Consider the following 115,343-nt stretch of genomic DNA (forward strand, 5'->3'; position numbering starts at 1 on the left):
GATCCTACTGATCTGGCCGAGTACGTCGACTTCGGGCGCAGTAGATGACCCCGTCCATGCGAGGAGATTTCCTTCCGCTGTCGTGATGGACACGGAGCCAGGATCGTCATCCGCGATCGCGATGAGCGTTGCGTTGGGCAGCGGCTCCCCGGTCGCATCCGCAACCTGGTATTTCAGCGAACCCCCGAGAGCTGTGCTGCACAGGGTCAGGATGTCCTCAATTGGCGCGCTATTACGAAGGGCCGCGAGCAACGTGCTGACCAACTCTGCATTCCGGTGGTTGGTGCCTGCTTGCGCGCGAATGCGCGCCTCGGCCAGAACATCATTGATCGCGAGGAAAGGAACTCCGTGAGCCATTTGGATGAGTGGCACCGAGAGCCGCCGGCATTCTTTGATGAGCGCCCGCGGAATCTGAGTGTGTACCTCGCCAATGCCGAGACAGATTCCGGCCGAACCGGTTGCATGGACAGCCTCAACCAATCTGGTGCAACTGGCAGAATCGAGAAGGGCAGACCCCACGGTGCAAACAAGTTCACCGCCGCGCAAATGCGGACGGGCATCGGTCATTTCTGTGGCGTGTGCCCAGCTGACGACTCGAGGGAGGGCCCACTCGGAGCCAACGATGAGCCGAAGCCCAAGCGCCGCCACCTCAACGAGTTGTCCGAGTTCCAGACCGAATGCTGGAGCAATTGTCTTGGCCACTGCCACTACCTCCACGCCAAAATATCCGGATAACACCCCTAAAACGAGGTGAGAGTATAAATTCATTGTAGTTTCCTACAATTTATCCAGAACTTCTGGTCGGTTCGTCCGAACTTGTGTCGGAAAGCTGCCGGGTCTTGCGGTGCCACTCGATAATTACCGGAGTCAAAGGAGACCACCATGACCCAGTTCGAAACGGTCGATGCTACCCAGGGCATTACCCTCAAGCGGGATTTCAACCTCTTCTCATCGTTTGCGTTCGGTTTCGCGTTCATCTCGCCGATCGTGGCGCTGTATGGGATCTTCGGGGTAGCCCTGTCGCTCGCCGGTCCGTCATTCTGGTGGGGCTTTCTTGTCGTGTTCGGTGGTCAGCTTCTCGTTGCCCTTGTCTTCGCGATGTTGGTCTCGCGCTGGCCGATCGAGGGGTCGATTTATCAGTGGTCCGCTCGACTCGGAGGTAAGACATTCGGCTGGTTTGCCGGCTGGGCGTACATGTGGACCCTGCTCATCGCCATGGCTACCGTCGCAATTGCTGCCGCGGGTTTCATCGCCAACGTCATTGGCATCGATAACCCCACCGGCGGTCAGAAGGCGTGGATTGCTCTTGTGGTTCTGGTTTTCGGCACGATCGTGAACCTTGCCGGCCGGATGGCGTTGAAGGTTTTCATGGTCGCCAGTATCATCGCTGAAATCGTGGGCTCCCTCGGCCTCGGCACCTGGTTGCTGTTCTTCCACCAACGCAACCCCATCGGCGTTCTGTTCGATGGAAGCATCGGCCTGGCTGAGGGAACGGGATACCTTTCCCTCAGCGGGCCATTCCTGCTCGCGATGGTGTTCATCGGGTTCTCATTTGTCGGGTTCGAGAGTGCGGGCGCGATCGCCGAGGAGGTCAGCGAGCCGCGAAAGAACCTCCCCAAGGCGATCCTTTTTGCACTCATCTTCATCGCCGTGGTTGTCATGTACACGAGCCTCGCGCTCATCCTCGCCGTGCCGGATCTCGACGCCGTGCGCAGCGGCAGTGTCGCGGATCCCGTGAACTTCACGCTGACCTCACAGCTCGGGAGCCAGATTGCGAAGCCCGTCGAAGTCCTCTTCGTCATCGGATTCCTGGCCAGCTTCCTGGCGCTGCAAACCTCGGCCTCACGGATGATCTGGTCGTTCGCGAGGGATAATGCTCTTCCGGCTTCGAAGATGCTGTCTCGTTTGAGCCGGAAGCAGCGCCAGCCCGTGGGACCCCTCCTGATCACCATGGTGGTCGGCGCCGCTTTGTTCCTCCTCAGCAATGTGGCGGAAAATGTCTATACGCTTATGCTCAACTTCACCTCCGGAGGATTCTTTCTCTCGTTCCTGTTCCCTCTCGTCGGCTTCGTTCTCGTCAATCTCCGCGGGCGGTGGCGCGCCGGCCCGTTCTCGCTTGGCAAGGCGTCGCTCCCGGTCGCTGTGATCGCACTGGTATGGGTTGCCTTCGAATTCCTCAACATCGCCTGGCCCCGCCCCTTTTTCACCGAGGCATTTCTCAACTGGTCAATCTGGATCGCCATGCTCATACTGAGCGTGGTGGGAACGGCGATCTTCCTGGTCGTTCGCAGGGCGATCCCCGTGGTCACCGGAGTCGAATTCCGGATGGCCGGGGAGGCCGAGCCGGAGGGAGAGGTCCCGGACGAAGAAGGAATTCCGGAACTCAAGCGGGAATACTCATGACGATGCCTCCAGCGGGGCGCAGGGTGGCGATTGTCACGGGCGCTGCGAGCGGTATTGGAGCGGCCGCTGCCGCGGAACTTGAATCCCGGGGTTGGGCGGTTGCTGGTTTCGACCTCAGGCCCTCGTCACACTGTTCCTTTGACCTGAGCCTCGATATGTCTGATTCGGAGAGTGTAAGCAACGCAGTCAGTCAGGTTGAGCAGGAACTCGGGCCGGTCGGGGCCGCTGTTTCCGCGGCCGGCTACTACGAGATGCTCCCGGTGTCTGAGATCACCCTGGATAAGTGGCGACGAATGCTCGCCGTGCATGTCGGCGGATTCGTGAACCTGAGTCGTGCCGTGCTACCGGGAATGATCATGGCGGGCACCGGATCAATCGTGGCTATCACGAGCGAACTAGCCATCGGTGGCGGGTCGAATGATGCGCACTATGCGGCGGCAAAGGGCACGCTACTGGGTCTCGTGCGCAGCCTCGCCGCGGAGTTCGCGCCCCAGGGTGTTCGAGTAAATTCCGTCGCACCGGGCCCGACGGATACCCCGCTGCTCGCGCCAGACTCACCCTGGCGCGCGCCGGAATACTTAGCTTCCCTCCCGCTGGGGAGGCTGACTTCGCCGGATGAAGTTGCGCTCTGCATCGCGTTCCTGCTTGACGAGGGAACCTTCTGTGTCGGAGAGACCCTCAACCCCAACGCCGGAGCGGTGATCTGATGTCTGACAGAAAAGACCGGTCATACCCTGATCTCGAAGGCAAGGTCGTCCTCGTCACCGGCGCGGCGCAGGGCATGGGGGCGGCGCATGCGCGCCGACTCGCCGCATCCGGTGCCACCATCGCCGTGAACGACCGTAAAGCCTCAAGTGAGCTGACCGCCCTTGCTGCTGAGCTTTCCAGCGTCGCCGTGCCCGGCGATGTGTCCGACCCGGAGCAGGTGCGGGCCCTGGTGCAGCGGGTGGAACAGGAGCTCGGCGCGGTCGACATCCTGGTGGCCAACCACGCCTTCATGACGATGACGCCATTCCTGGAAGCTGACCCGGGGGAGTGGTGGAAAATCATCGAGACGAACCTCGGCGGGACCTTCCACTTGATCCAGGCCGTCCTACCGGGGATGCGGAGGCGCGGAGCCGGACGTATCGTGGTCATCTCCAGCGAGTGGGGCGTGACCGGGTGGCCGGAGGCAACAGCGTACTCCGCTTCGAAAGCGGGGCTGATTTCGCTGGTCAAGACGCTGGGCCGTGAACTGGCACCCGAGGGCATCATCGTCAACGCGGTCGCACCCGGCGTCACCGACACCCCGCAGCTTGAGGTCGATGCGCGAAGCGCGGGAATCAGCCTCAGGGAGATGCGGGAGAGCTATGCCAACGAGATTCCTCTCGGACGAATCGGCACGGCTCGCGAAATCGCGGCCGCCGTCGCGCTGCTCTGCGATTTCCGACTCTCCGCCATCATCGGCCAGGTGGTGCAGGTCAATGGCGGCTCGACAAGAGGACGGGCGTGAAAATTCCTATGGCTATTTGCTCTTTGAACTTCGCGCCAACACGATAGACAGAAAGAAGTACCCGATGAACACCCCTGAGATCAGCGGCGGAAGCTTGCCGGTGGGCCAGATAGACGGCCAGAAGTCTCCGCGTTACGCCGGCCTGACCACATTCGCCCGGCTGCCCCGACGCGAGGATGTTCCGGATTTCGACGTGGCGGTCGTCGGCATTCCCTTTGACGCGGGAGTCACCTATCGGCCCGGAGCACGCTTCGGCCCCTCGTCGATCCGTGAGGCGTCCCGCCTTTTGCGCCCGTACAACCCCGCTCTCGGCTCGATGCCATTCGCTGACGCACAGGTCGTCGATGCTGGCGACATCGACTGCAACCCCTTCGACATAGTGGAGGCACTGGGAGAGATGGAGGCGGGGCTGGTCGAGCTCATGTCGGGTGGCCGGGCGGTTCTGGCCCTCGGCGGCGACCACACCGTCGCCCTCCCGGCGCTCCGCGCTGTTCACGCTCAACACGGCCCGGTCGCCCTGGTGCATTTTGATGCGCACCTGGATACGTGGGACACCTATTTCGGAGCTCCATACACGCACGGCACCCCGTTCCGCCGTGCCTCGGAGGAAGGCCTGATCCGCAAAGACCGTTCGGCTCACGTCGGAATCCGAGGGTCGCTCTACGACCCGGCGGATCTCGCCGATGACGAGAAGCTGGGCTTCACGATTGTTCACTGCCGCGACTTTGACCGCATCGGAGTCGATGGCATTCTCGAGCGGGTTCTACAGCGGGTCGGCGACGCTCCGCTCTATATCTCCATCGACATCGATGTTCTTGATCCGGCGTTCGCGCCCGCCACCGGAACTCCAGAAGCCGGTGGTATGACAAGCCGCGAGCTCCTCGAGGTACTGAGAGGATTCCGTCATCACCGGATCGTCGGCGCCGACATCGTCGAGGTGTCCCCGGCTTACGATCACGCGGCCATCACGGCCGTGGCGGCCGCCAATCTCGCCTACGAATTGATCACGATCATGTCTGCGCAGCGCGGCGAATGAGGGCCGCAGACCCGATCCGCTGGCCGGACGGAAAACAGTCCGCTGCGGCATTCACCTTTGATGTGGACGCAGAGTCGGCGGTGCTCTGGAATGCACCGGAGGACGCGGGCCGAATGAGCGTGATGAGTCATCAGGCTTACGGCCCGCTTGTCGGAGTTCCGCGGTTACTGGCACTGCTCGATCACCATCAGATCCGCTCCACCTTCTTCGTCCCGGGGTATACCGCTCACCGGTATCCGGGAGTTGTGCGCGACATCGCCCGCGCCGGCCATGAAATCGCACATCACGGCTACCTGCACGAGCAGCCAAGCGCCATCGATCTTGCGGGCCAGATCGCCAACCTCGACCGGGGGCTGGAGGCTCTTGCCGAGGTCGCCGGTGTGCGGCCGGTTGGCTACCGCGCCCCGATGTGGGACCTCTCCTGGGAGACCCCGGCACTCTTGTCAGAACGGGGATTTCTCTACGATTCGAGCCTGATGGACGCGGACGTTCCCTACGAGCTCTCGATCGTGCCGGGCTCCGAGAAGTCAATCGTCGAAATCCCTATCCAGTGGGCACTTGACGATTGGGAACAGTACTGCTTCCTCCCCGACATTTCTGGCAGCGGTCTGATCGAGACGCCCGCCAAGGCACGTGAACTCTGGACCAGCGAGTTCGAGGGGCTCCACGAGGAGGGTGGATGCTGGGTGCTCACGAATCATCCCTTCCTTTCGGGCCGCCCGGGAAGAGCCAAGCACCTGGGCGAGCTCATGGCTGAGGTCATGGCAACCAAGGGAGTCTGGGTAGCCTCCCTCGAGGAAATCGCCATGCACACCCGAAGCCTGGACCTCACCCCGCGGTCGATCGTCCGCCCGGAACTCTGACCGCCCGAAGCCACGGGTTCACGACCGCCTCGGGTAGCCCTCCATCAAAAAAATCTGATGTTCGTGAATAGCAACACCGTCACGTCTCGGCAGCGATGGGGCCCGACCAGCGCACGGGTCTGCTGCACGGTCGAACTCGACCGTGCCTTCGTGCTCCATGGGAGATCCGCGTAGGGCGCCCCCGAGCCGCTCGTGATTTCCGGCCGACTGGGCTCGCGGGCGTGCGGATGCGATCGAGAATCCGATCCGGATGGCCGGGTTGCAGACCGGGCGGGACGGGGTTCTATCGGCTTACCGTTCCCACCATGCCAACACCGGTGCCGAGGTCGTGGCGACCGGCGAGGCCGCCGCATCCCGAGCGAATATTCACGCGGCCCCGTGCACTTCTTTGCCCCTACCTCTACCGCACCGAGTTCTGGGCGGCCACACCCGAATAGGAAGGCGAATGTGTGTTGCGCCACCTCGGGCGCATGACCCAGAGCGAGGGCTCTCCTCGATCGCGTCCGTGCTGCTCGAGTCGGCACCCGGCACGACTGCCATCCTCATTCGCCCACCAAGCTACCTGGCGGGGTGCGGGCCCTCTGCGACCGATACGGCATTCTGCTGATAACGGGCGAGGTGATGGCTGGCTTCGGTAGCGTCTCGCTGAGTGGTGGAGTTTCTCAACACCGTGCGGGTCAGTGGTTTTAGTTTCGGCGGCGGGGTTGGGGAACGCACCGACGTCGTCGGTGCGGCGTTTGATCTGCTTGTTCACCCGTTCCAGCGGGTTCGTGCACCAGATCTGGCGCCAATGTCGTTGCGGGAAGCAGGCGAACCCGAGGAGGTCATTGCGGGCGTCGTCGAGCATCGTGACGACCTTCTGATGGGAGCGGGCCAGCATCCTGGTGACCTCGTCGAACTGGGCGTGGATGTGTTCCCGGTCGGGCTGGGCGTGGATGTGTTCCCGGTCGGGCTGGGCAAAGACGGTCCGGATGATCGAGGCGACCATGTCCGGGCTGCCCTTTGATACGACACAGAGGACGTTGCGCATGGAGTGATCGCGGCATCGCTCCCAACTCGCTCCCTGGAACACGGTGCTGATGGCTTTCTTCAACCCGGAGTGGGCGTCCGACATGACCAGCTTCAGCCCGTCCAATCCGCGGACCTTCAGCGACCGCAGAAATGCGGTCCAGAAGCCTTCGTTCTCGGTGTCTCCGTCGTCGAAGCCGAGCATTTCGCGGCGCCCGTCGGCGGCAACTCCGACGGCGACGACGATCGCCTGGGACACGATGCGGTGGTTCACTCGGGCTTTGACATAGGTCGCGTCGAGGAACACATACGGGTAGTCCAGGGTCGAGAGGGTCCGGTCACGGAACTGGGCCACCTCCGCGTCCAAACCGGCGCAGATCCTCGACACCTCGAACTTCGATATTCCGGTATCGGCACCCAGCTCTTTTACGAGGTCGTCGACCTTGCGGGTCGAGACGCCGTCAAGGTAAGCCTCCATCACCACGGCGAACAGGCCCTGGTCGATACATCTGCGTCGTTCTAGTAGCGCGGGGAAGAAGCTCCCCGCGCGCAGCTTCGGGATCCGCAGATCAAGTTCTCCGGCGGTGGTCGTCAAGGTCCTCGGACGAGTTCCATTGCGATGGGTGGTGCGTTCGCTCGTCCGTTCGAACGTGCTCGCGCCGATGAACGCGGTCGCTTCCGCGTCGATCAGCTCCTGATAGAGCGTCTCCGTCGCGACCCGAATCCGGTCGGTGACATCGGTGAGTTTCGGTTGGGCGAGCAGTTCAAACAGGGCACACTCGTCTAGAGCCATCGTGTGTTGAGTCCTTGTCGTGAGATCTTTAGTCGGTTTTAACTGACCATCACACGGTGGTTCCTCACGTCGACGATCGTATGCTCGAAACCCGGAAATCACACCACCACCCGGGACGCAACCCTTTGGCTGCTCACAGCGACCGCCGCCACACGGCTGCGGCTTAAAAGAAAAAACCATCAGAGTGTCTCAAAAGCTTGACGGGCGCAGGCCTCTCGCGGATAAAGACGCATTTGTGACGTGAAGCAATCCAGAAAATCCACGGTAGTGAACGGCCCGCGAATTCAACCGAGTTCATTGCCGACGTCGGCTTCAGCGGCCACTAGTTTCGGCCAGTGGGCGGCCACTAGAACTCATGGTCGCTTGCCTCCGGACTCCTACAATGAAAAGCATGGCCCTCTCCACCGCTGTAGATCTGTCGGCTCATGTGCGCTCCGGCACCCTCAGCGCCGTCGATGTGACCCGTGCTGCCCTCGACCGGATCGATCGGTATGACGCACGACTGGGCGCCTTTCAGCTGGTGCGCCAGGATATGGCGCTTGCCGAAGCCGCCGCCGTTGACGCACGACCGGATCGGGCATACCTTGCCCTCGCCGGTATTCCGGTGGCGATCAAGGACAACATCCCGGTCGCGGGCGAGCCGATGCGGGACGGCTCCGCGGCAACAAGCGCAGATGTGCAGGTACGCGACCACCCCATCGTGACGCGACTGCGCGATGCGGGCGCAATCATCATTGGCATCACCCGGGCTCCGGAGTTGTGCGTGTTCGGCACAACCGACTCCGTCTTTGGCACGACCCGAAACCCTTGGAATCTTTTCCGAACCCTCGGCGGTTCGTCTGGCGGCTCAGCAGCGGCGGTCGCCGCCGGCTTGGTGCCCATCGCCCACGGAAACGACGGAATGGGCTCGATTCGCGGACCGGCAGGCAACTGCGACCTGGTCGGCATCAAACCTGGGCCCGGTGTGGTTCCGCAAGAGATCGGCGTTGATGCCTGGGGCGGAATGAGCGAAAACGGGCCGCTGGCCACGACGGTAATGGATGCCGCCCTGCTTCTCTCCGTCATGTCCGGACGCCCCGAACTCGCTGCCACGACAGAGCCCACTGAGGCGCTACGGATCGCCATCGCACCGGGATGCCCCTCCGCGCTCGTGAGAGTCGACCCGGAGTGGGCACGCGCAGTGCATGAGACTGGGAAGGCGCTGCGCTCGGCCGGCCACCATGTCACCGAGGTCGCATTCCCTTACGACGCCAATCCGCTGCCGCTGCTGATGCGGTGGTTCGCAGGCACCCACAGCGACGCGATTGGACTGGACCTCGCCGCACTTGATCGTCGTGTGCGCACCCATGTGCGTCTCGGTGGTTTTGTGAAACGCCGAGGGATGCTGCGATCGGAGCCCGTCGATCGCCACCGCGCCGTTGTAGAGGCCTTCTTCGGCGATTACGACCTGCTCATCACGCCGACCCTTGCAACGCCGGGCCCGAAAGCCATCGAATGGCACCGCAAAAGCTGGTAAGCAAACATCTGGTCGAACATCCGCTATGCGCCCTATCAGGCCACCTGGAACCTGCTCGGCTGGCCAGCGGCAAGTGTGCCGGCCGGATGGCACGCTACCGCAGGCGTTCCGCTCGGCGTTCAACTGGTCGCGCCACCACGTGAGAATGCCGCCAGCGAAGCGCTGATTCTCAGCGTCGCGCTGCAGCTGGAACGGCTTCGGCCGTGGCAGCGCGTCGCTACCGAGTTCGACGATGATGCGGTTGGAAGCCGCCGAGCCTGAGCCGGTCTGGCAAAAAGAAAAGGCCCCCTGCCGCCCCGCCGAAGAGGAGAGACTAGGGGCCGATTTTCTGTTCGGATTACACCTGGGTGGTTATCTTCGCGGCGTGCGCGCGCAGCTTCGCCGCGACCTCAATCGCGTCTCCGGATGGCGCATCCGACTTGCGGTCGGGGCGCGCCACCAGCAGGTAGATCAGGCCAGTGCCGAACACCACGCCGAGACCCAGAAGCACCACCCAGTCAGCAGCGAAGTCCCCGCTCGACCCGGGAATGGCAAGCAGGATGACAGCGAACACACCCCACGCGAGGGCGGCAACGTTGATGACGTATCCCGCGGTTCCGAGGTTGAACGGCCCGGCGGGACGCCACCCCTTGATGCGTTGACGGAGGGCAGCGAGCACCACCATCTGGAACGCGATATAGATACCGATGATCGCAAATGCCGTGACCGGAACGAGCAGGTTTCCGTTGAAATACACAAGCAACGCGAAGGTGGCGGGCACGCTGCACGCAACGATGAGCGCGTTGGTTGGAACTTTCGTGCTTGGCGAGACCCTGGACAGCCACCGGTGTCCTGGCAGCATTCCGTCACGGCCGAAGGAGAACAGCAGCCGGCTTGCGGCGGCCTGCAAACTCAGCACACAGGAAAGGAATGCGGTGAGGGCGACAACAAGGAAGATCTTGCCACCGACGATACCGAGGCTCGCGTTGAGGATCCCGGGAATAGGGTCGCCATCTTTGCCAGACACGATGTCGGCCAGGTTCGGAGCCGCAAGTACGTAACCGCCGAAGGCGAACAGCGCAGAGACGCCACCGACGAGAATCGTCATCATCATGGCCAACGGGATCCGCTTGGCAGGGCTCTCGACTTCCTCAGCCACGTCTCCGCAGGCTTCGAAGCCATAGAAAAGGAACAGGCCCGCGAGCGCCGCACCGAGGAACGCCGTGGCGTAGTTGCCAGCGTTCTCGGTACCCATTGAATCGAAAAACACAGCAAAGCTCTGATGGCGCTGGAAGATGAGCAGGTACAGCCCCACTCCGATTACACCGATCAGTTCAGAGGCGAGGCCAATACGCGCCACGCGAGCGAGAGACTTCGTGCCCGAGAAGTTGATCGCGAAGGCGACCAGCAAAAACGCAAGAGTGATGAGGAACGTTGACGTGCTGGTCACCTCGATGCCAAAGAGGCTCGCGGCAAAGCCGGACCCGTACTCGGCAACAGCGGTGATGGTGACGATCATTGCCCAGATGTAAACCCACGCGGCCATCCATCCATAGCGTCGGCCCCAGAGGCGACGCGTCCACGGGTAGATGCCGCCGTGGATCGGGTACTGCGAAACTACTTCGCCGAAGACGAAGGAGACGAGCAGTTGACCAGCGCCGACAAGCACGATCCACCAGATCGACGGCGGGCCGCCGATCGTGAGCACGACGGCGAAGAGCGAGTACACGCCGACGAGGGGAGACAGGTAGGTGAACCCGAGAGCAAAGTTAGACCACAGAGACATTGAGCGGTGGAAGGAGTCCTCGTAGCCGAGAACACTGAGGTGTTCCTTATCGCTGATGTCCCGTGTTGAGCTGGATTGTGAAGACAATTCGAGCCTTTCTTATAGATGCCGAGTGCGTACAGCGTTGTGCGCACTGTGGTGCTGACCACGCGCCCCTAGGGGAGCACGCGGATCATCTTGCGGTTCACGAACTCCTCCATGCCAAAGCGGCCGAGTTCGCGCCCAAAGCCGGATCTCTTGATCCCCCCGAAGGGAAGCTCCGGGCTGTCGAGACCAACGCCGTTCACGAAGACCATCCCGGCCTCGATCTGATCCGCGACGCGCAGCGCCTGCTCCGGGTCGGTCGTGAATACGTAGGAGCCAAGTCCGAATGGGGTGTCATTGGCGATCTCGATCGCCTGCGCCTCATCTGCCGCCCGATAGACGATGGCGACCGGTCCGAAGAACTCCTCGGCGTGGGCTGGGTTCTCGGGGGTGACGTGGGTGAGCACGGCGGTCGAGAACCACGCACCGTCTTGAATGCCGGTGCCAGACATCGTCGCGCCATGAGCCACGGCCCGAGCGAGCTGTTCGGTGAGGGTGTCGGCCGCGGACACGGACGAGAGCGGCCCGAGTTCGGTTACCGAGAGAGTAGGGTCACCGGCAACGGTGCCGAGAACGGCGGTCGTGAACTTGTCCAGGAAGTCGTCGTAGAGCGCGTCAGCGACGATAAACCGCTTCGCCGCGTTGCACGCCTGGCCACTGTTGTCCAGGCGACCGGCCGCGGCGGCGGCGACCGCAGCATCCAAATCATCGGTGCTCAGCAAGATGAATGGGTCGGAGCCACCGAGCTCAAGCACGACCTTCTTGAGGTTGCGTCCGGCAACCTCGGCGACCGCCGCCCCCGCGCGCTCTGAACCGGTGAGAGAGACACCGACAATGCGGGGGTCGGCGATGAGCCCGGAGACCTGCTCGGTCGATGCGAAGATATTGCGATACGCGCCATCCGGGAATCCGGCCTCGCGGAAGATCGTCTCGATCGCGGCGGCTGACTCGGGGCACTGCGATGAGTGCTTGAGCAGGATCGTGTTGCCGAGCACGAGGTTCGGACCGGCGAAACGGGCGACCTGATAGTAGGGGAAATTCCACGGCATAATGCCGAGCAGTGTGCCGAGGGAGGAGCGACGGATGAACGCCGAGCCCTCACCGTCGAGCAGCTCGATCTGCTCGTCAGCGAGGAATTTCTCGCCGTTGTCCGCGTAGTAGGAATAGATCGCCGCGCTGAAGTCAACCTCGCCGAGCGCTTGCTCGACAGGCTTGCCCATCTCACGCACGATGATGTCGGCGAGCGACTCACGGCGCTCCAGGTGCAGCTCAGCGACACGTTGCAGTAGCGCAGAGCGTTCCGCGATGGAGGTGGAGTGCGACCAGGTGCGGTGCGTGGCATCCGCGCTGGCAAGATACTCGCTCAGTTCGGCGTCAGTGGTGGCGGCCGGGTGGAAGCCGGTGCCTCCCGTTGCGGGATTGGTCACGATGTAGGTGCTCATGAGTACTCCTGTCAGGATGGGTAGAGAGTCGTGCGGGCCGAATGCGGGGGTCATCGGGAAGCGGGAATACCGGTGATGTTATTTCCGGTGACTAGGGTGTGCACCTCATCGGTGCCTTCATAGGTGCGAACGCTCTCAAGATTGTTCGATCGCCATCATCGCGCCACGACCGCGCACCTCAGCGACGGCATCGACTGTGTGCACAGGAGGCTCTAGCATCTCGCGGATGGTCGCCTCGATACCGCATGCCTGCACCAAAGGGTTGGTGGCGCCGACACTCGTTACCGCTATGCCGGAAGCGAAGTCGATGACGCGGTTGCCGTCAACGTCCTGAAGAATGCCGCCTTCGGCTCGCTCGACGAAGATCGGCAGGGTCACGCCGAAGCCGGCGCTGACATTGGCGACCCGCTCCGCGTGAAGTGCGACCGAGCGCGGGCCGGGGAACGGCGTCGTGATGGAGCGGGATTGGAGCACACGCACAGCGCTATTGATCACAAAGTTAAAATATCGACGTGACCGGCACTCCTTAAAAGATGTTTTGCACAATAGTTTACCCGTGAGGATATTCTGTCTAATATGGTGACTCTGAAGCAGCTGTGCAACCGTCTCGCGGGCGAGCTGCGGCTCACGCGCGACGACATTGCCGTACCGGCAACGCCGCTCTCGGGCGTGCACATCTCGGAGTTGACCGACCCGACTCCCTATCTCGAGGGCGGTGAGTTGCTGCTGACCACGGGCATACCCATCACGGGCGCACCGCTGGAGGCAGTCGATGCCTACGTCGAGAGGCTTGTCGATAAAAAGATCGCGGCGCTCGGTCTCGGTCTCGGTGAGGGGGCCGACGAGGTAAGCCCTGCGCTGCTGGAGGCGTGTGAGCGCCGCGGACTCCCGCTCCTGCTCGTGCCCCGCGCCGTGCCGTTCATGCACGTTTCCCGCGGGTACTGGGAGCTGGTCGGTAAAACAGAACAGAGCGAGATCGCGTCACGGGTCGGCCTGCAGCTTGCCCTGTCCACCGCGGCAACACGAGCACATCCGACCGAGGCCATCCTCGGCTCTCTCGCGCAGGGACTCGGTGGATGGGCAGCGTACGTTCCTGCCGACGGGTCGACCGAAACGGTCTGGCCGGTCGGCGCTCGCGAACTGATGCCGCAACTTCGACTAGAGATGGCTCGCTTTTCTCGTGTGGAGACTATCTCGTCGGCGACTTTCCCCCTCAACGGCGCCGATGTCGTTGAGCATTCGATCATGGTCGGACGCCGCCGCGTGGGCTATCTCGCGGTCGGTTCCGGTCGGCGCCTGCAGAAGGCGGATCGGCAGCTCATCCTCACCTCCTGCATGTTGCTCTCGCTCACCGTCCAGCGTGCCCAAGACGGATCGCGGGCCGAGGCAAAGCTCGCCGCGACGGTTGCCACGCTGCTGTTCACTGGCCACATCGCCGCCGCGCGAGTCGTGCTCACCGAACTGCCCGCGCTGCGCGTTGGGGCGTTTGCCCGGGTTCTCGCTGTGCGTGGCGAGGGCACCGCCGGGCTGAATGCGAGCGAATTGGCGCTAGCCGTCGCCGCGCTGGCCGGGGTGCCGCAGTGGCTCGAGCTCAGTGTGGCGCGGTCGCCGATTCGGTGCGTGATCGACGGCACGATCTTTGTGGTGCTGGATGACGGCGAGAGTGCGCGCAAAGGCGAGAGCGGCAGCGTCGATATCGGGCGACCCACCACGACTGCGGCGCTGGGCACCGCCGTGCCCCTCGAGCGGTTGTCCGTCGTGCTCGCCGATCTCGACCGTGCGTGCCGCGGTGGGACGCCGGGATCCCTCACCGTCCTCGCCGCCGCTGACGTCCAGGCGACCGGGTGGATCGAGACGCTCGCCGCCCAGCCCCGTGGTGACCTCGTAGAGACGGTGCGCGTCTACCTTGCGCACCGCGGCAACTGGGAGCGTGCGGCACGCCAACTCGGCATCCATCGCAACTCGCTGCGCAACCGAATCGCGCTCGCCAGCGAACTTATTGGCGCCGACCTCGATGACCCAGACTCTGCCGCGCACCTCTGGCTCGCGCTGCGGGCCGACTAAGAGTCGAACCACTCCAGAACATTCGCACTGTGCTCGCCGAGCTCGGGCGGCGGAAGGTTGTGGCGGGCGAGCGGCGGTGTCCACTCGAAGGGGTGACGAATCTGCGCACCCAGCACGTCGCCCACGCATCGTGCACCTCGATGGTCGGGTCGAGCCCGAGTTTGATGGCGAGGGCGAGTCCGTCGGCGATCGTGCCGATGATACCCGATGGCACGCCACCCGCCGCAAATAGCGGATGCCAGGCACCCGCTGTTCGTGTGCGGCGCGGCAGTTCGAGCGCCGGTACAAGCAGGACCCGATTGCTCCTCTGTGCATTCGTGGCGAAGCGGGTATCGCTCGCAAGCTCAGGCACACCGATGATCTGTACGAAGCGGGCGAACTGCTCGTTGTTGCCGCATGCGACGATGATCCGCGCATCCGCACAGTGCAGGCTCTCATAGGGGCGGATCGAGGGATGCGCGTTGCCGAGCCGCCGCGGAATGACGCCGGCTCCGAGCACCGCCTACCCTTGGTTGGCAAGCACGCCCTGCAGGCTTGAGAGCAGATTGAGCTCGAGCAGACTGCCTGCGCCTGTGCGCTCTCGGGCGAAGAGCGCTGCGCTGATGCAAGCAATCGTGTCTTTCGCGACCAGGACGTCGACGAGCACGACGCCTACCTTCTGGGCATCGCCGTCCACAGGTCCGGTGATGCTCATCAGGCCACCGAGTGCGTGCATGATGAAGTCGTAACCGAGCAATGCTTGTCCGAAACCGAAACCGAAACCGAAACCGAAACCGAAACCGAAACCGAAACCGAAACCGAAACCGAAACCGGAGATCGACGCATAGATGAGCCGGGGGTTGGCCTTACTGACCGTTTCGTAGTCCAGACCTATGGATGCCATCATCCCGGGCTTGAAATTCTCGACAACGACATCGCTGCGCGCGATGAGGGTGGTGGCACGGACGATGTCGGCAGGGTCGGCGAGGTTGAGGCAGGCCGATTCCTTATTGCGATTGACGGACTCGAAGTAGGTCGAGCCGGTCGCCGAATATGGCAGACCCCATTCGCGGGTATCGTCGCCACGCTCGGGGCGTTCGACCTTGATGACCCGGGCGCCGAGGTCGGCGAGCGTCATGGTGGCCAGCGGGCCGGCGAGCACACGTGTGAAGTCTGCGACGACGACACCACTCAGCGGGCCTGCTGGCGTCGCATCGGCGTCGGGGCTCGAGGTCACGGGAAATCCTCCATCGGGGTTGGCGGCATGCGCGTTCGAATCGATGCCGCACAGTTGCCGTGGCGCCAACATAGCTGGCGGTTCGTGCTGGCCGGGGGGAAGCTGGGCTGCGTCCGCTCGCCCAGGACGTTTAGTGTGACGCGTATGGCCTTCGCGACCCTGGTCTAGCTCGCTGGAGGCGGCCCTGCCTCGTTGCCCCTTGCGAAACATTCGGTCGAAGAGGGCACTCGGGAGTCGTGGGAATCGTGAACTTGGGTGGTGACTCACCCCAGCGCAGCCCCGGACAGGCGAGGAACCGGACGAGGGTGCTGTTATGGCGAGACTCATCGGCGAGACATGGCACCAGTGCACTTCCCTGCCAGCGGCAACGGTTGATTCAGCCTTCGAAGGCGAGAAGAACCAGGTGCTCACGAACTGCAGGACGACCAGTCTTGACCCCCGACACCGTAGCGTCCGCATACTTAGTCAGGAACTCATCGAGGAGCTTCAGTTCCTTCTGCAGACGATCGGGTTCCGCCCATTGTCCAAGGAGGCGATGAAGGGACCGGGCGCATTCGAGGAGTTTCTCGTGCGCACCAGCAACATACAGATCAAGCGTGTTGACGCCTCAGCTCAGCTGTTTCTCCTATGGCTCGGCGAGTACCGGCTCGCGGTCACGAGATATCGGATCCTCGTCGATAACTGCAGGCGGGTTCAGCCCGCGGACGACCCCAAGAGTATTCCCGCGCGGGCGCTCCGACCTCGCGCGTCCCGGCCGGCCATCGGGGCATCCGGGCTCGGTACAACCGAGTACCGCAAATGTCGATAATCGCCACGGCAAGCAAGTGAGCTTGCGATTTCCGGAGCTTCGAAATCTGGTTAATACCAGCGACCAAAGAAACCTTTTCGCATTACGACTTGGCGTTTCAGAACAACTGAACAGATAGCTTTTCCGTTCGCTGATCTTCCGTGTTGAGGGATCAAATGTCAACGTCAATGTCCACATCGACGGGACGTGATAGACCTGAAGTAAGCGAAATCCCGGGCAACCCCAGGGTGTCCGGGCATTAATCCTTCGCACGCCTCAGACGATACAGACGGACCTTCCGTCGATATTGTCATGATCTTTTAAGGAGTGAAGAGAAATGAAAGCAGTCGTCTATAAGGGCCCCAATGAGGTCAGCGTTGAAGAGGTTCCGGATGCCAAGATCGAGCGTCCTACTGACGTTCTCGTGCGTATAACCACAACCAACATTTGCGGTTCCGACTTGCACATGTACGAGGGACGCACCAATTTCGAGGTCGGACGCACGTTCGGTCACGAAAACATGGGCGAGGTCATCGAGATTGGTAACGGTGTCGACGCGGTGAAGGTCGGCGATCAGGTTGTGCTGCCTTTCAATATTTCCTGCGGGTTCTGTAAGAACTGCGAGCGAGGTTTTACCAACTACTGCACGACCACACAGCCGGCCCCGGGTGCCGCGGGCGCCGCCTATGGCTTCGCTGGTATGGGTCCGTACTCCGGGGGGCAGGCCGAAATGCTGCGTGTACCCTACGGCGACAACAACTGCTTGCGTTTGGGCGAAGACGCAGTAGAGAAGCAAAACGATTACGTGATGCTTTCGGACATATTCCCGACGGGCTACCATGCGACCGAGATGGCAGGCGTGATCCCCGGTGACACTGTGGTGATTTACGGTGCGGGCCCGGTCGGGCTGATGGCTGCACTGTCTGCCATCATCAAGGGCGCGAGTAAGGTCATGGTCGTGGATCGGCGTCCCGACAGGCTGGCTCTCGCCGAGCAGATCGGCGCGATCGCCGTCGACGATTCCAAAACCGATCCGGTTCAGTTCGTACTGGACCAGACGCATGGCGTGGGCGCCGACCGGGGTTGTGAATGTGTGGGCTATCAGGCTCACGACCCACAGGGCACCGAGGATCCGGCCCTGACACTGAACCGGTTGATCCAGTCCGTGCGTTTCACTGGCGGCATCGGTGTTGTCGGTGTCTTCCTGCCGGCAGATCCCGGTGGCATCGACGCGAACGCGAAGCAGGGCAAGATCGCCATCGACTACGGTCTTCAATGGCTCAAGGGCCAGAATGTCGGCAGCGGGCAGTGCCCGGTGAAGAAATATAATCGGCAATTGCGAGATCTGATTGCCGTGGGTAAGGCCAAGCCGTCGTGGATCATTTCTCACGAGCTTCCCCTCAGCAAGGCTGTGGATGCCTATAAGAACTTCGGAGATCGCGTTGACGGTTGGACCAAGGTAATCCTCAAGCCCGAATAGGCCTATCTCGAAAGACCGCGCGGATGCGCAGTCACCGCACCGCCTCGACCGCACCGCACCGCGCTCCGGGTGTGATGCCGCATTCCCTCGAGTCGTATGGATGTGTCTCCGTGCCGAAGAATATCGATCCAGGTGTTCGTGACCGAGCAGTGCGGCGTATAGGAACATCGGTCGCAAGGCCCGCGTTGACGTCAGCGGCCGTCGCTCGACAGGTTTGAGTCGGCCATAAATCCGTGCGGCAGCATGTGCGGCAAGCCAATAGCGATGACGGGACTCGCGAGCAGCTGGCTTCGGTCAAGCATGCGGAAACCAAACGGTTGAAAACAGAGGACGCGCGTTTCAGTGGGACGTTGTGATCTCGCGCGCGGCGACGAGTTTCTTCGTGGGGGAGGCTCGTCGCCGCAACCGTCGATGATGGGTTTCATCGACACGATGAGGGCCGGAGGACACGTGCATTGATCGGCCTGTCGGATTCTGGTCGAGCTGTGTCACCAAGTCGCCGTGCGCACTTATCGAGCACGGACCGGTGGTGTCGTGGTGGTCCCAATAGGCATCGAGAAACAAATCCTGGGCGTGATCAGCGACCCGCGCTGGACGAGTGTCGTGGAAACCGCACACAGGAGACGACGCAGACGGGAAATGACGCAGACGGGAAATGACGCAGACGGGAAATGACGCAGACGGGAAATGACGCAGACGGGAGACGACGCAGACGGGAGACGACGCAGACTCATTCCTGAGGGGCCCTGTGGGCGACGGGAGACGGCTGCGATGGTCGGTCGCACCGCAGGCCCACGACGCGGCCCTCAGCAGAGAGCCGCGACCGGCATAGGAGCAGCAAGAAACCTGGGGCGCTTCCGCGCAGCATCAGGCGGGCGGCTGAGTCGAATCTCGATTGGGTCGGGAATTTCGCTCGACTGAGGACGACTGGGATCGACTGAGATCGAAGAACTCCACGGAGATCGAAAGAGTTATGGGGCAAAGAGCAGAATGGCGAACATGCCGAACAGCACCAGGTGGACAGCTCCATGGAGGGCTGTGGTGCGCGGCGAGAAGTAGGTGATGATGCTCGTTACCAGTGTCACTCCGATGAGCACCATGTTTGCGCTCGATTCCCCGAGGATGACCTCCTGGCCCGTCGATAGACCGATGATGAGCACTGTCGGGATGGTGAGCCCGACCGTGGACACGAATGCTCCGAGCCCGAGATTGAGGGTGCGTTGGCCTTCGTCAGCGAGGGACGCCCGAACCGCGGTAATCGCCTCTGGTGTGAAGACGATGATCGCGATGATCACCCCGCCCAACGCGACTGGGGCACCCGTGGCGGTGATACCAGCGTCGACCAGGATCCCAAGGTCGTGGGAGAGCAGTACGATCGGCAGGATAGTGCCGACCAGCAGCAGCACCCGCCGGACAAGCTCGCCTCTGCCGATGCTGGCCACAGCGGCCGTGCCAGAGTCAGGGCGGGTTTCGGGAGTATTGGCGGTAGTGACGCTTCCGAAGATCGCCTGGGCATGGCTCGGCTGGGTGAACAATGCCCGGTTCTTGCCTGTTTGCAGGTAGATGAAGAACCCGTAGAGTGTCGCCGCCAGTACCGAGATGGTGATGGCCTGCGCGGGCACCAGGCTCCCGTTGGAGGTAGACACCGTGAAATTTGGCAGCACGAGTGTGCACAGCGACAATACGGCGATCATCGCAACATAGACCGATGCGCCCTCCATGTTGTAGCGCTGCGGGCCGTGTTTCATACCGCCGAAGAGGAGGGACACACCCATGACCCCGTTGATGATGATCATCATCACGGCAAAGACTGAGTCGCGCGCGATCGTCGACGATCCAGACGGCCCAAGCATGACCGAGGAAATGAGGACCACCTCAATGATGACGACGGTCAACGTCAGAATCAGCGTACCGAACGGTTCTCCCAGTTTGTGGGCCAGATTCTCTGCCTGGTGAACGACTCCGAACGCGGCGACCATGATCGCCGCGAGCACGATCAGGAACACACCCACCGCGACTGCCACATTCGGCGGGTGCGCGATAAGGTCACGGCCGAAGGTCAGGACACCGATCGAGACTAGCCATACGATCGCAAGGGTCATCGTCGTTGATCGACTCAGTAACGCCCGCCAGCTGTCGTTCGAGCGGGCCTCGGTGGGAGTTCGAGAATCCGCGTGGTGCTCTGTGGACATGAGCCTGCCTTTATCGGAGGTCGTCCCCCTCTAAACCGCAGCATCCGAGGTCGTCCCGTGGCGCATGAACGCAGCACGCATCCACGAAATGAACGATACCCGATGTTGTAGTGGGGGAGCAGTGCGGTGATGAAGACCTGCGCGCTCAGTGCTGGCAGGATCAACATCCTTCGTTGGATCAACCGTCCTACTTTATTCTGGGCGATTCTGGGCGCTGGATGTTCGCCAATAACCGCCTCGCAAGACTCCGGAGTAGCGGCCTGCGGTTCATCTGCGTCCCCTGCAGCAGGAACATCCGCCAACAACCCTGTCGGTCATGGGGCATGACGGCTCCACTTCCACGCTTCGATTCCCCACCCCAAACGAGGCAAAAGACCAAGACATAAATTGGCCGCCGATGCTTGACATTTGCAAGGCACGGGCCTACCTTCACATTTATGACCAAACTCACATAAGTGAACTTATGTGTCATGCGGTGCGACTAGCTCGACAATCACCACGTCGTATCGAAGAGAAGCAGCTGCCCGTCAGCAGTGGATTACGGAACGCGCACGCAGCGTCTCGCCTCGCAGAATTTCCAGCACGTGTTTCGAATCAACCGTTTCGAAGGAGAAACGAGCCATCATGGACGAAGTTCATCGCCTTGATATTTCCCCCGTTGACAGTGCGGGGATCGGAACCTTCGCGGGGGAAGCCGCGGGCGCTCGACCGCTCGATGCGGGTGATCCAGCGGTCTTGATCGACGTTCAAGGGCTGGAGAAGACTTACGCCGGGAGCTACGCGCTGGCCGGCGTGGATTTCCAGCTCCTGCGCGGAGAGGTGCATGCACTGCTCGGTCAGAACGGCGCAGGAAAATCGACCTTCATAAAGGTGCTCGCCGGGATCGAGCGGCCCAGCGCCGGCCGCATCCAGGTGTTGGGCCAGGAGAGGTCATTCCATTCCGCTCACGACTCGCGGTCTGCGGGCATCGCCATCGTCTACCAGGAGCTCAGCCTCATCCCAACGATGAGAGTGGTCGACAATCTTTTTCTTGGACGGGAACCCCGTAAGGGGTTCGGCGTCGTCGACAGGAAGAAAATGCTGGCTCAGGCACGTGCGTTTCTGAAGGAGTACGACTTCCCTCTCGACCCGCGCGCACTCGTCTCCGAGCTTCCCTTCGCGTATCGGCAGATGACCGAAATCGCCAAGGCGCTCATGGGCAACGTTCGCATACTGGTGCTCGATGAGCCGACATCCGCGCTATCCGAGCACGAGGAGGAGGTGCTGTTCAGCGCCGTGCGGAAGGTCGTCGCCCGTGGTGTCGGAGTCATTTATGTCACCCACCGCCTCAGCGAGGTCTTTGCTATGTGCGACCGCGTCACGGTTCTCCGAGACGGTTCCAACGTGGGGTCGTTCCCGACTGCCGAGATTGACATGCCTGGGCTGGTCTCGGCAATCGTCGGCCCGAGTGAGCCGATCGCAGCCGAGTTGATGGCGACGGAAGCCACCGACCACGTCAGCAACCACCAGGTGAAAAGCCCTGACACGCAGTCACCTGTCATATCGAGGGTGACCCCGTTCCTGGAGTTGACGGATGTCAAAAACGACGCGCTCAACGGCGTGTCTATCACCGTCCGGCCGGGAGAGATCGTCGGTTTGGCCGGAGTGATCGGAAGCGGTCGCACGGAGATCCTTGAAACGATATTCGGACTCCGGAGCGTCGCCGAAGGTGCGCTGATGATCGGGGGCCAGCATCGGCGGCTGAAATCACCCACCGATGCGATTCGTCTCGGCATCGGCCTCGTCCCGGAAGACCGTCACGAGCAGGGGTTGGTGCTCGAGCACACGATCGACCGAAATCTGTCACTCCCGCTGCTGAAGCGGCTTACCCGCTTTGGACGGTTTCGTACGCGCGCCTCGATGAGGCGCTCCCAACTCGTCATGACTGCGCTTTCGGTCAAGGCTCCGAACCAGCTGGCCACCCTGATGACGCTCTCCGGCGGAAACCAGCAAAAGGTTGTGTTTGGTAAGTGGCTGGAGCCCCGATGCGAACTTCTGCTCCTGGATGAGCCGACCGTTGGCGTCGACGTCGGCGCGCGCGAAGAGATTTACCAGGTGATTAGACAGGCCGCTGCTGAGGGGACGAGCACGCTCGTCGTGTCGAGTGATCTCAGTGAACTCCTCTTGCTCTGCGACCGCATTTACGTCGTACGTGACGGCAAGACGCATCAATCGATGGCGCGAAACGAGATTTCCAACGTGGAGGAATTCCACCATCTCGTTGCCGCTGAGCGTCTGACGCCCGACGTTTAGGCTCCGCAACCATCTTCCCGGAATTGACCTGGCATCCGAGAAACCGAACTTCCCGTGCCGCGCCGCGGAAAAACAGAAAGGAAAGACCGTTATGTCCACGAAAGTAGCAATCGCTCCCACTGGGACGACCGAGATAACCTCGAGCAAGGCACTGCAGAAGAATTTTTCTCGCGCCGCAGCCCCGTACCTGATGTACGGCGTCTTCGTCGCATTGATCGTATTCTTCTCGCTGCAATCCCCGGTGTTCTTTACCGCGTCCAATTTTCTGAACATCGGACAGCAGACAGCACTGGTCACGATCATCGCGGTCGGGATGACCTTCGTCATCATCTCGGGGGAGATTGATCTCTCAGTCGGCGCATCGCTGGCACTGTCGGGAGTGGCGGCAGCACTCGCTATGGAGTCCACGGGTGGCAACCTCCTCGTCGGCGTCGTTGTCGGGCTTTCGGTCGGCGCACTCATCGGCCTGGTCAACGGACTTATCACCACGGGTCTGGGGATACCGTCCTTTCTTGTCACCCTCGCAACGCTCGGCATCGCGCGGGGGCTCGCGTTGATGATCAGTCAGGGGCAGCCTGTGCTCATCGCGAACAGCGATTACTGGAATCTCTTCAATAGTGCCCGCGTCTTCGGTATTCCGGTGCCGATGCTGTGGACGGTTTTCGTGTTGTTGATCGGCGTATATCTTCTGCATGTAAGCGCCTATGGTCGGCGAGTTTATGCGGTGGGGGGCAACCGGAAGGCGGCGCTCTACTCAGGAATTATGGTGAACCGGGTCAAGATCTGGGCGTTCGTGCTTACGGGTGCCGCCGCTGGCTTTGCTGGCCTGATCTGGACGGCACGAGCCCAGGCTGCCCGCCCCGATACGGGCAACGGCATGGAACTCGACGTGATCGCTGCCGTGATCCTCGGGGGAACCAACCTCTTCGGCGGCAAGGGGATGATTCTCGGCACGCTCGTGGGGAGCCTCATAATCGGCGTCATCAACAACGGTCTGACCCTGATGGGTGTCAGTTCATCGGCGCAAATGATAGTGAAGGGGGCAATCATCATCGTCGCTGTTGCGCTGTCGACCCTGCGACGACGCTGAGAATTCGGCGGCCCAGGACGGTGAGTGGAGATTCCTTACCTCGACGGGCGCAACCGTCAGCATTTGCAAACTGGAGTTTCTGAAGAAGGCTCGCGGCAACCCTTGCAGCAGAGCAGCCTTACTAATCAATGGAGATGGAAATGAAGAAGACCTATAGCAGGACTGCCCTTATGGGTTTGCTTGTGGCTGGCCTCGTGGCGACCACGGGATGTAGCGCCGTGACCACCGCGGATGGCACGACCGCTGGTGGGGCGGCGTCGATATCCGGTTGTCCGGAGAAGATCGATTCAGCGGCGCTTCAGCCGCCAACTCCGGTCGGCCTGAGTCCTCGTGGTAACGCCCCGGCTTCCCCCGACGTCGCGGAACTCACCGACGCAGACATTGCCAAGTTGAAGACGAGCAAGTTCAAGGTCGGCATCGCGATGCAGACCGCGGACATCGACTACACCACAATCCTCGTCCGGGCCATGAAGCGCACGTTTGCCGAGAACAACGTTGAAGTCGTCGCGGTCACTGACGGTGGCTGGAACGTAACCAAGCAGCAGACCGACATTCAAAACATGATCCAGTTGAAACCGGATGGCATCCTGTCGGTTCCGACCGACAGCGTCGGCATGGCCTCGACCTACCGCACGGTCAGCCAGGCCGGAATCAAGCTCATCACACTCGACGACATGCCGCCCGGCCTCGAATGGCCGAACGAAGTTGCCACCTCGAGCGGCATGGATCAGAAGGGTATGGGCCAGATCGCTATGGCGGTGCTCGCGCAGTGTATCCCCAAGGGCGGAACGGTCGGCATGGTCAAAATCGACATCGTGCTCTGGGCCGCCAACCAGCGTGACGAGGGTGCCATCGAGTGGCTCAAGCGCGAGCGCCCGGACATCAAGCTCAAGACGGTCGGTGTAGCCAACCCGAAGGATGTTGAGCAGAAGGCATCCGACTTCGTGACGGCGAATCCTGATCTACAGGGACTCTGGACTCCGTGGGACGGCCCGGGTCTGCAGGCTCTCGCCGGCCTGCGAGGAAACGGGAGCAACATCCCCGTGACAACCCAGGACCTCGGAACCGAGTTCGCGATGAACGTTGCTCAGGGTACACAGCTCATTGGAGGCGGCGCCCAGGAACTCGATGCGCAGGGTCGCACTCATGCGCTCGCCATGATCAAGGTGCTTCTCGGCGACGAAATGCCGGAATACATCGCCCATCCTGCCCTCGTGGTGACCAAGGACAACCTGACCGCCGCGTGGAAGCAGGTGTGGGGATCTGCCCCGCCAGCAGACCTCGTGAAAGCATGTAAAGCAACGGCGGGTTGCAACTAGTCACTTCCACAGTTCCATAACCGACCCGGCCCCGGTCTCAAGCGTGTGCACCATGTGAGACCGGGGCTGGTTCGGCCTATTCCAGCTTCAGGGTCGTTTTCAGTTCGGATCTGAAGCTTTGTGATCCGGCGCTACCAAGCGGGTCGGCAACAAGATTGTCTCGTTTACCACCAGTCATCCAACTCAACCTTTTGGAGAAAACACCATGGCTACAGCTCTCGATAAATATGCGGATATGAAGCCCAACTGGGACTATCCGGTCATCATCGAGTCCCACATCAACGGCGTTCGATCAAAGGCGATGAACCCCAACACCCCCATCTCCTACGACGAAATCGCCGAGGACGCCATCCGCTGTTGGGAGGCGGGGGCAACGGCGATTCACGCCCACAACACCAGTTTTGACCTTCTCGGGAAGGATGCGTACAAGGACTACATGCGCAGTTGGGACAAGGTACTGGAGAAGCACCCCAACATCACCTGGTATCCGACCACCTGCAACAACCTTCGGTTGACCTCGGATCAGCATGGGCTGGAGCATGTGCCCTTCCTCGCTGCGGACGCCAACGTGAAAATCGCTTGTATAGATACGGGGATTTCTCTCTTCTCTGCGGGCCTCGACGAGGAGGGCTACATCGTGGGGCGCGAGTATGGCTTCAACTATGATCGCGTCGCTGGCCAGGTGAAGATGTGCCGCGAGCGCGATATGCCGATTGTTTGGGGAGTCTACGAGCCCGGGTACCTTCGCCACGCGATGCACTACGTCAACCAGGGCATGTCCACCAAGGGCTCGATGTGGGACTTTTACCTGATCGGCGACTACGGACTCACTGCACTGGAGCCGATCGGTACCTGCGGCATGAAGCCCAGCTTTGAGAGCCTGTACTACTACCTGATGATGATTGAAGAGGCTAAGGTCAAGCACCCCTGGTTTGTTTCAATTTGGGGACAGGGCGCTTTCGACGACACCGCCCTGTTGCGTCGAGTGATCGAACTGGGCGGGCACGTGAAGACCGGGTTGGAGTTGTTCTACGACCCGGCTCGTAACCCCACCAACCTCGAGTTGCTTCAGCAGGTTCAGGAAATCGCCCGGGAAGTGGGCAGGCCCATTGCCACTCACGAGGAAGCAAGGAAGCTTTACAACATCTCGTAGGGACGCCCGAACGTCGAAAACGGGAGCACGCTGATGGAAGCGTGCTCCCGTTTTCGCTCGAAGTTATCTCTGCGTTGGCCAGCGAATTCCCTTCGTCGAATTCGTTTGGTGTCAATTAGCGGGATGGCTTGGGATCGTTGGCGTCCGGTACGACGGTCCACTCCATTGCTGGCGGCCACGCTGAACCTGGCGCGGCGGGGATTATCACTGCGATCGAGGCACGCCCCGGTCTGGCCTCCGTCGCAGACGGGGGAAAGCCCAACGTCATCATGCTCGAAACGGTCACGGCAGCCCCATGACGGGCGGTCAGCTCTGGACAGATATGAAGATGGCGGCGGATGCATAGGTAAGTTCCGTCCCGATACATTCGTGACTGAGCGGCCTCCGTGGTTCCGTAGACTCACGCCATCATTCTGGTTGGTTTGTCGTCCCGTCAAAATTGGCTTGCGGTGGGTCCAACTAGTGCATAGCATAGGGTTTCATATTGCGAATGAATATTCACAAGCAAACGTAGACGACGACGTCGATAGGAAGGCGGTTCCCCATGGCCGAACTGGCACGCGACACGCTGCGCGAAATGCAGCTTCGGATGTTGAGAATCCGAGCGTTCGACGAGCGCGCGTCCAAGATGGTCAAACGAGGCCACATTCCCGGCACGGTTCACACCAGCATCGGGCAGGAGGCGCAGGTAGTCGGCGCCACCATGGCCCTCGGCACGGGTGACTACATGAGTGGAAACCACCGCAGCCATGGGCACCCCATCGGAAAAGGTTCACCACTCGGCCCGCTCATGGCGGAGCTCGTGGGCAAGGCGACGGGCGTCTGCAAGGGCAAGGGCGGCTCGCTGCACCTCGCTGACTTCGCCGTCGGAAGCCTTGGCGAGTCCGGCATCGTCGGGTCGTCCATTCCGATCGCCAATGGAGCAGCCCTCTCGTCGAAAGTGCTCAACAATGGCAAAGTCGCGCTCGCCTTTTTCGGCGACGGGGCCGCCAATCAGGGTGTTCTCTATGAGTCGATGAATATGGCAGGCGTGTGGGACCTCCCTATGATCTTTCTGTGCGAGAACAACCAGTACGCGCTGAGCACGCCCGCTCACACTGTGACATCGGGCATCATCTCCGAACGTGCCGCTGGATTCGGGATGCCCGGAATCAGAGTTGAAGAAGGACAAGACGTGCTGGCTGTGTATGACGCGGTCTCAGCGGCAGTGGCTCGGGCGCGAGCGGGAGATGGACCCACGTTGGTGGAGGTCATCACGTATCGCTACAACGAACATTCCGAAGGCCTGAAGCTGGGCACAGATTACCGAAACGCCGATGAGCGCGAAGCCTGGCTGAAGAAGGATCCGATCGTGCTCTTCCGCCAGTATCTGGCATCACAGGGGTTCTCCGAAGAAGAGCTCGATGGCCTTCAGGCCACTGCCCTCGCGGAAGTTGACGCGGCGGTTGCATTTTCGGACGCGAGCCCCTACCCCGATCTCTCGGTCGCCTTCGACGACCTCTACACCGACAAGGAATCCGTCGCATGACTGTGATGAGCTATCTCAGCGCTATTGGCGCAGCCCAGCGCGAGGCGATGGACGCAGATGATCGCGTCATCATCATCGGCGAAGACGTCGAAGCCAATGTCTACGGCACCACCGGCGGCGGCAAATCCCGCAGCATCGAGGGTGATTTTCTCCAGCGGTACGGCAAGAACCGCATCCGCAACACCCCGATCTCCGAGGAGGGCATCGTCGGCGCCGCCGCCGGTGCTGCAATGACCGGACTGCGCCCGATCGTGGATCTTTCCTACTCGAGCTTCCTTTATATGGCTATGGATCAGTTCGTGAACCAGGTTGCGAAAAACCGGTACATGTTCGGCGGCCAGGCTTCAATGCCCGTGGTCTTCCGCTCTGCGATGTTCTACGGACTGAATACCGGCGCACATCACTCTGACCGACCGTATCCGATGTTCATGAACGTGCCGGGCCTGAAAATCATCGCGCCCGCCACGCCCGCAGACGCCAAAGGGCTGCTCCGATCCGCAGTCGATTCCGACGACCCGGTGCTCAGCTTCGAGGCCTGCCTGCTGTGGAGTACGAAAGAAGACGTCGACGAGGATGAGTTCTGGGTGCCGCTGGGTGTTGCCCGTACTGCGCGCGAAGGAACAGACGTCACCGTCGTTGCAATCTCGAGCTCAGTTCCCGAAGCCGTAGCGGCCGCAGAAGAGTTAGCGAAGGAAGGAGTGTCCGTGGAGGTCATCGACCCCCGCACCCTCGTTCCTCTCGATCGCAATGCCATTCTGCGATCCGTGGCAAAAACGGGTCGACTCGTCGTAGCGGAACCGGCGCACCGCACCTGCGGGGCAGCCGCGGAAATCAGTGCGCTCGTGGCCGAAGAAATCTTCGATTCTCTCAGGGCGCCGATCATTCGAGTGACGGCACCGGATATGCAAATCCCATTCAGCCCGTCGCTGGAAAAGCAGATGTACCCGACGAAGGCCAGTATTGCGGCCGCCATCCGTCGTGTAGTTGACCTACCGGCGCTTGAGCCGGTCGCAGCCGCAGTCTGATAACGAAAGAGAAATCACATGGCGCGTATAGATGTGTTGCTTCCCCAGTGGGGAATGGGCATGAGCGAAGGAGCAATCGTCGAGTGGCTCAAGAAGGTGGGCGACCACGTCGACGAAGACGAACCTCTGGCGGAAATTGAGGCGGAGAAAGTCGAGGAAACCCTCGAGTCGCCAGCCACGGGGACCCTGGTTGAGATCCTGGTTCAGGCAGGCGCCTCAGTCGAGGTCCGCACCGTTATTGCCGTGATCGAAACCGAATAAACGCGAGCCTCAGAGAAAACAATGAAGCAGGAGCAGCCATGAGCACATCTTCGGTGAACGCGCACGACACCCGCCTTCCTTACGACCTGGTCGTCGTGGGTGCCGGCATCAACGGACTGGGCATAGCCCGCGATGCGGCAGCGCGGGGATTGCGAACGATTGTCATCGACCAGGAAGATATTTGCAGTGGAGTATCGGCCTGGTCGGGGCGACTTATTCACGGCGGGCTCCGATACCTGGAGCACAAGGACTTTGCCCTGGTCCGTGAATCCCTGAAGGAGCGCGAGCGCCTCTTCAAGCTTGCTCCGCACCTCGTGAAGCCTGTGCCGCTCCTCATGCCGTTCTACGCCCGCAACAAGCGGCCGTCGTGGTTGATCCGACTCGGTATGATCGCCTACGACGTGCTGTCATGGGATAAGAAGCAGCCCAACCACACGATTTTGACGAAACGCGCGGTGCTATCCCGCTTCACCGGGATGGAGCCGGCCGGCCTCAGCGGTTCGGCGGTCTTCATTGACGGACAGGTCGAATACGCAGAGCGGCTCTGTGTCGAACTCGCGGTAGCCGCACAGGCTGACGGAGCCGACGTCGTCACCCACTCCCGAGTCGATGGGTTGCTCAGGAACGGTTCCCGAGTGACCGGCGTGCAGTACACCGACTCCATCACGGGAGAGCGGCATTCCGTGCACGGGCGCGTGGTCATGAATGCCGCCGGCCCATGGATCGACCGCCTGCTTACTGATGTCGGGGGAGTCGAGGCGCCCCGATTCATCGGTGGCTCCAAAGGCAGCCACATTATCGTGGCTCCCTTCCCCGGAGCACCGCACGACGTCGTGTACTACGAGTCGCAGGCCGATGGCCGCCTGGTTCTGGTCATACCGTGGATGGACAGGTACCTCATCGGGTGCACCGACAACCTCTATGACGAGGAACCGGATTCCGCCCGCGCAGAACAGTCGGAGATCGACTACCTCCTGCACGAGGTGAACACTCTCGTGCCGGGAGCGAAACTCACCACCGGCGACGTTCTGTACACCTACAGCGGAGTGCGGCCATTGCCCTACGCGCCCGGGGTGCCTGAATGGAAGATTCCACGAAGCCACATCATCCACGACCACGCTGACGAGGGCGTCGAGGGCCTCTTCACCGTCATCGGTGGCAAGCTCACGACATTTCGGCAGCTCTCTGAGGATGCCGTCGACCTCACGCTTCGCAGCCTCGGTCTCAAGAAAACAAAAACGATCACGCTGACAAGCCCACTTCCCGGTGCTCGCGTAGCGAACTATGAGGCGTTCTCGAAGGCGTTCATCTCGACCGGCGGTGTGCCACCGTTGTCGGCGAAGCGGCTCCTCGCTCTGTACGGAGTGCGAGCAGCAGATATAGCAGCCCTGGCGAATGACGATGCCGGTCTGCTCGAGGTCGTCGACGAAAAGTCGGGGGCGCTAGCCGCTGAAGTGGTCTTCGCCATAGATAAAGAGTTCGCCCGAACCCTCACTGATGTCATGGCGAGACGCCTCCTGCTGGCGTTCGAACCGGGTCACGGCATCGAGGGCGCCCGGCGGATCGCGACGATAATGGGGGCCATCAACGGCTGGAATGAAGCCCGCATCCAGAATGAACTCGACGGCTACGTCGAGTGGCTCGACCACCTTGCCGTCCCTGGCCGACCCGCGGTGCAAATTCCCGGTCACGCGACATCCGGTGAACGTGAAAATGGGTTGCCCGTCGTCGGCGTCGGCCTCCAGGGCGGCCGGGCAGAGCTGTGACGGGCCGCTATGTCCTTGCGCTCGATGAGGGGTCGAGCAGCGCGAGGGCGGTTCTCGTCGATGCGGACGGGCGGATCGTCGCCGAGGCCTCAAATCCGCTCACGCCCCTCTTCCCTAACCACGGCTGGGTCGAGCTTGACCCCGCCCAGCTGTGGACAGCGATGCGGGCAGCGATCGACGAGGTAATGGATCGGACGGGGCTGACGGCGCGTGATATCGCCGCCGTCGGGGTGACAAGTCACCGTGAGACCTGTCTGATCTGGGACCGATCAAACTCCGTCCCCGTGCACAACGCAATTATGTGGTCTTCACACCAGACTGATGAGATCGTCCAGCGTTGGTCTGAGATGGGTCTCGATGCCGAGGTCCGCACCCGCACCGGGCTTCGAAACGACTCCTTTTTTTCGGCCGCAAAACTGGCCTGGTTCATCGAGAACGTCCCGGGACTCAAAGCGCTTGCAGGCACGGGCGCTTACGCTGCCGGAACAGTCGACACCTGGCTTGTGTGGAACCTTACCGGCGGGCGTGAGCACGTCACCGATGCGACATCGGCGTCGCGAACGGCATTGCTCAACATCGACGGGCTCGTGTGGGACGAACGACTCTGCGACGCATATGGAATCCCGCAGGATCTCCTCCCCGAGGTGCGCGCTTCCAATGCGCACTTCGGCTACCTCGACCCCAGCATTCTGCTCGGTGGCGCCGGCCACCGCATACCCATCCACGCGATCGTTGCTGATCAACAGGCCGGACTGTTCGGTCAGGGCTGTTTCGATGAGGGGTCAGTCAAGAACACCTTTGGGACCGCCGGCGTGCTCGTCGCTAACGTCGGGAGCAGCCCACTGTTCCTCCCCGGAATGACCACCAGCGTCGCGATGAACATCCCCGGGCTCACCAGCTACGAGGTCGAGGGGGTGGTGTTCCACAGTGGGCAGACACTTCATTGGCTGCGTGACAAGATGCGGGCAGTTGGATCTGTTGCGGAGATGGAGCGCATCGCGGAACGAGTCGTCGACACCCAGGGGGTCTACTTTGTTCCTGCGTTCGCCGGGCTCTGCGACCCCTACTGGGACAAAGACGTTCGAGCATCGATTTTCGGGTTGACCCTTGACACGGGCATCGACCAGATTGTTCGCGCGGCGCTCGAAGCCATGGCCTACCAGACGCGTGACAACCTCGACGCTTTGCGCGCTGGCGGTATGAGCGTGACGTCGCTGAAGGTAGATGGCAAGGCAGTCTGCAACAACTTCCTGTGCCAGTTCCAGGCAGATATCCTCGACATGCCGGTCATCCGGCCGGAGGGCCTCGAACGCACCGCCCTCGGAGTTGCCTACATCGCCGGGGCAGAAGTGGGTCTGTGGAACGCGCAGGACCTCGTGCGCGAAACGTGGCGTGTGGAGCGAGTATTCGAGCCCCGCATGACTAGCGATCGTCGCGACCAGCTCTATGGCGGTTGGCAGGCCGCCGTGCGATCCGCCCGCATGATGCCGCCCGCACCACCTCACCCGACGAGCGGGACGGCTCTCGGACCCATCCCGGAACTGGCCGCACACTGACGTGCAGGTCCCCAAACTGAACCAATCGAAAGGATCATGATGACTACGAACACAGCCGAAAACTACGTCGCCCGCGCCAGAGCGGGCGGCTACGCAGTAGGCGGTTTCAACATGCACAACCCTGAGACCACGCAAGCGCTGATCGAAGCGTCAATTCGCGCTGAATCACCAGTTTTCCTGCAGGTTGGACGGGCGATCGTTCCTCACATGGGCCTCGAGGCCGCGTATCGCATGACCCGTCGTGAACTCGACGGCACGGGAGCGGATGCGGTCATCCACCTCGACCACGGCACCTACGACGAAGTCTTCGAAGCCCTGCGCCTCGGATTCGACTCGATCATGTTTGACGGTTCCCACCTGCAGTTCGAAGAAAATTTGAAAGCTACCCGCTACATCGTTCAGGTCGCACACTCATTCGGCGTTCCTGTGGAGGCCGAACTGGGCAGCATTCCCGATGCGTCCGACGGGATCGACTGGTCAGCGCACTACACGAACGTCGACGAAGCCGAACGTTTCGTCGCGGAGACCGGCGTCGACTTCCTGGCGATCTCGGCAGGCGTAATGCACGGCCTCACCTCCGGCGACCCCCTGCCCCTGGATATCGAACGGATCCAGCGCATTCGCGATGTTACGGGCGTTCCCCTCGTTTTGCACGGGGCGTCGGGTGTGCCTGGGTCGGATATCAGCGCGGCGATCGCCGCTGGTGTGCACAAGCTGAACGCCGATACCGATCTCCGCCATGCCTTTCGGCGCGGTATCGAAGAGACCTGGGCCAGGGGTGATCGCCAGCTCGAGGATGCTATGTCTGTGGGAAAGAGCATGATGATCGAAGCGACGATAGCAAAAATGCGTGAGTACGGGTGTGCGGGCGCCTCGACGGCTGCCGTTTTGACTGAAGCCCGGGTGTGACGACGCGACATCAGAATTGGGCGAGGGCCATCGCATCGAGCTGAATGAGCTGGGTCGAACCAAAGCGCGGCCCACGTTCAGGTCGACGGCGAAGCGGTCGTCTCGTTCTTACGGGCTCGGGTCGGGGTAGCTGTCTCGATTGGGAAGCGTCTGACAGTACCCACCTGGTATCAACATCGATCGGCTGGATCTCGAAGAGGCCGCTCAGCGCGGGCGCGACGTCGTCGGTGGTACTCGTTCCGGTGGACTGCGGCGCGACGACATCGCTGGGGAACGTTCACGGTGTCGGATCTCGGCGTGCTCGGTGTGAGGCGCTTCGGCGCTATCGTGAGCGGGCCCTGGGCTGCGATTCTGGCGGTGGAGCCATAATCCGCCGGGGTGCCTGCGTCGAGGATGGTGGGAGTCGCGAGCCATCGCCGAACTGGCACTGGCGTGGGAATGCCGCGCTCTCGATGGAGCAGGTGCGGCTGGGTTTCTCGCGGGCGTGAAATCGACACCGGGCGCCACACGAACAACGTGCATTCCGTGGCAGCAGGCTGCTGTGTTGACCGCTGTGCGTGCCGCCGCGTGCCACCCATCACTCCCGCAGGAGTCGCTCTGCCGTTTCCATATCCGTCACCAGGGTGTCGATCCAATGGCCGCGAAGGGCGGCCCGCACGGCCTCGTATTTCGATCTTCCACCAGCGACGGCAAATCGTCCGCCCGCGGCGGGAAGCTGCGCCAGGGTCACGCCGATCACGAGGGAGTCAAGTTCGCTCTGGATCGGAGTTCCCTCCGCATCGATGAACCTCAGGTTGATCTGCCCCACGGCGCCGAGCGATTTTGCCCTGTCGAATTGCTCCACTGTGAAAAAGTTGCCGCCTGGCTCCAATGGTGCATCGATATTGCAGGCACCAATACCGACAAGGGCAACGTCCAGCTCATCCAGGGCCGCGATCGCTTCGCGGGTGTGCACGTCGTAGTTGATCATTGCCTCACGAGCTTCCGCAGAAGCCAGAACCCCGGGAGCTCGGATAAACAGCGGTGACCCTCCAATCAGGTCAGCAAAACGCTGCGTGGAACGGGTGGAATCATGCTGAAGCTGTGGCGGGCCGACGTCCCCGAGCATTTCGACGACGCGGGTGAGGTCGGACCTCTTTCTCGACGGTTCGAGGGCATTCACGAGTGAACGCAGCGAACGGCTCCACGAAGTGAAGCCAATAGTTTTCCCCGACAATTGCATTGCCGAGAGGATCAAGGCGGCGGCCTCACCGAGGTCGCGATTGATGGCGGCCTCGTCATTCAGATCCAGCGACTCCACTATGTGAACCTGGGACAACCCGTAGCGTTCCTGGAGATTCTCCTCGACCTCCGCGTGCAGGCCCTCTGGAATGACGACAACCGTTCTGACGATGTTCGCCTGCTCGGCGGCCTGGAGCAGCCGAGAAACGCGGGCCTGCGATATTCCCAGGCTCGACGCAATCTCGACCTGCCGGATACCGTGGGTGTAGTACATACGCGCCACCTTCGTCATGAAGCGGCGCGGTTCGGGATCAGCAGCCACAGCTGCTCCTTCCACTGAAGATTCTCAGCGCATTGAGATTCGTTAACGGCAAGAATATCCAAAACGATTTAGGTTAAGCCAGTGGGTGTTCCGTGAGGATTACTGGTGCGAGGAGGCCGACGGATGGCGATCCCACGGAGTGTCCGCACTTGTCGCGTGAGGCCAGCCTCGGGTCTTCGCCGCGAAGGCAGCCATCACCGCAATCGCGAGAGTCCCGTTCTGCATTCTGCGGTTCAGAATCGCTGTGACGGCATCGTCGAGCGGCACCCAGCGCAGTTCGATATCCACTTCCTCTTCAGTGGGACGAAAATCGGACGCTCCTGCCAGCAGGTCGCGTGCAAGGAAGACCCGGATTGCTTCGTTGCTGCCGCCGGGGGTGGGAAAGAAATCCACCAGCACTTGCCAATTCGCGGCGGTAAGTCCAGTTTCTTCCAGGAGTTCTCTTCGGGCAGCAGATACAGGGTCTTCGCTCACGTTGTCGAGGATGCCAGCCGGCAGCTCCCACTCACGTGCACGTACGGGATGGCGATATTGCTGAATCAGCAGGATACGATCATCATCGTCCATTGCAATGACCGCAACCGCACCGCGATGAGACAGATATTGCCGGGTCAGGATTGCGTCGCCGTACACGACCTCATCGGATCGAATATCCCAAACAAGCCCCTCGAGGTCGGTCGTGGTAGAACGAACCTCGTGGTGGGCACGCACATCCGCCAGCTGATCAGACAATCGATCGGTCTCCTGCTCATAATTTCAGAAACTGAGTACTGCACGTCATGAGTGAGGCCACACCGCAGTCGCCGACCCCTATCCCTAAATTATCACTTGGCCGGGTCGGCTCCACAGCGCAAGACGACATCGATGAAAGTTTGCGCCTGCTCCGCAGCATGCAGGAAGACGAACACCCTCATGCTCGAATCCGAGCTTATCGCCCGGTTCCAACCATGGCGTTCAGTCGACGTGAGAGCTTGATGCCCGAATTTGCGGCCGCGTCGGATGCGGCTCGTCGGCTTGGCTTTGATCCAGTGATTCGCCTCGCGGGCGGCCGGGCGGTGGCCTATGACCAGACGTGCCTGATCGTCGATCTCATGGCTCCTTTGGGGCTCTTCGGCAATCACCTGGCGGCCTTCGACGCTGGCGCGCGTTGTTTTCGGGACGTGCTGCGAGATCTGGGCCTCGACGCTCGAGTCGGTCCAGTCGCGGGCGAATACTGCGCGGGGGAGCACAGCGTCAACGCGCGGGGGCAGGTGAAGGTCGTGGGAATCGCTCAGCGCGCGATGCGCCGGGCGAGGCTTCTCACCGCGTGCATCGTGCTGGAAAAGCCCGACCGATTGCGACCAGTCGTGGACGCGGTTTACGGGGCGATGATGCTCGAGTGGTCGCCAGAGACCCTGGGGAGCGTGCGTGACGAGGGGGCGCAGGGAACACTCGACGACATCGTGCACGAGCTCGTGACCGGGCTCCAATATCGACACTCTGCGTGGGCGCTCCCGCAGACAACCTCCATTCGCAGTGCGCTTGCGTAAATAATCTCCCAGTCGATTGCCGATGACTCCGGCAATTTTTCGCGGTCGGAGCGCGCGCCTTACGTGCAGTTTCAGATCAGCCGGGAGCCTGTCGCGACAATGGCGTCAGCCGATGACTTGGGGTGTCACCTGGAGCCCCACAAACAACCCAACTGGAGTACAACGTGAAGAAGACGGTGTCGAGAAGACGGGCACTGGTGACGTCGAGCTTCACGAGGCATCGGCCGTGGCGGGGATTGGATGTCACATCCCAGATATGCACGACATGATGGATCGGCTGGGACGAACACCATTCGCCCGAGGCTTTGGAACAGAAGATTGGCGCTAATGTGCTCATGCAACGGATTATCGGGAACGACCGTCACGTCACAGCAACGATGGCCACAGCGCTCTTGGTGAGGAACCGGAAATCTCTGTAAACGACGTCCGGGATCACTTTCGAGCTCTGCGCTGAAGTGCGATCCTTCGGGACCTGATCGTAACGAATCGGTCACGAGTGGACTATCTGGCGAAATCCTCTTGTGGGCACACGTAAGATGCCTCTAACCTCATAGTGAATCAAATCCGGTTCATTGAATAAAAATGCAGTAGATCCCAGTCCCAGCCTTACCCATCTTCAAGGAGTCAAAGATGTCTCTCAAAAATAAGCGCAGCGTGTTTCGCCTCGCCGCATTCGCGGCTGTTGCCACGCTCGCACTCGCAGGGTGCACGTCGACCGCGGGTGGAGTCGCCGCAGGCTCCACTGGGCCGATCGCCAAAGAGGACCTAGTCCTCGTCGCATCCGTCATCAACACCACCAACCCCTACTTCATCGCCAACATCGAGGGGGCGAAGGCTCTCTCCAAAAAGCTTGATATTCCGCTTGAGATCATCGACTCGCAGGGCTCGTCGCAGACTGAGATCTCAAAGATCCAGGCAATCCTCGCGCAGGGTAAGAAGGTCGTCATGTTCGTCAACACGGTGGCGAGTTCAGACACCCCGACGATCGTGGATGCCGTGAAGCGCGCCGGAGGCTACGTATCGATCTGGTGGAACAAGCCGGACAACTTCGAGCCCTGGGATTCGGGCGACAACTTCGTGGCCTTCCAGAAGCACCCCGGTGTGGACTCCGGCCGTTGCAACGCCAAGGCGATCGGTGACGCGCTCGGCGGCAAGGGTAACGTCATCATGTTCCCCGGGGTTCAGGACAGCACGACGAGCCAGACGCGTGTCGCCGGCTTCGAGGCTGAAATGCGTGAAAACTACCCAGGGATTAAGATCCTCGAGAACCAGCCTTCGAACTGGGACCCGCAGCTGGCCAACCAAAATGCGAAAGACCTGATCGCGAAGTACGGCGATGAGATCAATGGCGTCTGGAGCGCCGATGACGGCATGCAGCTCGGTGCGATTCAGGCCTTCGACGACGCTGGCCTGCTCGACAAGGTGAAGTTCGCTTCCGACGGTCTCTACCCCGACACGGTGGAACTCATGAAGAAGGGCTACGGCAACAACGCTATTGTCGGGGAAACCTTCCACCGCGGCTACATGGCCTCCGCCATCGGTCTGTACACGGCCTACCTGGCAGCGACCGGAGAGATCGTTCCGTCCGAACTGCCAAAAGAAAAGCGCACGAGCTTCTTCGACATCAAGTGCGTAACGCCCGACACTCTCGACGAGTACCTCAAGTACGACACCCCGACGGCCGCAGCCGACTTCGTTGACAAGCTTGTCGAAACGGGTCCGTGGGACACCGAGCCGGCGACCCTCATCGGCGGTGGCGGACCCGAGGTTCTGCCCAAGCCGTAGCTCTTCGGTCAGCCTGTTCCCGGCCCTCGTCGCTCAGACCAGGGCCGGGAACAGGCGCCTTATCATAATGTGATCGGTTTCTGCGAGGAGAGTTCTCATGGTTCACAATGCTTTATCGAAACAGAGCGCGGTTGGTATTGACACCACCGCGATCAGGATCCGCGAATCCGTCATCGAGCGCCGTGCGCGGTTCCGTGGTCTCGCCGAGCCGTTGAGTCTGCTGATGGCTCTGGCCGTCCTCATCGTTGTGTTCTCCCTCCTGAACGAACGTTTTCTGACTACGTCCAACTTCCAGAACGTTCTCACCCAGTCGGCCATCCCCTTGATCGTCGCCGTGGGAGCGACCCTGGTCATTCTTCTCGGATCCATCGACTTGTCCGTGGAGGGGGTCATGGGGGCAACCGGCATGACCTGGATCCTCCTCAGCGCCAACTCGCGCGGAGGTGTGGATCTGGGGCCATGGGCCTGGGTTATCGCGCTCGGCGTCGCCCTCGTCCTGGGAGTCGCCAGCGGCCTCATTTTCACCGCACTGAAGGTCCCTTCCTTCATCGTCACCCTGGGGATGTGGTACGTCGGGCTTGGAATTGCCACCATGCTCTACGGGACCGATCTTCTCCCTCGCCTCGAGGACGAAGGGCTGAAGGGCTGGACGTCCCGAATCAGTTTCGGACTCCCCAACTCGTTCTGGGTGGCGTTGCTCGTCATCGGCCTCGGCATCCTGGTTCTCCGCAGTACCCGGATCGGTCGTGTGACTCTTGCCATCGGAAACAGTGAGACCATCGTGCGCTCGGCAGGCCTTCCCGCTTTTCGTGTGAAGGTCGCTGTCTTTGCCATCGCCGCTCTGCTGAGTGGACTCGGTGGCATCCTGGCCACTGTCCAACTCGACATCGGGTCGCCCACCGTAGGCTCCGGCGTGCTCTTCATCGTCATCCCTGCTGTCGTCATCGGAGGAACTCACCTCGGCGGCGGAAAAGGAGGGATCCTGCGCACCGTGTTGGGCGTGTTCCTGCTGACGATTCTCAATAACGGACTCATACTCTCCGGCGTTGAGTCGAGTTACCAGTCGGCCGTTACCGGCGCGATCCTCGTCGCCGCCATCGTGTTCGCCGCGTGGTCGCAGCGCGACAGATTGCGGGTGGCAAAATGAGCGACGTGACCACACCACCCGCGGTGCTTCGCCTGGACGCGGTCTCGAAAAGCTTTGGATCAAATCGTGCCGTTCGCGGGGTGTCCCTCAGCATCCAACCGGGTCAGGTCATCGGCCTCATTGGCGAGAACGGCGCGGGCAAGTCCACCTTGCTGAAGATCCTTTCGGGCAACTATCGGCACGATGAGGGAACAATCGCGGTAAATGGACGGGAAGTCCAGTTCCGCGGGCCAGCCGACGCCCTGCGCGCGGGGATCGGGGTCGTTCATCAGGAGCAGTCGCTGTTCACGAACCTGACCATCGCCGAAAACATCGAGGTCAACACGCCCATCGGCCGGGGCGGCGTCAACCGGCTTGGGCTGTACAACTGGCGTCGCCTCTACGCGGACGCAGCTCAGGCCCTTGACCTCATCGGATCGCACTTGAATCCGAAGACGCGGGTCAGCGACCTGTCGTTTGTTGATCGGCAAATGGTCGAAATCGCACGGGCGATCCGGGTGAGTGCCGCCAGTCACACGACTCCGCTGGTAATCCTCGATGAACCGACTGCGATCCTGGAGAGGACGGAGACCGCGATCCTGGAGAGGGAAATTTCCAAGCTTCGCGACATCGGCTCGGTCATCTTCGTCTCCCACCGACTCGACGAGGTCATGCGTATTTGCGATCGCGTCGTCGTCATGCGCGATGGCGAGCTGATCGCCGACCGCTCTGTCGATGACGTGACAGAGGAGGAACTATTCCGCCTCATGGTCGGTCGCGAGACTCACGCTGCCGTTCGAAATCGTCGCAGTATTGAGCCGGCGACCAAGCCAGTCATCTCCATTCAGGACCTCACCCGGGCAGGCTCCTACACGGATGTGTCGATCGATGCCTACCCCGGCCGTGTCCTGGCCATTCTGGGTACCAGCGGCTCCGGCCGCGAGGCGGTGGCGCGAGCGATATTCGGAGCCGAGGGTTTCGATTCCGGGTCGGTCTCGATCGCGGGCTACTCCGGGCGGCCGTCAATCAAGAAGGCCGTTGCTCTCGGTGTGGGATACGTTCCCGCGGAACGCAAGACTGAGGGAATGGTGGGGGAGATGCCAGCGGACCAGAACATCACGCTCACGCATCCCGGCTCCGCGGCCATTGGGCCGTTCGAGCTTCCCCGACGCAGGTTGTCTCTGGCACGCCTGTGGTTCGAGAAGCTGGATATCCGGCCGCGGGAGCCCGAGCACATGCTGCAGGACTTCTCTGGCGGTAATCAGCAGAAGGTCGTCCTCGCCAAGTGGTTGAACTCTTCGGATCTGAAGGCGCTCGTGCTCGACCACCCACTCCGAGGCCTCGACCCGGGTGCGGCCGAAACCGTCAATGCGCAAATCCGGTCGGTATGCGATGACGGAACCGCCATCATCCTTATTCCCGACACGATCGATGAGGCTCTCGATATTGCCGACGACATCGTGGTGATGCGAGATGGGCGGATCTCAGGCGTCTTCGACCTCGGGCACGACAATCCCGCGACCCTGGATCTGCTTGAAAGGATGCTGTGATGACCAAGATCGAGAGCGAGACAACGAAGATTGACCGCGAGACAACGAAGCTCGCCGTCCCTGTTCGCGCGAAGTTCCAGTCCGTGAAGCGCATCGGAGGCTGGCATGCGATTGGCCCGATCGTCATCTTCGTGGCGATACTCGTCGTCGTCGCGATCCTCACTCCAGCCTTCATAGGGGGAGGAGGGCTGGCGATAATCGCATCGTCGTCCGCCCCCATCCTTCTGCTGGCACTCGGACAGGCAATGGTGCTCAACGTCGGGTCGATCGACTTGTCGAACGCCGCGATTGGCCTGTTGGGAGCTATCCTGCTCGCGCTCACGCTCGGCCCGGTGGCAGGCCTGTCGCCGCTGATCGTGCTGCTCGCCACCACCGCCTTCGGAGCCGTGAACGGTCTGATTGTGGCCTACGCGCAGGTACCGTCCTTCGCGCTGACGCTCGGCACGCTGGGAATTTTCCAGGCAGTCGCGCTCGTGGCCAGCGGCCGCACGACCGTGTATGTCTCCAGCAACGGGGAAGGCATTCACGCGCTGTACGAAAGCGGAATCGCGAATGTGCCGCTGACATTCTGGATGGGCGTGCTTGTTGCGGTCTCTCTCTGGGTGCTTCTGCGGTACACCCGCATCGGCCGAGGGATGACGGCCATCGGGAAGAACGAGTCTGCCGCGATCTTCTCTGCGGTTCGAACGCGCTCGCTCAAGGTGCTGGCTTTCGCTCTCTCGGGGTTCTGCGCCGGACTGGCCGGCATCGCGATCATCGCGCAGGCGGGGTCTGCGTCGCCCACCGGCCTGGGAAGCGACCTGTTGCTTCCCGCCATCGCCGCAGCGCTGATCGGAGGAACGTCGATTTCCGGTGGTGTAGTCAATCCGCTCACCGTGATCTTCGGAGCTCTGACCGTTGCACTTGTTCCCATCGCTACGACCGCAGTCGGTATCGACGCCCAGGCGCAGAGCCTGGTCTACGGCGCGGTCATCATTGCGGTGGTTGCGCTCACCATGTCGCGCAACAAAGCAAGCATTGTCAAATAAGAAACGAGACGGTCACATGATTGCTGCGGACATCCTGGACGCGACCAGTTCCGGCGTGCTCAAAGACCTTGAGCCCCGCGAGGTTTTCCGATTCTTCGAGGTGCTCTCAAGCATCCCAAGAGGTTCGGGTAACGAGAAACAGGTCGCTGACTGGATCGTGGATTTCGCGCGCTCCTGTGGGCTCGAGGCGACGAAGGATGACCTGCAGTGCGTTCTCGTGCGCAAGCCCGGACAGGGGGGACTTGAGGATGCAGCTCCGCTGATCCTGCACGGCCACCTTGATATGGTCTGCGAAAAGGCAGAGGGAGTCGAGTTCGACTTCGTGAACCAACCGCTGAGCCTCGTGGTCGACGGCGATTACATCTCGGCGAAGGGGACGTCCCTGGGGGCGGACAACGGAATTGGAGTGTCGTACATTCTCGCCCTGCTTGAATCCAAGGACATCCCGCATCCGCCGCTGGAGGCAGTCCTCACAGCCATGGAGGAGAGAGGGAAGGTAGGGGCCGGACAGTTCGACGTCGCTCAGCTTGCCGGGCGTCGCATGATCGACTTCAACTGGATCACGGACGAAGAGATCCTGGCCGGTTGCAGTGGGGACGTGACGTTCACGGTCGATGTCCCAGGCGAGTTCGAGCCAGTGCCGGCAGAGTTGACCACGGCGCGCTCACTGGAGGTGCGCGGGCTCAATGGCGGTCACTGCGAATTCGACATCCAGTTGGAGCGGGCGAACGCTCTGCAGGTGCTGTCCCGCGCGGTCCAGAGGTTGGCTCGGGCCCACGAATTGCGCATCGCCGATCCTTTCGGAGGCGCCCAAAATAGTGCGATCCCTGCCGATGCATCTGCCGTCATAGTGTTCAATGACAGTGACCTTGATTCGATCGAGGCTCTCATCGCCGGGCTGGGCGCCGAGCTCAAACAGGAGTACGAGATTTCTGACCCCGGGATTCGCGTCGAGCTCAAGAGTTCGACACGTCCCCATAGCGCGTTTTCGCGCGACGCCGGGATCCGGCTCATGTCCATTTTGCGTCTCATCCCTCATGGGGTGCTGAGTTGGAATCTTCACGTTCCCGGTCGCGTAGAGACGTCGAACAATCTCGGAACCGTACGGCCGACTCCTCAGGGAGCACGCGTCATGTCCACCATCACCTCCGCCCTCACGTCGCGAAAGCACGAGCTGATCGAGCGAGTACAGGCGCTCGTCGCTCTCGCGGGAGGCGGGGTCGTGTGCGAACTCTACGGACTCGATGCTCCTGAGTTCCCCTATCGTCCTGATTCCCAGCTGCTTGCAACCGCATCTGCGGCGTATCGTGACGTGTTTGGTAGGGAGCCCAGCGTCGAAGTATCTCAGTGCTCCCTCGAGCTCGGGATGTTCAGCAGACGTGTGCCGGTCGCCGACATTATCTCTATTGGTACCGAACTTCAGGGCCTGCATTCCCCGGCAGAGAAGGTGAACCACAAATCCGTGGAACGTGTCTGGCCGCTGATCAAGAGCGTCATGTCGCGGCTCGGATAATCCGGTCCGGCTGACGCCGTCCGCGCGGAGCGGTCTGTGGGCAATGAGATTCTCCTGAGGATCATCTGCTGAGGATCATCTGCTGTCGGCGGATGTACCCGCCTGGGATCACGGATGCCCGAGCGGGAGATCTGAAGGCCCCTCGACCAAGGCCCCCGACCGGGGCTCGGACGCGACCGGGACGACGCTACTGTCGCCGCAATTCCCCGACCGCAGTACCCCGACCGAGAGGGCACGTCCTTCGCTGCACCGAGGCGGCCATGACGGACGGAACCGTCCCACTGGTTCGACCACGATCCTGCTCGTGGGGCCCGCTGCATTCAGATTCCGGATCCAGCGTTCTGCCCATAAAACAACGTTCCGCTCGGGATCAATCGTGACGGTAGCTTGCCTTCAGCCTCCGCAGTCCTTCATCGAGTGTCACGGTCGGCGACCAGGCGAGCGCTTTGCGTATGTCACGTTGGTCGAACCAGTGCGCAGTGGAAAGCTGCTCGGCGAGAAATCGCGTCATGGGGGGCTCGTCCGCACCGGGCCGAGCGGCCCATACTCGCTCTACCACCGAGCCCGCCGCGCGTCCCAGCCCGGCGGGGATACTCCACCGCGGGGGCCGCACTCCCGCGGCGAGGCAGATGGACGCCAAAATGTCACCGACCGGGCGCGGCTCACCGTTGGTGAGAACGTACGCCCTGCCATGCGCGACGTCGGCGCGGTGCAGCGCTGCGACGATTCCGGATGCCGCGTTATCGATGTAGGTCGTGTCGATGAGGGCGGTTCCACCATTGAGCAGGGGCAGGCGTCCGCGGCGAGCTCGGTCGACGATCCGGTCGACGAGCTGGGTGTCGCCCGGACCCCAGACGAGGTGCGGGCGGATGGCGATGACGCTCATCTTGACGGAATCACTCGCCAGCGCGAGCAGCTCCGCTTTCGCCTTCGTGCGCGCGTATTCGCCTCTGGCCTGTTCGGGCGATGCGGATTCCGCGCCGACACCCTCCAGCGCGGAGCCGGCGTGCGCGACCGACGGTGACGACACGTGAACCAGCCGCGACACGCCCGCGGCCTCGGCGGCAGCCAACACTGTTCGCGTTCCTTCGACGTTGACAGTGTGGAACTCGCGCGCGTCGCCGGCGAGCGACACTTTCGCGGCGAGGTGGATGACGCCCTCAGCGCTATGGATGGCGCGGGCCACCTGACCTGGGTCTGTGATCGAGCCGAGGATGTCGGTCGCGCCGTGCAGCCCAGATGGTCGTCGTTGGAGGGTGCGCACCTCGTGTCCGGTGGCGATCAGTTCTGCGGCGACGGCACGACCGAGGAAACCGGATGCCCCGGTGACGAGCACGATCATGGTGCGGTCGGTTTCCCGCCGGCAAGCACACAGTCAGCCCACTGGGATAATCGTGACCGGTCGATCTTGGAGTTGTGGCGGATGTCGGTCGGAAGTTGCGGCACGGCGAGCACGGCAACGAGTGGGAGCGTGGTGCTGGCGCGCACCGCCGCCGTCACCTCTGGACTCGCAAGCCCGGGTCGTTTAGTCGGCCGGACAGTTTCGACGACCGCGACAGCCTGCCGCAGCCCGTGTGGCCCGACTCCGACGACCGCGGCACGGCGCACGGCGGAGACTTGCTCCACGTCCTGCTCCGCACCGACGGGCGCGATTGGACCTGTCGGCGTCACGATGACGTGGGGCAGCCGCCCTTCGACCCACAGGCGGCCGAGATGATCGAGGTGCCCGACATCGCCAGTGCGGTGCCAGCGCTCCCCGGGCGAATCGGTGTCGAGACCGGTCTCGCGGACAGCAGCGCGATCCGTCAGCCACAGCCGATCGTAGTGATCCTTCAGATGCGGCGCAGAGACCACGATCTCCCCGAGAACACCGGCCTGGAAACTCGGTGCACCCGCCGCCCGTCCCTCGGCGTCGAGGGCGCTGATAAGCACGCGGTTCGAGCCGATGGGCGCACCCACGCACACGCCGCTGTCACCGTCATCGGCTGCGGCGCGAACCCCGTCGAGCGTGATGTCGGTCACCAGGAGGCATTCGGTCATGCCGTAGGGCGCATGTGGGTTCGCGTTGGGCATGAGCGCACCCGCCGATGCGAGCAGTTCTGCGCTGATCGGCGCGCCGGTTGACAGGAAGGTGCGCACGCGTTCTAGCTCAACGAGGTCCTGTTGGGTGAGATCGCCGGCCGTCGCGACGACGTTGAGGATGGCGGCGGGGGAAAGGAAGACGATGCCGGCCCGGGAGTCTCGCACTGCTGCCGCGACAGCTGCGGCAGTCAGGGTGCGGGGTGCAGAAACATCCATCTCGGGTGTTATCGACCGCGTGCCGAGCGCCGGGCCCAACAGGGCGAACGGCGCGAACCCTGTCACGATTCCGGTGTCCGCGGTTATGTCGAAGTGGCTGGCGAGCACATCACGGAGCGCGGAGAGTTGCCTGTGGCGATAGACGACACCCTTTGCGGGACCTGTCGACCCCGAGGTGAAGAGGATCGCGGCCTCATCGTCTGGCAGTGGTGGTGCCGGGAGGAGCGTATCGGCGCCGATCGCAACGAGGTCACCGAGGCTGTGGGAGACGCCCAGGGCCGCGGCCGCGATCTTTGACAGTCGCGCGGCGGAGATTCGCACTCCGGGCCACCCGAGGGTGCGCGCGGCGATGAGGCCGGGTGACTCTGCGATGACGACGTCTGGCCACGACCCACGCACTGCACGCGTGAGACCTTTGACCCCGAGACCGGCGTCGGCGACGACCACGACGGCGCCGATCCGCAGGCAGGCGTAAACCACGGCCGTCAGGGTCGGTCCCGGCGGAATGAGCAGTGAGACACGCTGGCCTTTGTGAACGCCGATGGCGGTGAGACCGGACGCAATCCGGTCCACCCTGTCGCTCAGTTGTCGCCAGCTCACCTGTCGAGGGCTTCGTCGTCCTCGAGTCGACATATCGATGACGGCAGTCGAATCATCGTCGCGTCGCTCGTCGAGCCTGTGCCAGAGCGGCGTGAAGAGCGGATCCTCCACCCCCGAGCGCGCCAGTGCATACGATGCGCGAGGCGAGGTCGAGGCAGGGTTCGTGAGTCGATCGATGTTGTCGCCCAGCCAGGCCAGCACGGCGTCGGCATAGGGGCTGTCCTCGGCGACGAGATGGCCAGCGCCCTCAAATCGGTGCACATCGGCATGGGGAAGTCGCTCGACGAGGTCATCGAGGTAGAAGTCGCTGAAGATCGGATCGCGTGGACCCCAGAGCATGAGCGCCGGAACATCGAGCTCCGCAACACCCGCGGCGATCCGCTCGAGTTCGCTGAAGCTTTGGTGCTGCGAATCGGCCGGGATATCGGCCACGAATCCGCCGATACCCTTGCGACGGTCCGCCGAGCGGTACGGCGCGCGATACGCATCCTTCACTGCTGAATCGAGCGCGGGTGAGGCGAGCGCCAGCGTCGTATCGATGAAAGCGGTGGTGTGGACAGTGGATGCTGCGAGCACCCCCCTCGCGCTTGCGAGCCGCAGCGGTGCGGGGATCGGTGTGCCCTCGGGATGGTGGATTGCCGTGTTCAACAGCATGACGCCGACAAGCTGCGCCGGGCGGTCAACCGCCCAGCCGAGCGAGACGACGCCACCCCAGTCGTGACCGAGCGTCACGACAGGACCGGTGAGCGAGAGGGTGTCGGTGAACGACGCCAGGTCGACGACCCGCTGCGCGAGCGGACGATGTATGCCGGTGCGCTCAGAGAAACCCATGTCGACCTGGTCCACTGCAACGACCCGCCAGGCGGGCGATCCGGACTGCGCGGCCTGCACCGAGCGCGTGACCAGGTCGCGCCATAGGTAGCACCAGGTCGGGTTGCCGTGGACGGCAAGAATCGTGCCCACGACGGGTACGCCTAGACGAGCCAGTTCATCCCCGGTGTCGAGATAGTGCCAGTCACGATGCACACCCTCGTCCAAACCTCTACCCGGTACAGCGATGGTGTGACTGAAGCGACGGTCGAGTCCGGGCAGGTTGAGAGGGAGAGGAGAGGCCGATCCAGTCATGATGCGGTCGCTCTCAGGATGCCGTTACCACGCGAGTTCCATCATCGCGGTGTTGAGACCTGAGCCCACGCCCATCAGGAGAACGCGGTCGCCCTTATTGAGCGTGTCCTGTGCTTCGACGAGCGTGATGGGAATCGATGCCGGACCGACGTTGCCGAATCGGGGGAACGTCGTCGGGACGCGATGGCGGTCGAGTTTTGCTGCTTTGATGATGGCATTCGTGTGCACGGACGAGACCTGGTGGGTGATGTACATGTCCATCGTCGACCAGTTCCATTCGACGGATGCCTCTTTCCATGCCGAGACGACGAGATCGAGACCCCCTTTCAGAAGCGCCTTCGCATCGGTGAACATGCCGTCGACGCTGCCGACACACAGGTCGTGGAATTGCGTTGCAGCACGCGTGACACCACCGAGGATTTGGTGGCCGGCGGGATTCTCGTCAGTGCGTCCAAGCACTGCCGCTGCCGATCCGGAGCCGAGCGTGAGCGACGCGAATTCGCTCATAAAACCTTCGCGATCGCTGTCTGACTTGAGCAACCGGTCGATGGTATTCACCTGGATCTCGTCAGCATCCTCGCCATTGACGACGATGGCGTACTTGATCTGGCCCGATTCGATCATGCTTGCCGCGAGGTTCATCCCGCTCACGAAGCCAAGACACGCATTTGCGACATCGAAGTTGATCGCGGAGCTCGGTAGCCCGAGCCCGTGATGCAGGCGCACGGCCACTGACGGCTCCAGATGCTGGCGGGTGACAGAGGTGTTGATGAGCAGTCCCACTTCGGACGGTTCGACTCCCGCCTGCGCGAGGGCACGCACTCCTGCCGACACCGTCGCATCATCGGACGTTTCGCCCGAAGCCCAGTTGCGTCGTTCGAGCACTCCGGCGACACGCTGTAGGAGCCCTCGAGGCAGATCGAGACGCGAGAGAGCTGCTTCAAGTCGAGTTTCGATGTCGATAGACGTCGTCACCCGACTGGGAAGAGTACTCGCGACCGACAACAGCGAAACGTTGCTGAAGCGGGTGGTCGCATTTCCTGCCACGAAACCTCCGTCGAACGAGCCCGGGCGGCCCTCTGGTCAAGAAAGCCAGTTTACCGCAGCGAGTACAGCTCCCCGGGACAGTGGCCGGCATCAGCCATGATGGGTTATTATTCGCTTTTGGCAGAGCCTCGAGCCAGTCACAGCCCCAGCCCCAGCCGCAGTCCCGCTGTAGGTAGCATCGTGCTCATGGGGAGACGAGCGGCGCCCACGCGGCGAATCGAGTCGGCCGGGCAGGTGTCCACCATCATCGGTGGCGTCCTTCTGATCGTGGTCGGCGTGCTCTGGATGCTGTTCTTCTTGCTCATGCTGATTTTCGGTGGCCTGGATCTCTTCGCGCCGGTCGCTAACGGCATGAACTTCCAGGGTCCGGTGATTCTCGGCCTTGCCTCCGTCGGATTCATGGTCGCTATCACCGGCCGAATTGTCGCTGACAGTGCCCGTCGGTCCCGGACGCCCCAGCGCCGGTCGTGACAGTAAATATGAGGGGGGGTGCTGGCTAAACTGCTCCCATGGACGACACGGCACCGAGAGCGGTCGAACACACCGATGGCGTCGCCGCCAATCCGCCATGCCCAACGTGCGGAGCCGCTCGCGAGCTGGTGATGCTCGAGCGTTTCACGGGCTGGTGGTGCCGGGAGTGCGCTGACGCTGGTCGCCGTCCCTCATGACGACCAGGCTGCTCATCGTCTCCGACACCCATGTGCCGACGCGGGCCCGGCAGCTCCCCTCCGCAGTGATCGAGGCGGCGGATGCCGTTGACCTCGTGATCCATGCCGGCGACTGGATCGTGGCATCCGTTCTCGACGAGCTCGAATCACATGCCGAGGTGCTGGGCGTCTGGGGAAACAACGATCCGGCCGACCTGTGTGCACGGCTTCCGGAGGTCGCGAGGCGCGCCATCGACGGCGTGCGGTTCGCCGTCGTACACGAGACCGGCCAGGCGACAGGTCGTGAGGTTCGGATGGATGCCGCGTTCCCCGACATCGACGTGCTCGTGTTCGGTCACAGCCACATCCCGTGGGATTCGACCACACCGGCGGGGCTTCGGCTGCTGAACCCCGGATCCCCGACCGACCGCCGTCGCCAGGCGACGTGCACCTACCTCACCGCGGTCGCCGATGACGGCGCCCTGCGGGAGGTCGCACTGGTGCACCTGTAGAGGGCGCGACGACCACCGGAGTCCGAGCATCCGGTGCCGTCCCGTGGTGATCCTCAGCTTCTGGTGCGCGCAGGCCGCTCGCCGCGATCATTCGAGCGAGCTCCGCCGCGCACATCCGGGCGGATCTCGATCAGCTTGCCGCTGATGCGGGTGTCCTTCAGCTTCGAGAGCACCTGGGCAGGGAGATCTGCCGGCAGCTCGACGATCGAGAAATCGGGGCGGATCTGGATGTGACCGAAGTCATCCCTGCTCAGGCCGCCCTCATTCGCAAGTGCCCCGACGATCTGCCGCGGCTCGACGCGGTGACGCTTGCCGACCTCGATGCGATACGGGGACATCGCCTTGTTCGAACGCGGACGACGCTCGGGACGCTCGCCGCGATCATCCCGGTCTCCTCGGTCGTCCCGGTCTCCTCGGTCTGGACGGTCGGTGCGCTCCTCGCGGTCGAACCGCTGCGGGCGCTCGTCCGCCGGGTTGAGCAGGAGGGGAGTATCGCCCTGGGCGACCACGGCGAGAGCGGCGGCGACGTCAGCCTCTGGCACGTCATGGTTCTTGATGTAGTGGCCGACGATGTCGCGGAATGCCGCGATACGCGACTGTTGGTTGAGCGCCTCGGTGATGGCGTCGTCGAAACGGGCCAGTCGGGTGACGTTGACGTCTTCCACCGACGGCAGCTGCATCTGGGTCAGCGGCTGGCGGGTCGCCTTCTCGATGGCAGCCAGCAGCCTCCGCTCACGTGGCGTGACGAAGCTGATGGCGGCTCCACTGCGTCCCGCACGCCCGGTACGGCCGATGCGGTGCACGTATGATTCGGTGTCGATCGGGATGTCGAAGTTGACCACGTGGCTGATCCGGTCGACGTCGAGGCCTCGGGCCGCGACATCCGTTGCCACGAGGATGTCGAGCTTGCCCGACTTCAACTGGGCGACGGTGCGTTCGCGCTGGGCCTGGGCGACATCCCCGCTGATGGCAGCAGCAGAATAGCCGCGCGCGCGCAACTTCTCGGCGAGAGTCTCGGTCTCGTTCTTGGTGCGGACAAACACGATCATGCCCTCGAAGTTCTCCACCTCGAGAATGCGCGTGAGCGCGTCGACTTTTTGCGGATACGAGACCATCAGGTATCGCTGTGTCGTGTTCGCCGAGGTCGTCGTCTTGTTCTTGACGGTGATCTCTTCGGCGTCATGAAGGTACTTCTGAGAGATACGACGGATCTGCGGCGGCATCGTCGCCGAAAAGAGCGCGACCTGCTTATCTTCGGGAGTGTCGGCGAGAATCGTCTCAACATCCTCTGCGAAGCCCATCTTGAGCATCTCATCGGCCTCATCGAGCACAAGGTACTTGAGCTCTGAAAGGTCGAGGGTACCCTTCGCGAGGTGATCCATGATGCGACCGGGCGTGCCGACAACCACGTGCACGCCGCGGCGCAACGCCGACAGTTGAACACCGTAGGCCTGCCCGCCATAGACGGGAAGCACGTGCACGCCCTTCATGTGTGAGGCGTACTGCTCGAATGCCTCGCACACCTGTAGCGCGAGCTCGCGCGTCGGCGAGAGCACGAGCGCCTGCGGCTTCTTCTGCGAGACATCGAGCCTCGAGAGGATCGGGAGCGCGAATGCCGCGGTCTTCCCCGTTCCGGTCTGGGCGAGGCCCACGACATCGCGACCCTCGAGCAGCGGCGGTATCGTGGCGGCCTGGATCGCTGACGGAGTCTCGTACCCTACGTCGCGCACGGCCTTCAGGACGGCGTCACTCAGCCCGAGGTCGGCGAATCCGGTCGTCTCGCTTTGCGCGTCGAGGTCGGCTTCGATGTCTTCGGTCGTATCGTGTGACGTCATTCCTACAACGGTAGTGCCCGGTGCGCCTTCACGCTTGCGTTCGACCGAGGCTGAGGGCGTGCAGTTCGCGCAGCGCGGCGGTGAACTCCGCGAACGGACCGCGGGTCGGGGTGGCAGGCGCGATTCGGTCGATACCGAGAGCTGCGACAGCACCCGGCCCCTGTCCCCATTCCGACCGCCAGCCGTCGAGTTGCGCGCCGCTGGCCGCGAACACGATGGTGCCGAGACCCACCCAGGCGTGTGCGGCGCTGCACATCGGGCAGTGCTCACCCGAGGTGTAGACGACACAGGAGCGGCGTTCATCGGGAGTCAGGTTGGCAGCAGCCCAGCGAGCGATCTCGAATTCAGGATGCTGCGTCTCGTCACCACCGCCGACCCGGTTGCGCTCCTCGAGCCTCACCACCCCCGCGGCATCGACGAGCAGCGAGCCGAACGGCTCATCCCCGGCGTCGAGGGCCTCTTGTGCGAGCTCGACGCAGCGCCGCAGGTGCACCTGGTCGACCGGCGTTGCCGTCGTGGTCGGGTTTGCTTCCGTCATCATCGAACGGTATCCCAGACGGCCGTGCCGCCGCGCCTAGAATGACGGGATGACCGACCTCAGCCTGCGGATGCCCAACACGCGACTGCGAGCGGTTCTCAACCTCGGGGTGAAGCACGCGGCATCCTTCCCCCTCCCGACACACCTGTCATCTCCCGAGCTCTATGCCGACTGGGATGATGACGCACAGTTGAGCGACCTGCACGTGGAGTTCGACAGCGGCCAGCTTCATGTCGAAACCACGGGCGGCGGAACCGACCATCACTTCCACACCGGGGCCGGCGAGCACCGCGCTTCGAGCCCGTGGCCCGACGCCGACACCGCAGCCCTGCTGCGGTGGAGCTCGGCTCTGGCCGGTGATCTGCATGCTCTCATGCCGGGCCTGCTCGACGACATCACCCAGGCCGCGGCGTGGCACGATTCAGGCTTCGACCTCTATATCTGCGAGGTGGATGAGCCCGGCCAGCTCGACCTGATCGAAATCGAGGTCGAGGGTGAACTGATGACGCTGCCCTGGCTGGGTGCCGGCACCGTGACTCATGACCACATCGATGGGGAGAATCATCCGATTGCCCTGGCGTGGGGGCCGGGCGAGACCGAAGCCGATCAGCCGATTGCGCAGGCCTGGACCGATGCCGCCACCGGAGTTCCGCGATCCAGGGCCTTGCCAGGTGTCGACTGGGATGTGATCGGCCTTCCCGCGGTCGAGGTACTCCCGTGGCTTGAGGGGATCTACCTCAATCACCACATGATCCCCGATGCTGAAGGCACCCTCCTGAACGCCGTCCTTCGCCGCCTCGGAGGTCTCGACCTGTCCTGAAGCCGGCCGTCAGAACGTCAGAACGTCACTCTCGGCGCGATCACCGCCGTCCTTTGCTCGGAGACGAATAGGAAGATCCTGTTTCCGGCATCCGCCCAGGGAGGAGCAGACTCGGCGAGCATCGAGGCGGATCCGGTTATCGCCGTAGCCACGGATCCTGCAGTTCGGCCCCGCTTCGAGCAAGAATCGGAACGGCGAAGGCAGGCGATAGGCTCGTTGCGACCATTGCCAACGCTGGAGGGCCCGCCGCTATGTTCCCGACCGATCTACCGTCCACAGTAATCATCGTCGGGGCAGTCGTTGTCCTCGCCTTGATCGTGATCATCGTGCTGCTGCGCGGAATAAAGGTGGCGAAGCCTGACGAGGCGATCATCGTGACATCCCGCCAGAAGGCGCTCAGGTTGGGGGAGGCCGAGACCGAGAATGCAGGCCAGAAGGTCGTCTTCGGGTCGCGGGTATTCGTCAAACCCATCATCGAAGCCCACTTCAAACTCAGCCTCCGCAGCCGCCAGCTCAATGTGCAGGCCACGGCCCAGACGCGGGACGCGATCACGATCCGCGTCAACGCCGTCGCCGTCGTCAAGGTCGGCGGCTCCGAGTCGATGGTGCGAGCGGCCGCGCAACGGTTTCTGAACCAGCAGGACCAGATCGAGACATCCACCGAAGAAGTGCTCAGTGGCTCGGTGCGATCGATCGTCGGCCAGCTGACGGTTACCGAGATCATCACCAATCGTTCAGCGCTGCAGGGCCAGGTGCTCGAAGCTGTGCGCGAATCCCTCGACGTGCAGGGACTGACCATCGACACCCTCCAGATTAAGGAGATCGACGACGACAACGGATACATCCGCGACCTCGGTCGAGGTGAGGCAGCGCGCGTGAAGCAGGTTGCCGAGATTGCCGAGTCCGTGTCGCGCCAAGCGTCGGAAGAAGCAAGGATCTCGGCCGACCAGGCCGTCGCCGAATCGCAGCGCAAGCTCGATCTGCGCAACGCCGAAATCCAGAAGGAGACCGACAAAGCTCGGGCCGAAGCGGCGGCGGCAGCTCCGCTCGCCGAAGCCATTGCCCAGCAGGAGGTCGTTGCCCAGCAGGAGGTGACGGCCGGAAAGCGCGTCGGTCTGCGCAAGCAGGAACTCGACGCCGAAATCCGTGCGGTCGCCGATGCTGAAGCGTACGCGATCTCCAAGAAAGCCGAAGCGGATGCGACCGCAGCGGTCGCCGCAGCAAACGCCGACCGCGACTCCCGACGATCGAGTGCCGAGGCGATCGAGGCTGAGGGTGTGGCCGAGCGTAACCGCCGCCGCAGCGCGGCCGAAGCCGTCGAGGCCGAAGGCCTCTCAGAGCGAAGCCGCCGAATCGCGGCCGCCGAAGCACTCCAGGCCGAGGGTGAGGCCGAGGCTGCCTCGATCCGCGCCAGGGGCAACGCCGAGGCCGACGCCACCAAGGCACGTGCTGAGGCTCTCGAGCAGGGTGCCGGTGACCTGCTGCGCCAGCAGATCATCGCCCAGCTTCCCGAGATCGTGCGAGCGGCATCGGAGCCTCTCTCCTCGATCTCGAACATGACGGTGATCTCGTCCGACGGCAAAGGTTCAGAGCAGGTGGGCCAGAACGTGGCAACCCAGCTCACGACGGTGAACCAGATCCTGAAAGACCTGGTCGGCATCGACATCTCCGACATCATCACCGGCCGAATGACGGGCGAGGCGATCGGCAGGGGCGTCGCTGGCTCCCAGCAGGCAGCTCCGAAAGCCGCGGCCCCGAAGTCGGCACCGCCCAGATTCGCGCCGCCGAAATCCTAGAACGCCGCGGTCAGCTGCTGCGTGGGGGAGTGCGAGTCGGGGAAGGCGCAGGATGTTCCTGCTGCACCCTCTCGACGAGCAACTTCCACGGGCCTGTCAGGGACGCCTCCGGCACCCTCGCCGTGCGATGTTTGCGGGGCGCGCGCACGGTGATCAGGTAGACGAAGCGATCACGGGATACCGCATCCGACTGAACGCGACGCCAGGGGCACGCATTCACGAGGTCGAGCAGCTCTCCGGAGTCGTCGAGCGCCGCTGACAACGACCACGTACGGGTGAGCCCGGCGAACCCTCCGGAGCGGGCAACGGTGATCGTGAGTTCAGCGGGCATCCTGATCAGGTGCTTCCGGCGACCTGTGGCGGCAGGGGCGGGATCCCCACGCCAGTCCAACCATCGATGACGGCCGCGACCTCGGCTGACTGTGCGCCGTACCGCTCCAAGGCGGCGGCAACCGTGGCCGCAGCGAACTGTGCGAAATCGGCCCTGGCCGTGAGAGTAGGGCCGTTTATGGCGTCGTACCAGATCTGGCCGGCGTGCTCCCAGGCGTTGCCACCGAGCGACTCGGCGACGAGATAGAACGCCCTGTTCGGGATGCCCGAGTTCAGGTGCACGCCTCCGCCGTCTTCATCCGTCTGGATGTAGTCGTCGAAGTGGGCAGGCTGGGGGTCTTTGCCGAGCACGTCGTCGTCGTATGCGGTGCCGGGTGCCCGTAGTGAGCGCAGGGCAGAACCCTCGACCTCGGCGGTGAAGATGCCTTCGCCGATGAGCCAGGTGGCGTCGGCCACGGTTTGCCCCCTCGAATACTGTTCGACGAGCGCGCCGAAGACGTCGGAGATCGATTCGTTGAGTGCACCGGACTGGTCGCGGTAGACGAGCCCGGCCGTGTACTGGGTCACCCCGTGTGCGAGCTCGTGCCCGATAACCGAGAGTGAGGCGGTGAACCTCGTGAAGATCTCTCCGTCACCGTCGCCGAACACCATGCGTTCGCCATCCCAGAACGCGTTGTCGTACAGGTCTCCGTAGTGGACCGTCGCATCGAGGGGGAGGCCCGCGCCGTCGATGGAATTCCTGCCGTACACCTCCGAGTACAGCGCAAAAGTGGCACCGAGCCCGTCGTATGCCTCGTCTGCGGCGGGGTCACCCGTCGGATCGTTGCCCTCGCGACGCACAGGCGAACCGGGGATTGTCATCGTGCCAGCCGCATCGCTAATGGTGCGATCGGGTGCATCGACCAGGGTCGCGACGAGATCATTATTCTCGTCGAAACCGAGGTCGAAGCGCACCGAGCGGAATCGCTTGTCGTGCTCGAGCGCTACTCGGGCCGCATGAGCAGCCACGGCGTACTTCGCGTCATCGAGTCGGGCTATGCGCCTCAAGAGGTACGGGGGAATGATTCCGTGAGTCATGATTCGAGCATGCCCTGTGCCACCGACGGAGGCTAGTCCTTGCGCTTGCTGGCGGCTTTGTCTTTCTTGTCAGCCCGCTTCTCCTTCAGAGACTTGCTGGCTACAGTCTTGGCTGTGGTTTTCTTCGGTGACTTATCGGCCATGACGTTATCCTCCTGTGAGCCGGGCGGCTCGTCCCCCGAGCGTACCCCGCTCGCGGGGCCAGGTCACGCCTGGCGAATGCGGGCTATGCGCTTGCGGGCGGCATCCTCGCTCGTGGATGACCTACCGAGAACGCGACCAACACCTCGCAACACCACTCCCGTTGCCCAGATCACGGGAAGGCGCGACCGGCGCAAGCCCAGCAGCACGCGGTGCTCCTCGGGCAGCGACGCAACTGCGCCGGCAAACAACACCCGGTACGCGGGCAACATCGATCGTCTGAGCGGGGGATTCCGGATGAACCGCACAGCCTCGCGCACCCGTTCGTCGCTCTTGAGCGCAGGCCGGAAGCCGTCGATCTGCGCTTTCAATTCTGCCCGTGAACGCGGCGGATGCTGCACCCCCACGAGTTCGCCAGCCACCGCCCACTCGCTCACGTACTGGTCAGCGCCCCCGGGGATGGGGTCACCCCATAGTTCGTGGCAGCCGAGGAATGCATCGGTGAAGACCGCATGGACCCAGGTGAGCAGTTCCTGGTCGCCGGCGGTGTACGGGCGTTCGACTCCCTGCGCATCGCTGTACGTCCCGGCAACCCTGTCGTGGTACTTACCGACCCTGGATGACTCGAGCCTCGCCTGCTCGGTGCCCGCGAAAGTCACCGTGATCAGCCACTGGATCGTGCCGGAAAGCCTGCCGAGAGGGTCTTCCTTATATCGGGACCAATCGTGCACCCCTGCCATCGCGCCGGGGTGGAGCGTCTGCATGAGCAGCGCCCTTATCCCGGCCACGAGCGTTCCCATGCCTCCGTGCACGGCCCACGACGCTGAATCGGGGCCGAAGAATCCCTCGTCATCGCCGAGTTCCATCCGGCTCACCCACTGTGGGCGACCCGAGCTCTCACCCGAAAAAGTGGTAAGGAGGTGCGAACGCCAGGAGTCCGAAATTCTGCCCATATCCCGACAGTAACGCGACTCGCTGGGAGCTCAGTCGAGAGGGTCGGACACCCTGCCGCGCAGCTTCTCCATGTCGCGCCGTTCCCGCTTGGTCGGCCGACCGGCCCCACGATCCCGTTGAGGGAGCAATGCCACTTCTTCCGGGGCGGGAAGTGGGGGACTGATATCCGTGAAGGCTTCGACCGCGACGACCGCCCCAACCCGTTTGGACAGGATCTCGCGCACTACCAGGATGCGATCGAATCCCGCGATCCGCACCCTCACCTCGTCACCGGTCTTCACCTGCTGGGCGGCCTTGGCCCGGTCGCCGTTGACCCGGATGTGTCCCGATCGGGTCGCGGCGGTGGCTGCCGACCGGGTCTTGAAGACTCTGACCGCCCAGAGCCAGCTATCGACGCGTGCTGACAGGGTTGCCATCACCGGTGTCCGGTGCTTCCGACCGGGGCCGCGCGGTGGTCACTGGGTTGCAACATCCGTTTTCCACCGCACAAGGCTTCGAACGGTCGCGTTGTCGTCCACGGATAATTGCGCGATGGTGTCATCGGGAACGGAAGGGTTCAGTGCGAGGAATCCGCGCACTCGCATGGAGGAGTCGTCGACGAGAGATCGAAGCACATCACGCGGTGCCGTTTCGTTGCGTGCGACGCAGGCCCGTACTCCTTCGTGTTCATCGGTGACGAGGGTGGTGAACAGGTCGCCCGGCGTGTTGAAGCTGCTCGCGACGCTCTCGCGGATCTTCGGATTCGGGTGCGTCGCCAGCAGTCGAAGCCTGGTGATCTTGCTGTGGGTGACCAGGGGAGCCGGATGCAACTCCTCCGCCTGCTCAGCAGTCAACATCGCCGGCGCCATCGCCTTCATCTGCTTCCGTTGGGCTGGGGTGTTGAACCTGATGCACGACATGTCATGAACGCTAGCCTGTCGACGGCGGAACGGCCGGGCTGCACGACGGGTGGATCGGTGGAGAATTTGCGTCGGAGAGCAGAAATCGACGGGGCGAGCGACACTCGTCATCAGTTACTGTGGTCTAACGGGAGGGCCGCAATGGCTGGAAACGACAATACATTTGACGGCACTGGCGCCCCCGAGGGCGTGACGCCTGACAACGCTGAACTGGGAGAAGCTGTGCCGGAAGAGACTTCAACGCCGCGCGATGATACGACAGTCACGTACGGGAATGAGTTCGCGGCCCAGCTGGCGGCAATGGATGGTTCGACATCCCCCGAAGAGCAGGACGCAATTTCTGCACTGCCATCGGGTTCTGCACTGCTGGTCGTTCGTCGGGGGCCCAATGTCGGCGCGCGCTTCCTGCTCGATGCTGACCTGACCACCGTCGGCCGTCATCCCGAGGCAGACATTTTCCTGGACGACGTGACCGTGTCACGCCGTCATGCGGAGTTCCTGCGCAGCGGCACCGCGTTCAGGGTTAAGGATCTCGGTTCGCTCAACGGCACGTACTTCGACGGCGTTCGTATCGACACCGCTCTCCTCAGCGATGGTGCCGAGGTTCAGGTCGGTAAGTTTCGCCTGACGTTCTACGCATCGCGACTCGACCTTGCACACCTGGCCGGACGGTAGTGGCGGGCACTGCCGCCCAGCCACGGACGTCTGGGAGCCAAAGTCTCCTGAGCATCGGGCAGGTGCTCTCCAAGCTGAGTCCTGAGTTTCCCGATCTCACCCCATCGAAACTTCGCTTCCTCGAGGAGCGCCAGCTCGTCTCTCCCGCACGAACTGAATCCGGCTATCGCAAATTCTCGTCGTCGGACATGGATCGGCTGCGCTTTGTGCTGACGATGCAGCGGGACCACTATCTGCCGCTGAAGATCATCCGGGGGTACCTGACCGAACTGGATGCGGGCCGGTCTCCGGAGTTGCCGGGCGGCGTGATCCCCGGCGCATCGATGCTATCGACTGAACGGAAGTTCAGCCGCGATGAATTGATTCGTGAGGCTGGCGCCAACTCGATGTTGCTGGGGGATGCCATCTCGGCTTCCCTCATTGTGCCAGCCGATCTTTTCGGTGACGATGCGGTCGCGGTGCTGAAGTCGCTCGTGGAATTGCAGCGCTCAGGCATCGAACCGCGGCACCTCAGGGGGTTTCGCGCTGCCGCGGAGCGCGAGCTCGGGCTCATCGAGAATGCGCTGATGCCGGTAGCGAGGCGGAAGGACGCGTCGAGCCGGGCGCGGGCCGCAGAGATGGCGCGCGAGATCGCTGGCCAGCTCGAAATTGTCCGCAGCAGTCTGATCAGATCCGCCCTCACGAGACTCGATTCGTAGTACGTTCGAGTCACCCCCGTTTCGACACGCCTGCCGAATGTCGTCGTCCGAACTGCGGGGCGTGAGTACCTTGGAGTCAGACGGAACGTTAAGTGTCAACTGCAAGATGAATGTTTGTACTCTCCAGCAATAAGGGGCATGTGCCATGAGTGAACTTAGCCGTAGCGAGTCATCCCGCTACGATCTCGGCCTGCTCTTTACCGACGGGATGGTCGAACTCGATTCAGACGCTGGCTACCGTGGTGCGATTGCCGCCCGCGCGGCGGGGATCAGCTACCGCCAGTTGGATTACTGGGCTCGCACCCAGCTCGTCGAACCGACCGTTCGCGGTGCTGCGGGTTCCGGTTCGCAGAGGCTGTACGGATTCCGCGACATCCTCGTGCTCAAGCTCGTCAAGCGACTTCTCGATACCGGGATCTCCCTGCAGCAGATTCGGGTTGCCGTGAACCAGTTGCGTGAATCCGGAATCAGTGACCTCGCCCAGACGACCCTCATGAGCGATGGCGCGAGCGTCTACCTGTGCACCTCGAACGACGAGGTCATCGACCTCGTGAGCCGCGGCCAGGGCGTTTTCGGCATCGCCGTCGGCAAGGTGCTGCGAGAAGTGGAGCACGACCTCGTAGAGCTCGATTCGGTCAAGGGTGAGGACCCGATGGACGAGCTAGCCAAGCGTCGCTCGGTGCGCGCTTCATAGCCCCTGGTGGGCAACTACTGCGTAACGAATATCGTCGTGCCCGAAAGGTCCCAGTTCGTCGTGCCCGACCGGGCTGTCAGCTCCGGAGGTGCGGCGTGGATCTTATAAAGAACTCTCGCGCCCTCACAACCGGCGCCTCAGCGGCAGTTCAGGCGGGATCGTTGGCGTAGTCGCCGATGCGCGCGGTGCGCATCACCCGCTCGAGCAGCTGGTCGAAGTTGCGCGCCATCTCCTGGGCGCTTTCGCCCGGCCATACGTGCAGGGGTTTGGCGGCACCCTGGGCCTGCTGCAGCGACGTACGCTCAGGAAGTTGCGGGCTCAGCACCAGCGGCCCGAACATGTCGCGCAGCTCCTTGATCCTGAACTGGTGCTCCAGAGACTGCGAGCGAAGCCTGTTGACGATGATTCCGAGGGGCTGGAGCCGCGGTGACAGTCCGCGCCGGATCTCCTCGATAGCCCGCAGGGCACGGTCAGCCGCGGCGACGGAAAACAATCCCGGTTCGGTCACGATGGTGACCCTGTCGCTGGCAGCCCACGCGGTGCGCGTGAGGGCGTTGAGAGAGGGCGCGCAGTCGATGAGCACGAGATCGTAGTCGGCTTCGACATGGGCGAGCGCCTCTTCGAGTTTCCAGATGTCGCGGATGCTCGGATGCGGCCCATCGAAGTTGATCGCAGACGGGGAACCGATGAGCACGTCCACCGTTCCCGGGCGACCCTTCGTCCACCCACTCGGGGCGATCGCCGCTCGGACGATCTTCTCCTTCGGGGATGCGAGGACATCGGCGATGTTCAGATGCCCGCCCACCTCGATATCCATACCTGTGGACACATCGGACTGAGGGTCGAGATCGACGACGAGGGTTCGAACGCCACGGGCGAATGCGGCTGAAGCGAGCCCAAGCGTCACGGTGGTCTTTCCCACGCCCCCTTTGAGGGAGCTGACGCTGAGTACATGCACGAGTAACGACGATACCTTCACTACTGTTGAAGAACCTAAAACAAGGCCGTTTTTATGGCATCTGCTTGGGCAATTGCCAGCGTTGTCCTCCCATAGGCTGGGCAACGTCAGGAAAGGACCGGATGTTCACGAAGATTCTCGTAGCGAATCGCGGCGAAATTGCGATCCGCGCCATGCGCGCAGCATTCGAACTGGGAGCCAGGACGGTGGCGGTGTTCCCCTGGGAAGATCGAAACTCGATGCACCGGCTCAAAGCCGATGAGGCGTACCAGATCGGCGAGAAGGGTCACCCGGTTCGGGCCTACCTCGACGTGAGCGAGATCATCAGGGTCGCCAGGGAGTGCGGGGCAGACGCGATCTACCCCGGCTATGGATTCCTCTCGGAGAATCCGGACCTGGCCCAGGCTGCCGCTGAAGCCGGAATCACGTTCATCGGGCCACAGACGAGCGTGCTCCAAATGGCTGGTAACAAGGTCACGGCCAAGGAGCACGCGATAGCCGCGGGTGTCCCCGTGCTCAAGTCGACTCCGGCGTCGAAGAACCTCGACGAATTGCTGGCTGGCGCCGACGCGATCGGCTTCCCGATCTTCGCCAAGGCGGTCGCCGGCGGTGGCGGTCGCGGCATGCGCCGTGTCGAATCGAAGGATGCCCTCCGTGGCGCTCTCGAGGAGGCTATGCGGGAGGCCGACAGCGCCTTCGGTGACCCGACCATGTTCCTCGAGCAGGCCGTTGTACGCCCGCGTCACATCGAGGTGCAGATCCTCGCAGATTCACAGGGCAACACCGTGCACCTGTTCGAGCGCGACTGCTCCGTGCAGCGCCGTCACCAGAAGGTGATCGAGATCGCTCCTGCGCCGAACCTGGACGAGAACACCCGCCAGGCTATGTACCGCGACGCGATAGCGTTCGCGAAGTCGATCAACTACGCCAATGCCGGGACCGTCGAATTCCTGCTCGACACAGCGGGGGAGCGCAAGGGCCAGCATTTCTTCATCGAGATGAACCCGCGTATCCAGGTGGAGCACACCGTGACGGAGGAAGTCACCGACGTCGACCTGGTGCAGTCCCAGATGCGCATCGCCGCCGGTGAGACTCTCGCCGACCTCGGGCTCGAACAGAAAGACCTTCGACTGCGTGGCGCCGCGCTGCAGTGCCGCATCACGACCGAAGATCCCGCGGCCGGTTTCCGGCCGGACACCGGCAAGATCACGACCTACCGTTCGCCCGGCGGCGCGGGCATCCGTCTCGACGGTGGCACGGTCGCCGCCGGCGCTCAGGTCTCGGCACATTTCGATTCCATGTTGGTAAAGATGACCTGCCGTGGTCGCGATTTCACCGCAGCTGTCACCCGCGCGCGTCGAGGGCTCGCCGAGTTCCGGCTGCGCGGTGTCACCACCAATATCCCGTTCCTGCAGGCGGTGCTCGACGATCCGGACTTCATCGCGGGCGATCTCAGCACGTCGTTCATCGAGGAGCGACCGTGGCTCGTGCGGGGGCGCCAGTCGAAAGACCGCGGAACGCGCATCCTGAACTGGCTCGCCGATGTCACGGTCAACCAACCGAACGGAAACGGTGACGGTCTCATCGACCCGAAGCTGAAACTTCCGAACGTCGATCTCGACGCACCAGCGCCAGCCGGTTCGCGCCAGAGGCTGCTCGAGCTGGGCCCTGTCGGATTCGCGAGTGCGCTTCGGGCCCAGTCGCCGCTCGCCGTGACGGACACCACCTTCCGCGACGCCCACCAGTCGCTTCTCGCGACGAGGGTGCGTACGCGCGACCTTGCGGCGGTGCTCCCACACGTCGCCCGGCTCACTCCCGGGCTGCTGTCGGTGGAGGCCTGGGGTGGCGCGACCTACGATGTCGCCCTCCGGTTCCTCGGGGAAGATCCGTGGGAGCGCCTGTCGACCATGCGAGAGGCTCTTCCCAACATCGCGATCCAAATGCTGCTTCGTGGTCGTAATACGGTCGGTTATACGCCGTACCCCACCGAGGTCACCGACGCGTTCGTGAATGAGGCGGCGGCCAGCGGCGTCGATATCTTCAGGATCTTCGATGCGCTTAACGATGTCGACCAGATGCGGCCGGCGATCGATGCCGTGCTCCAGACCGGCACGGGCGTCGCCGAAGTTGCCATGTGCTACACGGGTGACCTGCTCGACCCCGCGGAGTCGCTCTACACGCTCAGCTACTACCTGCGCCTCGCAGACAAGATGGTTGCCGCGGGAGCGCACATCCTCGCCGTCAAAGATATGGCGGGGCTGTTGCGAGCGGATGCCGCGTTCCGGTTGGTCACAGCACTGCGCGAGCGCTTCGACCTCCCTGTGCATGTACACACTCACGACACCGCCGGTGGGCAGCTCGCGACCCTGCTCGCGGCGTCCCGCGCCGGAGCGGACGCCGTCGACGTGGCGAGCGCCCCGATGGCCGGAACCACCAGCCAGCCCTCGGCGTCGGCTCTCGTCGCTGCTCTCGCTCACACCGAACGGGACACGGGGCTCTCCTTGCAGGCGGTATCCGACCTCGAACCGTACTGGGAGGCGGTACGGCACGTGTACAGGCCGTTCGAGTCCGGATTGTCGGGTCCGACCGGTCGTGTCTACAAGCACGAGATCCCCGGTGGCCAGCTCTCGAATCTTCGCCAGCAGGCAATCGCGCTCGGGCTCGCAGACCACTTCGAAAAGATCGAAGACCTCTATGCGGCGGCCAATCGCATGCTCGGGCGACCGCCCAAGGTCACGCCGTCATCCAAGGTCGTGGGTGATCTCGCCCTGGCCCTCGCGGCCGCGGATGCCGATCCGGATGACTTCGAGCAGAATCCTGACAAATACGATATTCCGGATTCGGTGATCGGATTCATGGCTGGCGAACTCGGCGAACTCCCCGGCGGATGGCCAGAGCCGTTCCGTTCAAAAGTCCTGAAGGGCCGCACCGTGAAGATCGGTGTCGAGCCGATCAGCGCTGAAGACCAGGCAGCCCTCGACGGTGACTCGCTCGGACGACGCGCTGCATTGAATCGGCTGCTGTTCGCGGGTCCGGCAAAGATTTTCGAACAGGGTCGCGAGACCTATGGCGACCTGTCGGTGCTCGATACCGTCGATTACCTCTACGGGCTGCACCCCGGCACAGAGCACGTCATGGAGATCGAGAAGGGTGTCAGCCTGTACATCGGGCTCGAGGCGATAGGCGAAGCCGACGAGAAGGGCATGCGCACCGTGATGACCACTCTCAACGGTCAACTGAGGCCTGTCTTCGTGCGCGATACGAGCATCAAGGTCGACATAAAGTCGGCCGAAAAAGCCGACACGGGCACGCCGGGACAGGTCGCCGCACCCTTCTCGGGGGTTGTCACGCTGCAGGTCGCCGAAGGCGACATCGTCGAGGCCGGTCAGGCCGTGGCATCCATCGAGGCCATGAAGATGGAAGCAGCGATCACCACCAGCGTCGGCGGCCGAGTCGCGAGGCTTGCCGTTCCGACGACGCAGCAGGTGGACGCTGGCGACCTGCTGGTGGTCATCGAATAGTCGGGGTGGACGACTTCCGTCCACAGCCACGAAGCTCGAGGAAAAAACCGACGCGTGAACCGGTAAAGTTGAGTGTTTGCACCGAAAGGGAACGACCTTGCCTAACAGTCGCACCACGAATGACGACACTGCTGACGCAGAGCCAGAGGAGACCGCTGCGTCGTCCGAAGCAGCAGGGTCGGAGGACACAGCTGGGTCGTCCGAAGAAGCAGGGTCGGAGGACACCGCTGCGTCGTCCGAAGCAGCAGGGTCGACCGACGTTGACGCAACGGGCTCGGCGGACGACATGGGTTCTGAGCCGGATCGGGCATACGGCGACGATGCCGACCAGCGGGACGAGCCCGAGCCCGAGCCGCTCTCGGACCTGGCGCTCATCGAGCCGACTACCGAGAGAATGACGTTCACGGTGGCCCTGCCGGTGCAGGTGCACGTCACCCCCGACGACGAGGCAGCAATTTCGATCTCCGACATAGCTATCAACCCCGATTACATGGATGTCACCGGACCGGCCACCACGACCGTGACGATGTCGTCCGAACAGGCCATGACAGTGCCTGAGGTAGTGGAGGAAGAAGAGGTCATCATCCCCGCCCTGCCAGCGCCGGATGATGTCTACACCCGTCGCGGCCGCCAGCGGGGCGAGGTATCGACGGCCCCCGAACCGTCAACCATGCTGACCGCCGACCGGCTGATTTCCAACGGTAAGCGCAATCGCAAACCTGAACCAGAGGGCTTCTGGCAGCAGGTGGTCTACCAGGTCACATTCCACGCAGTTAATATCGGCGATTCCTATGCCGTGCGCAATCGCAAATCCATCGACGCCCGCATCGTCAAGAACTTCGAGGGCGGTACAAGATTCGTGGCCGTCCTGACTCGCAAGGGTGGAGTGGGCAAGACGACGATCTCGGCGCTTCTGGGGATGGCCTTGGCCGACGTGCGCGAAGACAGGGTCATCGCTATCGACGCGAACCCCGACCGAGGTACCCTCGCCGAGCGCATCACGCGCAATACCAGGGCTACCGTGCGAGACGTGATCACGCGGGCTCGTTCGGTGGGCACCTTCAGCGAGTTCCAGACCCTCATCTCCCGCGACGAGACCCGCATGGACGTGCTGGCGTCAGACGCAGACCCCACGATCTCCGAGGCCTTCGACGAGGATGATTACAACGTGGTCGCTGACATCGCCGAGCGCTTTTATTCGATTGCCGTTACCGACTGCGGCACCGGGATGCTCCATTCCGCTATGAGTGCGACGCTGCAGCGTGCAGACTCCGTGATCGTCGTCTCCGGCGGCAGTGTCGACGAGGCGAGGCTCGCCTCTGAGACCCTCACCTGGCTCGAATCCAACGGGTACCCAGACCTCGTCAGGAACGCCGTTGTCGCCCTCAACACGGCCACACACGGCACCAACCTGGTGAAGCTCGAAGAGATCGAGGCACACTTCCAGTCGAGGGTGCGCGCGATTGCCCGCATTCCGTATGACCGGTCACTCGCGACCGGGTCGGTGATCAGGTACCACTCGCTCAGGCCCAACACGCGTAATGCAGCTCGGGAGTTAGCTGCCATCGTCGTCGACGGTCTCAGCGAGTACCGGGCATCCTGAACCGATGACGGTACGTGACATTCGAGTATTCGGCGACCCTGTTTTGCGGTCGGCCTGTGATCCGATCAGGATCGGCGACCCCAGGGCCGCCCTGCTGGTCGACGACCTGCTGGAGACGGTGCGCCTTCCCGGGCGGGCGGGAGTAGCAGCAAACCAGATCGGTGTCGGCCTGAGGGCTTTCAGCTACAACATCGATGGCGAGGTCGGCTACATCATCAACCCACAGCTCGTCGAAACCTCCGGCGATGCCGAACTGGTCGATGAGGGTTGTCTTTCTGTGCCCGGTTTCTACTTCCCGCGACTCAGATTCCCGTCCGCTCGCGTGACAGGCGTCGACCTGGCTGGAAATTCCGTCGAACTCAGCGGTGAGGGTCTCATGGCACAGGTCCTCCAGCATGAGACGGATCACCTCGATGGCCACCTTTTCATCGAGGGCCTGGAGCCGGGAGCAAAGAAAGAGGCCATGCGGTTGATCCGCATGGCCCCCTGGTACTGATTTTTCGGCCGCTACTGGCTCATCGAGATGCCCTCGGTGGCGGGGGCGCCAGCACCGGAGTACATCCCTTCGATTGAGTCAGCGAAATCTTTCAGGATCACGTTGCGCTTGATGCTCATCTTCGGAGTGAGGTGCCCACTCTCCTCAGTGAGCTGGACATCGAGAATGAGGAACTTGCGGATGGATTCGGCTCGGGAGACCTGCGAGTTCGACGCATCGACCGCCGACTGGACCTCGGCGATGACCCTGGGGTTGCTCGCAGCCTCGGCGATCGTCATCGTCGCATCCAGTCCGTTGTTGTTGAGCCAGACCGGAAGCATCTCATCGTCGAGCGTGATGAGAGCAGCAATGAACGGTTTCTGGTCACCCACGACGATGACCTGGCTGATGATCGGATTGGCCCGGATCGGGTCCTCGAGCACTGCTGGTGCGACCTTCTTGCCACCGGCTGTGGCGATGATCTCTTTTTTGCGGCCCGTGATCTCGAGGTATCCATCGTCATCGATGACTCCGATGTCGCCAGTGCGGAACCACTCGCCGTCGAAGGCCTCCGCCGTGGCAGCCTCGTTGTTCCAGTAGCCTGCGAAAACGTCGACGCCTTTCGCCTGGATCTCACCGTCGTCGGCGATGCGCACAGACACACCCGGCAGTGGGGGGCCGACCTTGCCGATCTTGAAATTGGATGCGAGGTTGACGGAAATGGGAGCGGTGGTCTCGGTGAGGCCGTATCCCTCGAGGATGGTCATCCCCAGACTGCGATAGAAGTGACCGAGTCGGAGCCCCAGCGGAGCCGAACCCGAAACTGCGTACACGACGCGACCGCCCAGAGCCGCGCGGATTTTACTCAGGACGAGTCTGTCGAGCACCGCGAACTGGAGCTTCAGGCCGAGCGGAACGCTGCCAGCATCGACGGCCTTGGAGTGCGCAATTGCGACCTGAGCGGCTTTGCGGAAGATCTTGCCCTTACCGCCGCTCTCGGCTTTCTGCTCAGACGAGTTGTAGACCTTCTCGAACACCCGGGGTACGGCGAGCAGGAAGGTTGGTTTGAACGAGGCCATGGAGGGCAGCAACTGCTTCGTGTCGGCCTGGTGGCCCACCTTCACGCCGCCGTGCACCGACAGCACAGCAATGAACCTGGCGAACACATGAGCCATGGTGATGAACAGCAGGGTGCTCGATTCCGGGTTCACGACCTCGGGAATGGCCAGGGTTGAGTTGCGGCACGTTTCAACGAAGTTGGAATGGGTCAGGATGCACCCCTTGGGCTTGCCTGTCGTCCCCGAGGTGTAGATGAGGGTGGCGAGGTCTGAACCGTTGGCGAGGTTGCGTCGACGCTCGATCTCCTCGCTTGAGACACCGGCACCGGATGCGGCGAGCTTGGCGAGGTCGCCGGTATCGATCATCCAGGTGTGAGCGACAGCGGGAACATCGGCATGGATCTCGTCGAATCGGGCGAAGTGGTCTGCCGTCTCCGTGATCATTCCGACTGCCCCGGAATCCGTCAGGTTCCAGAGGATCTGGCTCGGCGCAGACGTGTCGTAGATCGGCACGAGCACGGCACCGGCGAACCACACGGCGAAGTCGATCAGACTCCACTCGTAGCTGGTCCTGCACATGATGCCGATGCGGTCGCCGGGCTCGATGCCAGCGGCGACGAGCCCTTTCGATAAGGCCGTCACCTGAGAGAGGAACTCGGCAGCAGTGATGTCCGACCAGCCCCCCTCTGCGGTGGGGATCGAGAACAACGCCCGATCGGGAGTCGCTCTGACCCTCTCGATGAGCAGGTCAGTGGCGTTCGCTGACGGGTCGGCTTCAACTAGGGCGGGAACGTCGAACTGTTTCACGGCATCTCCTTTGGCACCGGGCGGGGCTTTGAAAGCCCAGTCTACGTGGCGATCTGCGGGCAGCACATGAAATCGGAGCCGCGCCAGAGAGCGGTCAAGCGGCGATAGCCATCCCGTGGGTAAACTCAGCGACCGTGCATGCCATAGGAATCGACATCGGTGGAACCAAGATCGCGGGCGCCGTGGTGACAGAGGCAGGGATCATTCTTGCCGAGGAGCGGATCGCCACCAACGCCGGCGACTCGGAGGCGATAATCGATGCAGTGGTCGACATGGTGCATAGCCTCGCGGCACAACACGAGATTGCCGCGGTCGGCGTCGCCGCACCGGGATTCATCGACGTCGAAGAGTCGATTGTCTACTACACGCCCAACATCAACTGGCGCAATGAGCCGCTGCGTGATCGGTTGAATGCGCGACTGTCGCTGCCGGTAACCATCGACAATGATGCGAATGCCGCCGGTTGGGCGGAGTATCGTTTCGGGGCCGGACGCTCCGTCGGCGACATGACTATGCTCACCATCGGCACTGGGGTCGGCGGCGCCATCGTGACACGCGGAGGGCTCTTTCGTGGGGGCTTCGGCACAGGAGCGGAGCTCGGCCACATGCGCGTCGTCCCGGACGGCCTGCCCTGCGGTTGTGGCGCGCGAGGATGCATCGAGCAGTACGGCTCGGGTCGGGCCCTCCTGAGAATGGCCAACGAAATCGCTGATGTTGGGGGGATCGGACTCGGCCTGGCCGATGCCAGACGGGTAGCAGGCGCCCTCGACGGAACTATTGTCGGAACGCTCATCGCGGCGGGCGACGCCGGAGCGCTTCGGGCGCTGGAACAGCTGGGGCACTGGCTCGGCCAGGCCTGTGCGTCACTCAGCGCGATCCTTGACCCTGAGGTGTTCGTGTTCGGAGGGGGAGTGTCGGTTGCGGGCGACCTGCTGCTGAATCCGATCCGCGACTCGTACCGGGAGAACCTGCCCGCACGCGGCTATCATCCAGAGCCCGCCTTCATGATCGCCGAGCTCGTCAACGACGCCGGCGTTGTGGGAGCGGCAGACCTCGCACGACGTCGCCTGCTCGGCTGACGGGTCGACTCTCGGTCGCTGCCCGGCGGCATTAGAGTGGAGGCTCCCCAGTGAAGAGGTTGTGCGATGTTCTACTGGTTCATGAAGAACCTGGTGGCTGGCCCGCTAATCAAGACAGTGTTCAGGCCGTGGATCGTCGGGCTCGAGAACATTCCGAAGACCGGGGGAGTGATCCTCGCGAGTAACCACCTCTCGGTGATCGATTCGATATTTCTGCCTCTCCTGATCGACCGCCGCATCTACTTCCTCGCCAAGAGTGACTACTTCACCGGCAAGGGACTCAAGAACTGGGCGACCAAACACTTTCTGCTCGGCACAGGAATGCTGCCGATCGACCGCTCCGGCGGCAAGGCATCAGAGGCATCGCTCAACATGGGTCTCGCCGTCATCGCGAAAGGGAACGTTCTCGGGATCTACCCCGAAGGCACCCGCAGCCCTGACGGCAAGATGTACCGCGGTCGCACCGGTGTGGCCCGCATGATCCTCGAAGGGCACGTGCCGGTCGTGCCTGTTGCCATGATCGACACAGAAAAGGTCATGCCGGTCGGAAGCACCTTGCCCAAGGTGCGCAGGATCGGCGTCGTCTTCGGTGAGCCGCTCGACTTCTCCCGGTTCGAGGGCATGGAGAGCGACAGGTTCATCCTCCGCTCGATCACCGACGAGATCATGTACGAACTCAGTCGGATCAGCGGGCAGGAATATGTCGACGTCTACGCCAGTTCGGTCAAAGAGAAGAAGGCATCCCGGAGCCGATAGGCTTTGCGGGGCTTCGGCCCCAGTCCGTTCTCGATTCGCCAGTAACCGTCACAGCTAAGGAACCATCCCGTGGTCGACCCGTCCGAACCCATAGTGCTCGCAGATCCAGACGTGATCGCCGGACTCGACTACTGGCGGACACTGCCCATCAAGCAGCAGCCGAGCTGGCCGAATCCGGATGCTGTGGGAGCAGCATCAGCGAAGATCGCCAGCCTGCCGCCGCTTGTCTTCGCGGGCGAGGTCGATGTTCTGCGCGAGCGGCTCGCCAAGGCGGCCCAGGGCGACGCCTTCCTGCTGCAGGGTGGGGACTGCGCCGAGACGTTCGCCGGCGCCACAGCCCAAAACATCAGGGACAGGGTCAAGACGATTCTGCAGATGGCCGTTGTGCTCACGTACGGCGCATCCAAGCCGATCGTGAAAATGGGCCGTATGGCTGGCCAGTTCGCCAAGCCGCGCTCCAGCGACACGGAGACCAGGGGCGAGGTGACCCTGCCTGCATACCGGGGAGACATCGTCAACGGCTTCGACTTCACTCCGGAATCGCGGGAGGCGGACCCTGCCCGACTCATCGAGGGCTACCACACTGCGGCATCCACCCTCAATCTGGTGCGCGCTTTCACACAGGGCGGTTTCGCTGACCTTCGCCAGGTGCACTCCTGGAACAAGGGGTTCGCGCAGAATCCGGCCAATCACGCTTACGAGAAGGTCGCCGGCGAGATCGACAGGGCCATCAAGTTCATGGAGGCAGCAGGTGCTGACTTCGACGAACTGAAGCGGGTCGAGTTCTACTCCAGCCACGAGGGGCTGCTGATGGACTACGAGCGCCCCATGACGCGAATCGACTCGCGTACGGGAACGCCATACAACACGAGTGCGCACTTCCTGTGGATCGGTGAGCGCACCCGCAACCTCGATGGCGCCCACGTCGACTACTTCTCCCGCGTTCGCAATCCGATCGGAGTCAAGCTCGGCCCGTCGACCAGTGCCGACGACATGGAACGTTTGATCGACAAGCTCGACCCGAACCGCGAACCCGGCAGGCTGACCTTCATCACGCGCATGGGTGCCGGGAAGGTTCGTGACGCCCTCCCGCCACTTCTCGAAGCGATCAAGTCGATGGATGCCACGCCACTCTGGGTCTCGGACCCGATGCACGGCAACGGGCTCACCACACCGAACGGCTATAAGACTCGTCGCTTCGACGATGTCGTCGACGAGGTTAAAGGGTTCTTCGCTGCGCACAGTGCAGCGGGAACCTACCCCGGCGGTATCCACATCGAGCTCACCGGTGACGATGTCACTGAGTGTCTTGGCGGTTCCGAGCAGATCGACGAGGCAACCCTCGCGACCCGCTACGAATCACTGTGTGACCCGCGGCTCAATCACATGCAGTCGCTCGAACTCGCGTTCCTGGTGGCTGAGGAGCTCACCGCCTTCTAGGCTTCGAATCCTACTCAGGCGCTGAAGCTGATCTTCAGAGTGCTCCCCTTGGGGGCGAGCGTCCCGCCCCCGGGGCTCAACGCTGACACCCTGAATGAGCCGGGCAGCAGGTCGGCGACCCCGTTGTACTGCAGGTCAAATCCTGCGTCGACGAGGCGTTGCTTGGCGTCGGCCCATGACTCGCCGACCACATCCGGAATCTCGACCTGCTCGACGCCCTTCGACGTGATCAGGTCGACGATGTCGCCCACCCGCACGATCTCGGCTCCGGCGATGGGCACGGCGCGGATAACCGAACCCTGCGGGATCGTGTCGCTGTCTTCGTCCTCGCGAACCTCACCAGAGCTCAGGCCAACTTCCTCGAGGGCTGCGGTTGCCTCGTCGACGGTAAGGCCCGAGACGTCGGGAATGGCACCAGCCGAAACGATGAGAGTCACGGGCTGGCGTTCAAAGTACTGGGCGACCCCGGTCAGGCTGGTTCCGTCCGTGGCCAGAGCATCGATCACGATGCCCTGCTCTATGGAGCCATCGAACTGCCGGATGATGTTCTCGTCGAGAGTGAAGCGGGCCGCGGCGATTGCTGCCTTCGCGTCGTCTTCGGTCATACCGGCGAACGCCGGAACGTCGAGCAATTGGGGCCCGGTGGATATCAGCAACTGCACGACTCCACCCCGATTGATACTGGAGCCACCAGCCGGATCTGTTGCTGCGACTGCGCCTGCGGCAACCACGGGATCACTGATCTGACCGTTCTCGGGGTTCACTTCCAGGCCGAGCGCGGTGAGCTCCGCTGTCGCGGCTTCCGTCGTGGTACCGGCGAGATCGGAGGGAATGGTGACAGACGAGCCAGGACCGAATCCGAAATACCACCCGGCAGTGCCTGCTGCGGCAACGAGGAGCAGGATGAGGATCACAATGAGCGGCGTACGGCTGCGGCGCTTCTTTTCGGTGAGGGCCAGGGCCGTTGTCGCATCAGGGGTAGCCGCCCTCAGTAGAGCGGACTGGGAATGCACGGAGGTCGGTGCCAGCGGAAGGCGTCCGCGCTGGCCGATGACCTGGGTTTCTGCCGTGGGATCCTGCGCCGCCGCCGTCGGCATGACCATGGTGCGCTGCACGGAGGTCGCGGCAGTTGACGGAAGCGCCGTCATCAGGTCGCTGTGCACCTCGTACAGGCGATCGAGCATCGCTCTGGCATCCCGGGGGCGATCATCCGGTTCGCGTGAGGTCGCCCACAACACCAATTCGTCGAGTTCTGCCGGGACTTTCGCATTCTTGCGGCTGGGAGCCGGAACTGAATCGTTGGCGTGCTGGTAGGCGATCTGCATGGGTTGTTCGCCCTTGAACGGCTGTTCGCCGGTCAACATCTCGTACATCATGATGCCGATGGCGTAGATATCGCTGCGTGCATCAGCGACGCCCCTCGTCACCAACTCCGGGGAGAGATATGCGATCGTGCCGAGGAGTGCAGCGCCAGTAGCAGTATTGGCTGATGCCGCGCGCGCCAACCCGAAGTCACCGATCTTGATGCGCCCGTCGTCAGCGAGCAGCACGTTCTCGGGCTTGAGGTCACGGTGCACGATTCCGGCCTTGTGGGCGGCGGCAAGGCCCGCGAGCACGGCCTCGAGGATGTCGAGAGTCTGCTCGGTCGTCAACAGCTTGTGCTCGGTCAGGAGATCGCGGAGGGTGATCCCCGGCAGGTATTCCATGACCAGGTAGGCCATATCGCTGTCCTGCCCCTGGTCGAAGACGTTGACGACATTCGGATGAGCCAGGCGAGCGGCAGACCTCGCCTCCTGGATGAAACGCTCTTTGAACTTGCTGTCGTCGGCAAGGTGGCCGTGCATGACCTTGATCGCCACGCGTCGTTCGAGGCGGAGGTCTGTCGCCAGGTAGACGGTTGCCATGCCCCCGCGCGCTATCCGGGACCGGATTTGGTATCTACCGTCGAGAAGGCGACCAATCATCGGGTCGGTGCTGTTGACGGTCACCACACGAGTCTAAAGTTCGAGCCTGAACGTCGGTGCTCCTGACACGGCTTGGCGCCGGATCAGCCAGACAATCCGCACGGGTAACCGGTGCATGGGGAACGGTTCAGGCGGGAACGCTGGATCAGCCGAGTTCCGAATACCAGGCCTGCGCCGAAGCTTCCCACTTCGCGTATGCGTCGGGAAATGCGGAGATCTGCACGGACTGTGCTGCGACAGTGAGTGGCATCGACTGCCAGTCGGCGATATCCAGCAGGCCCTTGGTTCGTCCGATATTGGGATTGGATGCGCCCCCGTAGAAGAGCCTGGCGGAGTAGGCCGGCGTCGTCAGTTGATCGACCGAACCCCATCCGGCGCTCGGTCGCTGCTGGAACAGTCCGACGGAGTCGCGATCACCCCAGGTGAGGTTGCGCAGGGTCGATTCCTGCATAGCAGCGGCAAGAGCGATCACGATGCCCTCGCTCGGGACACCCAGTTCGTGACCGACGTGAACGATGACGGAAGCGTTGGCACGCATTTCCTCGTTCATGATGGTCACGCTCGAGCCGGTCGAGGCAGTGCTGATGGTCGTGGGTGCCGCTAGCGACCCCGGCAGGTCGAGCGATTCGCCGGAGAAGATGAGGCTGGATGCCTGCAGTCCGTTCGCATCGAGAAGCGCCTGTTGGCTGAAACCCAGTGTCGCGGCGATCCCCGCGATCGTGTCGCCGGAAACGATGGTGTACGAATGCCCGGAGGCGAGCGGCGTCGCATTCGACGCGAGGTCGACGGCAAGGGCTGGTTCACTCGCCGGTGTGGGAACCAGCATGGTCGGAATGGTCAGCGTCTGGTCGGGGAAGATGAGACTGGATGCTCCCAGGCCGTTCGCGCTAAGCACGGTGGCGGTCGAGACGCCGAATCTCGCGGCGATCGCGCTGATCGTGTCGCCGGCGACGATCGTGTACCTGACCGTCGGTGAGACCTCGACGACTGCTTCGGCGACCGGGGCCGGGACGACGAGGTTTCCCAGTGTGAGCACCTGGCCGGGGAAGATGAGTGACGACCAGCCGAGTCCGTTGAGTGCGAGGACTGATGCTGTCGAAAGGCCGTTTGCGCCTGCGATGCTGCTGATGGTGTCGCCGGCGGCCACGGTGTACGAGATCGGTGCCGGATCAGTGGCGGTGCGAACGAGTGTTGCCGCGGTCGACTTGATCGCGGAATTCGCCGCAGCCATCGCCTCCCGAATCGTCTTGCCGAGTTCCATCGCGGCACCGCGGGTCTTGAGAACGGGTCTTGCATCAGCAGCATCGACGGGCCCGGTGAGGTTGAGGGTCATAGCCGCCATGGACCCGACGAGCAGGACTGAACCGGTCGTTAGTGCTGTCTGCGCAACTGCTCTTCGACGGGCCTGGCTTCGCCCGGCAGGCGAGCGCGGTGCTGGCGTCACCTGGGTGTGGCTGGTGGGTGTGAGCCCCGCGAAGACAAGTCGAGCGACGTTGTCGTTGGAGTTCGGATGGGTTGCCATTGTGGTGTCTCCGCCTCTCGCCCCCGTGAATGTGCTCGCCGTTTTCGGGTGGCATTTTTTACCACGGTGGCACAGGTGGTAACCGGTGTCAACCAATGTGACTGGTGTGACACCAATTTACCCGCTCGAAACATAGCGTTTAGAGGTGTCAAACCGGTAATTCGAGCGGTCTCGTGGCAGGCTTGGAGAGTGACCGAAACACCCGATGTGCAGTGGCTGACCATTCCCGACCTGACCGACATGCTCGGTCTCAAAGTAAGCCAGGTTCGCCGCCTGATCGAGGACCGTGCGCTGCTTGCCAGCCGGATCGAGGGTGAATGGAAGGTCCCCGCCGCCTTCATCGTCGAAGGGGAGCCACTCGGGGAGTTGAAGGGAACGCTTATCGTGCTCGGCGACAGCGGCTTCAGCGATGAAGAGTCACTGAGGTGGCTGTTGAACACCGACGACAGCCTCGGCGTCAGCCCGATCCAGGCGCTGACGGCTGGTCGCAAGGCCGAAGTTCGTCGTGTGGCGCAGGCCCTCGGCTTCTGAGTGTCAGCGCGGATCAGCGCGTAACGGCCTCCTCAGGCCACGCGCTGCGTGACTGTGTCCGCCAGATCGAGTAGTTGAGCACGAGCTGACGTGGCAAGCGGCGCATCCTGGATGGCCGCTCTGGCCAGGCCGACATTGTGTTCGATGATGCGCTCGACATGGTCGACGGCCCCGCAGTCGACCATGGCAGACCGGATCATCTCCACCTGACGTACATCCAGCTCCGGATCGCCGAGTAGGTCGTCCACGACGTTTCGAAGGTGAATGGGAAGCTTTGTCCGCGCGAGAGCAACAAGCACAGTGCGCTTGCCTTCACGCAGGTCGTCCCCGGCCGGCTTTCCCGTGACCGTGGGATCCCCAAAGACGCCCAGCATGTCGTCGCGCAGCTGGTAGGCGACCCCGAGCGGGAGCCCGAAGGCTCGAAGCGCGGCGACCTGAGCCGAGGAAGCGCCCCCGAGTGCTGCACCTATCGCGAGTGGAGCCTCGACGCTGTACTTGGCAGACTTATAGACGATCACCCTGTGAGCCCGGGGAAGCGCCTCGGCTTCCGGATAGGTAGCCCACGCGTTCTCCTCCAGGATGTCGAGATACTGCCCCGCGGTCACCTCGGTGCGCATGGTGGCGAATTCGGTGCGGCCAGCGGCTCCGGCCGCTCGATCGTCGAGCATCGATGTGCCGCGATCGAATAGTTCATCGCTCCAGCCCAGGAGCAGGTCGCCGAGCAGCAGTCCCGATGAGCGACCGAAGGCGGCGGCATCCCCCCTGAAGCCACCGTCGCGATGGATCGACTCGAATCTTCGATGAGCTGACGGGGCGCCGCGGCGTGTGTCTGAGTTGTCCATGATGTCGTCGTGCACGAGCGCGGCCGCGTGAAAGACCTCGAGGGCAGACGCCGCGAGCACGATTCCCGGCAGGACAGCCTCGGTCGTGGAGCGGGCGAGCGGATCGAATTCATCGACCGCCGAAGTCACGGATTGCCATCCCCAGTAGCAGAACAGGGCCCGAAACCTCTTCCCACCAGACAGGAACGACAGAGTCACATCCGTGAATTGCCCGAGTTCTGGCGCGATCGCCGCCAGTTCCACGGTGCGTTCGGATACAAACTCGTCGATTCTCAGTTGAACAAGGTCAACTAACCGCGTACTCTCAGCCACCCGTCTAGCCTAGCCATCACGGCGGGCGTACTATTGACTCACCTGCGTTTAGTGGATTTCACGCGCAGATCCCGAGAAATGAGGGGCCAGGATGCCACTTTCCGAGCAGGAGCAGCGTCTCCTTGAGGAGATGGAGCGCAGTCTCTACCAAAATGATGCCGACTTCGTCGCCACCGTCAATCCCAACCGGGGCAAGACCAACTACCGGGTCCTCGTCATCGGTGTGCTGATCGGTGTCGCAGGTGTGGCCACGCTTGTCGCCGGAGTAATCGTTCGACAGCCCATCATCGGGATACTGGGATTTGCCGTGATGTTCGCTGGCGTTCTCCTTATTTTTGCTCCGCCGCGCCGTGGTTCGGCGCAGATGCCACCAGCCCCCCCGACAGCGCCGAAGTCTCGCGGCGGCTCGACAAGCTTCATGTCGAATCTCAATGACCGTTGGGATAAACGCCAGGACGGCCGCGAGTAGTTTCGCGACCTCTCGGGTCGAGAGCAGAGTAGGAACAGGGTCAGCCTTCGGGCTGGCCCTTTTTTGTACCCAAAGGGACTTCTATTCGAGCATGGAGCTAGATTTTCCTCCACTTTTGATTCACCTGTATTTGCGGGAAATATTCGATATTTATCGTCCTGATTTGGTTGTTTTATGGAGTTTGTGGAGCAAAGTGGAGTAAAGTGGAGTAAACCTGAATCCGGGCCGGAGAATGAGGGGAGGCTGCCGTGTTCCTAGGCACCTATGCCCCCAAGCTGGACGATAAGGGCCGGGTCATCTTGCCCGCGAAATTCCGCGACGAACTGTCGTCGGGCATGGTCGTCACTCGCGGCCAGGAGCGGTGCCTCTACGTTTTCAGTCAGCGCGAGTTCGAGAACATTCAGGTCAAGGTGCGACAGGCATCTCTGACGAGCAAGCAGAATCGTGATTTCCTGCGGCTTTTTCTCTCGGGCGCAAACCAGGAGATCCCCGACAGCCAGAACCGCGTGACCATTCCTGCGAACCTGCGTGAGTACGCGGGGCTGGGGCGGGAGCTGACCGTCATCGGCGCGGGAGATCGCGCCGAGATCTGGAACACCGAGGCCTGGAACGCCTACTACGAGAGCGCCGAAGCCGACTTCGCCAATACGACGGAGGAGGTGATCCCGGGTCTCTTCTGATTCCTGTTCTCACACTCGTTGACGCTGACTCCCAGCCGTACGCCCTGGCTTTCTTCCCCGATGCCAGGTCGCACCGGATGGGGATCAGCGTCAACGATGAAGTCCTTCGAATCTCCCGGATCAACATGGCTGACAACACCATCCACACCCCGGTCATGCTCGAACGCACCATCGAGCTCCTGGCTCCTGCCCTCGAGCGTGATGGAGCTGTGCTCGTCGACGCAACGTTGGGGATGGCGGGCCACGCCGAGTCGTTTCTCGAGCGGTTTCCACGCATCACCCTCGTCGGAATCGACAGGGACCAGGATGCGCTCACCATCGCGCGTCGCCGGCTTGAGCCGTTCGCAGGGCGGGTTCACTTCGTGCATGCCGTGTACGACGAGTTCGGCCGGGCACTGGCTGGACTCGGAATCCCGAAGGCCTCGGGAATCCTGTTCGACCTCGGTGTCTCGTCGCTCCAACTCGATCGGGTCGAGCGCGGGTTCTCCTACTCCAAGGATGCTCCGCTGGATATGCGGATGGACGCATCGAGCGAGCGCACGGCCGCACAGATCCTGGCGACCTACAGCGAAGAGGAACTGCGTCGCATCTTCTACCAGTACGGCGACGAGAAGCTCGCCCCACGGTTCGCGAGCCGAATTGTGCAGCGTCGCGTTGACAAGCCCCTTGAAACCTCGGCCGAGCTGGTTGAGCTCGTCATCGCCGCCACCCCCGCCGCCGCCCAGCGCGCCGGTCACCCCGCGAAGCGGGTATTCCAGGCGTTGCGCATCGAGGTCAACCAGGAGTTGGCTGTGCTCGAACGCGCGATCCCGGCAGCGGTCGACTCCCTCGAGGTCGGTGGCCGCATGGTCGTGCTTTCGTACCAGTCGCTGGAAGATCGCATCGTCAAACGCGTGGTGCAGGCTCGGTCGGCCTCGACGGCTCCACGAGGACTTCCCGTCGAACTGCCCGAGCACCGCCCAGAACTCAAGCTTCTCGTCCGCGGGGCGGAGCTTGCGACCGACGAAGAGAAGTCGCGCAATCCACGCGCCACTCCTGTACGGCTCAGAGCCGTCGAGAAACTTAGGGAAATAGCATGAGCGGCACAGCTGCGTACGCCCGACCGCTTGTCGCTCCGGCCCCGTCGCCCCATCGTCACATTGAGATCGTCACCACGCGTGAACAGCGCAGGGCCCGCCCGAAGCTGGCCTACGCGGTGGTCACTATCATGAGTCTTTTCGCGATCTTCGCGGCCCAGCTGTTGCTGAGTATCGTCGTCTCCGATGGTGCGTTCCAGATCGAGGCTTTGCAGCAGGAACAGAAGGAACTGCTGCGTACGCAGGATGCACTCAGCGAGAACCTGAACCTCTATGGCTCGACGCAAAACCTCGCGACGCAGGCGGCCCACCTGGGGATGGTGCCGAATCCAGCGCCGCTGACGCTGAACATGGACACCGGCGCAGTCTACGGCTCACCCGGGACAGCCGACCCGATGGGATGCGGCGGTAGCTGTAACCTCATCACGAATTCGCTGCTAGCCGGGATGCCCCTGGTGAACGCCACGGGGGCGACAACAGGAAACGCCGTGGCACCTGTCGTGGCACCAGCCGCCGCATCGCAGACTGGTGATGCACCGCCGGCCACGAACGCGCTTCCGGCGCCGGTGACCCGTTGATTCTGACCCGTTGATCCTGACCCGCCGAACCTGAGGATGCGCACGACATGAGAACACGCAGCGGCCGCGCCAGGATTTCGCTCGCTGTGCTTATCGTCTTCGCGATCGTCAGTGTCTTCGTCGTTCGGCTGGTGGATATCCAGGTGGTTCGAGCTGACGAGTTCAATGCGGCATCCCTCGACAAGCGGGGTAAGACGATCACGACCTATGGCGTGCGCGGCGACATTATCGACGCGAACGGTGCCGTCCTCGCCGACAGTGTGCTGCGATACGACATCACTGCATCGCCGAGGGTCGCCCTCCTGCCACAGAATGCCGCGGTGTCGGTTCCAGCCCAACTTGCGGAGATCGCCGCCATTACCAAACAGGACCCGGCCGCGATGTACGCCGAGATCCTGGCCGATCCCACCTCCGACTTCATGTATCTCGTCAAGGGCGTCACGCTCGACGTGTTCGAGCAGATCGATGCGCTCGACGTTTCGTGGATCTACCCTGAGCGAAAGTCCGCCCGAAGCTACCCGAACGGGGAGATCGCCGGGAACCTCGTCGGATTCATCGGAACGGATGGTCCGCAGGCCGGCCTCGAGTTGAGCCAGGACGAGTGCCTCGCGAGCGACAACGGTTCGGTGACGTACGAGAAGGGTGAAGACGGAACCGCCCTTCCTGGCAGCGAGGTCGTGACGCAACAGAGCAAGAACGGTGGAACGCTGCGGTTGACCATCGATCGTGACCTCCAGTTCTACGTGCAGCAGCGCATGGAGCAGACAGCGCTCGAGCTCGGTGCGACCTGGGCGACGGCGGTCGTCATCCGCGTCGCCGATGGCCATCTGATGTCTGTCGCGGACTGGCCCACGCTCGATCCGAACAACGTCGACGACGCACCGCGTGAAGCCCTGGGTTCGCGGGCCTTCAGCACGCCGTACGAGCCGGGATCCACGATGAAGGCCCTGACCGCGGCATCCCTCGTTGATTCGGGCGCGGTCAGCCCGGGGGATGGCGTGGTCGTGCCCTACTCGCTCGAGCAGCCCGACGGCAGCTCAATCCACGACGCGTTCTACCACGACACCGTGAATCTCACCCTCGCGGGAGCTTTGGTCGAGTCATCCAACGTCGCTGTCGCACAGTTCACCGACAGGTTGCCAGCGCCGAAACGCCATGACTACATGGCTGCCTTCGGCCTCGGGCAGTACACGGAGGTGAATTTCAACGGTGAATCCGCTGGCCAGCTCCCCGACGCCGACCAATGGTTCGGGCGCACGAACTATGCGGTGCAGTACGGCCAGGGGATGAGTGCCACCTCGGTCCAGATGGCCAGTATCTTCCAGACCATCGGTAATAAGGGCGTCAGGATGCCCGTGACCCTCGTCGAGGGCTGCGAGCACTCCGACGGCACGAACACCGGGGTTTCGACTACCGGTGGCAGGCAGGTGCTGTCCGAGTCGGCGGCAGGGCAGACCGTGGCGATGATGGAGCAGGTGGCGAACAAGAGCGGCTCCGCCCCGAGGCTGCAGATTCCCGGCTACCGTACGGCGGTCAAAAGTGGGACCGCGGAGGTAGCGGTCGACGGCGGGTATTCGGATAATAACGTCGTGATCTCCTACGCAGGAGTAGCCCCGGCAGACGATCCGCAGTACGCCGTCGTCGTGACTGCTGGCATCCCCGATAGGGTGTTCTCGGGACTCATCGCCCCGACCTGGCGCGATGTCATGGCCCAGACCCTCACCACTTTCCGGGTGCCGCCGTCAACATCTCCGGCTCCTGACTTGCCCGTGAACTGGTGAAGCCACCGAAATCCGACGGCCAGGAGCAACAGCCAGCGATGTACCGAACGAAGATCAGTAACCACAGCGACATGATGGTTGTTCGATGATCGATCTGCGAATCGACGAGATCGTGGAGGCGGTCGGTGGCGCGCTCGTGGGAACCCCGGATTGCGGGTTGCTCGTGGTCGGTGGCGACGTTCACACCGACTCGCGGAAGGTTGTGCCCGGGTCTATTTTCTTCGCACTGCCCGGCGAGCTCACTGACGGTCACCTTTTCGTCCAGGCAGCCGTGGATGCCGGAGCAGCTCTTCTCGTCGTCGAGCGGGAGCAGCCGGTTTCTGTGCCCCAGATCGTTGTGGCCGACGGGTTGCTGGCACTCTCGTCCCTCGCGAGGGTCGTGGTGTCCCGGGTGAGGTCCAGCGGCGACCTGAAGGTCGTCGCTGTCACAGGATCCAATGGCAAGACGACCACGAAGAATATGCTCTGGGCGATTCTCGCTGACCAGGGCAGCACCGTCGCGCCGCTTGGCTCATTCAACAACGAGGTGGGGGCTCCCATTTCGATGCTCGGCATCACTGAATCGACTCGTTTTCTCGTTGTCGAGATGGGCGCTGATGCCATCGGCGACATCACCAAGCTCGTTTCGATCGCGAAACCCGACGTCGGCATCGTGTTGACCGTGGGGCTCGCTCACGTCGGCAAGTTCGGCAGTCCCGAGGTGACCCAGCTGGCGAAGTCCGAGATGGTCCGCGACCTCCCCCCGACCTCGTTTGCCGTACTCAACGCTGATGACGGTCGAGTCAGCCGCATGGCTGAGCTCACCTCGGCGCAGCTGTGCTGGTTTGGGTTGGATGCCTCCGCAGACGTCAGGGCGATAGATGTGGACACGACCGTGGACGGCACGTCGTTCACTCTTCTCGTCGACGGTTACTCCCACTCGGTGCAGTTGCGCATCCTGGGGGAGCATCACGTGACGAACGCCCTCGCGGCCATCGCGGCGACGCGCGCGCTGGGAATCGATGTCGCGGCCGCGGTTCGCGCACTCGAGACCATGACCAGAGCCGAGCGATGGCGTATGGAGGTCATGGAGAATCCTGATGGGGTCGTCATCATCAACGATGCCTATAACGCGAGTCCGGACTCCATGGCGGCAGCGTTGAAGACTCTTGCCCAGGTCACGGGGCCCGAGCGTCGCTCGTTCGCCGTGCTGGGTGAGATGGCGGAGCTGGGCGATTACGCCAACGAAGAGCATGATCGCATGGGCCGTCTCGCCGTGCGTCTGAACGTGAAGCAGTTGGTGGTCGTCGGTCATAACGCTCGCCATATTCATAATGCCGCCGGCCTCGAGGGGTCGTGGGATGGCGAGTCGATTCTCGTCGACACGGTCGACGAGGCCTACGACGTGCTGCATGGCAGGCTGCGCAAGGGTGACGTCGTGCTGGTGAAATCATCCAATTCCGCTGGCCTGCGCTTTTTGGGTGACAGGCTGGCCGGGATCACCACGTGATCGCCCTTCTCGTGGCCGGCGGAACCGGACTGGTCTTCACCCTCTTCCTGACGCCACTGTTCATCAAGCTCTTCAACCGGCTCAAGTGGGGCCAGTTCATCAGGGATGACGGTCCACAGACGCACCACACCAAGCGCGGCACGCCCACCATGGGTGGGATCATCTTCATCCTTGGGTCGATAGTCGGGTACGTCGTCGGACATATCGTGGGCAGGGTCGACATGACCCTCGTCGGCATGCTCGTGATCTTTCTGATGGTCGGTCTGGGCGCCGTCGGATTCGTCGACGACTTTTTAAAGACGCGCAACCAGCGAAGCCTGGGGCTCGGTGGATGGTCCAAGGTGCTGGGCCAGGTGATTGTCGCGGGTATCTTCGCCGCGATTGCTCTCAATTTTCCTGACGAGAACAACCTGACCCCTGCATCCACGATGATCTCGGCCGTGCGGGATATCCCCTGGCTCGACTTCGCTACGTTTGGCGTGATCGGCGGTGGAATCGCGTTCGCGCTGTGGTCGACGCTCATCATCGTGAGTGCGTCCAATGGCGTGAATGTCGCTGACGGGCTTGACGGTCTCGCTACCGGCGCGTCCATCTTCGCGCTGTCCGCGTACATCTTCATCGGCTTCTGGCAGAACAATCAGGCCTGTTACAGCACCAGCCTCCTCGACGAGAACCTCGCGTACTGCTACAACGTGCGAGATCCACTCGATCTTGCCGTGATTGCGGCCGCGATCGTCGGAAGCCTTGTCGGATTCCTCTGGTACAACACATCTCCGGCGCAGATCTTCATGGGCGACACGGGCTCACTGGGCCTGGGTGGAGCTCTGGCGGCGCTGGCGATCCTGACGCGCACCGAGCTTTTGCTCGTGCTGATCGGTGGCCTGTTCCTCGTGGTCACCGGTTCGGTCATCCTGCAGCGGGCTTACTTCAAGGTGACAAAGGGCAAACGCATCTTCCTGATGAGCCCGCTGCACCACCACTTCGAACTCAAGGGCTGGGCCGAGATCACCGTGGTGGTGAGGTTCTGGATCATCGCCTCGCTGTTCGTCGCCTCTGGCGTCGGCATCTTCTATCTCGAATGGGTCACTCGCTAGCCATGCGCGATCTCGACACGCTCACGAGCTGGAACGCGGAATGGCGGGGCCTTCGGGTCGCCGTTCTGGGGCTCGGGGTGAGCGGCTTTGCGGCCGCCGACACCCTCCTGGAGTTGGGTGCAGAGGTGCTTGTCGTCGCGGCCGCGGCCGGGGACCTGCGTCGCCAGATGCTCGATGTGATCGGCGGACGGTTCGTGCAGCATCACGGAACCGACACGATCCCGGCGGAGCTGGCTGGCTTCGATGCCGAGCTGGTGATCGTGTCACCGGGGTTCGGTCTCGATCACCCCCTCATCGCCTGGGCTTCGGCTGGCGGCATCCCGATCTGGGGCGACATCGAGCTCGCCTGGCGCTTGCGTGACAAGCTGCGCAGCCCCGCGGAGTGGATCGCTGTCACCGGCACCAACGGCAAGACAACCACGGTGCAACTGACCACCCATCTCCTGGTCGCCGGTGGCCTTCGTGCCGTGCCTGCCGGCAATATCGGTGTGCCCGTGCTTGACGCGATCCGCGACCCGCAGGGCTTCGATGTGATCGTGGTCGAACTGTCAAGTTTCCAGCTGCACTGGATGCCGCGCAGCGGCCCAGGGGCCATCGCACCGCTCGCCAGCGTCTGCCTCAACCTCGCCGACGACCATCTCGACTGGCACGGTTCGCGTGAGGCTTACGTGGATGCCAAGGCCACGGTCTACTTCAACACGAAGATCGCCTGCGTCTATAACCGAGCCGACCTCGCGACGATGCGCATGGTCGAAGACGCGGAGGTGCTCGAGGGATGCCGAGCGGTCGGCTTCGGGCTCGATACCCCGGGGCCCAGCGACCTCGGAATGGTCGACGGAATCATTATTGATCGAGCATTCCACGAGGATCGCCATAATTCTGCGATCGAACTCACCACTCATGGCGAGCTCGCCGCCGTCGGGCTCTCGAGCCCGCACATGCTGGCCAACGTGCTGGCGGCATCCGCGCTCGCGCGGTGCGCCGGTGTGGCTGCCGAGTCCATCACGGGCGCGCTCACTACCTTCACCATCGATCATCATCGTACGGAGGTGGTCGCCCGGGGCGGGGGAGTGTCCTGGGTTGATGATTCGAAGGCGACCAACTCCCATGCGGCTGACGCGTCACTGCGTTCGTTCGAGTCCGTGGTGTGGATCGTGGGCGGTCTGCTGAAGGGTGTGGACATTTCCCTGCTCGTCTCCACGCACGCGGCGAGGCTTCGTGCGGTAGTCGTCATCGGCCTCAACCGTGAACCTGTGGTTGAAGCATTAGCGCGACACGCGCCTCAGGTGCCGGTGTTCGAAGTGCTCGCAACAGACACTGATGAGGTGATGCCTGAGGCGGTCAAAGCTGCCGCCGGTGTCGCCGTGAACGGCGACACCGTTCTCATGGCTCCGGCCGCGGCATCTATGGACCAGTTCATCGACTATGCGGACCGCGGCCGGCGATTCGCCGCGGCCGTGAACGATTACCTGGAAGGTGGCGCAGATGACGACCAGACATCCGCGCGGCCACCCACGGGGACGCCCTAACCCCCAGTCCGGGCCCGGCCCGTCGACTGCCAGGATCCCTTTGCGCCGCATTTTCGCCGCTGAGAACAGCAACTACTTCCTCCTTTTCGGCGTCACCCTGTTTCTCGTCATCTTCGGCCTCGTCATGGTGCTGTCGTCCTCTACGATCGAGTCGTACATCGCCGAGCAGGGCTTCTTCGGCCGTTTTGCACGGCAGGGACTGTTCGCGGTCATCGGTATCCCGCTGATGCTCGTTGCATCGCGCCTGCCCGCGGTTTTCTGGAGAAAATGGGCATGGCCGGCACTTCTCATCGGAGGCGGTTTACAACTGTTGGTTTTCGTCCCCGGAATCGGCATCGTCTCCGGTGGTAACCGAAACTGGATCGCAATCGGCGGGTTCACCGCCCAACCGTCGGAGTTTGTCAAAATCGCCCTGATCGTCTGGGTCGCCTGGATCCTCTCCACCAAGCAGAGTGTTCTGGAGGACTGGCGCCACGTCCTTCTCCCGATCGCACCGATCTCGGCCGCAGCGATCGGCTTCGTACTCATCGGCGGCGACCTCGGAACCGCTGCAGTGATGATCCTCATCCTGTTTGGGCTCCTCTACTTCGGGGGAGTCAGGTTCAGGTTCCTCGCCGTCGGCGCCGCAGCGGTTGCGGTGCTCGCCTACCTGTTCTCCAAGGCGAACTCCTCCCGCACCTCGCGTATCGAGATCTGGCTGAATGGATGCACGGCCGACGACTACTCCGGATACTGCTGGCAGCCCGAGCACGCCAACTGGGCTCTCGCCGCCGGGGGATGGTTCGGCAAAGGGCTCGGCAACTCCGTCGCGAAGTGGAACTGGTTGCCTGCAGCAAGCAGCGACTACATCTTCGCGATCATCGGGGAAGAGCTCGGCCTGATCGGCGCCATTGTTGTGCTGGTCTTGTTCATCGTTCTGGCTATCGCTTTCGTGAGGATCATCCGCGCGAGCACAGACAGTTTTGCCCGCATCGTTACCTCCGGCGTGATGGTCTGGGTCATCGGACAGGCATTCGTCAACATCGCGGTGGTGTTGGGCGTGTTGCCGGTGCTGGGGGTTCCACTGCCGCTGATCTCGGCGGGCGGCACGGCCCTGATCGCCAACCTGCTCGGTATCGGCATCGTGCTCTCGTTTGCTCGAACGACACGAGCGTTTCCAGAGCCCACCATCGAGCAGAGCCCGGCTGAGCGCTCGCGAATGCTCGCCGCTCAGCGACTACGCTCGCGCGTATGACCACATACCTCCTGGCGGGCGGTGGAACCGCGGGCCACGTCAACCCGCTGCTTGCTGTAGCCGACCGATTGCGTGAACGAGAGCCTGGATCCACTGTGCTCGTGCTCGGCACGCGGGAGGGGCTCGAGGCCAGGCTGGTTCCCGAGCGGGGCTACGAACTGCTCACGATCGACCGAGTGCCCATGCCTCGACGACCAAATGCGAAAGCGCTCGAGTTTCCGCGCGCTCTCCGGGGCACGATCGATGCCGTCAGGAAGATCATCGTCGATCATTCGGTGGACGTCGTCGTCGGATTCGGGGGCTACGTCTCGGCGCCCGCATATCTTGCTGCCAGGGCCGAACACGTTCCGCTGGCGATCCATGAGGCGAACGCGCGACCGGGACTGGCGAACCGGATGGGGGCGATGTTCACACCCTTCGTCGGCGTGGCATTCGAGGGCACGAAGATCAGGGGTGGCAGGTTCGTCGGTATGCCGCTTCGACGTGAGATCGAGCAACTCGACAGGTTCGAGGCACGCGGGGAGGGCATCCGCCTCTTCGGCCTGGATGGGGGAAAGCCGACGCTGCTGGTCACGGGAGGATCGTCGGGAGCCAGGAGTATCAACGCCACGATCTCCGAGTCGATCACCCTCATCCTCGGTGCAGGCTGGCAGGTCATCCACGTCACCGGGGAGTATCGCGATACCGTCATCGACCCGAAGCTCGCGGGCTACGTCGTCGTCAAATACATGGATCGAATGGATCTCGCGCTCGGTGTCGCCGACCTGGCGCTGGGACGATCAGGCACCTCCACCGTTGCCGAGGCGGCGGCGCTCGGCATTCCCGCCGTGTTCGTGCCGTATCCGGTAGGTAATGGAGAGCAGCGCCTCAATGCTCGCGGTGCCGTGGCTGCCGGCGGTGCCATCCTCGTCCGTGACTCGGCATTCACGCCGGAGTGGGTCGCTGACCAACTGGTGCCATTGCTGCGCGACCGGGCGACGGTCGCCGAGATGGCGGTTCGGATGTCAACCACGGGCGCTCTCGACGGAACCGACAGGATGGTCGAGCTCATCGGCCGCGCCCTCGCGTCCAAATAGCGTCGACGGGGTAAAATCAGGCCAATGATCCATCCTGACCTCACCATGGCGTTGCCCACGAAACTGGGTGCCGTGCATTTCACGGGTATCGGCGGTAGCGGGATGAGCGGTATCGCGAGGCTTTTCCTCTCCGCGGGTCACACCGTCACCGGGTCAGACCGTTCGGAAAACCACAACACGACTGGCCTGCGTGACCTGGGTGCGACGGTGTTCATCGGTCACGACGCTGCCAATGTGGGCGCAGCGAATGCGCTCGTCTACACCGGTGCGCTCTGGCCAGACAATCCCGAGTACCTCGAGGCGGTCCGCCGCGGCATCCCTGTGCTCCACCGGTCACAGGCGCTGGCCTGGCTGATCAACCACAAACGGCTGGTCTCCGTGGCTGGTGCGCATGGCAAGACGACATCCACCGGCATGATCATCACCGCGATGCTCGCTCTCGATGCTTCTCCGAGCTTCGTCAACGGGGGAGTGATCCAGTCTCTCGGCGTCAGCTCGTCGTTTGGTGAGGGGGAGCTCTTCATCGTGGAGGCCGACGAATCCGATGGATCGTTCCTGCTGTACGACACGGCCGTGGCGCTCATCACGAATGTCGACGCAGACCACCTCGACCACTACGGCAGCCATGACGCGTTCGACGCTGCCTTCGTGACGTTTGCCGAGCGTGCGAAAGAGCTCGTGGTGGTGTCCAGCGACGACCCGGGTGCGGTGAGGGTGACGGGCATGCTCGACCATCGCCGTGTGCTGACATTCGGTGAGGATGCCGCGGCCGATGTGCGCCTGCATTCCGTGGTCACCGACGGCCCCGTCGCCTTCCAGCTTTCGTGGCAGGGGCAGGATTACCCAGCCACTCTCACCATTCCCGGTCACCATAACGCGCTCAACGCGGCCGGGGCGTTCGCGGTGCTCGTCGGGTTGGGTTTTGACCCGACGAAATCTTTGGACGGTATCGCGACATTCGCGGGCACCGAACGCCGGTTCGAGCTTCACGGCACGGTGCGTGGCGTGCGGGTTTACGACGACTACGCGCACCATCCGACCGAGGTTGCCGCCGCACTCAGCGCAGCACGCAGCGTGGTGGGTGGCGGCAGGATCATCGCCGTGCACCAGCCCCACCTTTACAGCCGGACGCGTGACATGGCCGGGGAATTCGCTGAGGCATACGAACAGCTCGCCGACCACACGATTGTGCTCGATGTGTTCGGTGCCAGGGAAGATCCGATCCCCGGGGTGACGGGAGCGACTGTCTCTGAGCTGTTCACCGATCAGGGCAGGGTGGATTACCTGCCCGACTGGCAGCAGGCTGCCGACCGGGCAGCCGAGATCGCTCGTGATGGCGACCTCATCATGACCCTCAGTTGTGGGGACGTCTACCGCATAGTTCCCCAGCTTTTGTCGTCCCTCGATGAGATCAGGCGGGGTTAGCCGGTGAAACGCCCTGACGGCTTCGATCCGAAGCCCAGCGAACCGCCACCACGACGTAAGCGACTCTCCGCGTCATTTCCGTCGGCACAGCCGACACCCGCCCCCCAGCGCACACCTGTCGCGGTGCGACGGCCAGTGGCCAGCGCTCCGGTGGGCGCTCCACCGGCACCGATCGCTCGGGAGACGATTCGGGAGACACCAAAACCGAACCGACAAGAGCGTTCTCCCCGGATATCCCGAGGTGCTTCGCGACGCGCTGCGCGACCGGATGCCTCAACCCGAGCCGACATGCGACGCGCGGCTCGCGAGCGACGCAGGTTCGAGCGAGCCGAGGTCAGGCGCTTCACCCGTCGTGCCCGCAACCGGAACATCGGTTTCGCCGTCGCGGGCGCACTGTTGGCGACAGTGATCGGACTGATTTTTGCTGCCGTCTACTCGCCGATCCTTGCTCTGCGCACCATCACGGTCGACGGCACATCACGCATCGATGCCGCCGAAGTTCAGACGGCTGTCGAGGGGCAGCTCGGAACGCCGCTCGCGTTGCTCGACCATGACGCGATCACGAAGGATCTCACGGTGTTTCCGCTGATCCGCAGCTACGTGACCGAGATAGTGCCGCCCGACACTCTTCGCATCCACATCACCGAGCGCGCGCCGGTCGGTTCGGTGAAGGCGGGCGCCATCTACGAACTCGTCGACCCGGCCGGAATCGTTCTCCAGCAATCGGCGGAGCGCATCGCCGGAGTTCCGATCCTGAACGTGCCGAGCGGCGACCTTACCGGGCCGGCTTTCTCGTCGATGGTGGCAGTCCTGCTGGCTCTTCCTCCGGAGACCCTCGCGCAGGTCGACAGCGTCACCGCCAGCACCCAGGATGATGTGGCGCTCGTGTTGACGGGTGTTGGACAGGGCGTCACGTGGGGAAGCGCCGATGATTCGGTGCGCAAAGCGAGCCTGCTAAAAGCACTGATCGGACTTACGGATCCGAATCAGCCCGGAGTGTTCGACGTGTCTGCGCCGGGCAACGGAATTTTCCGCCCCAGCTGATGCTGCCGCGGCGGGGCCGTTGCGCGACATTCGGGCATGCACATGCGACACGCTGGCACTGTTGCGCTCTGTGCGGTCATGGTCGACCTACTCTCAACACAGGAAATGCATACTGAGCATAACTTTATACCTCAACTAGAGGTTTAGAGTCTGCAACGGGCAGAGTGTGCAGCGCAGTGGCAGCGGAGGCCGGAACGTGACATCAAACCAGAACTACCTGGCGGTAATCAAGGTAGTAGGCATCGGTGGTGGCGGAGTAAACGCCGTCAACCGCATGATCGAGCTCGGCCTTCGTGGCGTCGAGTTCATTGCCATCAACACGGATGCCCAGGCACTGCTGATGAGCGATGCCGACGTCAAACTCGATGTCGGTCGCGAACTCACGCGCGGGCTCGGTGCTGGCGCTGACCCCGAAGTCGGCCGTCGTGCCGCCGAGGACCATGCCGAAGAGATCGAAGAGGCGCTGGCTGGCGCTGACATGGTCTTCGTCACTGCGGGGGAGGGCGGTGGAACCGGTACCGGAGGCGCGCCAGTGGTCGCGCGCATCGCAAAGTCGATCGGCGCCCTGACGATCGGTGTCGTGACAAAGCCCTTCGGGTTCGAGGGAAAGCGTCGTTCTTCCCAGGCTGAGGTCGGTGTAGAGAACCTGAAGAACGAGGTTGACACTCTCATCGTCGTGCCCAACGATCGCTTGCTCGAGATCAGCGATCGCGGCATCAGCATGCTCGAAGCGTTCGCCACCGCAGACCAGGTGCTGCTCGCCGGTGTGCAGGGCATCACCGACCTGATCACCACACCCGGGCTCATCAACCTCGACTTCGCCGACGTCAAGTCGGTCATGCAGGGTGCCGGCTCGGCTCTTATGGGTATCGGCTCGGCCCGCGGTGCGGATCGCGCCATCAAGGCCGCCGAACTCGCCGTGGCTTCTCCGCTGCTCGAAGCGTCGATCGAGGGCGCCCACGGAGTGTTGCTGTCAATCCAGGGTGGCTCGAACCTGGGAATCTTCGAGATCAATGATGCAGCCAGGCTGGTCCAGGAAGCCGTGCATCCTGAGGCGAACATCATCTTCGGTGCGGTCATCGACGACACCCTCGGTGACGAGGTGCGTGTAACAGTGATCGCGGCCGGATTCGACGGGGGCACCCCGCAGGCGAAGCCCGGCGAGGTTCGGCGCACAAACTACGTGATCCCCGAAGCCGGGGCAACCGGAGCCACCGTTGACGCGACAGATTTCAAGCCACCACTGGCAGAAACCCAGCCGTGGTCACCAGAGCCGAGTCTCGTGCGGGCAGCGCCTGTCGACCGCAGCTTTGACGACGATGAGTCCGACCTCGACATCCCCGACTTCCTCAAGTAGACGTCGGTGACCGCAATGGCGTCGCTGGCTGAACGGCTTGACGCGGTGCGCGAGGGTGTTGCGGACGCCGCGCGAGAGGCGAACCGTGACGTCGCCGATGTGACGACCATCGTGGTCACCAAGTTTCATCCGGCATCCATGGTGCGGGAGCTGCATGACCTGGGTGTGCGGGATTTCGGGGAATCCCGCCACCAGGAGGCACAGCCCAAAATCGCGGAACTGCACGAACTCGAGGCGAGCTGGCACTTCATCGGCCAGCTGCAGTCGAAGAAGGCGCGCCAGGTGGCGACATACATCGACGTGATCCATTCGGTGGATAGGGATTCCCTGGCCGTCGCTCTCGCCGGCAATTCGCTCGACGTGTTCATCCAGGTGAACCTGACGGACGATCCGGGCCGCGGCGGCGTTGATCCCGATGGCATCCATCACCTGGCCGAGCAGCTGCTCGCAGCGGAGGGCGTGGAGCTTCGAGGCCTGATGGCGGTAGCGCCGCTGGGCCGCGAACCGCGACAGGCGTTCGCCACCGTCAGGGAACTGTCAGAACGACTCAGATCAGTCGCTCCGCGGGCTGACGCCCTGTCGATAGGCATGTCCGGCGACTACCGCGAAGCAATACTCGAAGGCGCGACACACCTGCGCATTGGCACGGCAATCACGGGCAATCGGCCCGCACCCGGTTAATCTCAACATACAAGCTTCACCACTCGGAGGAATAAAATGGCAAATCCACTGCGCAAGACCATGGTCTACCTGGGCCTCGCGGATGAGGACTACGACTACGAGCAGGCACCGTCTGCTCCGGTCGCGCCGGTGGCCCACCACACCCCGACTCCGGCGGCCAATCGCGCCCCGGTCACGCCCATGCGTCGCTCCGGCAATGCGCGGCCGGCTGTCACAGAGATGAATGAGATCCTGACGGTGCATCCGCGCCAGTACAAGGATGCCCAGGTCATCGCCGAGAACTTCCGTGAGGGTATCCCGGTCATCATCAACCTGTCGCAGATGAGCGAGCCGGATGCTCGTCGACTCATCGACTTCGCGAGTGGCCTGTCGCAGGGGCTGTACGGAAAGATCGAGCGCGTGACGAGCAAGGTCTTCCTGTTGTCGCCGGCTCACGTGGCCGTGAGTGGCGACCACGCTGAGGCCGAGTCCGACGTTGACGCATCGTTCTTCGCGCAGCAGTAAACTGTAAGTGTGACCACAGTTTCACCCGTCTCCATCATCGCCCTGATCCTGACATTGGCCCTGACGATCTTCATCGTCGTTATGTGGGCCCGATTCATTCTTGATCTGGCTCGCACGTTCGCGCGACGCTGGCGGCCCCAGGGTTTCACGCTGGTGATAGCCGAAGCGGTCTTCGTCATCACAGACCCGCCCATCAAGCTGGTGCGACGGGGAGTTCCACCACTGCGCATCGGCGGGGCGGCAATCGACTTCTCCTGGAGCATCGTGATGCTTGCGGCCATCATCCTCAATTCCATCGTCGGCGGATTCATCTGATCGACGGTGGTGATCTCCCGTGGAGTCTGTCGTTGTACTGTGGGGAGGGAATTCTGTTCGACCACGTGGACAAGACGTGGGTTGCAAACGACCACAGTGCGTAGAATGGCGTGCGTTGGCTCAACAACACGTAGACGTCAAGCGTCTCGCTAACAACAAGAAAGAGTGTGAGGTGGCGGCGATGGCTTTAACTCCTGAAGACGTTGTGAACAAGCGGTTCCAACCGACCAAGTTCCGCGAGGGTTACGACCAGGACGAGGTCGATGATTTCCTCGATGAGGTGGTCGTCGAATTGCGACGGCTCAACCAGGAGAATGAGGAGCTACGCCAGCGACTCATCGCCAGCGACTCACGCATCAACGATCTGCAGCGTTCCGGCGCACAGGACGCTCCTGCACAGGCCACACCGAGCTTCGTCCAGCAGCCCGAGCCGGTCGCCATCGAGCCAGCTCCCGTGCCCGCCTCGGCGCCCGCGGCAGTGCAGTATGCGCCTACCTCGTCGATCGACACGTCAGACACCGGCGGCACGAACAACCTCCTACAGCTGGCGCGCCGTCTGCACGAGGAGCACGTTCGCGAAGGCGTGGAAAAGCGCGACGCACTCATCGCTGAGGGTCACGCCACGGCAGCCCGAATCGTCGAAGAGTCCGAGAGTGGTCACCGCGCCCAGATCGAGACCCTCGACCAGGAACGCCAGAAGCTCGAACACCGGGTCGACGAGCTGCGCAACTTTGAGCGCGAATACCGCCAGAAGCTGAAGGGCTACATCGAGAGCCAGTTGCGTGAGCTCGACATCGAGAGCAATGTGCTGACGTCGTCGCAGGGTGCCGCGAGTGCGTTCATCGACGCTCCGGAATCAGATGCTGCCGAGTTCGCGGACGCTTCGGCAGGCACGGACCACCAGGCACAGGATGGCAAGCAGCCGCCCGCGAACTTCCCAGGTTTTGCCGGAAACTGAATCACAGCAGGCGACGGCCGGTAGACGTGAGGTAAGCGCAAGCGCCCTCGCGGTACTGGCCGTTGTTGCTGTGTTCGCGTATACCGTCGACAGGGTGAGCAAGATCCTGGTCGTGGAAAATCTCACCCTCGGCGCTCCTGTGGACGTCATCGGCCAACTGCTCCAGTTCAGGTACGTAGAAAACCCCGGAGCCGCGTTCTCCCTCGGTTCAGGGTCCACCTGGATCTTCGCCATCATTGCGGCCGTGGTCACGATCTTTATCGTCATCTTCGCGCGACGCATCCGTTCGACCGGCTGGGCCGTGTTGTTCGGGATGCTGCTGGGCGGCAACCTCGGCAACCTCACGGATCGGCTGATCCGGCCTCCGGGCTTCGGTATCGGTCACGTGGTCGATTTTCTCCAGGTGTATGGATTCCCTGCCATCTTCAACGTCGCTGATATCGCGATCGTGTCGAGCATGGGCCTGTTCATCCTGCTGACGATCCGTGGGGTCGGGCTCGACGGCAAGCGTTCTTCGAAAACAGCGGAGCCGCAGGAGCCCGCCACTTTGGATTCACGGGCCACAGGCACCCCGGCACCGACAGATCAGGCCTGACCGTGGAATCACGCAGTCTTCCCGTCCCGGACGGACTCGCGGGTGAGCGGGTCGATTCTGCGATAGCGAAGCTCCTCGGATTCTCGCGAACCTTCGCAGCGGAGGTCGCAGAGCTCGGTGGCGTTCAACTCGATGGCCGCGTGTTGGTCAAGTCGGATCGGCTGGTCGCGGGAGGCTGGCTCGAGGTCAGCTGGCAGTCGAAGGTCGAGCCATCCATCATCCCGATCATCGTGGAAGATCTCGGGATCGTCTGGGACGATGACGACATCATCGTGATCGACAAGCCGCCCGGGGTCGCGGCCCATCCTTCCATCGGCTGGGACGGTCCGACTGTGCTCGGCGCACTGGCGGGTGCGGGGTTCAGGATCGCGACCTCCGGCGCCGCTGAGCGGGCTGGCATCGTTCACCGTCTCGATGTGGGCACCAGCGGACTGATGGTCGTCGCGAAGACTGAGGCCGCGTATACGGCACTCAAGCGGGCGTTCCACGACCGCCTGGTGCACAAGATCTACCGCTCCGTCGTGCAGGGGCATCCGGATCCACTCACCGGGACGATCGATGCCCCCATCGGTCGCCACCCGGGGGCGAGCTGGAAGTTCGCCATCACTGCAGACGGTAAGTCGAGCGTGACCCACTACGAGACCCTGGAAGCTTTCCCGTCTGCATCTCTTCTCGAGATCGAGCTCGAGACCGGTCGCACTCACCAGATCCGCGTGCACATGGCAGCGCAACGACATCCCTGCGTCGGCGACACGATGTATGGCGCAGACCCGACTATCTCCGCGAAACTCGGTCTCACCCGCCAGTGGCTCCACGCCAAGCGGCTGGGGTTCGAACATCCCGCAACGAGGCAACCCGTCGAGTTCCAGAGCCCGTATCCGGCGGACCTTCAACACGCACTTGAGGTGCTTCGAGCCGACTAGATCCCCGACTATGGCGCGTCAGTTTTTCGCCATGCCGAGCCGGGCTTATGGTGGGATTCACCCCCACGAGCAAGTGAAGAGAACCAGTGGCATCCAGCGATTCCTTCGTGCACCTTCATGTGCACAGCGAGTATTCGATGCTGGATGGAGCGGCCAGGATCGAGCCCCTCATGGATGCCGCGGCCGAGCAGAAGATGCCCGCCATGGCCGTGACCGACCACGGCAACATGTTCGGCGCATACGAGTTCTGGAAGCAGGCGACGGCAAGGGGCATCAAGCCGATCATCGGAACCGAGGCGTACATCACGCCCGGTACGTCCCGGCGTGAGAAGACCCGGATCCGCTGGGGCCAGAACCACCAGAACCAGGACGACGTCGGCGGTTCGGGGTCGTACACCCACATGACGCTCCTGTCCGAGAACAACGAGGGCATGCACAACCTCTTCAGGTTGTCGTCGCTGGCCTCCATCGAGGGGTTCTACTTCAAGCCCAGGATGGATCGCGAGCTGCTGAGCCAGTACGGCAAGGGCATCATCGCGACAACCGGGTGCGTCGGTGGCGAGGTGCAGACGCGCCTGAGGCTCGGTCAGTACGAAGAAGCCAAACAGGCGGCATCCGATTTCCGGGATATCTTCGGCGCTGGCAATTTCTATGCCGAGATCATGGATCATGGCATCGACATCGAGAAGCGCACGATGAACGACCTGTTGCGCCTCGCGAAAGACCTCGACCTGCCACTCGTCGCGACTAACGACCTGCACTACACGCATGCTCACGACTCGACAGCGCATGCAGCCCTGCTGTGCGTGCAGTCGGCCTCGACGCTCGACGATCCCAACCGCTTCAAGTTCGACTCGGATGAGTTCTACCTGAAGAGCGCGGCCCAGATGCGGCACCTCTTCCGGGACTATCCCGAGGCCTGCGACAACACACTGCTCATCGCCGAGCGCTGCGAGGTCAGTTTCGAACGTCGCGACCTCATGCCGAGATTCCCCGTGCCCGAGGGCGAGACCGAGGCGAGCTGGTTCGAGAAAGAGGTGGCGGTGGGGATGATGCGCCGCTTCAAGAACGCGCCATCCGAAGCTCACCTGGCGCAGGCAAAGTACGAGGTCGACGTCATCAAGCAGATGGGCTTCCCCGGCTACTTCCTCGTCGTCGCCGACTTCATCGCATGGGCCAAGGCACAGGGCATCCGTGTCGGGCCGGGTCGAGGCTCCGCAGCGGGTTCCATGGCGTCGTACGCGATGGGTATCACCGAACTCGACCCGATTGCCCACGGCCTGATCTTCGAGCGATTCCTCAACCCAGAGCGTGTCTCGATGCCCGATGTGGATGTCGACTTCGACGACCGCCGCCGCGGTGAGGTCATCCGTTACGTCACAGACAAGTACGGCGACGACCGCGTCGCGCAGATCGTCACCTACGGCACCATCAAAGCGAAGCAGGCGCTCAAGGACTCCTCACGGGTGCTCGGAATGCCGTACTCGGTGGGAGAGAAGCTCACGAAGGCGATGCCGCCGCCTGTGATGGGCAAGGACATGCCCCTGAGCGACATCCACAACAAGGATGCCGATCGTTACAAGGAGGCCGGAGACATCCGTGCCCTCATCGAAACCGATGGCGAAGCCGCCAGGGTCTTCGAGACCGCGAAAGGCATCGAGAACCTCAAGCGCCAGTGGGGAGTGCATGCCGCCGGGGTGATCATGTCTGCCGAGCCACTGCTCGATGTGCTTCCCATCATGAAGCGCGAGGACGACGGCGCGATCATCACGCAGTTCGACCAACCTCCGCTCGAGTCTCTCGGCCTGATCAAGATGGACTTCCTCGGGTTGAGGAACCTGACCGTCATCGAAGATGCCCTGCGCATGATCGAAGCCAACACCGGAACCAGGCTCGTCATCGAGGATCTGGATCTCGACGCGGACCAGGCAACCTACGACCTGCTCGCCCGCGGTGACACGCTCGGTGTTTTCCAGCTGGACGGCGGCGCCATGCGCGCGCTGCTCAAACAGCTGAAGCCCACGAACTTCGAAGACATCTCGGCCGTCATTGCGCTGTATCGTCCGGGCCCCATGGGCATGAACTCACACACGAACTACGCGTTGCGCAAGAACGACCTGCAGACGATCGACGCCATCCATCCCGAGCTCGAAGAGCCGCTGCGCGACATCCTCGGTACCACCTTCGGGCTGATCGTCTATCAGGAGCAGGTGATGTCGGTCGCGCAGAAGGTCGCTGGTTTCTCGCTCGGGCAGGCCGACGTGCTGCGGCGAGCGATGGGCAAAAAGAAGAAGAGCGAACTCGATAAGCAGTTCGCGGACTTCGAGGCCGGCATGGTCACCAACGGATACAGCAAGCCGGCGGTGAAGGTGTTGTGGGAGACCCTGATGCCGTTCGCCGACTACGCCTTCAACAAGGCACACAGCGCCGGATACGGCGTGCTGAGCTACTGGACCGCCTATCTCAAGGCCAATCATCCCGCTGAATACATGGCCGCCCTCCTCACCAGCGTCGGTGACTCCAAAGACAAGCTCGGCATGTACCTCAGCGAGTGCCGTCGCATGGGCATCAAGGTGCTCGCCCCTGACGTCAACGAATCATCTGTCGACTTCACCGCTGTCCCGGCTGAGGGCACGAGGGGAGACGTGAGGTTCGGTCTCGGTGCCGTTCGAAACGTCGGATTCAACGTCGTCGAGGCAATCTCCAGATCCCGCATCGAAAAGGGACGATTCACGTCATTCCACGACTTCCTGCGCAAGGTACCTTTGCAGGTCGCGAACAAGCGCACCGTCGAGTCGCTGATCAAGGCAGGAGCTTTCGACTCGCTCGGAGCCACCCGCAGGGCCCTCGTCGAGATTCACGAATCGGCGGTCGATGGCGCAGCCAGTGAGAAGCGCGCAGAAGCGAACGGGCAGGTCGGTTTCGACTTCGACAGCCTGTGGGATGAGCCAGAGCAGGCCCAGCACGTTCCCGACCGTCCGGAGTGGGCGAAGCGCGACAAGCTCGCCTTCGAACGCGAGATGCTCGGGCTGTACGTTTCAGATCATCCTCTTGCGGGGCTCGAGATCGCCCTCGCGAAGCACCAGACCGCATCCATCACGGAGATCATGAGCGGGGATGTCGCGGCCGACGGTGAGCACGTGACCATCGCGGGTCTCATCACCAGCGTGCAGCATCGCGTCGCGAGGAACAGCGGCAACCAATACGGCATCATCACGGTCGAAGATTTCGCGGGAGAGATCAGTGTCATGTTCCTGGGCAAGACCTACCAGGAATTCTCACCCGGGCTCACTAACGACGCGATCGTCGTGGTTCGTGGGCGCGTGAGCGTTCGCGATGACGGGATGAACCTGCACGCGGTGAGCATGTTCGTTCCAGACACCGGTTCGAGTCTCGGGTCGGGTCCGATCGTGATCGCGGTGCAGGAGACGAGGGCGACCACAGAGATTGTGACAGCCCTGAACGACGTACTGATCCGTCATTCCGGGTTGAATGAGGTGCGTCTCAAGCTCATCAAGGGTGACACGGCCCGCGTCTTCGAAATCCCGTACCCGGTGACGGTCTCGGCGGATCTCTACGGCGAACTCAAGACGCTGCTCGGCCCGAACTGCCTCGCCTAGACGCCCGATTTCGGTCACTGGCGCGTCCCCGTCGGATGCACTGCGCGGTCCTTCAGCCACATGAAGGAGATTTCTTCTGCTCGAGGACGTGAGTCACGGGAGGCAGGGCTTCGGCTGGGGTTCCTCCTTCATGTGGCTGGGGAGGGATGGCCCGGCATGCCGCAGCGCGGAACGCTAAGCGGTCTCGCCCGGCCTGAAGTAGCGACGCTCGTGGTAGAGCAGTGCGTCATCGTCGTCACCGAGGGAGCCGTCTTCGATCTGCACGACGATCACGCCGCTGTTGAGAACAGGATGCACCTCGACGACGGTTCCGAGCATCCATGCCGTCACGTCCTCGAGAATCGGGACTCCGTGCGGGCCGGCGTGCCAGTGCTCGCCCACAAACCTGACAGCGTGGTCGGCGGCCATTCGTTCCGCCTGGTGTCGGGAACGTGGCCCGAGCGTATGAATCACCACATGGTTTCCCACAGTCATCGCGGGCCATGAGCTCGACGCCTGGGCCATGTTGAACGTGGCCATGGGTGGAACTGCCGAGAGTGAGGCCAGCGAAGTGGCAGTGAAGCCAGCCGGGGATCCGTCGGGCATCAACGCGGTGACGACTGCGACTCCCGCGGCATGGCGGCGGAAGACACGCTTGAAGGCGTCCATGCCGTCGACGGGGACGTCGTGCCCTTCGGCCGACGCGGGGTGAGGTGATGTTGTCTCGTTCATGCTGTGTTGTCAATCATGCTCCACCTCCGACGACTCGCTCGACACTGGCAACACATGACGAAACAATCCGTACGTCGCTCCCAGTTGCGCCAACTAATATTGAATCGCCATGATGCACACCATCGATCTTCGTGATCTCCCCTCCAGCCAAGCCGATCTCGCGCGAGTGATTCCCCGTGCGATCACCGACGTCAACGCGGCATCCGCGGTCGCCGCCCAGCTCATCTCTGACGTGCGCGAGCGCGGCGAGGAGGCGCTCGTCGAGCAGGCAGAGCGGCTTGACGGTGTGCGGCCAGAACGCATCCGCATCCACGCAGACGAGGTGAGCCTGGCTGTCAGATCGCTGGATCCGCTGGTCCGGGATGCGCTGGAGGTCGCGATCGCCCGAGTCCGCCAGGCCACGCAGGCCCAGGTCCCGGCGAGCACCGTCACAGAACTCGCCCCCGGAGCGCACGTCATCCAGCGCTGGCAGCCCGTCAACCGAGTGGGACTGTATGTTCCCGGTGGTAAGGCCGTGTATCCGTCGAGTGTCGTGATGAACGTGATTCCCGCGCAGGTCGCGGGAGTGTCATCGGTGGCCATTGCATCTCCACCGCAGCGCGAATTCGGCGGATCCGTGCACCCGACCATCCTTGCGGCGGCAGGAATCCTCGGCATCGACGAGGTGTACGCCATGGGTGGCGCCGGTGCGATTGGTGCACTCGCCTACGGCGTTCCCAGCCTCGGGCTCGATCCGGTGGAGATCATCACCGGCCCCGGCAATGTCTATGTGGCAGCAGCAAAGCGGTTGGTGCGCGGTGTGGTGGGAATCGACTCGGAGGCTGGCCCGACTGAGATCCTCGTGATCGCGGATGCCACGGCCGACGCCTACCTGGTCGCCACCGACCTCATCTCCCAGGCCGAGCACGACGAGCTCGCCGCCGTGGTCCTGGTAACAGACTCGCCCGAGCTCGCTGACGCGGTGTCGCGCGAGGTGGAGCGGCTCGTGGCATCCACCAACCACAGTGCTCGGGTGCGAATTGCGGTCGACGGGGTGCAGTCGGCGTTGGTGCTCGTATCCGACATGGTCGCGGCAGCAGCGTTCAGCAACGCCTACGGGCCGGAACATCTCGAGATCCAGACCGCCGAGCCCGGGGCCGTGCTCGACATGATCGAGAGCGCGGGAGCGATCTTCCTCGGCGCGCACTCGCCGGTGAGCCTCGGTGACTACCTCGCGGGATCAAATCACGTGCTGCCGACGGGAGGGCAGTCGAGGTTTGCGTCCGGACTGGGCGCGTACACGTTCCTGCGCCCCCAGCAGGTCATCAACTACGACCGCTCTGCGTTGCAGCGCGTGAGCTCGCAGATCGTCGCCCTGAGCGAGGCGGAAGACCTGCCAGCGCACGGTGCCGCGGTCAGCGCTCGGTTCGAAAACCGTGCATAGCGCGTGCCGGTAGACTCGGCGCACCATGTTCTGCCCCTTCTGCCGTCACCCTGACAGCCGCGTCATCGACTCCAGGACAAGCGACGACGGTCTGTCGATCCGCAGGCGTCGGCAGTGTCCCGAATGCGGTCGCCGGTTCTCGACCACCGAGACCGCGTCGCTGAGTGTGATCAAGCGCAACGGTGTTGTCGAATTGTTCAGCCGGGAGAAGATCGTCTCTGGCGTGCGCAAGGCCTGTCAGGGCCGACCGGTCACCGACACCGACCTGGCGGTGCTCGCACAGCGCGTCGAGGAGAGCATCAGGGCCACCGGCGCCGCCCAGGTTGAGGCGAATGACATCGGCCTGTCTATCCTGACCCCGCTACGAGAACTGGATGAGGTGGCGTACCTGCGCTTCGCCAGTGTCTATCAGGCCTTCGATTCGCTTGACGATTTCGAGGTCGCCATCACGCAGCTGAGGATCGACCACGCCTCGGATGCCGCGCGGGCCGCGGCAGACTGACCGTCCGCAAGCCGATACCCTTGCCTCGCCATGTATAGCTTCATCTTCCGGGTCTTCTTCGCGCGAATGGACCCCGAGCGCGCCCACACTCTCGCCTTCCAGGTCATCCGGTTTCTGCCGACCCTCGGTATCGGATCGATAGTGCGTCGCTTCACGAGGCCGGTCGAGTCACTCCGGGTCTCTACGCTGGGGCTTGAGTTCGACTCTCCCTTCGGGGTCGCCGCAGGGTTCGACAAGGAGGGCACGGGCATCCGTGGGCTCGGCCAACTGGGGTTCGGCCATGTCGAGGTGGGTACCATTACCGCCGAGCCGCAGCCGGGCAATGAGAAGCCGCGCCTGTTCCGCCTGATCGCGGATCGCGCCGTCATCAACCGCATGGGATTCAACAACCACGGTGCAACCGCCGCCGCAGGCGTCATCCGGCGAGCCCGCGCACGATCAGTGCGGCCCGTGATCGGAGTGAATATCGGCAAATCGAGGGTCGTGGAGGTGGATGACGCGGTCGATGACTATCTCGTGAGCACCACCGCGCTGGCGCCCCTCGCCGACTACCTCGTGGTGAACGTCAGCTCGCCGAATACGCCGGGATTGCGCGGATTGCAGGAGCTCGAGAAGCTCCGTCCACTACTCACTGCCGTGAAATCAGCGGCAGGCCCAACTCCTGTTCTGGTGAAGATCGCACCCGACCTGTCCAACGACGAGGTGACGGCGATAGCGGCCCTTGCCGTCGAGCTCCTCGACGGGATCATCGCTACCAACACGACCCTGTCGAGAGCGAACCTGGCGACGGATGCCGCGATCGTGGCCGCGGCGGGTGCCGGTGGGTTGTCCGGACCGCCGGTCGCCGCCCGCTCACTGGAGTTGCTCAGGCTCATCAGGTCGGTCGTACCGGCCGACTTCTGCGTGATCTCTGTCGGGGGAGTGGAAACCGCAGCCGATGTGGCCGAACGACTCGCTGCTGGTGCGACGCTCGTACAGGGCTACACCGGTTTCCTCTTCCGCGGTCCGCTCTGGGCGCGGCAGGTCAACCGCGGACTGGCGAGGCTGCGCTAGGCAGTCCTGCCAGCGTCGGTCACTCGTACCGCAGGGAGTCGATCGGGCTCTGGCGCGCTGCCCGTGATGCGGGAAGCACGGCCGCGATGAAGGCGATTCCCATCACCAGCAGCAGTACCGTCACGATTGCACCCGGCGTGAAGGTGAGGATCTGGAGCCCGGCCAGATCGGCAAGCAGTCCGTCTGCGAGCACCTGGCTGATTATTCCACCCACGAGCATCGCCACCCCGGCACCGATGGTGCTCCCGAGGAATCCGATGAAGACGGCTTCGGTGCTGAACAGGGCGAAGATCCGACCGCCGCTCATCCCCATGGCCTTCATCAGGCCGATCTCGCGAGTGCGTTCCTGCACGCTCATCAACAGGGTATTGATGATGCCGAACCCTGCTGCGAGTAGCGCGATCACAGCAAAAGCATTGAGCACGAGGATGATCCCGTCGATGACCGACTGGAAGGTACCGATCTGGTCCGTGACGGTCGTGCCGGCGTAACCCGCCGTCACGAGATCGGCCTTCAGCGCGGCGACCTCTGCCTCGGTCGCGTCAGCAGCGAAAGTGACGGTCGCACTTCCGTACTGCGACGAGGTGCCGGTCGGGATCCCGACGTTCTGGGCGTCATACAGGGTACTGGTGAGGGGTTCGTTGAGGCTGGGCGTCGCGCCGAACAGTGTGGGTTCCTGTACCCCGACAACCACGGCATCCACCGTCGTCTGCTCACCCAGGGCGTTGGTGACGGCGATGGTGACCGTCTTACCCACGGCATCGTCATTGCCGGTGAAGCCGAGAGTCTCGATGAAGGTGGTGGGCAGGATGATCTGCAGGTTCGAGCTAGCGGTATCGAACATCGTGCCGGCCGCCAGTTCGACGCGGATCCCGGCGCTGAGCGGGCTGACCGTGAGCTGGAACTTACCCTCGGTTCCATATTCGATGTAGTCCGGTCGCACACTCACGATCGGTGCAGCCGTCCTCACGCCATCAATTGCCCTGATGGTGTCAAGATCATCGTCGGTCATCGCCTGGACGGTGGAACCGGGAGGCCCCACGCCGCTCGACACCTCGGTCGAGCCGCTCTCCTCGTAGGGCTGCGGTCCCTCTGTCTCTGCGGTGGCGACGACGGGTTTGGTGACGTTCATCACATCCGGAGCCCCGATCGAGGCGATCTGGCTGTCGATGTAGTTGTTGACTCCCGCGCCGAGTCCGTTCGTGAGAGTGAGGGTGAACGCGCCGATGAAGATCGCGATGACGGTGAGCGTGGTGCGAAGGCGGCTCCTGAACGAGTTTCCGATCGCCGTGGCGACGATATCGACGGCCCTCATGCTCCGACCTCCCGCGTATGGCGCGCACCGACCGCCGGTTCGTCGATCACCAGTCCGTCTTTCAGGTAGATGCGGCGGGATGCCCGAGCCGCCAGGTCCTCGTCGTGGGTGACGATCACGAGCGTGATGCCCTGGGTGCGGTTGAGCTCGAACAAGAGGTCCTCCACCACTGCGCCGGTGGCCGAGTCGAGATTGCCCGTGGGCTCATCCGCAAAAATAATGCGGGGGTTGTTCACAAGCGCCCTAGCGATGACCACGCGTTGCTTTTGACCGCCTGAAAGGTCAACGGCCTTCGAGCTGGATTTCTCAGCGAGTTCGAGTTTCTCGAGCGCGGCCATGGCCCGCTTCGTACGCTCACGAGAGGGAATCCTGGCGATCTTCAGTGGAAGCATCACGTTGTCGAGCACGGTGGTGTTGGGTGTCAGGAAGAACTGCTGGAAGACGAAGCCGAACGTCCGGTTGCGCAGGGCATTGAGGCGCGAACCCTTGAGCTTCGAGGCATCCGTGCCATCCACGATAAGTTCACCGCTGCTGGGCGCGTCGAGCATCGCCAGGATGTGCATGAGTGTTGACTTCCCCGAGCCGCTCTTGCCGACGATGGCGATGGACTCGCCGTCAGCTATGTCCAGAGTCACCCCCTTGAGGGCATCGAAACGGCTCGAGCCGCTTCCGTAATGTTTCGTGAGGTTGCGAATGGACAGCACAGGCGTGGTCATGGCAAGAAGTATGCCAAGGGAATGAGGCGAGGTCGTCGTCTCCCGGGCGGTTTTCAGCTACTCCCGTCGGAGTCCATTCGACTTGATATCCTGTGGCGCATGGCTGACGGAATCACTATGACTCGCACGTTCGGCGCGACTCCGGAGCAGGTGTTCGCGGCGTGGACGGTACCCCGGTACTTTGCAGAATGGTTCGGCACATTCGACATGCCGGTGGATTCGGTGACGATGGATCTGCGGGTGGGTGGAAGCTGGAAGGCCATAATGCATGCGCCCGACGGGAGCATCATCCATTGGGCGGGGGAGTACACGGATGTCGAGCCACCACTCCGACTGTCGTTCACGATGACAGACAGGCCCGCCGACGACGCGCGGGAGCCTGTCGTCATCGAGATATCACCGGTGGATGACGGAGCACGGATGACGCTGGCGCAAGCGGCGGCAGGCTTCGGTGAAGAGCAGATTGCTGCGACGATAGCCGGCTACGACCTCTTTTTCGACGACATGGAAAAGGTCCTCGCCTCGATGTAGTGGCGATCGAGCGCGACAGGGAGGGAAAAGGGCGGAAGAGCTAGACCGGAAACTGTCCGCGCTTGACCTGCGGCTTGGGCAGGCGCATCAAACGCAGCTGCAACGCGCGCATGGCGGCGTACCAGCGCACCTTCTCGAGGCGATCTGCGCCGAACTTGGCTGCGATTTTTCGCTTCACAATGAAGCCGAGCACCACAACGTCGATGATGGCGACGAGGAAGAACGCCCAGAGGGCGACGAGGCCGATGGCCTGGACCTCTGGCTGGGGGAAGAAGGTCAGGATGATCACGACGAACATCAGCGGGATCAGCAACTCGCCCACGCTGAATCGCGCATCGACATAGTCCCGGACGTACCGCTTCTGCGGTCCGCGGTCGCGCATCGGCAGGAACTTCTCCTCGCCGGCCGCCATGCCGATGCGGGCCCGTTCCCGTTGGGCCTGCATCTGGCTGCGCGCCGCTTTCCGGGCTGCCGTACGGTCGCTCGACACGAGGGGCTGCTTGCGAGCAAGCTCTCGTTCCCGGCGGGTGGGAGTTGCGTGGCCCTTGCCGCTGGAGATGCTGTCCTGATTGAGCTCGTAGCCTGCTTTGTTGGCTGCGTCGCTCTCTGATGTCTTGGCCACGGGGGATCCTCGCCTCTGTCGAGCTTTAAGATTACTCGCATGACTGAAATGCTGCTGCCGCATCCGCTTCTCGCTGAACTGACAGAGGCGGTGCGAGACGGGATGCCCGTGGCTATCGCCGAGCTCGGGGACCTCGTTCGCATACCCTCGGTGTCGTGGGATGGATTCGACGCCGAGCATGTCGCAACCAGCGCCTCAGCCGTAAAGGTGCTGCTCGATGGGCTCGGCGTGTTCGACACGGTGGAGATCTCGACGGCGCCCATCGACGACGAACGCACCGGTCATCCTGCGCTGCTGGCAACTCGCCAGTCGAAGAACGGCAAGCCGACGATCCTTTTGTATGCGCATCACGACGTGCAGCCCCCCGGAAACCCGGCGGATTGGGATTCGAGCCCGTTCGAGCCGACGGTTCGCGGCGACCGGCTCTACGGCCGCGGCGCCGCCGACGACAAGGCCGGAGTGATGGCTCACATCGCCGCGATCCGCGCCTTCGTCGACACCGTCGGACACGATTTCGACCTCGGTCTCGTCGCATTCTTCGAAGGCGAGGAGGAGTTCGGCTCGCGGTCGTTCGCTAACTTCGTCGTGCAGCACCGCGAACAACTCGCAGCCGATGTGATCGTCGTCGCCGATTCAGATAACTGGGACGTGAACACTCCGGCGTTGACCGTCGGACTTCGCGGCAATGTGACATTCAAACTGAAGATCTCCACTCTCAAGCACGCATCGCACTCCGGCATGTTCGGTGGAGCCGCGCCCGACGCCATGCTCGCCGCGATCAAGCTTCTCGCCACCCTCCACGCTGACGACGGTTCGGTAGCGGTGAAAGGGCTGACGAGCCGTGAATCCGAGACGCCGCCATACTCTGAGGCCACACTTGCCGAAGAAGCAGCGCTTCTCGACGGCGTCTCAGCGATCGGTCACGGTTCTGTACTATCACGGCTGTGGGACCAGCCGGCCATCACGATTACCGGGATCGACGCACCCACTGTGGTGAATGCATCGAATACCCTCGCGCCCTCCATCATGGTGAAGCTCAGCGCCAGAATCGCGCCGGGACAAACGGCCGCTGACGCTTATGAAGCGCTCGAGGCGCACCTGCTGGCTCACGCACCGTTCGGCGCTCATGTCGAGATCTCGGATGTGGATCGCGGCGATCCTTTTCTCGTCGACACCAGTGGTTGGGCCGTGGCCGAGGCGAAAGACGCCATGTATCAGGCCTGGGGCGTCGAGCCGCTCGAGACTGGCATCGGCGGTTCCATCCCGTTCATCTCCACGCTGGTCGAGAACTTCCCGCAGGCGCAGATTCTCGTGACGGGCGTTGAGGATCCGGATTCGCGCGCTCACAGCCCGAACGAATCCCTCCATCTCGGGGTATTCCAGCGGGCGATCCTCACCGAGGCCGTGCTGCTGGCAAAGCTCGAAACGCGAGGGTAGAATCGAAGTATGACTGACACCGCTACGAGCACTGAACTCACAACCGAGGCCACCAGCACCACCGCGCACGGTGTCGGGCTCACCGATGCTGCTGCCGACAAGGTCAGGAGCCTGATGGCGCAGGAGGGTCGCGACGATCTGAAGTTGCGCCTCGCTGTGCAGCCCGGTGGCTGCTCAGGCCTCATCTACCAGCTCTACTTCGATGAGCGCACTCTCGATGGCGACGCTGTCGTCGAGTTCGGAGAAGGCGTCGGAGTCGTCCTCGACAAAATGAGCGTGCCGTATCTCGACGGAGCAACCATCGACTTCGAAGACACCATCCAGAAGCAGGGTTTCACAATCGACAACCCCAACGCGCAGGGCAGTTGCGCCTGCGGAGACAGCTTCCACTAACCCCAATATTTTCAGGGAAAACGCGCCAGCAATGGCGCGTTTTTTCGTTCCCGCGACGTGGCGAGGTGACCAGTCGGGCGTCGCTCCCGTTATACACTTATGGGGTATCTTGTCTATGTTTTGCGAGAGGTAACTGGTGCGCTCCAACCGCCGTCTTCGATGGATTGCCATTCCGCTTGGCGTCCTCGTCACGATCGCCCTGGCTGGCTGCACGCCGGAACAGCTTCACGGCTGGCTCCCCGGTAGCGGCGAGACAACCAACCACACGTCGTCCGTGGTCGGGCTGTGGGTGACGTCGTGGATCGTCCTGCTTGCGGTCGGCGTCGTTACATGGGGCCTCATCATCTGGACCGCAGTGGTGTACCGCCGGCGCAAGGGCCAGACGGGCCTGCCGGTGCAATTGCGCTACAACCTCCCTATCGAGATGTTCTACACGATCGTCCCGCTCTTCCTGGTCCTCGGCTTCTTCGCATTTACGGCGAGGGACCAGGCGCAGATCGAAGAACCTACCAAGAACCCCGACGTTCAAATCGAGGTCATCGGCAAGCGCTGGGCATGGGATTTCAACTACGTCACAGATGACGCCTACAGCACGGGTGTTCAGGCGACCTTCAACGCGAACGGCTCTATCAACACCGACAACCTTCCGGTGCTGTACCTGCCGGTTGACAAGACGATCGAGATCAAGATCGAATCTCGCGACGTCATCCATTCATTCTGGGTAGTGGATTTCCTTTACAAGAAGGACATGATCCCCGGCAAGAGCAACTACATGTATTTCACACCCACCGAGTTGGGTACCTTCCAGGGCAAATGCGCAGAGCTGTGCGGCGAGTACCACTCGCTCATGCTCTTCACCGTGAAGGTCGTCTCCGAGGCTGATTATGGCGCCTACATCGCCGAGCAGAAGGCCACCGGATTCGACGGCCAGATCGGGCTCGAGTACAACGTGAACCAGAACCTGCCCGGCAACGGCAGTAGCGACGAGGGATAGCAATGACGACAACAGTCGACCGGCCGACCACCACAGGTGGTTCGTCGACGTCAGAAACCATCGGCGGATCAAAGGTCGAGCGCAAGGGCAACATCGTTGTCGGCTGGATCACCTCCACTGACCACAAGACCATCGGGTACATGTACCTGATCACGTCTTTCATCTACTTCCTGCTGGGCGGCGTGATGGCCCTGGTCATTCGCGCGCAGTTGTTTGCTCCGGGCCTGTCGGTCGTGGCCACGGGGGAGCAGTACAACCAGCTATTCACGATGCACGGCACGATCATGCTGCTCATGTTCGCGACTCCGCTGTTCGCCGGTTTTGCCAACGTCCTGATGCCATTGCAAATCGGAGCTCCTGACGTCGCGTTCCCTCGACTGAATGCCTTCGCATACTGGCTCTACAGCTTCGGCTCGTTGATCGCGGTCGCCGGGTTCCTCACCCCGCAGGGTGCGGCAGCATTTGGATGGTTCGCTTACGCTCCGCTGTCGAGCACAACCTTCTCGCCGGGTTTCGGTGCCAACCTGTGGGTATTCGGACTTGCACTGAGCGGGTTCGGCACCATCCTCGGGGCAGTGAACTTCATCACCACGATCATCACCATGCGCGCCCCCGGCATGACCATGTTCCGCATGCCGATCTTCACCTGGAATACGCTCGTGACCTCGTTGCTGGTCATCATGGCGTTCCCGGTCCTCGCGGCCGCGCTGTTCGCGCTCGGCGCCGACAGGGTGGTGGGCGCTCATATCTACGACCCCGCCAACGGCGGCGTCATCCTCTGGCAGCACCTGTTTTGGTTCTTTGGGCACCCGGAGGTCTACATCATCGCGCTGCCGTTCTTCGGCATCGTCTCCGAGATCTTCCCGGTGTTCGCGCGTAAGCCGATCTTCGGTTATCGCACCCTGATCTATGCGACGATCGCGATCGCTGCCCTGTCGATCACAGTGTGGGCTCACCACATGTACGTGACCGGGTCGGTGCTGCTGCCCTTCTTCTCGCTGATGACGATGCTGATCGCGGTGCCAACCGGGGTGAAAATCTTCAACTGGATCGGCACCATGTGGCGGGGTTCCATCACATTCGAGACGCCCATGCTCTGGGCGATCGGCTTCCTGATCACCTTCACGTTCGGTGGACTCACCGGAGTGATCCTGGCCAGCCCGCCGCTCGACTTCCACGTGTCTGATACCTACTTCGTCGTCGCGCACTTCCACTACGTAGTGTTCGGCACCGTCGTGTTCGCGATGTTCGCTGGCTTCTACTTCTGGTGGCCGAAGTGGACAGGCAAAATGCTCAACGAGCGCCTCGGCAAGATTCATTTCTGGCTGCTGTTCGTGGGCTTCCACACGACATTCCTTATCCAGCACTGGATCGGAGTACTCGCGCTACCGCGCCGTTACCGCACCTACCTCGAGTCCGACGGTGTGACCTGGATGAACCAGGTCTCTACCACCGGGGCGGCGATCCTGGCCATCTCGATGCTGCCGTTCTTCTACAACGTCTACATCACGGGCCGCAAAGCGCCCAAGGTGACTGTGGACGACCCATGGGGTTACGGTCGCTCGCTCGAGTGGGCCACGAGCTGCCCGCCGCCGCGTCACAACTTCACCTCCATCCCTCGCATCCGGTCCGAGGCTCCCGCGTTCGACCTGAACCACCCAGAGGCTGGGATTCCGGTCGGGATCGGGGGCGTGGGGTCGCTGAAGGATGCTCCAGACGCGCCTGTCTACGACCTCGGCGACGAGAAGGTCAAGTAGGCATGTCAACCAATGCACGCCTGTTCTGGGTTTTGGCAGGCTTCTTCTTCGCGGCCGACATCGCCTACATAGTCTGGTCACTTCTCGTCTCGGCCAGACCGGCAGCACAGACGGCACCGCAGATCGAATGGGTCGGTGCTGTTGCCATCGGGCTCACCGGCGCACTTTCTGCCCTCATCGCGTTCTACATCGGGCGCATTTACAAGTCACAGGGTGGTGAGCTTCCTGAAGATCGGCTCGACGCGAACATCGATGATGGTGATGCCGAGCAGGGCTTCTTCAGCCCGTGGAGCTGGTGGCCGATCGTACTCGCGAGCAGCGCGGCGCTGACGTTCCTCGGCATTGCTGTCGGCCCGTGGATCTCGTTCATCGGTGTAGCTATATTCCTGATCAGCATCGTGGGGTGGATCTTTGAGTACTACCGCGGATACTTCGCCCGCTAGCACGTTCAGGCTTCGGCCGGCCGTCGAAGCCGACTCGTCGTGCGTCTTCTCCCTGCTCCAGCAGCTTGAGGGCTATTCTCCGGAGCAGGAGGCGTTCGATAAGAATTTCGCGTTCCTGCTTCAGGATGAAGCCACCACACTGTTTCTTGTCGGAGCAGACCTGGATGGCACCGTAGTGGGCTACGCGTTGACCACCATCACCCCTCTGCTTCATGTCAACGGCAGCTCCGCGCAGTTGCAGGAGTTGGCCGTGGACGTTACCCGCCAGGGTGAGGGGATCGGCACTGCCCTCATAGAAGAAGTCGAGCGGCTGTGTCGTGAGCGCGAGGTCAGGCAGTTGACGGTGCCCAGTCGTCGCTCAGCCGACTTCTACGAGCGCATCGGATACCGGTCTACCGCCGACTTCCTGAAGCGCACCCTTTACAGCTGAGACCTCGTTGGGGCTATCGGCTCCAGCTGTACGGTGTCGTTGTCAACACAGCAACGAGTCCGGACCTTTCGAGGATGGGACGCGAACACTCGGTCGAGTCGCTGTGGATCAGGGGCTTGCCCATGGCTAATGCGGCGAGTGCGCGCGCACCGGTGAGTGCTCGGTAGATTCCCTGGCCACGCCAGGCTTCTCTGGTCGCTCCGCCCCAGATACCCGCGAACTGGGTCCCGGTGACGGGCTCCAGTCGGCCAGCGGAGACGATCTCGCCGGCCACTTCAGCGATCCAGAGCTGCATCCCATCGTTTCGGGCGAGGCGGTTCAGGAGCTGTAGTGCCATCTCGTCGGACACTGGATTACCGAACACGTCATCCTGCATCGCGCACATCGCGCGCACATCGCGCGCACATCGCGCGCACATCGACCTCGTGGTCGACCGTGTGTAAGGTGATGCCCTCAGGAAGCGGCACTTCCATCGCCAACGCCGCGGCATCGTCGATCATGATCGACTCAGGTTCGCCTGCGGCAAAGTTGCTGTCGAGCAGGGCCCCGTGAAGCCCCGGAGCAGGATCGAGGGCTCGAGTCTTCCCATTCGACCCTGCTGATGGTCGGCTCGCCCTGGAAGTGCTCCAGTGCTGTTAAGACGATCTGGCGCAGGGCGGCCGCGTCGAGGTCACGGTAGGTGATGAAACCGCGTCCGCCGACGAAGCTCACCTGGCTAAAGGGGCCCAACAATGTGACAGACACAGCCCCGGGTGTTTTTGAGTCGTTGCGCAGCTGGGTGTGATGAGCGTGCAGCAGCACTGGGCGACTGTCGGGATCACGGTGCGGGATGCTGGCATCCTTTAGCGAAATGCGGAACGCCGCCGGCCCGGGGGCCAGCGGCGTTCGGTGTGCGCACAGATCAGTGGTCGTCGCGCGAACTTTCGATCTGCTTGCTCGTCACGGGTGAGATCCGGTCTTCGAAGAACCAATTCGAAGCGGCGGAGCGCACTCGCTGGTTGAGCGAGATGCGACCCTGTGCATCCGGGAGCACCGTCAACGGCTGGTACTCTTCGAAGCTCACGAGCTTCCAGCGCTCGTACTCATCAAGCTGCTCGTGCACCTCGATGTACTCGCCACCCGGCAGGCGCACGATGCGACCCGACTCGAAGCCGTGCAGGGCGATCTCGCGGTCCTTCTTCTGAAGACCGAGGCAGATCCGCTTCGTCACGAAGTACGCGATGATCGGGCCGATGATCAGCAACACCTGGCAGGAGTGGATGACTCCCTCGATCGACAACCTGAAGTGGGTCGCCAGGAGGTCAGAACTCGCCGCAGCCCACAGGACCGCGTAGAACGTCACTCCGGCTGCTCCGATTGCGGTGCGCGTCGGGGCGTTGCGGGGACGGTCTGCGATGTGGTGCTCCCGCTTGTCTCCCGTGATCCACGCCTCGATGAAGGGATAGAACGCGACCAGCGCAAGGAAGATCGGCAGGATCAGCAGCGGAATCATGATGTTCAGCGACAGCGTCGCGCCGAAAATCTCGAGCTCCAGGCCCGGCGGCATCAATCGCAGAGCGCCGTCGGCGAATCCGATGTACCAGTCTGGCTGGGTTCCGGCAGATACCGGCGATGGGTCGTATGGACCGTACGTCCACACCGGGTTGATCTGGAACAGCGAGGCGATCAGCATGATCACGCCGAAGATGATGAAGAAGAATCCACCTGCCTTTGCGGCGAACACCGGCATGATCGGCACACCGACGACATTGTCGTTGGTGCGGCCGGGGCCAGCGAACTGGGTGTGCTTGTTGATGATCAGCAGCAACATGTGCACACCGATCGCGGCAACCAGGATGGCCGGCAGGATCAGGATGTGCAGTACGTAGAGCCTGCCCACGATGTCGGTGCCGGGGAACTCTCCGCCGAACAGCAGGTAGGAGATCCACGTTCCGATGACCGGGATGCCCTTGACCATGCCGTCGATGATGCGCAGTCCGTTGCCCGAAAGCAGGTCATCCGGAAGCGAGTAACCGGTGAAGCCCTCAGCCATCGCGAGGATGAAGAGCACGAAACCGATCAGCCAGTTGATCTCGCGCGGCTTGCGGTATGCGCCGGTGAAGTAGATCCGCAGCATGTGCAGCCCGATGGATGCCACGAACAGCAGTGCTGCCCAGTGGTGCACCTGGCGCATCAGGAGGCCGCCACGGATGTCGAACGAAAGGTCGAGGGTCGAGGCCATGGCCGCCGACATCTCGATGCCCTTGAGCGGCACGTATGAACCCTGGTAGACCACTTCGACCATGGACGCCTGGAAGAAGAAGGTCAGGAACGTTCCCGACAGCAGGATGACGATGAAGCTGTACAGCGCAACCTCGCCCAGCATGAACGACCAGTGGTCGGGGAAGATCTTGCGACCGACCTCTTTGGTGAGCCCCGAGATGCTCGTGCGCTCATCAAGGTAGTTCCCGGCCCAACCTGTGAATCGTGCGCCGCGGCTCTTCTGCGCGGTCACTGCGGGGCGGTCTTCGGTGGTAGTCATAGTTTGCGCTCCCAGAAGCTTGGTCCAACTGGTTCGGTGAAGTCGCTACGCGCGACGAGATAACCCTCGGCATCCACTGAAATGGGGAGCTGGGGGAGAGGACGTTTGGCGGGTCCGAAGATAACCGCTGCCTCTTGGGTGATATCGAACTGCGACTGGTGGCACGGGCACAGCAGATGATGGGTCTGCTTCTCGTACAGGGCCACCGGGCATCCGACATGGGTGCAGATCTTGGAATACGCGATGATGCCCTCGTAATTCCAGTCCTCGCGACCGGCAGATACATTCAAGTCGGCTGGTTTGAGGCGCATAACGAGCACCGCAGCCTTTGCCTTCTCTTCCAACGGGTGTTCGGACTCTTCCAGACCTTCTGGGATCACATGGAAGGCAGAGCCGAGCGTCACTTCAGAAGCTTTAATCGGGGTTCCGGAAGGGTCACGCGTCAACCGGACTCCCTTCGCCCACAGCGTGTGCTTGAGCAGCGGAACCGGATCTTCGCTCGGCGCCAGGTCGCGGAACAACGCGATCGCCGGCACTGGGGAGACGACCAGAGCGCCGATGAGGGTGTTGCGGATGAGTGTGCGGCGGCCGAAGCCCGATTCTTTGTTGCCCAGCGTGAATACTTCGACCGCTTTGGCGCGGGTCGCGTCGGTTCCCCGGGTGCCGTGGCGCTGTTCGACCATGTCGTGGCCGTCCATAAGCGCCTTCGACCAGTGCACGGCGCCGACGCCGACAGCGAGCAGCCCGAGAGCGATGCTGATGCCGAGTAGCAGGTTGTTCAGCCGCACTGATCCCATATCGCCTGGGACGATGGGGAACGCGATGTAGACGGCGACCGCCATGACGCTGCCGATGATGGAGACAAAGAACAGGGCGGAGACGCGACGTTCCTGTGCCTTCTCGACTGCGGGATCGAGGTCGGCCACGCGGGGGCGGTATGGCTCGAATCCTGGGTTCTGGATCCGGTCAGACGCCACGACGGCAGTACCCGCTGGCGGCGGGTTGTTGCCGTATTTCTCGACGGTCGTGCCGACGATGGAGCTGTCGGGGGTGCCGTCGTGGTCGTTAGCCATTCTCTTCCCTACGTTCTGCGTTGCTGTGCGAGGTCGTGTGTCAGTTTGAGCGGGCGGTCAGCCAGATCGTGATCGCCACGATCCCGCCAAGCCCGAAGATCCAGATGAAGAGGCCCTCAGACACGGGGCCGAGGTTGCCGAGGCCGAAGCCACCGACAGAAGGTGTCTCGTCGAGGTACTTGAGGTACGTGATGACGTTCGCCTTCTGCTCAGGCGTGATGTTGTCGTCATTGAAGACAGGCATGCTCTGCGGGCCGGTCAACATTGCGTCGTAAACGTGGTTCGGAGCGATCCCGGCCAGCGGGGGAGCGTACTTGCCCTCGGTA

Annotated in this window: 101 protein-coding genes and 4 pseudogenes (2 of these 105 cut by a window edge); 70 read left to right on the forward strand and 35 right to left on the reverse strand. The window is 62.7% G+C overall.

Annotation, left to right across the window (positions count from 1 at the left end):
• Positions 1-768 carry the 5' portion of a PucR family transcriptional regulator gene (locus IEW81_RS13530; protein WP_097061102.1) on the reverse strand. It extends 726 nt beyond the left edge of the window, so 768 of the gene's 1,494 nt are visible here — the first part of the coding sequence; it begins with the start codon at positions 766-768; its stop codon lies off the left edge, out of view.
• A gap of 114 nt (positions 769-882) precedes the next feature.
• Between IEW81_RS13530 and IEW81_RS13535 the strand changes: the two genes are divergently transcribed.
• The 5 genes from IEW81_RS13535 to IEW81_RS13555 all read left to right on the forward strand — a co-directional run bounded on the left by IEW81_RS13535 (position 883) and on the right by IEW81_RS13555 (position 5,794).
• Complete coding sequence (locus IEW81_RS13535; RefSeq protein ID WP_097061101.1) at positions 883-2,403, forward strand: amino acid permease; 1,521 nt, start codon at positions 883-885, stop codon at positions 2,401-2,403.
• Positions 2,400-3,110: an SDR family NAD(P)-dependent oxidoreductase gene (locus IEW81_RS13540; protein WP_229671413.1), complete on the forward strand. Its 711-nt coding sequence runs from the start codon at positions 2,400-2,402 to the stop codon at positions 3,108-3,110. The genes IEW81_RS13535 and IEW81_RS13540 overlap by 4 nt, the downstream gene beginning before the upstream one ends.
• Positions 3,110-3,895 carry an SDR family NAD(P)-dependent oxidoreductase gene (locus IEW81_RS13545; RefSeq protein ID WP_097061100.1) on the forward strand — a complete coding sequence of 262 codons (786 nt, stop codon included), beginning with the start codon at positions 3,110-3,112 and terminating at the stop codon, positions 3,893-3,895. Before IEW81_RS13540 ends, IEW81_RS13545 begins: the two co-directional genes overlap by 1 nt.
• A gap of 64 nt (positions 3,896-3,959) precedes the next feature.
• The gene (gene speB, locus IEW81_RS13550; RefSeq protein WP_097061099.1) at positions 3,960-4,931 is read left to right on the forward strand and encodes an agmatinase; all 972 of its coding nucleotides are present in this window, start codon (positions 3,960-3,962) and stop codon (positions 4,929-4,931) included.
• Entirely contained in the window at positions 4,928-5,794 is an 867-nt protein-coding gene (locus tag IEW81_RS13555; RefSeq protein WP_097061098.1) for a polysaccharide deacetylase family protein, read from the forward strand. Before speB ends, IEW81_RS13555 begins: the two co-directional genes overlap by 4 nt.
• A gap of 694 nt (positions 5,795-6,488) precedes the next feature.
• Here IEW81_RS13555 and IEW81_RS13560 read toward each other — a convergent pair.
• Positions 6,489-7,595: pseudogene (locus IEW81_RS13560) on the reverse strand (IS256 family transposase); the annotation flags it as partial.
• Between the two features lie 391 nt (positions 7,596-7,986).
• Between IEW81_RS13560 and IEW81_RS13565 the strand changes: the two are divergent.
• On the forward strand, positions 7,987-9,111 hold the full coding sequence (locus IEW81_RS13565; RefSeq protein WP_218840028.1) for an amidase: 1,125 nt from the start codon (positions 7,987-7,989) through the stop codon (positions 9,109-9,111).
• A 337-nt stretch (positions 9,112-9,448) separates the two neighbouring features.
• Here the strand turns inward: IEW81_RS13565 and IEW81_RS13570 are convergent, their stop codons facing one another.
• The 4 genes and pseudogenes from IEW81_RS13570 to IEW81_RS14720 form a co-directional block, all read right to left on the reverse strand.
• Positions 9,449-10,963, reverse strand: a complete 1,515-nt coding sequence (locus tag IEW81_RS13570) for an APC family permease (protein WP_229671414.1) — start codon at positions 10,961-10,963, stop codon at positions 9,449-9,451.
• Positions 10,964-11,031: 68 nt separating this feature from the next.
• Positions 11,032-12,402 carry an NAD-dependent succinate-semialdehyde dehydrogenase gene (locus tag IEW81_RS13575; protein ID WP_097061096.1) on the reverse strand — a complete coding sequence of 457 codons (1,371 nt, stop codon included), beginning with the start codon at positions 12,400-12,402 and terminating at the stop codon, positions 11,032-11,034.
• A gap of 50 nt (positions 12,403-12,452) precedes the next feature.
• A pseudogene (locus IEW81_RS14585) lies at positions 12,453-12,551 on the reverse strand (acyl-CoA dehydrogenase family protein); the annotation flags it as partial.
• The gene (locus IEW81_RS14720) at positions 12,538-13,077 is read right to left on the reverse strand and encodes an aminotransferase class III-fold pyridoxal phosphate-dependent enzyme (protein ID WP_308421921.1); all 540 of its coding nucleotides are present in this window, start codon (positions 13,075-13,077) and stop codon (positions 12,538-12,540) included. The pseudogene IEW81_RS14585 and the gene IEW81_RS14720, both read right to left, overlap by 14 nt.
• On the opposite strand from IEW81_RS14720, the gene IEW81_RS13585 reads away from it, so the two are divergent.
• Entirely contained in the window at positions 12,979-14,466 is a 1,488-nt protein-coding gene (locus tag IEW81_RS13585) for a PucR family transcriptional regulator (protein WP_097061094.1), read from the forward strand. The genes IEW81_RS14720 and IEW81_RS13585 overlap by 99 nt on opposite strands.
• On the opposite strand, the pseudogene IEW81_RS13590 reads toward IEW81_RS13585, so the two are convergent.
• Positions 14,399-16,009 (reverse strand): annotated as a pseudogene (locus tag IEW81_RS13590) (CaiB/BaiF CoA transferase family protein). The gene IEW81_RS13585 and the pseudogene IEW81_RS13590 overlap by 68 nt on opposite strands.
• On the opposite strand from IEW81_RS13590, the gene IEW81_RS13595 reads away from it, so the two are divergent.
• Positions 15,996-16,490 carry a hypothetical protein gene (locus IEW81_RS13595; protein WP_097061093.1) on the forward strand — a complete coding sequence of 165 codons (495 nt, stop codon included), beginning with the start codon at positions 15,996-15,998 and terminating at the stop codon, positions 16,488-16,490. The pseudogene IEW81_RS13590 and the gene IEW81_RS13595 sit on opposite strands and share 14 nt — an antisense overlap.
• Before the next feature lie 316 nt (positions 16,491-16,806).
• Positions 16,807-17,949, forward strand: coding sequence for a glutathione-independent formaldehyde dehydrogenase (locus IEW81_RS13600; RefSeq protein ID WP_097061092.1), 1,143 nt, complete (start codon positions 16,807-16,809; stop codon positions 17,947-17,949).
• Positions 17,950-18,920: 971 nt separating this feature from the next.
• Here IEW81_RS13600 and IEW81_RS13605 read toward each other — a convergent pair.
• Positions 18,921-20,141 carry a calcium:cation antiporter gene (locus IEW81_RS13605; RefSeq protein ID WP_097061091.1) on the reverse strand — a complete coding sequence of 407 codons (1,221 nt, stop codon included), beginning with the start codon at positions 20,139-20,141 and terminating at the stop codon, positions 18,921-18,923.
• 624 nt (positions 20,142-20,765) lie between these two features.
• Between IEW81_RS13605 and IEW81_RS13610 the strand changes: the two genes are divergently transcribed.
• From IEW81_RS13610 to IEW81_RS14800, 11 genes and pseudogenes are all read left to right on the forward strand, one after another.
• A complete protein-coding gene (locus tag IEW81_RS13610; protein ID WP_097061090.1) occupies positions 20,766-22,433 on the forward strand; it encodes a sugar ABC transporter ATP-binding protein in 1,668 nt (555 codons plus the stop codon).
• A 91-nt stretch (positions 22,434-22,524) separates the two neighbouring features.
• The gene (locus IEW81_RS13615; RefSeq protein WP_097061089.1) at positions 22,525-23,523 is read left to right on the forward strand and encodes an ABC transporter permease; all 999 of its coding nucleotides are present in this window, start codon (positions 22,525-22,527) and stop codon (positions 23,521-23,523) included.
• Between the two features lie 170 nt (positions 23,524-23,693).
• Positions 23,694-24,842: a substrate-binding domain-containing protein gene (locus tag IEW81_RS13620; RefSeq protein ID WP_179691859.1), complete on the forward strand. Its 1,149-nt coding sequence runs from the start codon at positions 23,694-23,696 to the stop codon at positions 24,840-24,842.
• A 205-nt stretch (positions 24,843-25,047) separates the two neighbouring features.
• Positions 25,048-25,995: a beta-keto acid cleavage family enzyme gene (locus tag IEW81_RS13625; RefSeq protein WP_097061087.1), complete on the forward strand. Its 948-nt coding sequence runs from the start codon at positions 25,048-25,050 to the stop codon at positions 25,993-25,995.
• A 544-nt stretch (positions 25,996-26,539) separates the two neighbouring features.
• Positions 26,540-27,523 carry a thiamine pyrophosphate-dependent dehydrogenase E1 component subunit alpha gene (locus IEW81_RS13630; RefSeq protein WP_218840026.1) on the forward strand — a complete coding sequence of 328 codons (984 nt, stop codon included), beginning with the start codon at positions 26,540-26,542 and terminating at the stop codon, positions 27,521-27,523.
• Positions 27,520-28,548: an alpha-ketoacid dehydrogenase subunit beta gene (locus IEW81_RS13635; RefSeq protein WP_097061086.1), complete on the forward strand. Its 1,029-nt coding sequence runs from the start codon at positions 27,520-27,522 to the stop codon at positions 28,546-28,548. Before IEW81_RS13630 ends, IEW81_RS13635 begins: the two co-directional genes overlap by 4 nt.
• Before the next feature lie 18 nt (positions 28,549-28,566).
• Positions 28,567-28,809, forward strand: a complete 243-nt coding sequence (locus IEW81_RS13640; protein WP_097061085.1) for a biotin/lipoyl-containing protein — start codon at positions 28,567-28,569, stop codon at positions 28,807-28,809.
• A 38-nt stretch (positions 28,810-28,847) separates the two neighbouring features.
• On the forward strand, positions 28,848-30,575 hold the full coding sequence (locus IEW81_RS13645) for a glycerol-3-phosphate dehydrogenase/oxidase (protein ID WP_097061084.1): 1,728 nt from the start codon (positions 28,848-28,850) through the stop codon (positions 30,573-30,575).
• On the forward strand, positions 30,572-32,131 hold the full coding sequence (locus IEW81_RS13650; RefSeq protein ID WP_097061083.1) for an FGGY family carbohydrate kinase: 1,560 nt from the start codon (positions 30,572-30,574) through the stop codon (positions 32,129-32,131). Before IEW81_RS13645 ends, IEW81_RS13650 begins: the two co-directional genes overlap by 4 nt.
• A 39-nt stretch (positions 32,132-32,170) precedes the next feature.
• Entirely contained in the window at positions 32,171-33,040 is an 870-nt protein-coding gene (locus IEW81_RS13655; protein ID WP_097061464.1) for a class II fructose-bisphosphate aldolase, read from the forward strand.
• Between the two features lie 84 nt (positions 33,041-33,124).
• Positions 33,125-33,409: pseudogene (locus tag IEW81_RS14800) on the forward strand (2-oxo acid dehydrogenase subunit E2); the annotation flags it as partial.
• Between the two features lie 208 nt (positions 33,410-33,617).
• On the opposite strand, the gene IEW81_RS13665 reads toward IEW81_RS14800, so the two are convergent.
• Both IEW81_RS13665 and IEW81_RS13670 read right to left on the reverse strand, forming a co-directional pair.
• Positions 33,618-34,583 carry a sugar-binding transcriptional regulator gene (locus IEW81_RS13665; RefSeq protein WP_097061081.1) on the reverse strand — a complete coding sequence of 322 codons (966 nt, stop codon included), beginning with the start codon at positions 34,581-34,583 and terminating at the stop codon, positions 33,618-33,620.
• A gap of 99 nt (positions 34,584-34,682) precedes the next feature.
• Entirely contained in the window at positions 34,683-35,315 is a 633-nt protein-coding gene (locus IEW81_RS13670; protein ID WP_097061080.1) for an NUDIX domain-containing protein, read from the reverse strand.
• A 215-nt stretch (positions 35,316-35,530) separates the two neighbouring features.
• Here IEW81_RS13670 and IEW81_RS13675 point away from each other — a divergent pair, with 215 nt between their 5' ends.
• From IEW81_RS13675 to pepD, 6 genes are all read left to right on the forward strand, one after another.
• Positions 35,531-36,112 carry a lipoyl protein ligase domain-containing protein gene (locus IEW81_RS13675; RefSeq protein ID WP_097061079.1) on the forward strand — a complete coding sequence of 194 codons (582 nt, stop codon included), beginning with the start codon at positions 35,531-35,533 and terminating at the stop codon, positions 36,110-36,112.
• Between the two features lie 630 nt (positions 36,113-36,742).
• Complete coding sequence (locus IEW81_RS13680; RefSeq protein ID WP_097061078.1) at positions 36,743-37,897, forward strand: sugar ABC transporter substrate-binding protein; 1,155 nt, start codon at positions 36,743-36,745, stop codon at positions 37,895-37,897.
• 97 nt (positions 37,898-37,994) lie between these two features.
• Positions 37,995-39,044: an ABC transporter permease gene (locus IEW81_RS13685; protein ID WP_097061077.1), complete on the forward strand. Its 1,050-nt coding sequence runs from the start codon at positions 37,995-37,997 to the stop codon at positions 39,042-39,044.
• Positions 39,045-39,049: 5 nt separating this feature from the next.
• Positions 39,050-40,573, forward strand: a complete 1,524-nt coding sequence (locus tag IEW81_RS13690; RefSeq protein WP_179691857.1) for a sugar ABC transporter ATP-binding protein — start codon at positions 39,050-39,052, stop codon at positions 40,571-40,573.
• Positions 40,573-41,601: an ABC transporter permease gene (locus IEW81_RS13695; RefSeq protein WP_097061075.1), complete on the forward strand. Its 1,029-nt coding sequence runs from the start codon at positions 40,573-40,575 to the stop codon at positions 41,599-41,601. Before IEW81_RS13690 ends, IEW81_RS13695 begins: the two co-directional genes overlap by 1 nt.
• A 16-nt stretch (positions 41,602-41,617) precedes the next feature.
• A complete protein-coding gene (pepD, locus tag IEW81_RS13700; protein WP_097061074.1) occupies positions 41,618-43,114 on the forward strand; it encodes a beta-Ala-His dipeptidase in 1,497 nt (498 codons plus the stop codon).
• Positions 43,115-43,484: 370 nt separating this feature from the next.
• Here pepD and IEW81_RS13705 read toward each other — a convergent pair whose 3' ends face one another.
• From IEW81_RS13705 to IEW81_RS13715, 3 genes are read right to left on the reverse strand one after another with little or no spacing between them, the layout of a single operon-like run.
• The gene (locus IEW81_RS13705; RefSeq protein WP_097061073.1) at positions 43,485-44,456 is read right to left on the reverse strand and encodes an NAD-dependent epimerase/dehydratase family protein; all 972 of its coding nucleotides are present in this window, start codon (positions 44,454-44,456) and stop codon (positions 43,485-43,487) included.
• Positions 44,453-47,137 carry an alpha/beta fold hydrolase gene (locus IEW81_RS13710; RefSeq protein WP_097061072.1) on the reverse strand — a complete coding sequence of 895 codons (2,685 nt, stop codon included), beginning with the start codon at positions 47,135-47,137 and terminating at the stop codon, positions 44,453-44,455. The genes IEW81_RS13705 and IEW81_RS13710 overlap by 4 nt, the downstream gene beginning before the upstream one ends.
• Positions 47,138-47,161: 24 nt before the next feature.
• Positions 47,162-48,184: a 3-oxoacyl-ACP synthase III gene (locus tag IEW81_RS13715; RefSeq protein WP_097061071.1), complete on the reverse strand. Its 1,023-nt coding sequence runs from the start codon at positions 48,182-48,184 to the stop codon at positions 47,162-47,164.
• Positions 48,185-48,370: 186 nt separating this feature from the next.
• On the opposite strand from IEW81_RS13715, the gene IEW81_RS13720 reads away from it, so the two are divergent.
• The gene (locus IEW81_RS13720) at positions 48,371-48,655 is read left to right on the forward strand and encodes a hypothetical protein (RefSeq protein ID WP_143544684.1); all 285 of its coding nucleotides are present in this window, start codon (positions 48,371-48,373) and stop codon (positions 48,653-48,655) included.
• 193 nt (positions 48,656-48,848) lie between these two features.
• Positions 48,849-49,343: a metallophosphoesterase family protein gene (locus IEW81_RS13725; protein ID WP_097061069.1), complete on the forward strand. Its 495-nt coding sequence runs from the start codon at positions 48,849-48,851 to the stop codon at positions 49,341-49,343.
• Between the two features lie 53 nt (positions 49,344-49,396).
• On the opposite strand, the gene IEW81_RS13730 is transcribed toward IEW81_RS13725, so the two are convergent.
• Positions 49,397-51,178 carry a DEAD/DEAH box helicase gene (locus tag IEW81_RS13730; protein ID WP_097061068.1) on the reverse strand — a complete coding sequence of 594 codons (1,782 nt, stop codon included), beginning with the start codon at positions 51,176-51,178 and terminating at the stop codon, positions 49,397-49,399.
• Between the two features lie 28 nt (positions 51,179-51,206).
• Positions 51,207-51,716, reverse strand: coding sequence for a nucleoside deaminase (locus IEW81_RS13735; RefSeq protein ID WP_097061067.1), 510 nt, complete (start codon positions 51,714-51,716; stop codon positions 51,207-51,209).
• Positions 51,717-51,765: 49 nt separating this feature from the next.
• On the opposite strand from IEW81_RS13735, the gene IEW81_RS13740 reads away from it, so the two are divergent.
• On the forward strand, positions 51,766-52,536 hold the full coding sequence (locus tag IEW81_RS13740; protein WP_097061066.1) for a hypothetical protein: 771 nt from the start codon (positions 51,766-51,768) through the stop codon (positions 52,534-52,536).
• Between the two features lie 17 nt (positions 52,537-52,553).
• Here IEW81_RS13740 and IEW81_RS14660 read toward each other — a convergent pair whose 3' ends face one another.
• The gene (locus tag IEW81_RS14660; protein WP_268236675.1) at positions 52,554-52,688 is read right to left on the reverse strand and encodes a hypothetical protein; all 135 of its coding nucleotides are present in this window, start codon (positions 52,686-52,688) and stop codon (positions 52,554-52,556) included.
• Positions 52,689-52,787: 99 nt separating this feature from the next.
• Between IEW81_RS14660 and IEW81_RS13745 the strand changes: the two genes are divergently transcribed.
• Entirely contained in the window at positions 52,788-54,332 is a 1,545-nt protein-coding gene (locus IEW81_RS13745; protein WP_097061065.1) for a flotillin family protein, read from the forward strand.
• Positions 54,333-54,342: 10 nt separating this feature from the next.
• Here the strand turns inward: IEW81_RS13745 and IEW81_RS13750 are convergent, their stop codons facing one another.
• From IEW81_RS13750 to IEW81_RS13770, 5 genes are all read right to left on the reverse strand, one after another.
• The gene (locus IEW81_RS13750; RefSeq protein ID WP_097061064.1) at positions 54,343-54,663 is read right to left on the reverse strand and encodes a protealysin inhibitor emfourin; all 321 of its coding nucleotides are present in this window, start codon (positions 54,661-54,663) and stop codon (positions 54,343-54,345) included.
• Between the two features lie 5 nt (positions 54,664-54,668).
• Positions 54,669-55,739: a M4 family metallopeptidase gene (locus tag IEW81_RS13755; protein WP_097061063.1), complete on the reverse strand. Its 1,071-nt coding sequence runs from the start codon at positions 55,737-55,739 to the stop codon at positions 54,669-54,671.
• A 206-nt stretch (positions 55,740-55,945) separates the two neighbouring features.
• Entirely contained in the window at positions 55,946-56,833 is an 888-nt protein-coding gene (locus IEW81_RS13760) for an oxygenase MpaB family protein (RefSeq protein WP_097061062.1), read from the reverse strand.
• A gap of 30 nt (positions 56,834-56,863) precedes the next feature.
• Positions 56,864-57,250 carry an RNA-binding S4 domain-containing protein gene (locus IEW81_RS13765; RefSeq protein ID WP_097061061.1) on the reverse strand — a complete coding sequence of 129 codons (387 nt, stop codon included), beginning with the start codon at positions 57,248-57,250 and terminating at the stop codon, positions 56,864-56,866.
• Positions 57,251-57,289: 39 nt separating this feature from the next.
• The gene (locus tag IEW81_RS13770; RefSeq protein ID WP_097061060.1) at positions 57,290-57,733 is read right to left on the reverse strand and encodes a hypothetical protein; all 444 of its coding nucleotides are present in this window, start codon (positions 57,731-57,733) and stop codon (positions 57,290-57,292) included.
• Between the two features lie 141 nt (positions 57,734-57,874).
• Between IEW81_RS13770 and IEW81_RS13775 the strand changes: the two genes are divergently transcribed.
• The 3 genes from IEW81_RS13775 to IEW81_RS13785 all read left to right on the forward strand — a co-directional run bounded on the left by IEW81_RS13775 (position 57,875) and on the right by IEW81_RS13785 (position 59,800).
• Entirely contained in the window at positions 57,875-58,408 is a 534-nt protein-coding gene (locus IEW81_RS13775) for an FHA domain-containing protein (protein ID WP_097061059.1), read from the forward strand.
• The gene (ftsR, locus tag IEW81_RS13780; RefSeq protein ID WP_097061058.1) at positions 58,408-59,106 is read left to right on the forward strand and encodes a transcriptional regulator FtsR; all 699 of its coding nucleotides are present in this window, start codon (positions 58,408-58,410) and stop codon (positions 59,104-59,106) included. Before IEW81_RS13775 ends, ftsR begins: the two co-directional genes overlap by 1 nt.
• 145 nt (positions 59,107-59,251) lie before the next feature.
• Positions 59,252-59,800, forward strand: a complete 549-nt coding sequence (locus tag IEW81_RS13785; RefSeq protein ID WP_097061057.1) for a MerR family transcriptional regulator — start codon at positions 59,252-59,254, stop codon at positions 59,798-59,800.
• Positions 59,801-59,948: 148 nt separating this feature from the next.
• On the opposite strand, the gene IEW81_RS13790 is transcribed toward IEW81_RS13785, so the two are convergent.
• Positions 59,949-60,758, reverse strand: a complete 810-nt coding sequence (locus IEW81_RS13790) for a ParA family protein (RefSeq protein ID WP_097061463.1) — start codon at positions 60,756-60,758, stop codon at positions 59,949-59,951.
• A gap of 122 nt (positions 60,759-60,880) precedes the next feature.
• Here IEW81_RS13790 and IEW81_RS13795 point away from each other — a divergent pair, with 122 nt between their 5' ends.
• From IEW81_RS13795 to IEW81_RS13805, 3 genes are all read left to right on the forward strand, one after another.
• Entirely contained in the window at positions 60,881-64,279 is a 3,399-nt protein-coding gene (locus IEW81_RS13795) for a pyruvate carboxylase (RefSeq protein ID WP_097061056.1), read from the forward strand.
• A 97-nt stretch (positions 64,280-64,376) separates the two neighbouring features.
• Complete coding sequence (locus IEW81_RS13800) at positions 64,377-65,882, forward strand: MinD/ParA family ATP-binding protein (protein ID WP_229671415.1); 1,506 nt, start codon at positions 64,377-64,379, stop codon at positions 65,880-65,882.
• Between the two features lie 4 nt (positions 65,883-65,886).
• Positions 65,887-66,378 (forward strand): peptide deformylase, encoded by a 492-nt coding sequence (locus IEW81_RS13805; protein ID WP_097061055.1) that lies wholly within the window; start codon positions 65,887-65,889, stop codon positions 66,376-66,378.
• 11 nt (positions 66,379-66,389) lie between these two features.
• Here IEW81_RS13805 and IEW81_RS13810 read toward each other — a convergent pair whose 3' ends face one another.
• The gene (locus tag IEW81_RS13810; RefSeq protein WP_097061461.1) at positions 66,390-68,222 is read right to left on the reverse strand and encodes an AMP-dependent synthetase/ligase; all 1,833 of its coding nucleotides are present in this window, start codon (positions 68,220-68,222) and stop codon (positions 66,390-66,392) included.
• Between the two features lie 134 nt (positions 68,223-68,356).
• On the opposite strand from IEW81_RS13810, the gene IEW81_RS13815 reads away from it, so the two are divergent.
• From IEW81_RS13815 to IEW81_RS13825, 3 genes are all read left to right on the forward strand, one after another.
• Entirely contained in the window at positions 68,357-69,301 is a 945-nt protein-coding gene (locus tag IEW81_RS13815) for an ROK family glucokinase (protein ID WP_097061054.1), read from the forward strand.
• A gap of 66 nt (positions 69,302-69,367) precedes the next feature.
• A complete protein-coding gene (locus IEW81_RS13820) occupies positions 69,368-70,057 on the forward strand; it encodes a lysophospholipid acyltransferase family protein (RefSeq protein ID WP_097061053.1) in 690 nt (229 codons plus the stop codon).
• A 69-nt stretch (positions 70,058-70,126) separates the two neighbouring features.
• The gene (locus tag IEW81_RS13825; protein ID WP_097061052.1) at positions 70,127-71,497 is read left to right on the forward strand and encodes a class II 3-deoxy-7-phosphoheptulonate synthase; all 1,371 of its coding nucleotides are present in this window, start codon (positions 70,127-70,129) and stop codon (positions 71,495-71,497) included.
• Positions 71,498-71,511: 14 nt separating this feature from the next.
• On the opposite strand, the gene pknB is transcribed toward IEW81_RS13825, so the two are convergent.
• Entirely contained in the window at positions 71,512-73,485 is a 1,974-nt protein-coding gene (gene pknB, locus IEW81_RS13830; RefSeq protein WP_097061460.1) for a Stk1 family PASTA domain-containing Ser/Thr kinase, read from the reverse strand.
• Positions 73,486-73,606: 121 nt separating this feature from the next.
• Positions 73,607-74,983 carry a LysM peptidoglycan-binding domain-containing protein gene (locus tag IEW81_RS13835; protein ID WP_097061051.1) on the reverse strand — a complete coding sequence of 459 codons (1,377 nt, stop codon included), beginning with the start codon at positions 74,981-74,983 and terminating at the stop codon, positions 73,607-73,609.
• Positions 74,984-75,172: 189 nt separating this feature from the next.
• On the opposite strand from IEW81_RS13835, the gene IEW81_RS13840 reads away from it, so the two are divergent.
• On the forward strand, positions 75,173-75,514 hold the full coding sequence (locus IEW81_RS13840; RefSeq protein WP_097061050.1) for an Rv2175c family DNA-binding protein: 342 nt from the start codon (positions 75,173-75,175) through the stop codon (positions 75,512-75,514).
• 32 nt (positions 75,515-75,546) lie between these two features.
• On the opposite strand, the gene IEW81_RS13845 is transcribed toward IEW81_RS13840, so the two are convergent.
• A complete protein-coding gene (locus tag IEW81_RS13845) occupies positions 75,547-76,668 on the reverse strand; it encodes a polyprenyl synthetase family protein (protein ID WP_097061049.1) in 1,122 nt (373 codons plus the stop codon).
• Between the two features lie 91 nt (positions 76,669-76,759).
• Here IEW81_RS13845 and IEW81_RS13850 point away from each other — a divergent pair, with 91 nt between their 5' ends.
• The 20 genes from IEW81_RS13850 to dnaE all read left to right on the forward strand — a co-directional run bounded on the left by IEW81_RS13850 (position 76,760) and on the right by dnaE (position 99,096).
• Positions 76,760-77,137 carry an SCO2097 family morphological protein gene (locus IEW81_RS13850; RefSeq protein ID WP_097061048.1) on the forward strand — a complete coding sequence of 126 codons (378 nt, stop codon included), beginning with the start codon at positions 76,760-76,762 and terminating at the stop codon, positions 77,135-77,137.
• Positions 77,138-77,385: 248 nt separating this feature from the next.
• Entirely contained in the window at positions 77,386-77,817 is a 432-nt protein-coding gene (mraZ, locus tag IEW81_RS13855) for a division/cell wall cluster transcriptional repressor MraZ (RefSeq protein ID WP_097061047.1), read from the forward strand.
• 125 nt (positions 77,818-77,942) lie between these two features.
• Positions 77,943-78,896 (forward strand): 16S rRNA (cytosine(1402)-N(4))-methyltransferase RsmH, encoded by a 954-nt coding sequence (rsmH, locus tag IEW81_RS13860; protein ID WP_097061459.1) that lies wholly within the window; start codon positions 77,943-77,945, stop codon positions 78,894-78,896.
• Complete coding sequence (ftsL, locus tag IEW81_RS13865; protein ID WP_097061046.1) at positions 78,893-79,471, forward strand: cell division protein FtsL; 579 nt, start codon at positions 78,893-78,895, stop codon at positions 79,469-79,471. Before rsmH ends, ftsL begins: the two co-directional genes overlap by 4 nt.
• Before the next feature lie 47 nt (positions 79,472-79,518).
• Positions 79,519-81,252 carry a peptidoglycan D,D-transpeptidase FtsI family protein gene (locus IEW81_RS13870; RefSeq protein ID WP_097061045.1) on the forward strand — a complete coding sequence of 578 codons (1,734 nt, stop codon included), beginning with the start codon at positions 79,519-79,521 and terminating at the stop codon, positions 81,250-81,252.
• An 85-nt stretch (positions 81,253-81,337) separates the two neighbouring features.
• Positions 81,338-82,741, forward strand: a complete 1,404-nt coding sequence (locus IEW81_RS13875; protein WP_097061044.1) for a UDP-N-acetylmuramoyl-tripeptide--D-alanyl-D-alanine ligase — start codon at positions 81,338-81,340, stop codon at positions 82,739-82,741.
• Complete coding sequence (mraY, locus tag IEW81_RS13880) at positions 82,738-83,835, forward strand: phospho-N-acetylmuramoyl-pentapeptide-transferase (RefSeq protein WP_097061043.1); 1,098 nt, start codon at positions 82,738-82,740, stop codon at positions 83,833-83,835. Before IEW81_RS13875 ends, mraY begins: the two co-directional genes overlap by 4 nt.
• A 2-nt stretch (positions 83,836-83,837) precedes the next feature.
• Positions 83,838-85,364, forward strand: coding sequence for a UDP-N-acetylmuramoyl-L-alanine--D-glutamate ligase (gene murD, locus IEW81_RS13885; protein ID WP_097061042.1), 1,527 nt, complete (start codon positions 83,838-83,840; stop codon positions 85,362-85,364).
• Positions 85,365-85,404: 40 nt separating this feature from the next.
• Positions 85,405-86,598 (forward strand): putative lipid II flippase FtsW, encoded by a 1,194-nt coding sequence (gene ftsW / locus IEW81_RS13890; protein WP_218840024.1) that lies wholly within the window; start codon positions 85,405-85,407, stop codon positions 86,596-86,598.
• Entirely contained in the window at positions 86,595-87,674 is a 1,080-nt protein-coding gene (locus IEW81_RS13895; RefSeq protein WP_097061040.1) for a UDP-N-acetylglucosamine--N-acetylmuramyl-(pentapeptide) pyrophosphoryl-undecaprenol N-acetylglucosamine transferase, read from the forward strand. The genes ftsW and IEW81_RS13895 overlap by 4 nt, the downstream gene beginning before the upstream one ends.
• Positions 87,675-87,698: 24 nt before the next feature.
• Positions 87,699-89,099, forward strand: coding sequence for a UDP-N-acetylmuramate--L-alanine ligase (murC, locus tag IEW81_RS13900; protein WP_097061039.1), 1,401 nt, complete (start codon positions 87,699-87,701; stop codon positions 89,097-89,099).
• Positions 89,100-89,387: 288 nt separating this feature from the next.
• Positions 89,388-90,143, forward strand: a complete 756-nt coding sequence (locus tag IEW81_RS13905; RefSeq protein ID WP_097061038.1) for an FtsQ-type POTRA domain-containing protein — start codon at positions 89,388-89,390, stop codon at positions 90,141-90,143.
• Between the two features lie 196 nt (positions 90,144-90,339).
• Positions 90,340-91,500, forward strand: coding sequence for a cell division protein FtsZ (gene ftsZ, locus IEW81_RS13910; protein ID WP_097061037.1), 1,161 nt, complete (start codon positions 90,340-90,342; stop codon positions 91,498-91,500).
• A gap of 15 nt (positions 91,501-91,515) precedes the next feature.
• Positions 91,516-92,181, forward strand: coding sequence for a YggS family pyridoxal phosphate-dependent enzyme (locus IEW81_RS13915; RefSeq protein WP_097061036.1), 666 nt, complete (start codon positions 91,516-91,518; stop codon positions 92,179-92,181).
• A gap of 36 nt (positions 92,182-92,217) precedes the next feature.
• Complete coding sequence (locus IEW81_RS13920; RefSeq protein ID WP_097061035.1) at positions 92,218-92,685, forward strand: cell division protein SepF; 468 nt, start codon at positions 92,218-92,220, stop codon at positions 92,683-92,685.
• Between the two features lie 9 nt (positions 92,686-92,694).
• On the forward strand, positions 92,695-93,000 hold the full coding sequence (locus IEW81_RS13925) for a YggT family protein (protein WP_229671416.1): 306 nt from the start codon (positions 92,695-92,697) through the stop codon (positions 92,998-93,000).
• A gap of 181 nt (positions 93,001-93,181) precedes the next feature.
• Positions 93,182-93,958, forward strand: a complete 777-nt coding sequence (locus IEW81_RS13930; protein WP_097061457.1) for a DivIVA domain-containing protein — start codon at positions 93,182-93,184, stop codon at positions 93,956-93,958.
• Positions 93,959-94,052: 94 nt separating this feature from the next.
• Entirely contained in the window at positions 94,053-94,553 is a 501-nt protein-coding gene (gene lspA / locus IEW81_RS13935; protein ID WP_229671417.1) for a signal peptidase II, read from the forward strand.
• A gap of 2 nt (positions 94,554-94,555) precedes the next feature.
• Complete coding sequence (locus tag IEW81_RS13940) at positions 94,556-95,476, forward strand: RluA family pseudouridine synthase (RefSeq protein ID WP_097061033.1); 921 nt, start codon at positions 94,556-94,558, stop codon at positions 95,474-95,476.
• 86 nt (positions 95,477-95,562) lie between these two features.
• The gene (dnaE, locus tag IEW81_RS13945; protein ID WP_097061032.1) at positions 95,563-99,096 is read left to right on the forward strand and encodes a DNA polymerase III subunit alpha; all 3,534 of its coding nucleotides are present in this window, start codon (positions 95,563-95,565) and stop codon (positions 99,094-99,096) included.
• A gap of 174 nt (positions 99,097-99,270) precedes the next feature.
• Here the strand turns inward: dnaE and IEW81_RS13950 are convergent, their stop codons facing one another.
• Positions 99,271-99,807, reverse strand: coding sequence for a flavin reductase family protein (locus IEW81_RS13950; RefSeq protein ID WP_097061031.1), 537 nt, complete (start codon positions 99,805-99,807; stop codon positions 99,271-99,273).
• A gap of 109 nt (positions 99,808-99,916) precedes the next feature.
• Between IEW81_RS13950 and hisD the strand changes: the two genes are divergently transcribed.
• The 3 genes from hisD to IEW81_RS13965 are packed head-to-tail and all read left to right on the forward strand — an operon-like array spanning position 99,917 to position 102,785.
• Positions 99,917-101,230, forward strand: a complete 1,314-nt coding sequence (gene hisD / locus IEW81_RS13955; protein WP_097061030.1) for a histidinol dehydrogenase — start codon at positions 99,917-99,919, stop codon at positions 101,228-101,230.
• Between the two features lie 25 nt (positions 101,231-101,255).
• Positions 101,256-101,732, forward strand: a complete 477-nt coding sequence (nrdR, locus tag IEW81_RS13960; protein ID WP_097061029.1) for a transcriptional regulator NrdR — start codon at positions 101,256-101,258, stop codon at positions 101,730-101,732.
• A gap of 30 nt (positions 101,733-101,762) precedes the next feature.
• Positions 101,763-102,785: a quinone-dependent dihydroorotate dehydrogenase gene (locus IEW81_RS13965; RefSeq protein ID WP_097061028.1), complete on the forward strand. Its 1,023-nt coding sequence runs from the start codon at positions 101,763-101,765 to the stop codon at positions 102,783-102,785.
• Between the two features lie 19 nt (positions 102,786-102,804).
• Here the strand turns inward: IEW81_RS13965 and IEW81_RS13970 are convergent, their stop codons facing one another.
• Both IEW81_RS13970 and IEW81_RS13975 read right to left on the reverse strand, forming a co-directional pair.
• Positions 102,805-104,100: an ABC transporter permease gene (locus tag IEW81_RS13970; RefSeq protein WP_097061027.1), complete on the reverse strand. Its 1,296-nt coding sequence runs from the start codon at positions 104,098-104,100 to the stop codon at positions 102,805-102,807.
• Positions 104,097-104,816 (reverse strand): ABC transporter ATP-binding protein, encoded by a 720-nt coding sequence (locus IEW81_RS13975; RefSeq protein WP_097061026.1) that lies wholly within the window; start codon positions 104,814-104,816, stop codon positions 104,097-104,099. The genes IEW81_RS13970 and IEW81_RS13975 overlap by 4 nt, the downstream gene beginning before the upstream one ends.
• Positions 104,817-104,915: 99 nt before the next feature.
• On the opposite strand from IEW81_RS13975, the gene IEW81_RS13980 reads away from it, so the two are divergent.
• The gene (locus IEW81_RS13980; RefSeq protein WP_097061456.1) at positions 104,916-105,347 is read left to right on the forward strand and encodes an SRPBCC family protein; all 432 of its coding nucleotides are present in this window, start codon (positions 104,916-104,918) and stop codon (positions 105,345-105,347) included.
• A gap of 40 nt (positions 105,348-105,387) precedes the next feature.
• Here the strand turns inward: IEW81_RS13980 and IEW81_RS13985 are convergent, their stop codons facing one another.
• Positions 105,388-105,969, reverse strand: coding sequence for a DUF3043 domain-containing protein (locus tag IEW81_RS13985; RefSeq protein WP_229671418.1), 582 nt, complete (start codon positions 105,967-105,969; stop codon positions 105,388-105,390).
• Between the two features lie 39 nt (positions 105,970-106,008).
• Here IEW81_RS13985 and IEW81_RS13990 point away from each other — a divergent pair, with 39 nt between their 5' ends.
• The 6 genes from IEW81_RS13990 (at position 106,009) to IEW81_RS14015 (ending at position 111,423) form a co-directional block, all read left to right on the forward strand.
• On the forward strand, positions 106,009-107,406 hold the full coding sequence (locus tag IEW81_RS13990; protein ID WP_097061024.1) for a dipeptidase: 1,398 nt from the start codon (positions 106,009-106,011) through the stop codon (positions 107,404-107,406).
• Positions 107,407-107,415: 9 nt separating this feature from the next.
• Positions 107,416-107,799, forward strand: a complete 384-nt coding sequence (locus tag IEW81_RS13995) for a HesB/IscA family protein (protein WP_097061023.1) — start codon at positions 107,416-107,418, stop codon at positions 107,797-107,799.
• A 136-nt stretch (positions 107,800-107,935) separates the two neighbouring features.
• Complete coding sequence (ctaC, locus tag IEW81_RS14000; RefSeq protein WP_097061022.1) at positions 107,936-108,793, forward strand: aa3-type cytochrome oxidase subunit II; 858 nt, start codon at positions 107,936-107,938, stop codon at positions 108,791-108,793.
• A gap of 2 nt (positions 108,794-108,795) precedes the next feature.
• A complete protein-coding gene (ctaD, locus tag IEW81_RS14005; protein WP_229671419.1) occupies positions 108,796-110,550 on the forward strand; it encodes an aa3-type cytochrome oxidase subunit I in 1,755 nt (584 codons plus the stop codon).
• Positions 110,551-110,552: 2 nt separating this feature from the next.
• Positions 110,553-110,993, forward strand: a complete 441-nt coding sequence (locus IEW81_RS14010) for a cytochrome c oxidase subunit 4 (RefSeq protein WP_097061021.1) — start codon at positions 110,553-110,555, stop codon at positions 110,991-110,993.
• Positions 110,962-111,423, forward strand: a complete 462-nt coding sequence (locus tag IEW81_RS14015) for a GNAT family N-acetyltransferase (protein ID WP_097061020.1) — start codon at positions 110,962-110,964, stop codon at positions 111,421-111,423. Before IEW81_RS14010 ends, IEW81_RS14015 begins: the two co-directional genes overlap by 32 nt.
• A gap of 13 nt (positions 111,424-111,436) precedes the next feature.
• Here IEW81_RS14015 and IEW81_RS14595 read toward each other — a convergent pair whose 3' ends face one another.
• The 5 genes from IEW81_RS14595 to qcrC all read right to left on the reverse strand — a co-directional run.
• Positions 111,437-111,841: a GNAT family N-acetyltransferase gene (locus IEW81_RS14595; protein ID WP_373285402.1), complete on the reverse strand. Its 405-nt coding sequence runs from the start codon at positions 111,839-111,841 to the stop codon at positions 111,437-111,439.
• The gene (locus IEW81_RS14805; protein WP_345788870.1) at positions 111,789-111,923 is read right to left on the reverse strand and encodes a hypothetical protein; all 135 of its coding nucleotides are present in this window, start codon (positions 111,921-111,923) and stop codon (positions 111,789-111,791) included. The genes IEW81_RS14595 and IEW81_RS14805 overlap by 53 nt, the downstream gene beginning before the upstream one ends.
• 401 nt (positions 111,924-112,324) lie before the next feature.
• A complete protein-coding gene (gene qcrB, locus IEW81_RS14025) occupies positions 112,325-113,944 on the reverse strand; it encodes a cytochrome bc1 complex cytochrome b subunit (protein WP_097061019.1) in 1,620 nt (539 codons plus the stop codon).
• Complete coding sequence (qcrA, locus tag IEW81_RS14030) at positions 113,941-115,017, reverse strand: cytochrome bc1 complex Rieske iron-sulfur subunit (protein ID WP_097061018.1); 1,077 nt, start codon at positions 115,015-115,017, stop codon at positions 113,941-113,943. Before qcrA ends, qcrB begins: the two co-directional genes overlap by 4 nt.
• A 40-nt stretch (positions 115,018-115,057) precedes the next feature.
• On the reverse strand, positions 115,058-115,343 hold the 3' portion of the coding sequence (gene qcrC, locus IEW81_RS14035; protein ID WP_097061017.1) for a cytochrome bc1 complex diheme cytochrome c subunit. The gene runs 524 nt beyond the window's last position; 286 of the gene's 810 nt are visible here — the last part of the coding sequence; its start codon lies off the right edge, out of view — the gene reads right to left on this strand; the stop codon is at positions 115,058-115,060.

It is taken from the genome of Salinibacterium xinjiangense, from assembly GCF_014645015.1.
Lineage (GTDB): Bacteria > Actinomycetota > Actinomycetes > Actinomycetales > Microbacteriaceae > Rhodoglobus > Rhodoglobus xinjiangensis.

What these genes read in the sequence shown, in the direction of transcription:
- IEW81_RS13720 (WP_143544684.1), top strand. Translation starts at nt 48,371, where the DNA reads ATGGGGAGACGAGCGGCGCCCACGCGGCGAATCGAGTCGGCCGGGCAG.
- IEW81_RS13805 (WP_097061055.1), top strand. Translation starts at nt 65,887, where the DNA reads ATGACGGTACGTGACATTCGAGTATTCGGCGACCCTGTTTTGCGGTCG.
- IEW81_RS13685 (WP_097061077.1), top strand. Translation starts at nt 37,995, where the DNA reads ATGGTTCACAATGCTTTATCGAAACAGAGCGCGGTTGGTATTGACACC.
- IEW81_RS13740 (WP_097061066.1), top strand. Translation starts at nt 51,766, where the DNA reads ATGACCGACCTCAGCCTGCGGATGCCCAACACGCGACTGCGAGCGGTT.
- qcrA (WP_097061018.1), bottom strand. Translation starts at nt 115,017, where the DNA reads ATGGCTAACGACCACGACGGCACCCCCGACAGCTCCATCGTCGGCACG.
- IEW81_RS13755 (WP_097061063.1), bottom strand. Translation starts at nt 55,739, where the DNA reads ATGACTCACGGAATCATTCCCCCGTACCTCTTGAGGCGCATAGCCCGA.
- IEW81_RS13735 (WP_097061067.1), bottom strand. Translation starts at nt 51,716, where the DNA reads ATGACGGAAGCAAACCCGACCACGACGGCAACGCCGGTCGACCAGGTG.
- rsmH (WP_097061459.1), top strand. Translation starts at nt 77,943, where the DNA reads ATGGCTGACAACACCATCCACACCCCGGTCATGCTCGAACGCACCATC.
- IEW81_RS13710 (WP_097061072.1), bottom strand. Translation starts at nt 47,137, where the DNA reads ATGACTGGATCGGCCTCTCCTCTCCCTCTCAACCTGCCCGGACTCGAC.
- pepD (WP_097061074.1), top strand. Translation starts at nt 41,618, where the DNA reads ATGATTGCTGCGGACATCCTGGACGCGACCAGTTCCGGCGTGCTCAAA.
- murD (WP_097061042.1), top strand. Translation starts at nt 83,838, where the DNA reads ATGCGCGATCTCGACACGCTCACGAGCTGGAACGCGGAATGGCGGGGC.
- IEW81_RS13695 (WP_097061075.1), top strand. Translation starts at nt 40,573, where the DNA reads ATGACCAAGATCGAGAGCGAGACAACGAAGATTGACCGCGAGACAACG.
- IEW81_RS13970 (WP_097061027.1), bottom strand. Translation starts at nt 104,100, where the DNA reads ATGAGGGCCGTCGATATCGTCGCCACGGCGATCGGAAACTCGTTCAGG.
- IEW81_RS13565 (WP_218840028.1), top strand. Translation starts at nt 7,987, where the DNA reads ATGGCCCTCTCCACCGCTGTAGATCTGTCGGCTCATGTGCGCTCCGGC.
- speB (WP_097061099.1), top strand. Translation starts at nt 3,960, where the DNA reads ATGAACACCCCTGAGATCAGCGGCGGAAGCTTGCCGGTGGGCCAGATA.
- IEW81_RS13605 (WP_097061091.1), bottom strand. Translation starts at nt 20,141, where the DNA reads ATGTCCACAGAGCACCACGCGGATTCTCGAACTCCCACCGAGGCCCGC.
- IEW81_RS13795 (WP_097061056.1), top strand. Translation starts at nt 60,881, where the DNA reads ATGTTCACGAAGATTCTCGTAGCGAATCGCGGCGAAATTGCGATCCGC.
- IEW81_RS13680 (WP_097061078.1), top strand. Translation starts at nt 36,743, where the DNA reads ATGTCTCTCAAAAATAAGCGCAGCGTGTTTCGCCTCGCCGCATTCGCG.
- IEW81_RS13930 (WP_097061457.1), top strand. Translation starts at nt 93,182, where the DNA reads ATGGCTTTAACTCCTGAAGACGTTGTGAACAAGCGGTTCCAACCGACC.
- IEW81_RS14010 (WP_097061021.1), top strand. Translation starts at nt 110,553, where the DNA reads ATGTCAACCAATGCACGCCTGTTCTGGGTTTTGGCAGGCTTCTTCTTC.
- IEW81_RS13905 (WP_097061038.1), top strand. Translation starts at nt 89,388, where the DNA reads ATGCGACGCGCGGCTCGCGAGCGACGCAGGTTCGAGCGAGCCGAGGTC.
- IEW81_RS13675 (WP_097061079.1), top strand. Translation starts at nt 35,531, where the DNA reads ATGGCGTTCAGTCGACGTGAGAGCTTGATGCCCGAATTTGCGGCCGCG.
- IEW81_RS13555 (WP_097061098.1), top strand. Translation starts at nt 4,928, where the DNA reads ATGAGGGCCGCAGACCCGATCCGCTGGCCGGACGGAAAACAGTCCGCT.
- IEW81_RS13640 (WP_097061085.1), top strand. Translation starts at nt 28,567, where the DNA reads ATGGCGCGTATAGATGTGTTGCTTCCCCAGTGGGGAATGGGCATGAGC.
- ctaD (WP_229671419.1), top strand. Translation starts at nt 108,796, where the DNA reads ATGACGACAACAGTCGACCGGCCGACCACCACAGGTGGTTCGTCGACG.
- IEW81_RS13610 (WP_097061090.1), top strand. Translation starts at nt 20,766, where the DNA reads ATGGACGAAGTTCATCGCCTTGATATTTCCCCCGTTGACAGTGCGGGG.
- IEW81_RS13655 (WP_097061464.1), top strand. Translation starts at nt 32,171, where the DNA reads ATGACTACGAACACAGCCGAAAACTACGTCGCCCGCGCCAGAGCGGGC.
- IEW81_RS13600 (WP_097061092.1), top strand. Translation starts at nt 16,807, where the DNA reads ATGAAAGCAGTCGTCTATAAGGGCCCCAATGAGGTCAGCGTTGAAGAG.
- IEW81_RS13730 (WP_097061068.1), bottom strand. Translation starts at nt 51,178, where the DNA reads ATGACGTCACACGATACGACCGAAGACATCGAAGCCGACCTCGACGCG.
- IEW81_RS13850 (WP_097061048.1), top strand. Translation starts at nt 76,760, where the DNA reads ATGCCACTTTCCGAGCAGGAGCAGCGTCTCCTTGAGGAGATGGAGCGC.
- IEW81_RS13875 (WP_097061044.1), top strand. Translation starts at nt 81,338, where the DNA reads ATGATCGATCTGCGAATCGACGAGATCGTGGAGGCGGTCGGTGGCGCG.
- IEW81_RS13760 (WP_097061062.1), bottom strand. Translation starts at nt 56,833, where the DNA reads ATGGGCAGAATTTCGGACTCCTGGCGTTCGCACCTCCTTACCACTTTT.
- ftsL (WP_097061046.1), top strand. Translation starts at nt 78,893, where the DNA reads ATGAGCGGCACAGCTGCGTACGCCCGACCGCTTGTCGCTCCGGCCCCG.
- IEW81_RS13765 (WP_097061061.1), bottom strand. Translation starts at nt 57,250, where the DNA reads ATGGCAACCCTGTCAGCACGCGTCGATAGCTGGCTCTGGGCGGTCAGA.
- IEW81_RS13750 (WP_097061064.1), bottom strand. Translation starts at nt 54,663, where the DNA reads ATGCCCGCTGAACTCACGATCACCGTTGCCCGCTCCGGAGGGTTCGCC.
- IEW81_RS13980 (WP_097061456.1), top strand. Translation starts at nt 104,916, where the DNA reads ATGGCTGACGGAATCACTATGACTCGCACGTTCGGCGCGACTCCGGAG.
- IEW81_RS13965 (WP_097061028.1), top strand. Translation starts at nt 101,763, where the DNA reads ATGTATAGCTTCATCTTCCGGGTCTTCTTCGCGCGAATGGACCCCGAG.
- IEW81_RS13725 (WP_097061069.1), top strand. Translation starts at nt 48,849, where the DNA reads ATGACGACCAGGCTGCTCATCGTCTCCGACACCCATGTGCCGACGCGG.
- IEW81_RS13785 (WP_097061057.1), top strand. Translation starts at nt 59,252, where the DNA reads ATGAGTGAACTTAGCCGTAGCGAGTCATCCCGCTACGATCTCGGCCTG.
- IEW81_RS13595 (WP_097061093.1), top strand. Translation starts at nt 15,996, where the DNA reads ATGGCGAGACTCATCGGCGAGACATGGCACCAGTGCACTTCCCTGCCA.
- IEW81_RS13585 (WP_097061094.1), top strand. Translation starts at nt 12,979, where the DNA reads ATGGTGACTCTGAAGCAGCTGTGCAACCGTCTCGCGGGCGAGCTGCGG.
- IEW81_RS13620 (WP_179691859.1), top strand. Translation starts at nt 23,694, where the DNA reads ATGGGTTTGCTTGTGGCTGGCCTCGTGGCGACCACGGGATGTAGCGCC.
- IEW81_RS13820 (WP_097061053.1), top strand. Translation starts at nt 69,368, where the DNA reads ATGTTCTACTGGTTCATGAAGAACCTGGTGGCTGGCCCGCTAATCAAG.
- IEW81_RS13775 (WP_097061059.1), top strand. Translation starts at nt 57,875, where the DNA reads ATGGCTGGAAACGACAATACATTTGACGGCACTGGCGCCCCCGAGGGC.
- IEW81_RS13615 (WP_097061089.1), top strand. Translation starts at nt 22,525, where the DNA reads ATGTCCACGAAAGTAGCAATCGCTCCCACTGGGACGACCGAGATAACC.
- IEW81_RS13990 (WP_097061024.1), top strand. Translation starts at nt 106,009, where the DNA reads ATGACTGAAATGCTGCTGCCGCATCCGCTTCTCGCTGAACTGACAGAG.
- IEW81_RS13535 (WP_097061101.1), top strand. Translation starts at nt 883, where the DNA reads ATGACCCAGTTCGAAACGGTCGATGCTACCCAGGGCATTACCCTCAAG.
- IEW81_RS13625 (WP_097061087.1), top strand. Translation starts at nt 25,048, where the DNA reads ATGGCTACAGCTCTCGATAAATATGCGGATATGAAGCCCAACTGGGAC.
- IEW81_RS13915 (WP_097061036.1), top strand. Translation starts at nt 91,516, where the DNA reads ATGGCGTCGCTGGCTGAACGGCTTGACGCGGTGCGCGAGGGTGTTGCG.
- IEW81_RS13635 (WP_097061086.1), top strand. Translation starts at nt 27,520, where the DNA reads ATGACTGTGATGAGCTATCTCAGCGCTATTGGCGCAGCCCAGCGCGAG.
- IEW81_RS14595 (WP_373285402.1), bottom strand. Translation starts at nt 111,841, where the DNA reads ATGTGCGCGCGATGTGCGCGCGATGTGCGCGCGATGTGCGCGATGCAG.
- qcrB (WP_097061019.1), bottom strand. Translation starts at nt 113,944, where the DNA reads ATGACTACCACCGAAGACCGCCCCGCAGTGACCGCGCAGAAGAGCCGC.
- IEW81_RS13950 (WP_097061031.1), bottom strand. Translation starts at nt 99,807, where the DNA reads ATGAACGAGACAACATCACCTCACCCCGCGTCGGCCGAAGGGCACGAC.
- IEW81_RS14805 (WP_345788870.1), bottom strand. Translation starts at nt 111,923, where the DNA reads ATGATCGACGATGCCGCGGCGTTGGCGATGGAAGTGCCGCTTCCTGAG.
- nrdR (WP_097061029.1), top strand. Translation starts at nt 101,256, where the DNA reads ATGTTCTGCCCCTTCTGCCGTCACCCTGACAGCCGCGTCATCGACTCC.
- IEW81_RS13745 (WP_097061065.1), top strand. Translation starts at nt 52,788, where the DNA reads ATGTTCCCGACCGATCTACCGTCCACAGTAATCATCGTCGGGGCAGTC.
- IEW81_RS13705 (WP_097061073.1), bottom strand. Translation starts at nt 44,456, where the DNA reads ATGATCGTGCTCGTCACCGGGGCATCCGGTTTCCTCGGTCGTGCCGTC.
- IEW81_RS13895 (WP_097061040.1), top strand. Translation starts at nt 86,595, where the DNA reads ATGACCACATACCTCCTGGCGGGCGGTGGAACCGCGGGCCACGTCAAC.
- IEW81_RS13540 (WP_229671413.1), top strand. Translation starts at nt 2,400, where the DNA reads ATGACGATGCCTCCAGCGGGGCGCAGGGTGGCGATTGTCACGGGCGCT.
- IEW81_RS13630 (WP_218840026.1), top strand. Translation starts at nt 26,540, where the DNA reads ATGGCCGAACTGGCACGCGACACGCTGCGCGAAATGCAGCTTCGGATG.
- IEW81_RS13920 (WP_097061035.1), top strand. Translation starts at nt 92,218, where the DNA reads ATGGCAAATCCACTGCGCAAGACCATGGTCTACCTGGGCCTCGCGGAT.
- IEW81_RS13645 (WP_097061084.1), top strand. Translation starts at nt 28,848, where the DNA reads ATGAGCACATCTTCGGTGAACGCGCACGACACCCGCCTTCCTTACGAC.
- IEW81_RS13870 (WP_097061045.1), top strand. Translation starts at nt 79,519, where the DNA reads ATGAGAACACGCAGCGGCCGCGCCAGGATTTCGCTCGCTGTGCTTATC.
- IEW81_RS13575 (WP_097061096.1), bottom strand. Translation starts at nt 12,402, where the DNA reads ATGAGCACCTACATCGTGACCAATCCCGCAACGGGAGGCACCGGCTTC.
- IEW81_RS13835 (WP_097061051.1), bottom strand. Translation starts at nt 74,983, where the DNA reads ATGGCAACCCATCCGAACTCCAACGACAACGTCGCTCGACTTGTCTTC.
- IEW81_RS13545 (WP_097061100.1), top strand. Translation starts at nt 3,110, where the DNA reads ATGTCTGACAGAAAAGACCGGTCATACCCTGATCTCGAAGGCAAGGTC.
- IEW81_RS13995 (WP_097061023.1), top strand. Translation starts at nt 107,416, where the DNA reads ATGACTGACACCGCTACGAGCACTGAACTCACAACCGAGGCCACCAGC.
- hisD (WP_097061030.1), top strand. Translation starts at nt 99,917, where the DNA reads ATGATGCACACCATCGATCTTCGTGATCTCCCCTCCAGCCAAGCCGAT.
- IEW81_RS13975 (WP_097061026.1), bottom strand. Translation starts at nt 104,816, where the DNA reads ATGACCACGCCTGTGCTGTCCATTCGCAACCTCACGAAACATTACGGA.
- murC (WP_097061039.1), top strand. Translation starts at nt 87,699, where the DNA reads ATGATCCATCCTGACCTCACCATGGCGTTGCCCACGAAACTGGGTGCC.
- IEW81_RS13770 (WP_097061060.1), bottom strand. Translation starts at nt 57,733, where the DNA reads ATGTCGTGCATCAGGTTCAACACCCCAGCCCAACGGAAGCAGATGAAG.